This window comes from Klebsiella sp. 10982, from assembly GCF_048589245.1.
GTDB classification, from domain to species: Bacteria; Pseudomonadota; Gammaproteobacteria; order Enterobacterales; family Enterobacteriaceae; genus Klebsiella; species Klebsiella quasivariicola.
Map to the genome: position 1 here is coordinate 1 of NZ_JBMAXV010000016.1, position 100,076 is coordinate 100,076.

At 57.0% G+C, this 100,076-nt stretch carries 81 protein-coding genes and 1 riboswitch; of the genes, 40 read left to right on the forward strand and 41 right to left on the reverse strand.

Going from position 1 to position 100,076, the window contains the following annotated elements; translation table 11 throughout:
- Positions 1 to 31: 31 nt before the first annotated feature.
- Positions 32 to 394 (reverse strand): protein YacL, encoded by a 363-nt coding sequence (gene yacL / locus ACKLKD_RS13900; RefSeq protein ID WP_004204373.1) that lies wholly within the window; start codon positions 392 to 394, stop codon positions 32 to 34.
- 187 nt (positions 395 to 581) lie between these two features.
- Complete coding sequence (gene acnB / locus ACKLKD_RS13905; RefSeq protein ID WP_016160302.1) at positions 582 to 3,179, reverse strand: bifunctional aconitate hydratase 2/2-methylisocitrate dehydratase; 2,598 nt, start codon at positions 3,177 to 3,179, stop codon at positions 582 to 584.
- A 432-nt stretch (positions 3,180 to 3,611) separates the two neighbouring features.
- On the opposite strand from acnB, the gene ACKLKD_RS13910 reads away from it, so the two are divergent.
- Together ACKLKD_RS13910 and ACKLKD_RS13915 are read left to right on the forward strand one after the other, a co-directional pair.
- Positions 3,612 to 5,216 carry a DUF3300 domain-containing protein gene (locus tag ACKLKD_RS13910; RefSeq protein ID WP_080897849.1) on the forward strand — a complete coding sequence of 535 codons (1,605 nt, stop codon included), beginning with the start codon at positions 3,612 to 3,614 and terminating at the stop codon, positions 5,214 to 5,216.
- 11 nt (positions 5,217 to 5,227) lie between these two features.
- Positions 5,228 to 6,028, forward strand: coding sequence for a DUF2950 family protein (locus ACKLKD_RS13915; protein WP_025714634.1), 801 nt, complete (start codon positions 5,228 to 5,230; stop codon positions 6,026 to 6,028).
- Positions 6,029 to 6,073: 45 nt separating this feature from the next.
- Here the strand turns inward: ACKLKD_RS13915 and ACKLKD_RS13920 are convergent, their stop codons facing one another.
- The 5 genes from ACKLKD_RS13920 to pdhR all read right to left on the reverse strand — a co-directional run bounded on the left by ACKLKD_RS13920 (position 6,074) and on the right by pdhR (position 13,643).
- On the reverse strand, positions 6,074 to 6,358 hold the full coding sequence (locus ACKLKD_RS13920; RefSeq protein WP_025710972.1) for a hypothetical protein: 285 nt from the start codon (positions 6,356 to 6,358) through the stop codon (positions 6,074 to 6,076).
- 164 nt (positions 6,359 to 6,522) lie between these two features.
- Entirely contained in the window at positions 6,523 to 7,947 is a 1,425-nt protein-coding gene (lpdA, locus tag ACKLKD_RS13925; protein WP_002888731.1) for a dihydrolipoyl dehydrogenase, read from the reverse strand.
- A gap of 206 nt (positions 7,948 to 8,153) precedes the next feature.
- Positions 8,154 to 10,049: a pyruvate dehydrogenase complex dihydrolipoyllysine-residue acetyltransferase gene (gene aceF / locus ACKLKD_RS13930; RefSeq protein WP_087805024.1), complete on the reverse strand. Its 1,896-nt coding sequence runs from the start codon at positions 10,047 to 10,049 to the stop codon at positions 8,154 to 8,156.
- 14 nt (positions 10,050 to 10,063) lie between these two features.
- On the reverse strand, positions 10,064 to 12,727 hold the full coding sequence (aceE, locus tag ACKLKD_RS13935) for a pyruvate dehydrogenase (acetyl-transferring), homodimeric type (protein WP_025710975.1): 2,664 nt from the start codon (positions 12,725 to 12,727) through the stop codon (positions 10,064 to 10,066).
- 136 nt (positions 12,728 to 12,863) lie between these two features.
- Positions 12,864 to 13,643, reverse strand: coding sequence for a pyruvate dehydrogenase complex transcriptional repressor PdhR (gene pdhR / locus ACKLKD_RS13940; RefSeq protein ID WP_002888699.1), 780 nt, complete (start codon positions 13,641 to 13,643; stop codon positions 12,864 to 12,866).
- Between the two features lie 642 nt (positions 13,644 to 14,285).
- Between pdhR and aroP the strand changes: the two genes are divergently transcribed.
- From aroP to ACKLKD_RS13955, 3 genes are all read left to right on the forward strand, one after another.
- Positions 14,286 to 15,656, forward strand: coding sequence for an aromatic amino acid transporter AroP (gene aroP / locus ACKLKD_RS13945; protein WP_080924727.1), 1,371 nt, complete (start codon positions 14,286 to 14,288; stop codon positions 15,654 to 15,656).
- 184 nt (positions 15,657 to 15,840) lie between these two features.
- Entirely contained in the window at positions 15,841 to 17,247 is a 1,407-nt protein-coding gene (locus ACKLKD_RS13950; RefSeq protein ID WP_080924728.1) for a glycoside-pentoside-hexuronide (GPH):cation symporter, read from the forward strand.
- Entirely contained in the window at positions 17,247 to 18,197 is a 951-nt protein-coding gene (locus ACKLKD_RS13955; RefSeq protein ID WP_080924729.1) for a family 43 glycosylhydrolase, read from the forward strand. The genes ACKLKD_RS13950 and ACKLKD_RS13955 overlap by 1 nt, the downstream gene beginning before the upstream one ends.
- A gap of 221 nt (positions 18,198 to 18,418) precedes the next feature.
- Here ACKLKD_RS13955 and ampE read toward each other — a convergent pair whose 3' ends face one another.
- Positions 18,419 to 19,273: a beta-lactamase regulator AmpE gene (gene ampE, locus ACKLKD_RS13960; RefSeq protein WP_025710979.1), complete on the reverse strand. Its 855-nt coding sequence runs from the start codon at positions 19,271 to 19,273 to the stop codon at positions 18,419 to 18,421.
- Positions 19,270 to 19,833, reverse strand: a complete 564-nt coding sequence (gene ampD, locus ACKLKD_RS13965; protein ID WP_025710980.1) for a 1,6-anhydro-N-acetylmuramyl-L-alanine amidase AmpD — start codon at positions 19,831 to 19,833, stop codon at positions 19,270 to 19,272. The genes ampE and ampD overlap by 4 nt, the downstream gene beginning before the upstream one ends.
- 133 nt (positions 19,834 to 19,966) lie before the next feature.
- On the opposite strand from ampD, the gene nadC reads away from it, so the two are divergent.
- From nadC to hofC, 4 genes are all read left to right on the forward strand, one after another.
- Entirely contained in the window at positions 19,967 to 20,860 is an 894-nt protein-coding gene (nadC, locus tag ACKLKD_RS13970; protein ID WP_025710981.1) for a carboxylating nicotinate-nucleotide diphosphorylase, read from the forward strand.
- A gap of 181 nt (positions 20,861 to 21,041) precedes the next feature.
- Positions 21,042 to 21,473 (forward strand): prepilin peptidase-dependent pilin, encoded by a 432-nt coding sequence (ppdD, locus tag ACKLKD_RS13975; protein ID WP_025710982.1) that lies wholly within the window; start codon positions 21,042 to 21,044, stop codon positions 21,471 to 21,473.
- A gap of 10 nt (positions 21,474 to 21,483) precedes the next feature.
- Complete coding sequence (gene gspE / locus ACKLKD_RS13980) at positions 21,484 to 22,869, forward strand: type II secretion system protein GspE (RefSeq protein ID WP_025710983.1); 1,386 nt, start codon at positions 21,484 to 21,486, stop codon at positions 22,867 to 22,869.
- Entirely contained in the window at positions 22,859 to 24,064 is a 1,206-nt protein-coding gene (gene hofC / locus ACKLKD_RS13985) for a protein transport protein HofC (RefSeq protein WP_025710984.1), read from the forward strand. The genes gspE and hofC overlap by 11 nt, the downstream gene beginning before the upstream one ends.
- 36 nt (positions 24,065 to 24,100) lie before the next feature.
- Here hofC and ACKLKD_RS13990 read toward each other — a convergent pair whose 3' ends face one another.
- Positions 24,101 to 25,144, reverse strand: coding sequence for a GMP reductase (locus tag ACKLKD_RS13990; protein WP_025710985.1), 1,044 nt, complete (start codon positions 25,142 to 25,144; stop codon positions 24,101 to 24,103).
- Positions 25,145 to 25,487: 343 nt separating this feature from the next.
- On the opposite strand from ACKLKD_RS13990, the gene coaE reads away from it, so the two are divergent.
- The 3 genes from coaE to yacG are packed head-to-tail and all read left to right on the forward strand — an operon-like array spanning position 25,488 to position 27,055.
- Positions 25,488 to 26,108 carry a dephospho-CoA kinase gene (coaE, locus tag ACKLKD_RS13995; protein WP_025710986.1) on the forward strand — a complete coding sequence of 207 codons (621 nt, stop codon included), beginning with the start codon at positions 25,488 to 25,490 and terminating at the stop codon, positions 26,106 to 26,108.
- Complete coding sequence (gene zapD, locus ACKLKD_RS14000; RefSeq protein WP_025710987.1) at positions 26,108 to 26,851, forward strand: cell division protein ZapD; 744 nt, start codon at positions 26,108 to 26,110, stop codon at positions 26,849 to 26,851. The genes coaE and zapD overlap by 1 nt, the downstream gene beginning before the upstream one ends.
- Positions 26,852 to 26,860: 9 nt before the next feature.
- The gene (yacG, locus tag ACKLKD_RS14005; protein WP_008807425.1) at positions 26,861 to 27,055 is read left to right on the forward strand and encodes a DNA gyrase inhibitor YacG; all 195 of its coding nucleotides are present in this window, start codon (positions 26,861 to 26,863) and stop codon (positions 27,053 to 27,055) included.
- 53 nt (positions 27,056 to 27,108) lie between these two features.
- On the opposite strand, the gene mutT is transcribed toward yacG, so the two are convergent.
- From mutT to leuO, 23 genes are all read right to left on the reverse strand, one after another.
- Positions 27,109 to 27,501 carry an 8-oxo-dGTP diphosphatase MutT gene (gene mutT / locus ACKLKD_RS14010; RefSeq protein WP_080897854.1) on the reverse strand — a complete coding sequence of 131 codons (393 nt, stop codon included), beginning with the start codon at positions 27,499 to 27,501 and terminating at the stop codon, positions 27,109 to 27,111.
- 57 nt (positions 27,502 to 27,558) lie between these two features.
- Positions 27,559 to 30,264: a preprotein translocase subunit SecA gene (gene secA, locus ACKLKD_RS14015; protein ID WP_087805025.1), complete on the reverse strand. Its 2,706-nt coding sequence runs from the start codon at positions 30,262 to 30,264 to the stop codon at positions 27,559 to 27,561.
- A 62-nt stretch (positions 30,265 to 30,326) separates the two neighbouring features.
- The gene (gene secM, locus ACKLKD_RS14020) at positions 30,327 to 30,824 is read right to left on the reverse strand and encodes a secA translation cis-regulator SecM (RefSeq protein ID WP_049245540.1); all 498 of its coding nucleotides are present in this window, start codon (positions 30,822 to 30,824) and stop codon (positions 30,327 to 30,329) included.
- A gap of 323 nt (positions 30,825 to 31,147) precedes the next feature.
- A complete protein-coding gene (lpxC, locus tag ACKLKD_RS14025) occupies positions 31,148 to 32,065 on the reverse strand; it encodes a UDP-3-O-acyl-N-acetylglucosamine deacetylase (protein WP_002888632.1) in 918 nt (305 codons plus the stop codon).
- A gap of 100 nt (positions 32,066 to 32,165) precedes the next feature.
- Entirely contained in the window at positions 32,166 to 33,317 is a 1,152-nt protein-coding gene (ftsZ, locus tag ACKLKD_RS14030; protein WP_002888628.1) for a cell division protein FtsZ, read from the reverse strand.
- A 62-nt stretch (positions 33,318 to 33,379) separates the two neighbouring features.
- A complete protein-coding gene (gene ftsA, locus ACKLKD_RS14035) occupies positions 33,380 to 34,642 on the reverse strand; it encodes a cell division protein FtsA (RefSeq protein ID WP_002888625.1) in 1,263 nt (420 codons plus the stop codon).
- Complete coding sequence (ftsQ, locus tag ACKLKD_RS14040) at positions 34,639 to 35,472, reverse strand: cell division protein FtsQ (RefSeq protein WP_025710995.1); 834 nt, start codon at positions 35,470 to 35,472, stop codon at positions 34,639 to 34,641. Before ftsQ ends, ftsA begins: the two co-directional genes overlap by 4 nt.
- A 1-nt stretch (position 35,473) precedes the next feature.
- Complete coding sequence (locus tag ACKLKD_RS14045) at positions 35,474 to 36,394, reverse strand: D-alanine--D-alanine ligase (protein ID WP_080924733.1); 921 nt, start codon at positions 36,392 to 36,394, stop codon at positions 35,474 to 35,476.
- Positions 36,387 to 37,862, reverse strand: coding sequence for a UDP-N-acetylmuramate--L-alanine ligase (murC, locus tag ACKLKD_RS14050; RefSeq protein ID WP_025710997.1), 1,476 nt, complete (start codon positions 37,860 to 37,862; stop codon positions 36,387 to 36,389). The genes ACKLKD_RS14045 and murC overlap by 8 nt, the downstream gene beginning before the upstream one ends.
- A gap of 47 nt (positions 37,863 to 37,909) precedes the next feature.
- Positions 37,910 to 38,980, reverse strand: coding sequence for an undecaprenyldiphospho-muramoylpentapeptide beta-N-acetylglucosaminyltransferase (murG, locus tag ACKLKD_RS14055; protein WP_080924734.1), 1,071 nt, complete (start codon positions 38,978 to 38,980; stop codon positions 37,910 to 37,912).
- The gene (gene ftsW / locus ACKLKD_RS14060) at positions 38,977 to 40,251 is read right to left on the reverse strand and encodes a cell division protein FtsW (RefSeq protein WP_025710999.1); all 1,275 of its coding nucleotides are present in this window, start codon (positions 40,249 to 40,251) and stop codon (positions 38,977 to 38,979) included. The genes murG and ftsW overlap by 4 nt, the downstream gene beginning before the upstream one ends.
- On the reverse strand, positions 40,251 to 41,567 hold the full coding sequence (gene murD, locus ACKLKD_RS14065; RefSeq protein ID WP_025711000.1) for a UDP-N-acetylmuramoyl-L-alanine--D-glutamate ligase: 1,317 nt from the start codon (positions 41,565 to 41,567) through the stop codon (positions 40,251 to 40,253). Before murD ends, ftsW begins: the two co-directional genes overlap by 1 nt.
- Positions 41,568 to 41,569: 2 nt before the next feature.
- Positions 41,570 to 42,652 (reverse strand): phospho-N-acetylmuramoyl-pentapeptide-transferase, encoded by a 1,083-nt coding sequence (gene mraY / locus ACKLKD_RS14070; RefSeq protein ID WP_004204335.1) that lies wholly within the window; start codon positions 42,650 to 42,652, stop codon positions 41,570 to 41,572.
- On the reverse strand, positions 42,646 to 44,004 hold the full coding sequence (gene murF / locus ACKLKD_RS14075) for a UDP-N-acetylmuramoyl-tripeptide--D-alanyl-D-alanine ligase (protein WP_087805027.1): 1,359 nt from the start codon (positions 44,002 to 44,004) through the stop codon (positions 42,646 to 42,648). Before murF ends, mraY begins: the two co-directional genes overlap by 7 nt.
- Positions 44,001 to 45,488 carry a UDP-N-acetylmuramoyl-L-alanyl-D-glutamate--2,6-diaminopimelate ligase gene (murE, locus tag ACKLKD_RS14080; protein WP_087805030.1) on the reverse strand — a complete coding sequence of 496 codons (1,488 nt, stop codon included), beginning with the start codon at positions 45,486 to 45,488 and terminating at the stop codon, positions 44,001 to 44,003. Before murE ends, murF begins: the two co-directional genes overlap by 4 nt.
- Positions 45,475 to 47,241, reverse strand: coding sequence for a peptidoglycan glycosyltransferase FtsI (locus ACKLKD_RS14085; RefSeq protein WP_004204330.1), 1,767 nt, complete (start codon positions 47,239 to 47,241; stop codon positions 45,475 to 45,477). Before ACKLKD_RS14085 ends, murE begins: the two co-directional genes overlap by 14 nt.
- Before the next feature lie 15 nt (positions 47,242 to 47,256).
- On the reverse strand, positions 47,257 to 47,622 hold the full coding sequence (gene ftsL / locus ACKLKD_RS14090; RefSeq protein WP_002888550.1) for a cell division protein FtsL: 366 nt from the start codon (positions 47,620 to 47,622) through the stop codon (positions 47,257 to 47,259).
- Positions 47,619 to 48,560, reverse strand: a complete 942-nt coding sequence (rsmH, locus tag ACKLKD_RS14095) for a 16S rRNA (cytosine(1402)-N(4))-methyltransferase RsmH (protein WP_025711004.1) — start codon at positions 48,558 to 48,560, stop codon at positions 47,619 to 47,621. The genes ftsL and rsmH overlap by 4 nt, the downstream gene beginning before the upstream one ends.
- 2 nt (positions 48,561 to 48,562) lie before the next feature.
- On the reverse strand, positions 48,563 to 49,021 hold the full coding sequence (gene mraZ, locus ACKLKD_RS14100; protein ID WP_004204327.1) for a division/cell wall cluster transcriptional repressor MraZ: 459 nt from the start codon (positions 49,019 to 49,021) through the stop codon (positions 48,563 to 48,565).
- A gap of 639 nt (positions 49,022 to 49,660) precedes the next feature.
- Positions 49,661 to 50,665: a catabolite repressor/activator gene (cra, locus tag ACKLKD_RS14105; protein WP_080897858.1), complete on the reverse strand. Its 1,005-nt coding sequence runs from the start codon at positions 50,663 to 50,665 to the stop codon at positions 49,661 to 49,663.
- Positions 50,666 to 50,846: 181 nt separating this feature from the next.
- Positions 50,847 to 51,338, reverse strand: coding sequence for an acetolactate synthase small subunit (gene ilvN, locus ACKLKD_RS14110; protein WP_025711006.1), 492 nt, complete (start codon positions 51,336 to 51,338; stop codon positions 50,847 to 50,849).
- Between the two features lie 2 nt (positions 51,339 to 51,340).
- Positions 51,341 to 53,065 (reverse strand): acetolactate synthase 3 large subunit, encoded by a 1,725-nt coding sequence (gene ilvI / locus ACKLKD_RS14115; protein WP_025711007.1) that lies wholly within the window; start codon positions 53,063 to 53,065, stop codon positions 51,341 to 51,343.
- A 393-nt stretch (positions 53,066 to 53,458) separates the two neighbouring features.
- Complete coding sequence (leuO, locus tag ACKLKD_RS14120; protein WP_087805032.1) at positions 53,459 to 54,427, reverse strand: transcriptional regulator LeuO; 969 nt, start codon at positions 54,425 to 54,427, stop codon at positions 53,459 to 53,461.
- A 613-nt stretch (positions 54,428 to 55,040) separates the two neighbouring features.
- Here leuO and leuL point away from each other — a divergent pair.
- The 9 genes from leuL (at position 55,041) to aroD (ending at position 65,219) form a co-directional block, all read left to right on the forward strand.
- Positions 55,041 to 55,127 carry a leu operon leader peptide gene (leuL, locus tag ACKLKD_RS14125; RefSeq protein WP_017901192.1) on the forward strand — a complete coding sequence of 29 codons (87 nt, stop codon included), beginning with the start codon at positions 55,041 to 55,043 and terminating at the stop codon, positions 55,125 to 55,127.
- 95 nt (positions 55,128 to 55,222) lie between these two features.
- Positions 55,223 to 56,794 (forward strand): 2-isopropylmalate synthase, encoded by a 1,572-nt coding sequence (gene leuA / locus ACKLKD_RS14130; RefSeq protein ID WP_025711009.1) that lies wholly within the window; start codon positions 55,223 to 55,225, stop codon positions 56,792 to 56,794.
- Positions 56,794 to 57,885 (forward strand): 3-isopropylmalate dehydrogenase, encoded by a 1,092-nt coding sequence (gene leuB, locus ACKLKD_RS14135; protein ID WP_025711010.1) that lies wholly within the window; start codon positions 56,794 to 56,796, stop codon positions 57,883 to 57,885. The genes leuA and leuB overlap by 1 nt, the downstream gene beginning before the upstream one ends.
- A gap of 2 nt (positions 57,886 to 57,887) precedes the next feature.
- Positions 57,888 to 59,288, forward strand: a complete 1,401-nt coding sequence (leuC, locus tag ACKLKD_RS14140; protein ID WP_025711011.1) for a 3-isopropylmalate dehydratase large subunit — start codon at positions 57,888 to 57,890, stop codon at positions 59,286 to 59,288.
- Positions 59,289 to 59,298: 10 nt separating this feature from the next.
- Positions 59,299 to 59,904: a 3-isopropylmalate dehydratase small subunit gene (gene leuD, locus ACKLKD_RS14145; protein ID WP_080924740.1), complete on the forward strand. Its 606-nt coding sequence runs from the start codon at positions 59,299 to 59,301 to the stop codon at positions 59,902 to 59,904.
- A gap of 395 nt (positions 59,905 to 60,299) precedes the next feature.
- On the forward strand, positions 60,300 to 62,333 hold the full coding sequence (locus ACKLKD_RS14150) for an FAD-dependent oxidoreductase (protein ID WP_080924741.1): 2,034 nt from the start codon (positions 60,300 to 60,302) through the stop codon (positions 62,331 to 62,333).
- An 11-nt stretch (positions 62,334 to 62,344) separates the two neighbouring features.
- The gene (locus ACKLKD_RS14155; RefSeq protein WP_025711014.1) at positions 62,345 to 63,208 is read left to right on the forward strand and encodes a shikimate dehydrogenase; all 864 of its coding nucleotides are present in this window, start codon (positions 62,345 to 62,347) and stop codon (positions 63,206 to 63,208) included.
- A gap of 10 nt (positions 63,209 to 63,218) precedes the next feature.
- Complete coding sequence (locus tag ACKLKD_RS14160) at positions 63,219 to 64,433, forward strand: MFS transporter (RefSeq protein ID WP_080897861.1); 1,215 nt, start codon at positions 63,219 to 63,221, stop codon at positions 64,431 to 64,433.
- A 30-nt stretch (positions 64,434 to 64,463) separates the two neighbouring features.
- Positions 64,464 to 65,219 (forward strand): type I 3-dehydroquinate dehydratase, encoded by a 756-nt coding sequence (gene aroD, locus ACKLKD_RS14165; protein ID WP_025711016.1) that lies wholly within the window; start codon positions 64,464 to 64,466, stop codon positions 65,217 to 65,219.
- Between the two features lie 37 nt (positions 65,220 to 65,256).
- Here aroD and ACKLKD_RS14170 read toward each other — a convergent pair whose 3' ends face one another.
- Entirely contained in the window at positions 65,257 to 66,153 is an 897-nt protein-coding gene (locus ACKLKD_RS14170) for a LysR family transcriptional regulator (protein WP_002888455.1), read from the reverse strand.
- Between the two features lie 231 nt (positions 66,154 to 66,384).
- On the opposite strand from ACKLKD_RS14170, the gene ACKLKD_RS14175 reads away from it, so the two are divergent.
- On the forward strand, positions 66,385 to 67,695 hold the full coding sequence (locus ACKLKD_RS14175; protein ID WP_025711018.1) for an MFS transporter: 1,311 nt from the start codon (positions 66,385 to 66,387) through the stop codon (positions 67,693 to 67,695).
- A 33-nt stretch (positions 67,696 to 67,728) separates the two neighbouring features.
- Here ACKLKD_RS14175 and ACKLKD_RS14180 read toward each other — a convergent pair whose 3' ends face one another.
- Together ACKLKD_RS14180 and sgrT are read right to left on the reverse strand one after the other, a co-directional pair.
- Entirely contained in the window at positions 67,729 to 68,913 is a 1,185-nt protein-coding gene (locus tag ACKLKD_RS14180; RefSeq protein WP_025711019.1) for a sugar efflux transporter, read from the reverse strand.
- Positions 68,914 to 69,174: 261 nt separating this feature from the next.
- A complete protein-coding gene (sgrT, locus tag ACKLKD_RS14185) occupies positions 69,175 to 69,327 on the reverse strand; it encodes a glucose uptake inhibitor SgrT (protein WP_080897862.1) in 153 nt (50 codons plus the stop codon).
- Positions 69,328 to 69,414: 87 nt separating this feature from the next.
- Between sgrT and sgrR the strand changes: the two genes are divergently transcribed.
- The 4 genes from sgrR to thiQ all read left to right on the forward strand — a co-directional run bounded on the left by sgrR (position 69,415) and on the right by thiQ (position 74,614).
- Positions 69,415 to 71,070 carry an HTH-type transcriptional regulator SgrR gene (gene sgrR / locus ACKLKD_RS14190; protein WP_008807454.1) on the forward strand — a complete coding sequence of 552 codons (1,656 nt, stop codon included), beginning with the start codon at positions 69,415 to 69,417 and terminating at the stop codon, positions 71,068 to 71,070.
- A 37-nt stretch (positions 71,071 to 71,107) separates the two neighbouring features.
- A riboswitch (TPP riboswitch) is annotated at positions 71,108 to 71,327 on the forward strand.
- Positions 71,328 to 71,359: 32 nt separating this feature from the next.
- Positions 71,360 to 72,343, forward strand: coding sequence for a thiamine ABC transporter substrate binding subunit (thiB, locus tag ACKLKD_RS14195; protein WP_012968944.1), 984 nt, complete (start codon positions 71,360 to 71,362; stop codon positions 72,341 to 72,343).
- Positions 72,319 to 73,929: a thiamine/thiamine pyrophosphate ABC transporter permease ThiP gene (gene thiP / locus ACKLKD_RS14200; protein WP_012968945.1), complete on the forward strand. Its 1,611-nt coding sequence runs from the start codon at positions 72,319 to 72,321 to the stop codon at positions 73,927 to 73,929. Before thiB ends, thiP begins: the two co-directional genes overlap by 25 nt.
- A complete protein-coding gene (thiQ, locus tag ACKLKD_RS14205) occupies positions 73,913 to 74,614 on the forward strand; it encodes a thiamine ABC transporter ATP-binding protein ThiQ (RefSeq protein ID WP_023322058.1) in 702 nt (233 codons plus the stop codon). The genes thiP and thiQ overlap by 17 nt, the downstream gene beginning before the upstream one ends.
- Here the strand turns inward: thiQ and ACKLKD_RS14210 are convergent.
- Positions 74,601 to 75,368 (reverse strand): DedA family protein, encoded by a 768-nt coding sequence (locus ACKLKD_RS14210; RefSeq protein WP_008807458.1) that lies wholly within the window; start codon positions 75,366 to 75,368, stop codon positions 74,601 to 74,603. The genes thiQ and ACKLKD_RS14210 overlap by 14 nt on opposite strands.
- A gap of 128 nt (positions 75,369 to 75,496) precedes the next feature.
- Positions 75,497 to 76,342, reverse strand: coding sequence for an arabinose operon transcriptional regulator AraC (gene araC, locus ACKLKD_RS14215; RefSeq protein WP_004204301.1), 846 nt, complete (start codon positions 76,340 to 76,342; stop codon positions 75,497 to 75,499).
- A gap of 337 nt (positions 76,343 to 76,679) precedes the next feature.
- On the opposite strand from araC, the gene araB reads away from it, so the two are divergent.
- The 6 genes from araB (at position 76,680) to rluA (ending at position 87,153) form a co-directional block, all read left to right on the forward strand.
- On the forward strand, positions 76,680 to 78,389 hold the full coding sequence (gene araB / locus ACKLKD_RS14220) for a ribulokinase (RefSeq protein WP_087805034.1): 1,710 nt from the start codon (positions 76,680 to 76,682) through the stop codon (positions 78,387 to 78,389).
- A gap of 10 nt (positions 78,390 to 78,399) precedes the next feature.
- Positions 78,400 to 79,902 (forward strand): L-arabinose isomerase, encoded by a 1,503-nt coding sequence (gene araA, locus ACKLKD_RS14225; protein WP_025711021.1) that lies wholly within the window; start codon positions 78,400 to 78,402, stop codon positions 79,900 to 79,902.
- A gap of 257 nt (positions 79,903 to 80,159) precedes the next feature.
- The gene (gene araD, locus ACKLKD_RS14230; protein WP_025711022.1) at positions 80,160 to 80,855 is read left to right on the forward strand and encodes an L-ribulose-5-phosphate 4-epimerase; all 696 of its coding nucleotides are present in this window, start codon (positions 80,160 to 80,162) and stop codon (positions 80,853 to 80,855) included.
- Between the two features lie 175 nt (positions 80,856 to 81,030).
- The gene (polB, locus tag ACKLKD_RS14235) at positions 81,031 to 83,388 is read left to right on the forward strand and encodes a DNA polymerase II (protein WP_025711023.1); all 2,358 of its coding nucleotides are present in this window, start codon (positions 81,031 to 81,033) and stop codon (positions 83,386 to 83,388) included.
- A 187-nt stretch (positions 83,389 to 83,575) separates the two neighbouring features.
- Positions 83,576 to 86,482, forward strand: coding sequence for an RNA polymerase-associated protein RapA (rapA, locus tag ACKLKD_RS14240; protein WP_087805035.1), 2,907 nt, complete (start codon positions 83,576 to 83,578; stop codon positions 86,480 to 86,482).
- Positions 86,483 to 86,493: 11 nt separating this feature from the next.
- Positions 86,494 to 87,153, forward strand: coding sequence for a bifunctional tRNA pseudouridine(32) synthase/23S rRNA pseudouridine(746) synthase RluA (rluA, locus tag ACKLKD_RS14245; protein WP_025711025.1), 660 nt, complete (start codon positions 86,494 to 86,496; stop codon positions 87,151 to 87,153).
- A 74-nt stretch (positions 87,154 to 87,227) separates the two neighbouring features.
- Here the strand turns inward: rluA and citX are convergent, their stop codons facing one another.
- Together citX and ACKLKD_RS14255 are read right to left on the reverse strand one after the other, a co-directional pair.
- Positions 87,228 to 87,767, reverse strand: coding sequence for a citrate lyase holo-[acyl-carrier protein] synthase (gene citX / locus ACKLKD_RS14250; protein ID WP_002888347.1), 540 nt, complete (start codon positions 87,765 to 87,767; stop codon positions 87,228 to 87,230).
- A 179-nt stretch (positions 87,768 to 87,946) separates the two neighbouring features.
- Positions 87,947 to 89,311, reverse strand: coding sequence for a 2-hydroxycarboxylate transporter family protein (locus tag ACKLKD_RS14255; protein ID WP_025711026.1), 1,365 nt, complete (start codon positions 89,309 to 89,311; stop codon positions 87,947 to 87,949).
- 315 nt (positions 89,312 to 89,626) lie between these two features.
- On the opposite strand from ACKLKD_RS14255, the gene ACKLKD_RS14260 reads away from it, so the two are divergent.
- Positions 89,627 to 91,252 (forward strand): ATP-binding protein, encoded by a 1,626-nt coding sequence (locus tag ACKLKD_RS14260; RefSeq protein ID WP_025711027.1) that lies wholly within the window; start codon positions 89,627 to 89,629, stop codon positions 91,250 to 91,252.
- The gene (locus ACKLKD_RS14265; protein ID WP_025711028.1) at positions 91,242 to 91,940 is read left to right on the forward strand and encodes a response regulator; all 699 of its coding nucleotides are present in this window, start codon (positions 91,242 to 91,244) and stop codon (positions 91,938 to 91,940) included. The genes ACKLKD_RS14260 and ACKLKD_RS14265 overlap by 11 nt, the downstream gene beginning before the upstream one ends.
- 33 nt (positions 91,941 to 91,973) lie before the next feature.
- Here the strand turns inward: ACKLKD_RS14265 and djlA are convergent, their stop codons facing one another.
- Entirely contained in the window at positions 91,974 to 92,801 is an 828-nt protein-coding gene (gene djlA, locus ACKLKD_RS14270; RefSeq protein WP_025711029.1) for a co-chaperone DjlA, read from the reverse strand.
- A 243-nt stretch (positions 92,802 to 93,044) separates the two neighbouring features.
- Here djlA and lptD point away from each other — a divergent pair, with 243 nt between their 5' ends.
- From lptD to apaH, 6 genes are read left to right on the forward strand one after another with little or no spacing between them, the layout of a single operon-like run.
- A complete protein-coding gene (gene lptD / locus ACKLKD_RS14275; RefSeq protein WP_087805037.1) occupies positions 93,045 to 95,393 on the forward strand; it encodes an LPS assembly protein LptD in 2,349 nt (782 codons plus the stop codon).
- Positions 95,394 to 95,447: 54 nt separating this feature from the next.
- On the forward strand, positions 95,448 to 96,734 hold the full coding sequence (gene surA / locus ACKLKD_RS14280) for a peptidylprolyl isomerase SurA (protein ID WP_025711031.1): 1,287 nt from the start codon (positions 95,448 to 95,450) through the stop codon (positions 96,732 to 96,734).
- A gap of 5 nt (positions 96,735 to 96,739) precedes the next feature.
- Positions 96,740 to 97,729 (forward strand): 4-hydroxythreonine-4-phosphate dehydrogenase PdxA, encoded by a 990-nt coding sequence (gene pdxA / locus ACKLKD_RS14285; RefSeq protein WP_080897866.1) that lies wholly within the window; start codon positions 96,740 to 96,742, stop codon positions 97,727 to 97,729.
- Positions 97,726 to 98,547, forward strand: a complete 822-nt coding sequence (gene rsmA / locus ACKLKD_RS14290; protein WP_004204275.1) for a 16S rRNA (adenine(1518)-N(6)/adenine(1519)-N(6))-dimethyltransferase RsmA — start codon at positions 97,726 to 97,728, stop codon at positions 98,545 to 98,547. The genes pdxA and rsmA overlap by 4 nt, the downstream gene beginning before the upstream one ends.
- Positions 98,548 to 98,549: 2 nt before the next feature.
- Complete coding sequence (apaG, locus tag ACKLKD_RS14295; protein ID WP_002888323.1) at positions 98,550 to 98,927, forward strand: Co2+/Mg2+ efflux protein ApaG; 378 nt, start codon at positions 98,550 to 98,552, stop codon at positions 98,925 to 98,927.
- 4 nt (positions 98,928 to 98,931) lie between these two features.
- Positions 98,932 to 99,780: a bis(5'-nucleosyl)-tetraphosphatase (symmetrical) ApaH gene (gene apaH / locus ACKLKD_RS14300; RefSeq protein WP_080897867.1), complete on the forward strand. Its 849-nt coding sequence runs from the start codon at positions 98,932 to 98,934 to the stop codon at positions 99,778 to 99,780.
- The last annotated feature ends 296 nt before the right edge of the window (positions 99,781 to 100,076 follow it).

A 100,076-nucleotide genomic window follows, 5' to 3' on the forward strand; every position in this document is an offset into this window, starting at 1 on the left:
GGTCTTGCGTCACACCGCATAAACGTCGTCATTAACGCTGCTGCATAAATTCACGATAAGCGGCAACCACCTGCAGGAAATCCTCCACGCCGCACAGGGAGAGGCTCTCTTCGTCGTAGTAGCTCATCCCCTCCTCGATTTCATCGCCAGAAAATTCCAGCTGATTGGCGCGGATCATTACCTCTTCGCCATCCAGCCACAGCGTATATTCATGGCCGGCCCGCTGCCAGGAACGTTCACTGCCCTTCACGGTGCGCGCAGCCTGCTCCACTTCGTCCAGCAGAGCAAGATTGTCTTTCACCTCTTCGTTGAACCAGTGGCCGATCGCCTCATGATCCATCGACATTCGCACCTTTACCACTCCGGTAATATCGCGCAGAAATTCGTAGTCCATAGTCTTTTCCTCTGCAAGGGCAATGCGTCACCGCTGCACTGTACCCATGCTGTAATTATCGCAGCAGACAGAAAGAAAAAAAGCGTAGCGGGCAGGAGGTTTGGAAATAAAAATGCCCGGTGACGCAATGTTCACCGGGCATTGGGGAGTTTATAACCAAACGATCAGACGGGCTGACCGTTTTGATTTAGACGGCGGTCTGGAAGATCACGCCGTCAGCTTTCTCAGTGTACTGATCCAGCTGGTTGAAGTTCAGATAACGGTAGGTATCTTCCGCGGTCTTATCCACCTGCGCCACGAAGGTCTGGTACTCTTCCGGCGTCGGCAGTTTGCCGAGCAGAGAGGCTACCGCGGCCAGTTCGGCAGAGGCCAGATAGACGTTAGCGCCAGTACCTAAACGGTTCGGGAAGTTACGGGTGGAGGTGGAAACCACCGTCGCGCCGTCTGCCACGCGCGCCTGGTTACCCATACACAGGGAACAGCCAGGGATTTCGATACGCGCACCGCTCTTACCAAACACGCTGTAGTAGCCTTCTTCGGTCAGCTGCGCGGCGTCCATACGGGTTGGCGGCGCCACCCACAGACGAGTCGGCAGCTGGCCTTTGTGGCTGTCCAGCAGCTTACCGGCGGCACGGAAGTGGCCGATGTTGGTCATGCAGGAGCCAATGAACACTTCGTCGATCTTCTCGCCCTGCACGTCAGACAGCAGACGAGCATCGTCAGGATCGTTCGGCGCGCACAGGATCGGCTCTTTGATATCCGCCAGATCGATGTCGATCACTGCCGCGTACTCCGCGTCAGCATCGGCTTCCAGCAGCTGCGGATCCGCCAGCCATTTCTCCATGCCCTGGATACGACGCTCCAGGGTACGGCGGTCGCCGTAGCCTTCGGCAATCATCCACTTCAGCAGGACGATGTTGGAGTTCAGATACTCAACGATCGGCTCTTTGTTCAGCTTGATGGTGCAGCCGGCGGCAGAACGCTCAGCCGAGGCATCGGTCAGCTCGAATGCCTGCTCGACTTTCAGATCCGGCAAGCCTTCGATCTCAAGGATGCGGCCAGAGAAGATGTTTTTCTTACCTTTCTTCTCAACGGTCAGCAGGCCTTGCTTGATGGCGTACAGCGGGATGGCGTGGACCAGATCACGCAGGGTGATACCCGGCTGCATTTTGCCTTTGAAGCGTACCAGCACCGACTCCGGCATATCCAGCGGCATCACGCCGGTCGCAGCGGCGAAAGCCACCAGACCAGAGCCTGCCGGGAAGGAAATACCAATCGGGAAGCGGGTGTGGGAGTCACCACCTGTACCCACGGTATCCGGCAGCAGCATGCGGTTCAGCCAGGAGTGAATCACGCCGTCGCCCGGACGCAGCGAAACCCCGCCGCGGTTCATGATGAAGTCCGGCAGAGTATGGTGCGTGGTGACGTCAACCGGCTTCGGATAGGCCGCGGTGTGGCAGAAGGACTGCATCACCAGGTCCGCAGAAAAGCCCAGGCACGCCAGGTCTTTCAGTTCATCACGGGTCATTGGACCGGTGGTGTCTTGAGAACCGACGGAGGTCATTTTCGGTTCGCAATAAGCGCCCGGACGGATACCGGCAACGCCGCAGGCACGGCCAACCATTTTCTGCGCTAGAGAGAAACCGCGGGTGCTTTCCGCCACGTCTTTCGCCTGACGGAAAACATCGCTGTGCGGCAGGCCCAGCGCTTCACGCGCTTTGGTGGTCAGGCCGCGACCGATGATCAGCGGAATACGGCCGCCGGCGCGCACTTCGTCGATCAGCACATCGGTTTTCAGCTCGAAGCTGGCCAGCAGTTCGTTAGTCTCGTGGTTACGCACTTCGCCTTTGAACGGGTAAACGTCGATCACGTCGCCCATGTTCAGGTTTGACACATCCACTTCGATAGGCAGCGCGCCCGCATCTTCCATGGTGTTGAAGAAGATTGGTGCGATTTTGCCGCCCAGGCACAGGCCGCCGCCGCGCTTGTTCGGTACGTTCGGGATATCGTCGCCCATAAACCACAGCACAGAGTTGGTGGCGGATTTACGCGAAGAACCGGTACCGACAACGTCGCCGACGTAGGCCAGCGGGTAGCCTTTCTGCTGCAGGGCTTCGATCTGCTTGATCGGGCCAACCACGCCGGGCTGATCGGGATCAATACCTTCACGGGCGTTTTTCAGCATCGCCAGCGCGTGCAGCGGGATATCCGGACGCGACCAGGCATCCGGCGCCGGAGAGAGATCATCGGTGTTGGTTTCGCCGGTGACCTTGAAGACGGTAACCGTGATTTTCTCTGCCAGCTGAGGACGGTTCAGGAACCACTCAGCGTCAGCCCAGGATTGCATGACCTGTTTAGCGTGCTCGTTACCTGCTTTGGCTTTCTCTTCTACATCGTAGAAGTTATCAAACATCAGCAGGGTATGAGACAGCGCTTTCGCGGCAATCGGCGCCAGTTTCGCGTCGTCCAGCGCATCGATCAGCGGATGAATGTTGTAACCACCCTGCATGGTGCCCAGCAGTTCAACGGCTTTTTCAGGGGTTACCAGGGGGGAGGTCGCTTCGCCCTTGGCGATCGCGGCAAGGAATCCAGCTTTCACATAGGCGGCTTCGTCGACGCCCGGCGGTACACGGTTAATCAGCAGGTCTAACAGGAATTCTTCTTCGCCCGCAGGCGGGTTTTTCAGCAGTTCTACCAGCGCGGCCATTTGGGTTGCATCTAAGGGTTTGGCAACAATCCCCATGGCGGCACGCTCAGCTACGTGCTTACGGTATTCTTCTAGCACGACGGTTCTCCTCGCTTCTCATTGTCATAATGCGGCCTACACGTCTTCTATCAATCTGCTTCGGTATTGGCTTCGTTTGCCGCGTGACGCATCTTGAAGGATTTAGTGGCTGGGCGATTTTCTTCACGCTCCTGTGAGACAGCAGTTTGTAGGGTAAATGCCCGATACCGCGTCGGCAGCATAGCAGGATTTTTGAAAGGTGTTAATCTGTTTACAAAAAAGCAACATTAAAATTTAGCTGAATCGTTAAGGGCAGGATATTGCAGGCTTTCTGTTCAAATCCCGCGACAAAAATTCCTGTCCGCATACAACGCTACGGGTCGATCCCAACAATAATCAATAAAAAGCCGTACCGCATACCTATACTCAGCAGACGAGCCGTTTTCGCCGATACTTAAGCGAGATGGGTTACCTTTTGGGTCAGGAGCTTCCATGTCACTGCCGTTTAAACCCCATATTATCGCCCTGCTCTGTAGCGCTGGCTTACTCGCGGCGGCGGGAACACTCTATGTGCAAAGCCGAACCCCGGCGACGATCGCTGAACCGCCAGCCCAGCCAGCGCCCGCAGCGTCGACGACGCAGCCGGTGACCACCACCTACACCCAGGCGCAAATTGACCAGTGGGTCGCGCCTATCGCGCTCTACCCGGACAGTCTGCTGTCGCAGGTGTTGATGGCCTCCACTTATCCCGACAACGTCATGCAGGCGGTACAATGGTCCCAGGATAACCCCGCGATGAAAGGGGATGCGGCGGTTCAGGCGGTTGCCAGCCAGCCGTGGGATCCCAGCGTCAAATCCCTTGTCGCTTTCCCTGCCCTGCTGGCGATGATGGGCGAAAATCCGCCCTGGGTGGAGAACCTCGGCAATGCGTTTTTGGCCCAGCCGCATGATGTGATGGATTCAGTGCAGCGCCTGCGCGCCATTGCCCAACAGACCGGGACGCTTAAATCCACACCGCAGCAGAAAGTGATTGTCACTCCTGCCGCACCGGTTGCTGCCAGCAGCAGCACGGCAGCAACGTCCACCACCCACTCGGCGGCGCCTGCGCCCACGCAGGTCATTAAAATAGAACCGACCAATCCGCAGGTGGTCTATGTTCCCAGCTATAACCCCTCCACCGTCTATGGCACCTGGCCGAACAGCGCCTATCCTCCGGTCTACCTGCCGCCGCCTCCCGGGGAGCAGTTTACCGATAGCTTCGTCAAAGGCTTCGGTTACAGCCTGGGCGTGGCCACTACCTGGGCGTTATTTAGCAGCATCGACTGGGATGATGATGATGACCACCACCATCACGATGACGACTATCACCACGGCGATTACTCGCATAATGGCGATAACATCAATATTAATGTAAATAATTTCAATCATATAACGGGAGAAAACCTGCCGGGTAACCACGTTAACTGGCAGCACAATCCTGCCTATCGCGGTCACACACCGTATCCCGATAATACGGTTGCTCAACGCTTCCATCAGACCAACGTTTCCGGCGGACTAAGCGCGACCCAACATGCGCCAGTCGATCGCGAAGCGCAGCGCCAGGCAGCGATGACCCAGCTGCAGCATAACGTACCGGCGGCGACAGCGGGCAACCTGGCGGCAAACAACGCCTCACGCGATGCCCAGCGTCAGGCAGCTTCGGCGCAGCTGAAGCAAGCCACCCAGCGCAGTAATTACCGCGGTTACGACAGTACGCCGACCCAGCAACAGCGTCGCGAGGCGGCAAAAACGCAGCTGAAAAATACCGCGCCGCAGCAACAGCAGCGTCGGGAAGCCGCCAGGAGCCACGAGCAGAACCGCACACCTCAGCAGCAGCAGCGCCGGCAGCAGTTCCAGTCCGCCACGCCAGCCCAGCGTCAGCAGACGGTCAGCCATCTGCGCGCCAACGCCCTTAGCGGCAACGAAAGCCGCGCTCCCTCCTGGCAAGCACAACAGGAACGAGGACTGCAAAGCCGCCAGTTTTCCGGCGTAAACCGCGAGTCACGCGACGGCGCCAGAGAGCGTTTTTCCGAACACCATGAACTGCGCCGTCGCTAAGGATGAGCAGAATGAGAAATCCATTATCCATCACCCTGTTGACATTACTGCTGTCGCCGCTTGCCGCCTTCGCTCAGCAGCAGTTTGCCACGCCGGAACAGGCCGCAACTGCGCTGGCCGAAGCGATCAGCCAGCCAAATGAAGACGCGCTGAGCGAAGTACTCGGCGATAACTGGCAGCAATTTTTACCCACCGATGGGATCGACCCCACGGCCGTCGACCGCTTTCAACGCGACTGGCAGGTGAAACACGTTATTGTCCAGCAGGGTGATAAAGCCTGGCTCGATGTCGGCAGCGAGGCATGGCGACTGCCCGTGCCCATCGTAAAAGCACCGAAGGGTTGGCGCTTTGATATGGCCGCTGGCGAAGAAGAGATCCTCACCCGCGCAATCGGCCGCAATGAGCTGTCAGCGATCGCCGCCATGCACGCGTACGTTGATGCCCAGCAGGATTACTATCAACTGAATCACCGCTGGGCACAGAAAATCATCAGCAGTGAAGGCAAAAAAGATGGTTTGTACTGGCCGACATCGCCTGGCGAAGCGCCAAGTCCGCTTGGCCCGGCCTTCAGCCCGACGGAGCCCGGCAGCGGTTATCATGGCTACCGCTTCCGGATGATTGCGGGTCGCGATGATCAGAGCGTCGCCCTGCTGGCCTGGCCAGTGGAGTGGGGAGAAACTGGCGTGATGAGTTTTATGATCGATCAGCACGATACGGTCTATCAGGCCAATCTCGGTGAAGAGAGTGCCGTAAAAGCACAGGCGATAACGCACTTTGCCCCTGACGCCGGCTGGCAGGTGGTGAAACCATAAAAAAACGCCCGGTTGCTTGCATGCAACCGGGCGTTTTATATTCGCTTAGCCCTGATGAGGCATCAGAGAAGGATCGCCGGCAAACGCCGGTTTAGTGCTGGATAATGCCGCTTCGTCAGCGCTGATACTGCCGGAATTCGCCGCCCATACCCCTTCATGCGTTTTTGTCACCTGCTGATGCTGAGCATTCAGATCCTGACCTACGGCCGCAATATGGGTCGTTTCCGTACCGCCGCTGTTGTCGGCCCAGGGAATGTTAGCGTCAGCGGCGCAGGCCACGCCGGTAAAAAATGTTGCAGCGACCAGCGCTGTGGTTAAAAAGCGTTTCATCTCACACCTCATCGATATCGTTAACTGCCTATAAGTTTACCGAGTGACTATTTTCAAAGTATGTATGAGGTGTAGCGGTTTATGAACAGCGACATAGTTCTAAACATCGGACATAAAAAAAGCGGCTCCGGGAGCCGCTTATGCTTTTTGCCTGAAAGAAAAAGTTACTTTTTCTTCGCTTTGGCGTTTGGCAGGTCGGTGATGCTGCCTTCAAAGACTTCTGCCGCCAGGCCAACGGACTCATGCAGAGTCGGGTGAGCGTGGATAGTCAGCGCGATGTCTTCAGCGTCGCAGCCCATTTCGATAGCCAGACCGATTTCACCCAGCAGCTCGCCGCCGTTGGTGCCGACAATCGCGCCGCCGATCACACGGTGGGTCTCTTTGTCGAAGATCAGTTTGGTCATACCGTCTGCGCAGTCGGAAGCGATAGCACGGCCGGAAGCCGCCCACGGGAAGGTGGCAGTTTCATAGCTGATGCCTTTCTCTTTCGCTTCTTTCTCAGTCAGGCCAACCCATGCCACTTCTGGCTCGGTGTAGGCGATGGACGGGATCACTTTCGGATCGAAGTAGTGTTTCAGGCCGGAAATAACTTCTGCGGCAACGTGACCTTCATGGACACCTTTGTGTGCCAGCATCGGCTGACCGACGATATCGCCGATAGCAAAGATGTGCGGCACGTTGGTGCGCATTTGTTTGTCAACGCGGATGAAGCCGCGATCGTCCACTTCCACGCCGGCTTTGCCTGCATCGAGGTTTTTGCCGTTCGGTACTCGACCGATAGCGACCAGCACCGCGTCGTAACGCTGCGCTTCCGCAGGGGCTTTTTTGCCTTCCATGGAAACGTAAATACCGTCTTCTTTCGCTTCAACGGCAGTGACTTTGGTTTCCAGCATCAGGTTGAATTTCTTGCTGATGCGTTTGGTGAAGACTTTAACGACGTCTTTATCGGCAGCCGGGATAACCTGGTCGAACATTTCCACCACGTCAATCTCTGAACCCAGCGCATGGTATACGGTACCCATTTCCAGACCGATGATACCGCCGCCCATGACCAGCATGCGTTTCGGTACGGACTTCAGTTCCAGCGCGTCGGTGGAGTCCCATACGCGCGGATCTTCATGCGGGATAAACGGCAGCTGAATCGGACGGGAACCCGCCGCGATGATCGCGTTGTCGAAGTTGATGACGGTTTTGCCGTTCTCGCCTTCCACTTCCAGGGTGTTAGCGCCGGTAAATTTACCCAGACCGTTAACCACCTTCACTTTACGGCCTTTGGCCATGCCAGCCAGACCACCGGTCAGCTGAGTGATGACTTTTTCTTTCCAGGTGCGGATCTTGTCAATGTCAGTTTTCGGCTCGCCGAAAACGATGCCGTGTTCGGCCAGCGCTTTCGCTTCTTCGATAACTTTTGCTACGTGCAGCAGCGCTTTAGAAGGGATACAACCCACGTTCAGACAAACACCACCGAGGGTGCTGTAACGTTCTACGATGACGGTTTCCAGACCTAAATCAGCGCAACGGAAGGCTGCAGAGTAACCTGCGGGGCCTGCCCCAAGTACCACGACCTGAGTTTTGATTTCAGTACTCATCATGACCTCTGTAATTTATATCCGGCGGGTCTGACGCTATTATTCTTACGCCCAAGTCCACCGGGACGTTCTATCCGCGTGTATTTTACAAAATTGTTAACAATTTTTAAACAACAAACGGCAAACGATTTTGTCCTTTGTTGCTGATAATCCCCAACAGCCTGAGGTTATCAGAAAAAAGCCGGCCGTCAGGCCGGCTTTTTCGCTTACATCACCAGGCGGCGAATGTCGCTCAGGGTGTTGTTAATGATGGTAATGAAGCGGGCACCATCAGCACCGTCGATGACGCGGTGGTCGAAGGACAGAGAGATCGGCATCATCAGACGCGGAACGAACTCTTTACCATTCCATACCGGCTCCATCGCGGACTTAGACACGCCGAGGATGGCCACTTCCGGCGCGTTAACAATCGGCGCGAAGTGGGTAGTCCCCAGGCCGCCGATGCTGGAGATGGTGAAGCAACCGCCCTGCATTTCGCCAGCCGTCAGCTTGCCATCGCGCGCTTTCTTGGAGATGGTGGTCAGCTCGCGAGACAGCTCGGTGATGCTCTTCTTGTTCACGTCTTTAAAGACCGGAACCACCAGACCGTTCGGAGTATCAACCGCCACACCGATGTTGATGTATTTCTTCAGCGTCAGGCGCTGACCATCTTCGGACAGCGAGCTGTTGAAGCGCGGCATCTGCTCAAGCGCAGCGGCAACCGCTTTCATGATGAAGACCACTGGGGTGAATTTCACGTCCAGTTTACGCTTCTCAGCTTCGGCATTCTGCTGCTTACGGAACGCTTCCAGATCGGTGATATCGGTTTTGTCGAAGTGGGTAACGTGCGGGATCATCACCCAGTTACGGCTCAGGTTAGCGCCAGAGATTTTCTGGATACGCCCCAGTTCCACTTCTTCGATTTCGCCAAACTTGCTGAAGTCAACCTTCGGCCATGGCAGCATGCCCGGGATACCGCCGCCTGCGGCAGCCGCCGGTGCGGATTCAGCGCGTTTAACCGCTTCTTTCACGTAAGCCTGGACGTCTTCGCGCAGGATACGACCTTTACGGCCGGTCCCTTTCACTTTCGCCAGGTTTACGCCGAACTCGCGCGCCAGGCGGCGAATCAGCGGCGTCGCGTGAACGTAAGCGTCGTTTTCAGCGAATTCGGTTTTACCTTCTGCTTTCGCAGCCGGTGCCGCGGCAGGCTTAGCGGCCTGAGTCGGGGCAGCAGCCGGTGCCGGTGCCGCAGCCTGAGCCGGAGCAGGCGCAGCGCCTTCCACTTCGAAGACCATAATCAGGGAACCGGTTTTGACTTTATCGCCGGTGCTGATTTTGATCTCTTTAACGGTACCCGCGAACGGCGCCGGCACTTCCATAGACGCTTTGTCGCCTTCGACGGTGATCAGGGACTGTTCCGCCGCGACTTTATCGCCAACTTTAACCATCACTTCGGTGACTTCAACTTCGTCGCCGCCGATATCCGGGACGTTAACGTCTTTCACGCCAGCGGCAGCGGCCGGAGCCGCGGCAGCCGCCGGAGCAGCAGCCTGTGCCGGAGCGGCCGCAGGCGCTTCGCCCGCCACGTCGAATATCATGATCAGGGAGCCGGTGGAGACTTTATCGCCGGTGTTGATTTTGATCTCTTTCACGGTACCCGCGAACGGCGCCGGGACTTCCATAGAGGCTTTATCGCCTTCTACGGTGATCAGGGATTGCTCAGCGGCGATGGTGTCGCCTACTTTCACCATGATCTCGGTGACTTCAACTTCATCGCCACCGATATCCGGGACGTGCACTTCTTTCGCTGCCGCGGCAGCTGCCGGAGCAGCAGCAGCCGGAGCGGCTTCTTTCTTCTCTTCCTGCGCAGGTGCAGCAGCTGCTGCACCGTCGGCGGAATCGAAAATCATGATCAGTTTACCGGTCTCGGTTTTGTCGCCGACGGAGACTTTAATCTCTTTCACGACGCCAGCCTGCGGAGACGGCACTTCCATAGAGGCTTTGTCGCCTTCTACGGTGATCAGCGACTGTTCAGCTTCTACTTTGTCGCCAACTTTGACCAGGATCTCGGTGATTTCAACTTCATCAGCCCCGATGTCCGGTACTTTGATTTCGATAGCCATTATTCTTTTACCTCTTACGCCAGACGCGGGTTAACTTTTTCTGCATCGATGTCGAATTTCGCGATAGCGTCAGCCACCACTTTCTTATCGATTTCACCACGTTTAGCCAGTTCGCCCAGCGCTGCTACGACCACGTAGGAAGCATCAACTTCGAAGTGGTGACGCAGGTTTTCACGGCTGTCGGAACGACCGAAGCCATCGGTACCCAGTACGCGGTAATCATCAGCCGGTACGTAAGTACGAACCTGCTCGGCGAACAGTTTCATATAGTCAGTGGATGCCACTGCCGGAGCGTCGTTCATCACCTGAGCGATATACGGCACGCGCGGGGTTTCCAGCGGGTGCAGCATGTTCCAGCGTTCGCAATCCTGGCCATCACGCGCCAGTTCGGTGAAGGAGGTGACGCTATACACGTCAGAACCCACGCCGTACTCTTTCGCCAGGATCTGCGCTGCTTCACGCACGTGACGCAGGATAGAACCGGAGCCCAGCAGCTGAACTTTACCTTTGCTACCTTCGAGGGTTTCGAGTTTGTAGATACCTTTACGGATACCTTCCTCGGCGCCTTCCGGCATGGCCGGCATGTGGTAGTTTTCGTTCAGCGTCGTGATGTAGTAGTAAACGTTCTCTTGCGCTTCGCCGTACATACGGACCAGACCATCATGCATGATGACAGCCACTTCATAGGCGTACGCCGGGTCGTAAGAGATACAGTTCGGGATAGTCAGTGACTGAATGTGGCTGTGACCATCTTCGTGCTGCAGACCTTCGCCGTTCAGGGTAGTACGACCGGAAGTCCCGCCAATCAGGAAGCCGCGAGCCTGCTGATCGCCAGCCGCCCAGCACAGATCGCCGATACGCTGGAAGCCGAACATCGAGTAGTAGATGTAGAACGGGATCATCGGCAGGTTGTTGGTACTGTAAGAGGTCGCTGCAGCCAGCCAGGATGCGCCTGCGCCCAGCTCGTTGATCCCTTCCTGCAGAATCTGGCCTTTCTCGTCTTCTTTGTAGTAAGCAACCTGCTCACGGTCCTGCGGGGTGTACTGCTGACCGTTCGGGCTGTAAATACCGATCTGACGGAACAGACCTTCCATACCGAAAGTACGCGCTTCGTCAGCGATGATCGGCACCAGACGATCTTTGATCGACTTGTTCTTCAGCATCACGTTCAGGGCACGAACGAAAGCGATAGTGGTGGAAATTTCTTTGTTTTGCTCTTCCAGCAGCGCGCTAAAGTCAGCCAGGGTCGGCAGCTCCAGTTTCTCAGTGAACTTCGGCTGACGAGTCGGCAGGTAGCCGTTCAGCTTCTCACGTTGCGCATGCAGGTAGGTGTGCTCTTCGGAACCTTCCGGGAAGGTCACGTACGGCAGTTTTTCGAGATCGGCATCAGCCACCGGCACATTGAAACGATCGCGGACATAGCGAACGCCGTCCATGTTCATTTTCTTAACCTGGTGCGCGATGTTCTTACCTTCAGCGGTATCGCCCATACCATAACCTTTGATGGTATGCGCCAGGATCACGGTCGGCTGACCTTTGGTCTCCTGCGCTTTCTTCAGTGCAGCGTAGACTTTCTTCGGATCGTGACCACCGCGGTTCAGGGCCCAGATCTGCTCATCAGTCCAGTCAGCAACCAGGGCAGCGGTTTCCGGATATTTGCCAAAGAAGTGCTCACGAACGTAAGCGCCGTCTTTGGATTTGAAGGTCTGGTAGTCGCCGTCAACGGTTTCGTTCATCAGCTGAATCAGCTTACCGCTGGTGTCTTTACGCAGCAGCTCATCCCAACGACCGCCCCAGATAACCTTGATAACGTTCCAGCCCGCACCGCCAAAGATGCCTTCCAGTTCGTTAATGATTTTACCGTTACCCGTTACCGGGCCGTCCAGACGCTGCAGGTTGCAGTTGATGACGAAGACCAGGTTATCCAGTTTTTCACGAGTTGCGATGGTGATAGCGCCTTTAGATTCCGGCTCATCCATCTCACCGTCGCCGAGGAAGGCGTAAACGGTTTGCGCAGAGGTGTCTTTCAGACCACGGTGTTCCAGATATTTCAGGAACTTAGCCTGATAAATCGCACCCAACGGCCCCAGACCCATGGATACGGTCGGGAACTGCCAGAACTCCGGCATCAGTTTCGGGTGCGGATAAGAGGACAGACCATTACCGTGAACTTCCTGACGGAAGTTGTTCATCTGCTCTTCGGTCAGACGGCCTTCCAGGAAGGCACGTGCATATACGCCCGGAGAGATGTGGCCCTGGAAGTAAACCAGATCGCCGCCATCTTTTTCAGTGCGCGCACGGAAGAAGTGGTTGAAGCAGACTTCGTAGAAAGTCGCAGAAGACTGATAGGACGCCATGTGGCCGCCCAGTTCAAGATCTTTTTTCGATGCGCGCAGAACGGTCATGATGGCGTTCCAGCGAATCGCAGAACGAATACGACGTTCCAGATCCAGATTGCCCGGGTATTCCGGTTCATCTTCAACGGCAATAGTGTTGACGTAGTTGCCGGCGGAAGAGCCTGCCGCAACCTTCACTCCGCCTTTACGGGCTTCAGAAAGGAGTTGGTCAATCAGATACTGAGCGCGCTCAACACCTTCTTCACGGATGACCGATTCGATCGCCTGTAGCCAGTCGCGAGTTTCGATCGGATCCACGTCATTGTGTAAACGTTCTGACATGGGGGTATTCCTTATCTATCTAATCGTTGATTAATCTGGAACCTGTCCCATTGAACTCTGTGTTCTTCACGCTGGAACAACCCAAAATTCAATAAGACAGGTTCTGCGTTTAGTTGCCGCGCTCTAAAAATGGCGCTTAAGAACCGGAGTTCTCGTCCTTTCGTTGCTGTAAACGACGCAGTGAACGCTCTCGACGGCTCTGCTCACGGCTACGATCCAGCAAAATTTCCTCAATGAACGCCAGGTGACGGTGCGACGCCTCACGCGCCTGCTCCGGCTCCCCGGCCATTATCGCCTCGAAAATACGAGTACGATGGTTGCTGACCAACGGGAGCATTTCCCGGCGGGCATACAGCAATTCAAAGTTCTGACGAACGTTCTGTGCCAGCATCGGCTCCATACACCTTAGCAGATGGAGCAACACCACATTGTGTGCCGCCTCGGTGACGGCGATTTGATACTGGACGACGGCGCCGGACTCGGCGTCGAGGTCGCCGGACTGTTGGGCCCGTTCAATAGCCTGATGCAGCTCGCGGATACGATCGCGGTCTTCATCGTTGCTACGCAGCGCCGCGTAATAGGCTGCAATGCCTTCCAGCGCGTGACGGGTCTCAAGCAGATCGAATTGGGATTCAGGGTGATCGGACAGCAGCTCGACCAGCGGATCGCTGAAGCTCTGCCATAGGCGGCTCTGAACAAACGTTCCACCTCCCTGACGACGAAGCAACAAGCCCTTGGCTTCGAGGCGTTGAATCGCCTCACGTAGCGAGGGGCGGGAAACATCGAACTGTTTAGCCAGTTCGCGTTCAGGCGGGAGTTTTTCACCGGGGCGCAATGTCCCCTCAAGGATCAGAAACTCCAGCTGCTGCTCTATCACATCGGATAATTTTGGTTGGCGGATTTTGCTGTAGGCCATATTCCCTGTCTCTGCCATTAGCCCGGAGTCAATTGGTCTTACCAATTTAAAGTTCGTAGCGCTAAAGTAACAAAGTATTCACCTTCTGTCCATACAGGTTTTGATTGAAATCAGTAAACCACGGACATTTTAACAACCTTACAGAAATAACATTTCAGAAATGTAACCTTGCACAAATGTTACGTTTACTCATAAAGAGGTAGCGTTAACTTAATAGAAACGAAAAATTACGCTTTCTGAACCGATTCAACTCTGCAATATACGAATAAAAAATCAAACAAAATGAATAAATAGACAGCACAGGACATGCATGTGAATATGACAAATTGTGACTATTGATGTCTTTTTAGACACTTCGTCATCATCCCTTCATAAAGCAGGTGCATTCAAACGCGCCTACCACTATTCTCCCTGAGACGAAAGGCCTTTTTCTGAATTAACGCCTAGCCTTCCGTAAACAAAACAATACAGAAACGGAAGTCGCAAAATACACAAACACAACAATATGTGCGCGACATCACTCGGGTAAAAAGCGGGCCACAGCGCCCAAATTTTCGCTGGCTATGCTTTCTGCAGGGACAGCAGTGAAGCAGCAACCTGACGGATGACGTACACAAAAAATAACCACACACGAGGTTTCATATGGAAGGTCAACAGCACGGCGATCGGCTGAAGCGCGGCCTGAAAAACCGCCACATTCAGCTCATCGCGCTGGGCGGGGCTATCGGCACCGGCCTGTTTCTGGGGAGCGCGTCCGTCATTCAGTCCGCCGGCCCGGGTATCATTCTTGGTTACGCTATCGCCGGCTTTATCGCTTTTCTGATCATGCGTCAGCTGGGTGAAATGGTGGTGGAGGAGCCGGTAGCCGGCTCGTTTAGCCACTTCGCATATAAATACTGGGGCGGCTTTGCCGGCTTCGCTTCCGGCTGGAACTACTGGGTGCTGTATGTCCTGGTGGCCATGGCGGAACTGACCGCTGTGGGCAAATATATCCAGTTCTGGTGGCCCGAAATCCCGACCTGGGCCTCGGCGGCGGTCTTCTTCATCGCTATCAACGCCATTAACCTGACCAACGTGAAAGTGTTCGGTGAAATGGAGTTCTGGTTCGCGATTATCAAAGTAGTCGCCGTGGTGGCAATGATTCTGTTCGGTGGCTGGCTGCTGTTCAGCGGCAACGGCGGCCCGCAGGCGACGGTACGTAACCTGTGGGACCAGGGTGGCTTCCTGCCGCACGGCTTTACCGGTCTGGTGATGATGATGGCGATCATCATGTTCTCCTTCGGCGGTCTGGAGCTGGTGGGCATCACCGCCGCGGAAGCGGATAACCCGGAGCAAAGCATTCCGAAAGCCACCAACCAGGTTATCTACCGTATCCTGATCTTCTACGTTGGCTCACTGGCGGTGCTGCTCTCTCTGCTGCCGTGGACCCGCGTGACCGCAGACACCAGCCCGTTCGTCCTCATCTTCCATGAACTTGGCGATACGCTGGTGGCTAACGCCCTCAACGTAGTGGTGCTGACGGCCGCTTTGTCGGTTTACAACAGCTGCGTCTACTGCAACAGCCGGATGCTGTTCGGCCTTGCCCAACAGGGTAACGCGCCGAAAGCGCTGCTCAGTGTCGACAAACGCGGCGTGCCGGTGAATACCATTCTCGTCTCTGCCCTGGTCACCGCGCTGTGCGTGCTGATCAACTATATGGCGCCGGAGTCCGCTTTTGGTCTGCTGATGGCGCTGGTGGTCTCCGCTCTGGTGATCAACTGGGCGATGATTAGCCTGGCGCATATCAAATTCCGTCGCGCCAAGCAGCAGCAGGGCGTCGTCACGCGCTTCCCGGCGCTCTTCTACCCGCTGGGCAACTGGCTGTGCCTGCTGTTTATGGCGGCGGTGCTGGTGATTATGCTGATGACCCCGGGGATGGCGATTTCCGTCTGGCTGATCCCGGTCTGGATCGCGGTGCTGGGCGTGGGCTATTTGTTTAAACAGAAAGCCGCCGCCACCATAAAAGCACAATAATACATCTCATCAATAGCGCTCTTTGCTCTGCGTCTGCTTGTGAATAACGGGCGCAGAGCATTGTTATCTGCTTCACACTTTCCTCTCCATAGCTGTTTTATCCATATCGTCAACGAGTTACTGCAACGTATTTCCCTCCATAGCAGCCAATAATTCTCTCCATACTGCAACGGAGAGACCGCACATGGCAGACAACAAATTATCTATAAAAGAGAAGATTGGTTACGGGATGGGGGATGCCGGATGCAATATTATCTTTGGCGCCATCATGCTGTTTGTGAACTATTTTTATACCGATATTTTCGGCCTGGCGCCGGCGCTGGTGGGCGTATTACTGCTGTCAGTGCGCGTTATCGACGCGGTGACCGACCCGATTATGGGCGCCCTTGCCGATCGCACCCGCAGTAAATATGGCCGCTTTCGTCCATGGCTGCTGTGGATTGCCTTCCCCTACGCCCTGTTTAGCGTGCTAATGTTCACCACCCCTGAGTGGACCTACAACAGCAAAGTTATCTATGCGTTTGTCACCTACTTTCTGCTGTCGGTGACCTATACCGCGATTAATATCCCTTACTGCTCGCTGGGAACGGTGATGACCGCAGACCCGAAAGAGCGCGTGGCCTGCCAGTCCTATCGTTTTGTCATGGTGGGTATCGCCACGCTGCTACTGTCATTGACGCTGCTGCCCATGGCCGACTGGTTTGGCGGTGCCGATAAAGCGAAGGGCTATCAGATGGCGATGACCGTACTGGCCTTTATCGGTATGTGCATGTTTTTATTCTGCTTCGCCACCGTGCGTGAACGCATACACCCGGCGGTACAAACCAATGACGAGCTGAAGAAAGACCTCAAAGATGTGTGGAAAAATGACCAGTGGGTGCGCATCCTGCTGCTCACGCTGTGTAACGTTTGCCCGGGCTTTATCCGCATGGCCGCCACGATGTACTACATTACCTGGGTAATGGGACAAAGCACCCATTTTGCCACCCTGTTTATCAGCCTCGGCGTGGTCGGGATGATGATTGGCAGCATGCTGGCGAAAGTCCTCACCGACCGCTGGTGCAAGCTACAGGTCTTCTTCTGGACCAACATCGTGCTGGCGATCTTCTCCTGCGCCTTCTATTTCTTCAATCCGCACGCCACCACGTTGATTATGGTGCTCTACTTCCTGCTCAATATCCTGCATCAGATCCCTTCCCCGCTGCACTGGTCGCTGATGTCCGACGTTGACGACTATGGCGAGTGGAAAACCGGTAAGCGCATCACCGGTATCAGCTTCTCCGGCAATCTGTTCTTCCTCAAGGTCGGCCTGGCGGTCGCCGGAGCGATGGTCGGTTTCCTGCTGTCATGGTATGGCTACGATGCTGGCGCGAAAGCACAAAGCGCCTCCGCGCTGAACGGTATCGTGCTGCTGTTCTCGGTCATCCCCGGCGTCGGCTATCTGATCACCGCCGGCGTGGTACGCCTGCTCAAGGTTGACCGCACCCTGATGCGCCAGATTCAAAGTGATTTAGAGAAGCGCCGCAGCAACTACAGCGAGCTGAACGAATACCAGGAACTGAAAACCAGTGAACACGTAAGGAAAGCCTGATGAACAACTGGCCAAACCCGTTTATTGAACAGCGCGCAGACCCCTTTATTCTGCGCCACCTTAATCACTACTACTTTATTGCCTCGGTCCCGGAATATGACCGGCTGGAGATCCGGCGCGCGGCAACCCTTGAAGGATTGCGCGATGCTGAGCCGGTGGTGGTCTGGCACGCGCCGCAAAGCGGGCCGATGAGCCAGCTGATTTGGGCGCCGGAGCTGCACGAAATAGACGGTAAGTGGTATATCTATTTTGCCGCCACCCATACTCACGATTTGGATGCGCTGGGGATGTTCCAGCATCGCATGTTCGTTCTCGAGTGTGCTGACAGCGATCCGCTAACCGGCCGCTGGCAGGAAAAAGGCCAGGTCGTCACGCCTTTCGATACCTTCGCCCTCGATGCCACCACCTTTACCCATCAGGGGAAACGCTGGTATCTGTGGGCGCAAAAATCCCCGCATATCGAAGGCAACTCAAACCTGTATCTCGCCGAAATGGCTAATCCGTGGACGCTAAAAGGCGAGCCGGTCATGCTGAGCAAGCCGGAGTTCGACTGGGAGTGCCAGGGATTTAAGGTCAACGAAGGTCCCGCGGTGCTGGTGCATGGCGATAAGCTGTTCATCAGCTATTCCGCCAGCGCTACCGATGAAAACTACTGCATGGGGTTACTCTGGATCGATCTGCAGGCCGATCCGCTGCAGCCGACGAACTGGCATAAAGCCCCGCAGCCGGTCTTTCGTACCAGCTATGAAAACCGCCAGTATGGCCCGGGTCATAATAGTTTTACCCAAACGCCGGAAGGAGAAGATGTGCTGGTGTATCACGCGCGGAATTACACCGAGATAGAAGGCGATCCGCTGTATGACCCCAATCGCCACACGCGGTTAAAACTGGTCAACTGGCGGGAAGACGGGATGCCCGACTTCGGTATTCCACCAGCGGATACGCTGTAGCGATTCGGTATATGACCCGCTAGCGCAGGTTCTGCAGGCCGGGTCAGGCGAAGCCGCCACCCGGCAATATGACGGGCACGGCGTCTGATATCTCGCCCGGCGGCGCTGTTGCCTGCCGGGCCTGCGTGGTGTGAGCCCCAGGCCGGATAAACGCAGCGCTATCCGGCAAGCAAAGTCCCGCTGGTACATGTACTGTGGCTGGCAGAAGCGGGCTCAGGCCGTTAAACCAGGGTACCGTAAATCGTCAACAGCGCCATGATCACCACTACCACCAGCGACGTTTTCTTGGCCATCGATACGGCGGCTTTGGGCGTCGCCACTTTATCCACGTGCGGTTCACGGGCCAGGGAATACTGCGCCAGGCGCGTCAATACCTGATACTGCGACGAATGGCGGTCGCCTAACGAGGCAAACCACGCCGGCAGCGCTTTCTCACCATGCCCCACCAGGGCATAGACTACCCCCACCAGGCGTACCGGCAGCCAGTCCACAATATGCAGAATTCCATCGATCCCGGACTGCAACCGATGGTGCGGCGTCTGGTAGCGAGCCAGCCATGTCTGCCAGGCGCGCAGTACGCTGTAAGCGATAAGCGTCAGAGGGCCCCACGCCCCACCCACCACAAACCAGAACAGCGGCGCCAGATAGTATCGATAGTTAATCCACAGCAGCGCATTTTGCAGCTCACTCAGGTATTCACGCTCATCGCAGCCCGGAGGGACGCCGTGGATCAGCGTCAACTCGCTGGCCATGGCATCGCAGGCGCGACTGTCATTGCGCGACGCTGCTTTCAGATAAGCATGATAATGCAGCCGAACCTTGCCTGCCCCAATGCACAGCAGGCCCAGTAAGATCCAGAACACCAGCAGCGGTACGTTAAACAACTGCCCCTGCAGCAGGCGCTGAATGATATAGACGACCACAACGGCCACCAGCGTCATCAGTAGCGTGCCCAACAGAGAAAAATGTTTTATCCGGCGGAACACCACCTCCAGCCGATGATCAAGCTGCCAGTGTTCGCCCAGCTTAAACAGCCGTTCGGCGATAAGCACCAGCAGCGTCGTAAACAGCGTCATGAGGTCTCCTTTTCTGACGGTACGCTAAGTAGCGCCCGGTATTTTTGCCAGTTAAAGGCCGGTCCCGGATCGGTCTTGCGCACGGGCGCAATATCGCTATGACCTGCAATGTTGTTAGCGATGGCCGGATAACGCGTGATGAGGAGATCGGTTATCGCCGCCAGCTGTCGGTACTGCGCATCGGTATACGCCAGGGTATCCGTGCCTTCCAGCTCAATACCGATGGAAAAATCATTGCAGCGTTCGCGTCCCTGATAACAGGAGACCCCCGCATGCCACGCACGCTTATCGAAAGGCACATACTGCACGATTTCACCATCACGGCGAATCAGACAATGTGCGGAAACACGCAGATGAGCAATCTCCGCAAAGAAAGGATGTGCCTGCGGATCCAGGGTGCCGGTGAACAGCGCATCAATCCACGGGCCACCAAATTCGCCTGGTGGCAAGCTAATGTTATGCACCACCAGTAAGGAAGGGGTTTCTTCATCCGGACGGCAGTCATGGTGCGGCGAGGGAACCCGACGCGCGCCGACCAACCATCCCTCGTTCAACTGCATGCGGGATCTCCTTTCGCGAACTCATGCTTCCGGGCCACACGCCGGCCCAAAGGATGAAGTGTGTATGGTACTGAAACGTCGTTCAGGTTAGCATGTTTCCCACTTCTGAATCTTATCTATCTGGAGCTTTATCATGTCGCCTCGTCGTTATAACCCCGACCGCCGCCGTGACGTGCTGCTGGAACGTATTAATCTCGATATTACCGATGCTGTCGCACACTCCCTGCGGGAAGATTTGGGCGGCGAAGTCGACGCCAACAACGATATTAGCGCACAATTATTGCCACAGGATGCACGCTCTCATGCAGTGGTCATTACCCGCGAAGATGGTGTCTTCTGTGGGAAACGCTGGGTGGAAGAGGTCTTTATTCAGCTCGCCGGCGATGACGTGAACATCACCTGGCATGTGGCCGATGGCGACGCCGTCAAAGCCAACCAGCCGCTGTTCGAACTGGAAGGCCCGTCGCGTATCCTGCTCACCGGCGAACGCACAGCACTGAACTTTGTGCAAACCCTCTCCGGCGTCGCCAGCGTCGTCCGTCGCTATGTCGACCTGCTGGCGGGCACTAAAACTCAACTGCTTGATACGCGTAAAACCCTGCCAGGGCTGCGTACCGCGCTAAAATATGCCGTACTCTGCGGCGGCGGAGCCAACCACCGCCTGGGTCTGTTCGACGCTTTCCTGATTAAAGAAAACCATATCATTGCCTCCGGCTCGATCCGCCAGGCGGTGGAAAAAGCGTTCTGGCTGCACCCTGACGTGCCGGTGGAAGTGGAAGTGGAAACCCTGGATGAGCTGGAGCAGGCGTTAAAAGCCGGCGCTGATATTATTATGCTCGATAACTTCACCACCGACCTGATGCGTGAGGCGGTGAAAATCACCGCGGGCCAGGCGGCGCTGGAGGTTTCCGGTAACGTCACCTTTGACACCATCCGCGAATTTGCCGACACCGGCGTCGACTACATCTCCGTCGGCGCCCTGACCAAACATGTGCAGGCGCTCGACCTGTCGATGCGCTTTCGCTAAGGTTCAGGCCTTCACGTTCTGCTACGTGAAGGCCTAAATTTGCGACCCGTCTCGCAGCCCCCCATGCTCACCCTGCAATCAGAGTAAAAACCCTGGAACCCGGTTTCCCGGATCGTTTTCGTCTCCTCGCCTGGTTCGCGAGATCCCGTCACAGTGCTCCTCTCACAACAAGGAGCGACTTATGGATAAACAACGAGGTTTTACCCTGATTGAACTGATGGTGGTTATTGGGATCATCGCCATTCTCAGCGCCATCGGCATCCCGGCCTATCAAAACTATCTGCGTAAAGCGGCCCTCACCGACCTGCTGCAGACCTTTGTCCCCTACCGGACGGCCATCGAACTTTGCGCGCTCGATCATGGCGGCCTGACGGTATGCGACGGCGGCAGCAACGGCATCCCCTCGCCCACCACCACGCGCTACCTCTCCGCGATGAGCGTGGCCAAAGGCGTCGTCACCCTTACCGGCCAGGAGAGTCTGAATGGACTGGGCGTCACCCTGACCCCGACCTGGGATAACGCCGAGGGCATCACCGGCTGGCAGCGGGTCTGCACCATCACTGGCAACAGCGCGCTTCAGCAGGCCTGCGAAGACGTCTTTCGGGTGAAGTGAGGGCGAAAAGATGAAAACAGAACAGCTGATCCCACTTTGTCGTCGCTATCACGCCCTGCTGTTGCATAGCGATGAGCAGACCATTTCTATTGCGGTGGTGGATACCCCACCGGCGGAGCTGATGGAGGCGCTGCGCTTCGCGACACAAAAACGGATCGATATTGAATGCTGGAACCAGGAACAGATGGACAAGCGTCTGCAGGCCCAGGAAAAGCAGGCGCAACTGGCGCAAAACGCAGGACCAGAAAATATCGCCGAGCGGGTCAACCAGATCCTCGAGCAGGCTCTGCGACAACGAGCATCCGATATCCATATTGAGCCTACGGAAACCCACTTACGCATCCGCCTGCGAGTCGACGGCGTCCTTCACGCCCTGCCGCTACTGGCGCCCGAGCTGGCCGCACCGGTTATCGCGCGACTCAAGGTGATGGCCAGTCTGGATATCGCCGAGCATCGTTTGCCGCAGGACGGCCAGTTCGCCCTCAACCTCGCCGGACGGTCACTCTCCTTTCGTATCGCCACTCTGCCCTGCCGCTATGGCGAAAAAATTGTTCTGCGCCTGCTACATCAGGTGGATCAAGCGCTGGATCTGGAGGCTCTCGGCCTCTCATCCTCCCAGCTGGCGGCCTTTCGCCAGGCGCTGAACCAGCCACAGGGGCTGCTGCTGGTCACCGGCCCAACCGGCAGTGGTAAAACGGTGACCCTCTACAGCGCCCTGCAGGCCAGAAACCGGGAGCAAGTAAACATCTGTAGCGTGGAGGATCCGCTGGAGATCCCTATCGCCGGAATGAATCAGACGCAAATCAACCCCCGCGCCGGACTGACCTTTCACAGCGTGCTGCGCGCCCTGTTACGCCAGGACCCGGATATTGTGATGGTGGGTGAAATCCGCGATGCCGAGACCGCTGAAATCGCGCTCAAAGCCGCCCAGACCGGTCATCTGGTACTGTCCACTCTGCACACCAACTCCACCAGCGAAACCCTGACTCGTTTGCAGCAAATGGGCATTGCTCGCTGGATGATCTCTTCTGCGCTCTCGCTGGTTATCGCCCAGCGTCTGGTCCGCAAGCTGTGTCCCCACTGTCGGCGCAATGCCGGCAGCGCCGCCGACCTGCCGCACAGCCTGTGGCCACGCCCGCTGCCACGCTGGCAGGCGACGGGCTGCGAACACTGCTATCACGGGTATTATGGGCGTCTGGCGCTGTTCGAAGTATTACCTGTCACCCCAGCATTACGTCAGGGAATAGTCCAGGGGTTGAACGCTATTGAAATTGAATCTCTGGCGCGAGCAGCGGGCATGATGACGCTCTTTGAAAGCGGCTGTCAGGCTATCGAGCAGGGATTGACCAGTCTTGAAGAGGTGGTGCGGGTGCTGGGGATACCTCATGGCGACTAAGCGTCTCTGGCGCTGGCGAGGTGTCGATGCGCAGGGCGCGCCTCGTCAGGGGATGTTATGGCAAGCCAGTCGTCTGGAGGCGCTGCACCACCTCCAGCAACAGCGCATCATGCCGCTGGCCGTGCGCCGCTGTCCAGTGAAGCAGAGCCTGTGGCATCCGCGCTACAGTAGCGAAACGATCCGTCAGCTCGCCACTCTTCTGGCGGCCGGGCTGCCGCTGGCGGACGGGTTAACGCTGCTGGCGCAGCAGCAACCGCATGCGCAGTGGCAGGCGCTGCTTGAGGCACTGGGCCGCGAGCTGGCTCAGGGCGTAGCGTTCTCTACCGCGCTGGCGCAGTGGCCGCAGGCCTTTCCGCCCCTTTATCTGGCGATGATTAGCACCGGCGAACTAACGGGCAAGCTTGACATCTGCTGCCTGCAGCTGGCCAACCAGCAGCAGGAGCAGCAGCGGCTTGCCGGTAAGGTCAAAAAAGCGCTGCGCTACCCGCTGATCGTGCTCTCCCTGGCGTTGGTGGTGGTGCTGGGAATGCTCTATTTTGTCCTGCCCGAGTTTACTGCCATCTACCAAACGTTCAATACGCCGCTGCCGCTGTTGACGCGGATCGTCATTGCGGCAGGCGATATGCTGAGTCGTGGTTGGGCACTGCTGTTGGCCATTCTGCTCAGCCCATTGCTGCTCAACCAACTGGTCCGGCAGCGTAGCGACTGGCTGCTGCGTCGCCAGCGTTTGCTTAACGCGCTCCCCCTCGTCGGCCCCCTGATCGGCGGCCAACAGCTGAGTCTGATATTTACCATCCTGGCATTAACCCAAAGCGCTGGCATTAGCTTCCTGCAAGGGCTGCAAAGCGTTGAAGAGACCCTGTCGTGTCCACTGTGGCGTCAGCGCCTGGCACAGGCACGTGAGCGGATAGCGCAAGGAGAACCCATCTGGCAGGCGTTAAGCCGCTGCGGTGGTTTTACACCGCTGTGTCTGCAGCTCATTCGCACCGGTGAAAGCGCGGGGGCCCTGGATCAGATGCTGGAAAACCTGGCACACCATCATCGGGAGCAAACCCATCAGCGCGCCGACAGTCTGGCTGCGCATCTGGAACCTCTCATGCTGGTGATAACCGGCTCGCTGGTCGGCATCCTGGTGGTGGCGATGTATTTGCCCGTTTTTCACCTCGGCGATGCCATTGGCGGGGCGGGAGGATGAGAAATGCTGGCACCGCACTGGCGCCAGCGCAGCCGGTTACAGGCTGTTGAAAACCCGGTTCTCTTGTTCCTGAACGCGGATAAAGGTCGTCCGTTTGGTCAGCTCTTTCAGTCGCGAGGCGCCAACATAGGTGCAGGCAGAACGCAGGCCGCCGAGAATGTCGCGTGCGGTATTGTCCACCGGACCACGCAGCGGCAGCTTAACGGTTTTGCCTTCCGCCGCGCGGTATTTCGCCACACCGCCCACATGGCGCGTCATCGCCGACTCGGAGCTCATGCCGTAGAACAGCATGAATTTCTCGCCGTTTTCTTCAACGATGGTGCCGCCGCTCTCTTCATGGCCTGCCAGCATGCCGCCAAGCATCACGAAATCGGCGCCGCCGCCAAAGGCTTTCGCGACATCGCCAGGCATTGTGCAGCCGCCGTCACTGATGATCTGGCCGCCCAGGCCGTGCGCCGCATCAGCGCACTCAATCACGGCGGAGAGCTGCGGATAGCCGACGCCAGTTTTGACGCGGGTAGTACAGACAGAGCCCGGGCCAATCCCAACTTTCACAATATCGGCGCCGGAGAGGATCAGCTCTTCACACATTTCACCGGTAACCACGTTCCCGGCGATAATGGTTTTCTGCGGCCAGGCTTCGCGGGCTTTCGCCACGAACTGGACGAAGTGCTCAGAGTAGCCGTTGGCGACATCAATGCACACGAAGCTCAGTTGTGGGTTCTGAGAGAGGATCTGTTGGGTCTTTTCGAAATCCGCATCGGAAGTACCGGTGGAAACCATCACATGCTTGAGTGTGTCTGCGGAGGCTTCCTGCACAAACGCCTGCCACTCTTCAGCAGTGTAATGCTTATGTACAGCGGTCAGAATGCCAAAAGTGGCCAGTGCTTTCGCCATGCTGAAGGTGCCGACGGTATCCATGTTAGCCGCAATAATTGGCACACCGGACCAGGTCTGGCCTGAATGTTTAAAGGTGAATTCACGTTCCAGCTCAACATCAGAACGACTTTTGAGGGTAGAGCGTTTCGGGCGGATAAGAACGTCTTTGAAACCAAGCTTCAGATCTTCTTCAATACGCATGTGCGAATTCCTGGGGTTAATGGCATTAATGTGAGAGCACAACTCCAGTGACGTTATCATACGCACGAATCAGGCCCGCGCAAGACTGCGATTTTCACTTTTTTTACGCTACAATCGTATAAATTTACCTGGTGAATAGTGAAAAAAGCGCTAACGCCTTCACCCGCCAGTGTATTATTTTTAACCATTTGATTTGCTTGATTAAAAGAAACAGAATAGCGGACGGCGTTCCCGGTTGGCACGGGACCTCACGACATGATCACTGTTGCCTCCCCGGCGTACCGCCAGTTATCGCTGTCTGAATACAAATAAATACGAGCAATCCGTTTCAGGGTCAGAAGATATGGGGTACACAGTCGCGTTAACAGGCGGGATCGGTAGCGGTAAAAGTACGGTCGCCGACGCCTTCGCGCAGCTCGGGGTTAACGTTATCGATGCCGATGTCATCGCCCGTCAGGTCGTCGAGCCCGGTACCCCGGCACTCCAGGCCATTGCCGGCCACTTCGGGCCACAGATGATTGCCGCCGACGGCACGCTAAACCGTCGCCTGCTACGGGAAAAAATTTTTGCTCATGTGGAGGAAAAAGCCTGGCTCAACGCGCTGTTGCATCCGCTGATTCAGCAGGAAACGCGCCGCCAGATGCAGGCCGCTACCTCCCCTTATCTCCTCTGGGTCGTACCTTTGCTGGTCGAAAACCGCCTGTCCAGCCAGGCCGATCGCGTACTGGTCGTCGATGTGCCAAAAGAGACGCAAATCGAACGCACTATGCTGCGCGATAAGGTCAGCCGCGAACATGCTGAACATATTCTTGCCGCCCAGGTCTCGCGCGAGCAGCGCCTGGCCATCGCGGACGATGTTATTGAAAACACTGGCACGCCGGATGCAGTGGCATCGGATGTTGCCCGCCTGCACGAAAAGTATTTAACGCTGGCATCGCAGGCCGCCTCACAGGAAAACTCGTAATGCATACCCCCGTTCTGTTTGAACATCCTCTTAATGAGAAAATGCGCACCTGGCTGCGCATTGAATTTCTGATCCAGCAGATGGCTTTCCATCCCCTGATTGCCAGCCATGCCGATGCGCTCCATTTTTTCCGTAACGCCGGCGATCTGCTGGATGTTCTGGAGCGTGGCGAGGTACGTACCGACCTGGTCAAAGAGCTGGATCGTCAGCAGCGTAAGCTCCAGTCCTGGGCAGAAGTGCCGGGCGTCGATCAGGAGCGTATTAACGAACTGCGCCAGCAGCTGAAGCAGTCCTCCAGCACCCTGATGGCCGCGCCGCGCATTGGTCAGTTTCTGCGTGAAGATCGCCTGATTGCGCTGGTGCGTCAGCGCCTGAGTATTCCTGGCGGCTGCTGTAGCTTCGATTTACCGACCCTGCATATCTGGCTCCATATGCCGCAGTCACATCGTGATGAACAAATAGCCAGCTGGCTTGCCAGCCTCGATCCGCTGGTCCAGTCCCTGAGCCTGATCCTCGATCTGATCCGTAACTCTGCTCAGTTTCGTAAACAGACCAGCCTCAATGGCTTTTACCAGGATAATGGCGAAGACGCCGACCTGCTACGACTGCGTCTCGATCTGGCCTATCAGCTCTATCCACAAATTTCCGGCCATAAGAGCCGTTTCGCCATCCGTTTCCTGCCGCTGGACAGTGAATATGGGATCGTGCCGGAACGCTTTGATTTTGAACTGGCCTGCTGTTAAGGAGATATCATGTCAGAAGAGACTATCGTCAACTGCCCGACCTGCGGCAAAAACGTGGTGTGGGGCGAGCAGAGCCCGTTTCGTCCGTTCTGTAGCAAGCGTTGCCAGCTGATCGATCTGGGAGAATGGGCAGCAGAAGAGAAGCGTATCCCCAGCGCGGGCGATCTCTCCGACAGCGATGACTGGAGCGAACAGCAACCCTGAGGCACTGGGCAGGCTAACCCGACAGGTTTCGGGTTAGCCTCGTAACCTGGGGCTCAGCCCTGGGCAATGAGTTTACTGATAACCGGTTCATTCGCTGGAGGAAACGCTGCCGGATCCAGCGCCAGTCGAGCCATCCAGCATCCCGGCTGTCCCTCTTTGCCCCACGGCTCGCCTTCCCAGTCCTCCACGAGGAAAAACCACAGTGTAATGTGACGATCGGGGAACTGATAATCCAGCTTATCGAAGAGCGTTGCAGACGTTACCGTAATCCCGACCTCTTCCTGCAGCTCGCGTACTAGCGCCTGCTCCGGCGTTTCATCAGATTCAATCTTCCCGCCCGGGAACTCCAGCTTATTCGCCATGTGGGCATCAGCAGAACGCTGGGTTATAAAGATTTCGCCTTGCGGATTGCGAATGATCCCGACGGCAATTTGCAGTGTTTTCATTAAATCAGCTCCATAAAAAAGGCGCAGAACTCTGCGCCTTTGTTTTTTTATCAGCCCTTAGCTCAGACGGCCGTGGCACTGTTTGTATTTTTTACCGGAACCGCACGGACAGGGATCGTTACGCCCCACTTTACGCTCGCCGGTTTGTGCCGCCAGATCCTGGGCTGCGGCTTCATCATCGCTCTGATGGCTAAGCTGCTGCATCTGCGCCAGGCGCTCGGCCTCTTCACGACGCTGCTGTTCCATCGCCTCGACTTCTTCCGGCATCCGCACCTGGACTTTGCTCAGGGTGCTGATCACTTCATACTTCAGTGACTCCAGCATCGCCGCAAACATAGAGAACGATTCGCGCTTGTACTCCTGCTTCGGATCTTTCTGCGCATAGCCACGCAGATGGATCCCCTGGCGCAGGTAATCCATCGCCGCCAGGTGCTCTTTCCACAGCGAATCCAGGGTCTGCAGCATCACGCCTTTCTCGAAGTGGCGCATCATCTCGGCACCGACCACTTCTTCTTTACGCTGGTAGGTTTCTACCGCGCTCTGCAGAATACGTTCGCGCAGGGTCTCTTCATGCAGCTCTGGCTCTTTATCCAGCCACTCTTTGATCGGCAGCTCGAGGTCGAAGTCGTTTTTCAGACGCTCCTGCAGGCCTTCAATATCCCACATCTCTTCCAGCGACTGCGGCGGAATATGCGCATCGATAGTCGCTTTAAAGACGTCTTCGCGGATGCTGTTGATGGTTTCGCTGACATCAGACACGTCCAGCAGTTCGTTACGCTGAGTGTAGATCGCGCGGCGCTGGTCGTTAGCCACATCATCATATTCCAGCAGCTGCTTACGAATATCAAAGTTACGGCTTTCCACTTTACGCTGGGCGTTGGCGATAGCCTTAGTCACCCATGGGTGCTCGATGGCTTCACCCGGCTTCATCCCCAGTTTGCGCATCATGCCGGACACACGATCGGAGGCGAAGATACGCATCAGGGCATCTTCCATCGACAGGTAGAAGCGGGAAGAACCGGCATCACCCTGACGACCCGCACGGCCACGCAGCTGGTTATCGATACGGCGTGATTCATGACGCTCAGTACCGATAATGTGTAGACCGCCTGCGGCCAGAACCGCATCATGGCGCACCTGCCAGTCCGCTTTGATTTTTTCAATCTGTTCCGCCGTCGGATTTTCCAGCGCGGCGACTTCCGCCTGCCAGCTACCGCCGAGCATAATATCGGTACCACGACCCGCCATGTTGGTGGCAATGGTCACCGCTGCCGGATAACCCGCCTGGGCGACGATATCCGCTTCGCTGGCGTGGAACTTGGCGTTCAGTACGTTGTGCTTGATGCCGGCTTTGGTCAGCTCGCGCGAAACTACTTCGGATTTTTCGATCGAGATAGTCCCCACCAGCACCGGCTGGCCGGCAGCGGTGCGGGTTTTAATATCTTCGATAATCGCCTGAATTTTTTCCGCTTCGGTCATATAGACCAGATCCGCCATGTCCTTACGGATCATCGGACGGTTGGTCGGCACGACAACGGTATCCAGCTTATAGATAGAGCTGAATTCGAAGGCTTCGGTATCCGCTGTACCGGTCATCCCCGCCAGTTTCTCGTACAGGCGGAAGTAGTTCTGGAAGGTGATAGAGGCCAGCGTCTGGTTCTCGTTCTGGATCTCCACGCCTTCTTTGGCTTCTACCGCCTGGTGCAGACCATCGGACCAACGGCGGCCTTGCATCGTACGGCCAGTGTGCTCATCGACGATGATAACTTCGCCATCTTTAACGATGTAGTCAACGTCGCGGGTGAACAACGCATGGGCGCGCAGCGCGGCGGTCACATGGTGCATCAGCATGATGTTGGTCGGGGAGTACAGCGACTCACCTTCTTCCATAATGCCTTCCTGCACCAGCAGCTCTTCGATGAGCACCAGACCGCGTTCGGTCAGGTTAACCTGGCGGGCTTTCTCATCAACAGAGAAGTGGCCTTCACCGGTAAAGGTATCCGAATCCTCTTTTTCCTGACGGATCAGGTGCGGGATGATTTTGTTTACCTTACGGTACATTTCAGAGCTGTCTTCCGCCGGACCGGAAATGATCAGCGGGGTACGCGCTTCGTCGATCAGGATGGAGTCCACCTCATCCACCAGCGCATAGTGCAGTTTACGTTGAACGCGCTCTTCCGGGCTGAAGGCCATGTTGTCGCGCAGGTAGTCGAAGCCGTATTCGTTGTTGGTGCCGTAAGTGATGTCGGCCGCGTAGGCTTCACGCTTCGCCGGCGCAGGCAGGCCGGACATATTGATGCCCACGCTCATACCGAGGAATTCGAACAGCGGACGGTTGTTTTCGGCGTCACGCTGCGCCAGATAGTCGTTGACGGTCACCACGTGGACGCCTTTACCGGTCAGCGCGTTGAGGTACGCCGGCAGGGTCGCGGTCAGCGTTTTACCTTCACCAGTACGCATCTCGGCGATGCAGCGATCGTTAAGCACCATACCGCCCAGCAGCTGGACGTCGAAGTGGCGCATGCCGAACACACGCTTACTGGCTTCGCGAACGACGGCAAAGGCTTCCGGGATCAGATTCTCCAGCACTTCGCCTTTTTCCAGACGCGCGCGGAATTCCGCGGTTTTCGCTTTAAGCTCGTCATCAGAGAGTTTTTCCATCGCCGGTTCCATACCGTTGATGATATTGACAACTTTGCGCATACGACGCAGCGTACGGTCGTTACGGCTGCCGAAAACCTTAGTTAACATTTTAATAAGCATAATAAAATCTCAAACGCCCCGCGGTGCGGAGTCACAAAAAATAGGATGGTCCGTGGTTATTTTCAGCTGAGACGTTGAGGTCCTGCGCGGATCCCCGCCACCTGGCTAATCCAGGCGCTCACGCGGAAGGCAGAATATGAGGAAGAGATGTAAGCCACCTGGCGGATCACCACCGGCGGCGTGCTGTCCTGGGTCAGCAGCGCGCTGAGCGTATCAAGCAGCGCCAGATGTTGGGCCTGCAGCGGAGAAGTTTCTTCCGCCACTGGCAATGCCTGTGGCGCCATCGCGAAGGAGAGATGACGAATAACGGTGCGAATGGCGTGCTGATGCCAGTAGTCGACGGTAAAGTTCGGCCGACGATTACTCTCCAGCAGCGCCAGCTGAGAGAAGTTAACTTTGCTCGGATTATGGTTGCTGGACGTTGCCTTCGCCGGCGTCGCGGTTTCGTGGCTGTTGCTAAGCGCGGGCAGGCCGAAGCTGGCCGCGACCATCCCCAACAGGAGATGCGGCCAAAAATACCGTCTGCCAAACTGTCGCCAGCGCGTCAGCAATCCACTCACTTTCATTACCTTTCGTTGGTATACCCGTCGTCGTTCAGGCTGCCTCTTAATTAGCGTTTTTTGCAGGACACCCTGACATCCACGGGGTAAAGCAACCCGGAGAAATAATTTTGCGCTCAAATACTAACATTATTACCGCGCTGAGGCAGCATGAATGAAGGCGATTGCCCGGGGAAAACGCTTAATAAAACAGCGAACGCGCGCTAATTATTGCCCGACAATCACTGCGAAAAATAACTGGAAGGGGTTATAAAAGAAAAACGACTGGTTCCCTGGTCGGAGAGAGTACCAGGTTACCAGTCGAATTTACTGAATGGTCAGGCTTACGCCAGAACCATCGACGGTGCGCGGAACGCCATAGGCAGTTTTGCGTCGTCTTCGAAGGTCACATACTCCCAGGCTTCCTGTTTTGCCAGGACCGCCTGCAGCAGTTTGTTATTCAACGCGTGACCCGATTTGTACGCCGTGAATGCGCCGATAATGTTGTGACCACACATAAACAGGTCACCGATCGCATCCAGCATTTTGTGGCGAACAAATTCGTCTTCAAAGCGCAGACCGTCTTCGTTCAGTACGCGATAATCGTCAACAACGATGGCACAATCGAAGCTGCCGCCCAGGCACAGGCCGCGGGACTGCAGATATTCGATATCGCGCATAAAACCGAAGGTACGCGCACGGCTAATCTGACGCATGAACGCATCGGCCGAGAAGTTCAGCGTATAGCGCTGGGTGCTGGCATCAATCGCCGGATGGTTAAAATCGATGGTGAAATCCAGCGAAAAACCATTGTACGGTTTGAATTCAGCCCATTTGTCGCCATCTTCGACGCGAACCGTCTCTTTGATACGAACAAATTTCTTGGCGCAATTCAGTTCATCGATGCCGGCGTCCAGCAACAGATAAACGAACGGAGCCGCACTGCCGTCCATAATCGGGATTTCCGGTGCGTCGACTTCAACAATAATGTTGTCGATACCCAGGCCAGCCAATGCGGCGTTCAGGTGTTCAACCGTAGAAATCCGCACGTCATGCTCATTAACCAGGCAAGTACAGAGCATGGTATCACGCACAGATTTGGCATCAGCCGGAAAATCTACCGGTGGATTCAAGTCGGTGCGACGATAGATGACCCCGGTATTTGCCGGCGCAGGGCGTAACGTCAGTGTGACTTTCTTGCCGGTATGCAAACCGACACCAGTCGCCTGAACGATACGTTTAAGAGTCCTTTGTTTGATCATCGTATAATCTCGCCAATTTACCTATCCAACCGAAGTGTACACCACTATCGGGAGGCCAGTTTAGCACAAAGAGCGCAGATGCCCAACTTCCAGTCGATTCTTAATCGGCTTGCTTACGCAGGAAGGCTGGGATATCCAGATAATCCGGCTCTTTCGCGGTTTGCGGCGTATTGTCGTTCACCACTTTTGCTGCCGGCTTCTGCTCTTGCGTCAGCGGCGACATACCGTGCTGCTGGTAGCGATCCATCACCGGCTGCTGAACCTGTTTGTTGGTCACCAGGGTAATTTCCGGACGCTTGTCCATGCCGATACCAGTCGCCACCACGGTCACGCGCAGCTCGTCGTTCATATCCGGGTCCAGAGAAGTACCGATAACCACGGTCGCGTTATCCGACGCAAAGGCACGGATGGTGTTACCCACGGTTTCGAACTCATCCAGACGCAGGTCGAAGCCCGCAGTAATGTTAACCAGTACGCCGCGCGCGCCGGACAGGTCGATATCTTCCAGCAGCGGAGAAGAGATAGCCATTTCAGCCGCTTCTTCCGCACGGTCTTCACCACTCGCCACGCCGGAGCCCATCATCGCGTAGCCCATTTCTGACATCACGGTACGGACGTCCGCGAAGTCGACGTTCATCAGGCCCGGACGCGTAATCAGTTCGGCGATACCCTGCACCGCGCCTTTCAGTACATCGTTTGCCGCGCCGAACGCGTCGAGCAGAGAAATACCACGGCCGAGTACTTTCAGCAGCTTGTCGTTCGGGATGGTGATCAGTGAGTCAACGTGCTTGGACAGCTCGGTGATCCCCTGCTCAGCAAACGCCATGCGCTTCTTGCCTTCGAAATTAAACGGCTTCGTGACCACCGCAACGGTGAGGATACCCAGATCCTTCGCCACTTCCGCAACCACTGGCGCCGCACCGGTACCGGTACCGCCGCCCATACCTGCCGCGATGAACACCATGTCTGCGCCATCAAGGGCCGCACGCAGCGCTTCGCGGTCTTCGTCCGCCGCATTGCGGCCGACTTCCGGGTTCGCGCCCGCACCCAGACCTTTGGTAATACCGCTACCGATCTGGATAGTCTGGCCAACAGCCGTTTTACGCAGCGCCTGCGCATCGGTGTTCACCGCGAAGAATTCAACACCCTCAATGCGCTCGCGCACCATGTGTTCAACGGCGTTACCGCCGCCGCCACCGACGCCGATGACTTTAATCACCGCGTCGTTGGTCAGTTCCATAGGTTCAAACATAGTTTCTCTCCGTCTTGTGCCTGTCGCCTGAGAACGCTAATTGTCTGCGTTCTCTTAAAAAATTAAAACTCTTTTCGCAGCCAGCTGTTCAGTCGTTTGATCCACGACCCTACTGAGGCTGTCACACGTTTTTCCACTTCTGCCTCACCACTGAGATGTGACTCTTTCCCGTAGTGCAGCAGACCCACTGCCGTTGAATAATACGGCTCTTGGGCATAATCCGTTAAACCGGTGATATTCAGCGGCGCGCCAATACGCACTTGCGTATGGAACACCCGCTGAGCACAGGCGGCAAGCCCTTCAATTTGCGCCGCGCCGCCGGTTAAAACAATTCCCGCTGCCAGATGATGTTTGACACCCTGCTGGCGGAGCTGTTCCTGCAGCTGCAGGATCTCTTCATTGACCAGATTAAGCAGCTCGGTGTAGCGTGGTTCAATGACCTCTGCCAGCGTCTGACGCTGCAGGCTACGCGGCGGACGCCCGCCAACGCTCGGCACTTCGACGTTTTCGTCTTTGCCGACAATGGAACCTAATGCACAGCCGTGACGAACCTTGATCGCTTCGGCATCGCTCGGCGGTGTACCGAAGGCATAGGCGATATCGCTGGTTACCACGTTCCCTGCATAAGGGATCACCTTGGTGTGACGCAGCGCGCCACCGGTGTAGACCGCGATATCCATTGTACCACCGCCGATGTCTACGACGCAGACGCCCAGCTCACGTTCGTCTTCTGTTAATACGGAATAACTGGCCGCTAAGCCGGCGAAAATCAGTTGGTCAACTTTCAGACCACAACGTTCCACCGCTTTAACAATGTTTTTCGCCATATCGTTATGGCAGGTAATCAAATGTACCTTCGCCTGCATACGCACGCCGGACAGTCCTACCGGGTTTTTAATCCCTTCCTGATAGTCGATAGCGTATTCCTGCGGGATGACGTGCAGGACGCGATGTTCATCGCGTACACGAACCGACTTCGCGGTATGGACCACGTTCTCGACGTCGTCCTGCGTCACTTCTTCTTCCGAAATCGGTACCATCCCGATTTCATTCTGACAGCTTATATGTTTACCCGAAAGTGCCAAATAAACTGATGAAATCTGGCAATCCGCCATCAGTTCGGCCTGATCGATGGCGCGCTGTACGCATTTCACCACCGACTCAAGGTCGTTCACACCGCCTTTATCCATACCCCGCGATGGGCAACTGCCCACGCCGATGATATTAATCATGCCGTCGGGCAGAACTTCCCCTACTAAAGCGGCCACCTTGGCGGTGCCAATCTCCAGTCCAACTACCAGTTTTCTGTCCGTCGCCTTGATCATTGTTGTTCTGCCTGTGCCTGATTCTGTTGTTGATTAGTTTCCTCTGCGGGAGCAGGTACCCAGCCCACTGCCGCACCCGAGTCATAACGCAAATCAACGTAGCTAATCCGTTTGCCGTCGGTCTGCGCCTGTTGCTGAAGAACCGGGTAGAGTTCCATAAAGCGCTGAAGCCGTTTCATGGTATCGCCACGGCCAAGGTTGAGCTTAATGTCATTATTAAGCGTCAACTGCCAGGAGCGACGGGCGGTCATCGCCGCCACTTTCAACGTGAATTTATCCTTTGCCAGCACCTGCCCCATGTCACGATACCCCTGCAGCACTTCGTTCTCGCTGCCTTCCGGGCCGTACAACATCGGTAAATTCTGTTTGCTGGTGCGATCCGCCGGCACGCTGAAGGCATTTCCTTCTGCATCCACCATATGTTGATCATTCCAGCGCGCAATCGGCACATATTCAACCAGATGAATCTTCAATTCATCGGGCCACTGCTTTCTGACACTCGCCTGCTTAATCCACGGCAGGCGTTCAATTTGACTCTGAATGATATTCACATCCTGAGTCATAAAGGTTCCCGGCGAACCCAGCGCCAGGATCGCCTGGCGAATGTCATCATTGCGCGTATAGTGGCGCTCGCCGGTGACGACCATCTTCGACAGCGGTAAGCGCTGCGCATCTTCCATCCAGCCAAGAACCATCCACCCGCTGACCAACACGGTACACAAGACCGCCAGCAGGAAAACGATACCTGCCAGCCGGGTTCCATTATTCCGACGCGAAGAAGCAATCGACTCTTCTTCCTGGTTCCGCGTATTCAGCGCAGCCTGCGACATATCACCCCGCCAGGTCCAGAATTCGTACAACAAGCTGCGAGAAGCTCATCCCCGCCTGACGCGCCGCCATCGGTACAAGGCTATGGCTGGTCATGCCCGGGGAAGTATTCGCTTCCAGCAGATAAAACTGGCCATCGCTGTCCAGCATCACGTCAATACGGCCCCAGCCTTTGCAACCCAGAACATTCCAGGCTTTAAGCACCAGGCTCTGGATGGCTGACTCACGCGCGGGATCTTCAAATCCTGGGCAGAAATATTGCGTCTCATCAGAGAGATACTTCGCCTCATAATCATAGAAGGTTCCCGAGGCCTGGATACGTATTGACGGTAAAATTTCTTCACCGACGATGGCGACGGTAAATTCCGGCCCACTGAGCCATTTTTCAACCAAAACTTCATCATCATGCTGAAAAGCCAGCGCCAATGCACTCGGTAAATCACAGCTTTCACTGACTTTCGACATCCCGACGCTTGAGCCTTCACGGCTGGGCTTGATGATGACCGGCAGCCCCAGCGCCGCAATCTGTTGTTCATCTTCAGCAGAAAGCCCGGCGTTGAACTGGGCGCGGGTCAGCGCCACCCACGGCGCGACCGGCAATCCCGCCCCCTGCCACAGCCATTTGCTGCGCAGTTTATCCATCGACAGCGCGGAAGCCATCACGCCGCTGCCGGTATAAGGCAGTTGGATCAGATCCAGCAGCCCTTGCAGGGTGCCATCTTCCCCGCCGCGACCATGCAGGGCAATAAACGCTTTCTTAAAGCCCAGATTTTTTAGCTGGGTAATATCGACATCGCGCGGGTCAACCGGATGGGCATCCACCCCGCCTTCACGCAGCCCGGCCAACACCGCGGCGCCTGAATTCAGCGACACTTCACGTTCAGCGGAGGTTCCACCGAAAAGCACCGCGATTTTATCAGCCATGGCGCTCTTCCTCCGTTTTTTGCGGAATCAGTTTGATTTCAGCCAGGTGACGGGCAATTTTTCCGATGTTTCCGGCGCCCTGCACCAACACTAAATCGTTACCGGTCAGTACCGACGCCAGCATCTCCGCCGCCTGAGCCGGATCGGATACCAGGATTGGGTCCACTTTTCCACGGCCGCGAATGGTGCGACACAGGGAACGGCTGTCGGCGCCAGGGATCGGCGCTTCGCCCGCCGGATAGACGTCCAGCATCAGCAGGGCATCGACCTGAGTCAGCACGTTGGCAAAATCGTCATACAGATCGCGTGTACGGGTGTAACGGTGCGGCTGGAAAACCATCACCAGATTTTTATCCGGCCAACCAGCACGTGCCGCTTTAATCGTGGCGTCCACTTCCGTCGGGTGATGACCGTAATCGTCGATCAGCATCGCGCTACCGCTCTTGCCGTTGACTTCCGCCAGCGGATATTCGCCAAGGAAGTCGAAGCGGCGGCCGGTGCCCTGGAAACTTTCCAGCGCGCGCAGGATCGCCTGGTCATCAATCCCCTCTTCCGTCGCCACGGCAACCGCAGCCGCCGCGTTCAATGCGTTATGGCGTCCCGGGGCATTGAGCGTGACCTGCAGGATCTCTTTATCCTGACGCACCAGGCGAAAATGGCCTTGAGCCCCAAGCTGACGGTAGTCCTCGACGCGAACGTCGGCGTCGTCGCTAAAACCGTAGGTCGTGATCTGCCGGCCGACGCGCGGCAGCAGTTCACGAATAACCGGGTCGTCCACGCACATCACCGCACGTCCGTAGAACGGCAGGTTGTGCAGAAAATTAATAAAGGTCTGCTTCAGATTCTCAAAGTCACCATGGTAAGTATCCATATGGTCGGCTTCGATGTTGGTCACAATCGCGACCATCGGCTGCAGATGCAGGAACGACGCGTCGCTTTCATCGGCTTCCGCAATCAGGTAACGGCTGTGGCCGAGACGCGCATGGACGCCCGCCGCTTTGACCAACCCACCGTTGACGAAGGTTGGGTCAAGCCCGGCTTCGGCGTAAATACTCGACACCATCGCGGTGGTGGTGGTTTTGCCATGCGTTCCGGCAATCGCAATCCCGTGGCGGAAGCGCATCAGCTCCGCCAGCATTTCCGCACGGCGGATCACCGGGATGCGCGCCTCGTGCGCGGCAACGATTTCCGGGTTATCCGCGGAGATCGCGCTGGAGACGACAACAACGCTGGCATCGCGCACGTTTTCCGGGCGATGGTTGAAATAAATGGTGGCGCCAAGCTGCGACAGCTGCTGGGTCACCGGATTCGGCGCCAGGTCGGAGCCGCTTATCTGATAACCTTCATTCGCCAACACTTCGGCAATACCGCCCATACCGGCACCACCGATGCCGACAAAGTGAATGTGCCGGACGCGACGCATCTCGGGCACTATGGAACGCAGTTTTGCCAAATCTTGTGTATTCATTCTTTACGCCATCAACTTCTTTATTCGGGCGGTGAAACTCACCGCAATTAGCGCGCCAAAGCTACGGCGCTGACCTCTTCTGCTACTCGCTCGGTGGCGTCCGGAATAGAAGCGCCACGCGCCCGTTCCGCCATATTCACCAGCGTTTCCCGATCCCAGCTCGCCAGGGTAGAAGCCACCGCCTCTGCCGTGAACTCGGGCTGTTCGAGAATTTTCGCCGCGCCGGCTTTCTCCAGCGGCAGTGCATTCCAGTACTGCTGGCGATCCTTATGCTGGAACGGCACAAACAGCGCCGGTAATCCGGCGGCAGCGATTTCGCTAACCGTCAGCGCACCGGAACGACAAACCACGACATCAGCCCAGGCATAGGCTGCCGCCATATCATCAATAAATTCCGTCACTTTATGCTGCGGTTGTCCCGCTGCGGCATAAGCCTGCTGCACGGTTTGCTGACCGCCTTTGCCGCTCTGATGCCAGATGGTCACCGTATCGCCGAGCTTGGCCGCCACCTGCGGCATGGTCTGGTTCAGGACGCGCGCGCCCTGAGAGCCACCCACCACCAGCACGCGAATCGGCCCCTGACGCCCAGCCAGACGCTGACCCGGCAGCGGCAGCGCCAGAACGTCGGTACGTACCGGGTTCCCAACGACGTCCGCATGTGGGAAAGCGCCAGGAAACGCCTGCATCACTTTCTTCGCAATCTTCGCCAGCCACTTGTTAGTCAGGCCGGCAATACCGTTTTGTTCATGGAGGACCACCGGGATCCCCAGCGACCACGCCGCCAGACCGCCAGGCCCGGAAACATAGCCGCCCATGCCCAGCACCACGTCCGGCTGGAAACGCTTCATGATCGCCCGAGCCTGACGCCAGGCGTTGAAGATTCGTACCGGCGCTAACAGCTGCGCTTTGATCCCTTTGCCACGCAGGCCGGAGATACGGATAAAATCAATCTCGATGCCGTGTTTCGGCACTAAATCCGCTTCCATACGATCGGCGGTACCCAGCCAGCGAACCTGCCAGCCCTGGTCCATTAAATGGTGCGCGACCGCTAGTCCCGGGAACACATGCCCACCGGTACCACCCGCCATCACCATCAACCGCTTTTCCTGACCGCTCATCGAACACCCCGTGTAAACGCCTGGGCTTTTTCCAGACGCGTTTCATAATCAATTCGCAACAACAACATGATTGCCGTCGACATAATCAGCAGACTGGAGCCACCATAACTGATCAGCGGCAGCGTCAGACCTTTGGTCGGCAGCATCCCCGCCGCCGCCCCGACGTTAACTAACGCCTGGAAGCTGAACCAGATGCCAATCGCGCAGGCAAGAAAACCGGAAAAGCGATGATCGATCTCCAGCGCTTTACGGCCAATCGACATGGCGCGGAAAGCGACGAAGAATACCATTAAAAGCGCCAGTACCACACCGATATAACCGAGTTCTTCGCCGATAATGGCGAAGATGAAGTCAGTGTGAGCTTCCGGTAAATACTCCAGTTTTTGCACCGAGTTGCCGAGGCCCTGCCCCCACATCTCGCCGCGGCCGAAGGCCATCAGCGACTGAGTCAGCTGATAGCCGCTGCCGAACGGGTCTTCCCACGGGTTCCAGAAGGAGGTGACACGGCGAATACGGTAGGGTTCGGCGAGGATCAGCAGCACCACCGCCGAGATACCCATGCCGATAATGGCGATGAATTGCCACAGCTTCGCGCCGGCGAGAAACAGCATCGCCAGCGTGGTGACGAACAGCACCACCACCGTACCGAGGTCAGGCTGCGCCAGCAGCAGGATCGCCAGCACGAAAATCACGCCCATCGGTTTTAAGAAGCCGCGCAGGTTGTTACGCACTTCATCGGCTTTACGCACCAGATAGTTGGCGATGTAGCAGAACAGCGACAGCTTGGTGAACTCCGCCGGCTGAATACGCAGCGGGCCAAGGGCTATCCAGCGCGACGCACCGTTAACCGAACTCCCCACCACCAGTACGATCAGCAACATTACAATCGAGGCGATAAGCATCGCGGTGCTGTGGCGCTGCCAGAACTCCATCGGCAGACGGAGCGTAATCATCGCCAGCGCGAAGGCCAGCACAATGTACAGGCCATCACGCTTAGCAAACAGGAACGGATCGTTCGCCAGACGCTGTCCAACCGGCATCGAGGCCGAGGTCACCATGATAAAGCCGATCGCTGCCAGGCCAAAGGTCAGCCACAGCAGCATCCGGTCATACATCACCAGACTGTCGTTATCTTTCGGGCGCGAGCCCATCACCCAGCCTTTCAGCGCGGCGAACAGCCAGGCGAAGATAAACATCCCCGGCAGTCGCGGCAGTCTCAACCGAGGCAGGCTCAGTTGCGGCATTCTCAGGCGTGGGAGAGAAAAACGCATCAACCTAACTCCTTCGCCAGACGGGCAAAAATATCGCCCCGTTGTTCAAAGTTTTTAAACTGATCCAGACTCGCACAGGCCGGCGACAGGAGAACCATATCGCCAGCTTTCACCAGAGTCGCAATCTGGCGCATCGCCTGTTCCATGGTCTCGGTTTGTACCGCCACCTCAGGACGCAGTTCGGCAAGCTCGGCGCCGTCGCGACCAAAGCAGTACAGGCGGATACGATCGCCGCCAAGATAGCGCTTCAGCGGGGTGAAATCAGCGGACTTGCCGTCGCCGCCCAGCAGAAGATACAACGTGCCATCAAGCTGCAGTCCGTTCAGCGCCGCCTCGGTACTACCGACGTTGGTTGCCTTGGAGTCGTTAATCCAGCGTACGCCGTTGTGATCCAGCACCAGCTGGAAACGATGTGCCAGACCGGTAAAAGTGGTCAATGCCTTCAGGCTACTGGCCCGCGGCAGACCCGCGGCATCCGCCAGCGCCAGCGCCGCCAGGGCGTTACTGTAATTATGCTGGCCGGTGAGAGGCATCTCTTTCACATTGAGGACTTTCTCACCTTTGACGCGCAGCCAGGTTTCGCCCTGCTGACGGTTAAGGTGGTAGTCACCAACATCCACACCAAAACTGATGCAGCGATCGTCCGCCCCGCGTACCGGCATGGTGAGCGCATCGTCTGCATTCACCACGCAGGTCTGTGCATTCTCGTAAATCCGCAGCTTCGCCGCACGATACTGCTGCAGACCCAGCGGGTAGCGGTCCATATGGTCCTCAGTCACGTTGAGGATGGTTGCTGCCACCGCCCGCAGGCTGGAGGTGGTTTCCAGCTGAAAGCTGGAGAGTTCCAGGACGTAAAGCTCGCGATCGGTGTCCAGCAGCATCAGCGCCGGCAGGCCGATATTGCCGCCCACGCCGACGTTAACCCCGGCCGCTTTCGCCATCTCGCCCACCAGCGTAGTGACGGTGCTTTTACCGTTAGAACCGGTGATGGCGATAATCGGCGCCTGCGCTTCACGGCAGAACAGTTCGATATCGCCAACGATTTCTACACCTGCATCGGCCGCCGCGCTGAGCGAAGGATGGGCCAGCGCAATTCCCGGACTGGCGACAATCAGATCCGCCGCCAGCAGCCAGGTATCATTGAGTCCGCCGACATGGCACTCGACCGATTCGGGTAATTTATCCAGACCCGGAGGCGCGACGCGGGTATCCATCACGCGCGGGATAACGCCGCGCGCCATGAAAAAGTCCACGCAAGACAGGCCGGTCATGCCCAGCCCAATAATGACGACTTTTTTACCCTGATAATCTGCCATGATTAACGTACCTTCAGCGTCGCCAGGCCAATCAGCACCAGCATCAGCGAAATAATCCAGAAGCGCACGATAACGCGCGGTTCCGGCCAGCCTTTCAGTTCATAGTGGTGGTGAATCGGCGCCATACGGAAGATGCGCTGGCCGCGCAGCTTGAATGAGCCGACCTGCAGGATCACCGACAGGGTTTCCACGACGAAAACGCCGCCCATGATCACCAGCAGGAACTCCTGACGCAGCAGCACGGCGATAATGCCCAGCGCGCCGCCGAGCGCCAGCGAACCGACGTCGCCCATAAAGACCTGCGCCGGATAGGTGTTGAACCACAGGAACCCCAGCCCCGCGCCGACAATCGCCGTACAAACGATCACCAGCTCGCCGGCATGGCGCAGATATGGAATGTGCAGATAGTTGGCGAAGTTCATGTTGCCGGTGGCCCATGCCACCAGCGCAAAGCCCGCGGCAACGAAAACGGTCGGCATAATCGCCAGGCCGTCGAGGCCGTCGGTCAGGTTGACCGCATTGCCGGTACCGACGATAACGAAGTAAGCCAGCAGGATATAGAACAGGCCCAGCTGCGGCATCACGTCTTTAAAGAACGGCACCACCAGCTCGGTTGCTGGGGTGTCTTTCCCCGCCAGATACAGCGCGAAGGCCACGCCCAGGGCGATCACCGACATCCAGAAATACTTCCAGCGGGCGATCAGGCCTTTGGTATCTTTGCGCACGACTTTACGGTAATCGTCAACAAAGCCGATGATCCCGTAGCCGATTAATACCGTCAGTACGCACCAGACGTAGGGGTTGGACGGATAGGCCCACAGCAGAACGGACACGGTGATCGCGGTGAGGATCATGATCCCGCCCATGGTCGGCGTGCCGCGTTTGCTGAAGTGGGACTCAGGACCGTCGTTACGTACGACCTGACCAAAGGAGAGTTTTTGCAGACGGGCGATCATGCGCGGGCCCATCCACAACGAGATGAACAGCGCGGTCAGCAGGCTGACAATGGCGCGAAACGTCAGATAGGAAAAGACGTTAAAGCCGGAATAATATTTGACCAAATGTTCGGCCAGCCATACTAACATGTCCCAGTCTCCTGTAATGCGCGTACTACCTCTTCCATGGCGGCACTACGTGAACCCTTCACTAAAATGGTCATTATCTTGTGCTCCGCCAGCAGCTCGCGCAGGCGAGCCACCACGGCGGCTTTATCGTTAAAATGTTCGCCCACGCCGCTGGCGCGGCTGATATCCGCACTCAAAGTGCCGACGCTGAGGACACAATCCAGACCCGCGGCTTTCGCCGCTTCGCCGACTTCGCGATGACAGGCCGCGCTTTCCGCGCCAAGCTCCGCCATATCGCCGACGACCATCGTCCGGAAGCCGGGCATCTCTGACAGCACCTGCACTGCTGCGGTCATCGAACCGACGTTGGCGTTATAGGAGTCATCCAGCAGCAGCTGGCTCTCATTAAGCTGGATCGGAAACAGACGTCCCGGAACGGCCTGCAGCTGCGCCAGCCCGGCTTTTACCGCCGCCAGATCGGCGCCTACCGCCATCGCCAGCGAGGTCGCCGCCAGCGCGTTAGCGATGTTGTGACGACCCGGTAGCGGCAGCAGCACGTCAACGTTGCCGGTTGGCGTCTGCAGCGTAAACTCGGTGCCGCGGCTGGTGATCTGCACGTTGGTTGCCGTGAAATCGCTGTTGGCCGCGTTCGGCGAGAAGCGCCACACTTTGCGATCGCCAATCACCGCCTGCCAGTTCAGCCAGTCGTTATTGTCGGCATTGAGAATAGCGATGCCATTTTCCGGCAGACCGGTATAGATTTCGCCCTTGGCCTTCGCCACGCCCGCCAGCGAGCCGAAGCCTTCGAGGTGCGCGGCAGCAAGGTTGTTAACCAGCGCCGCTTCCGGACGCGTCAGACTGACGGTCCAGGCGATTTCGCCCTGGTGGTTGGCGCCAAGTTCAATCACCGCGTACTGATGCTCTTTGGTCAGACGCAGCAGGGTCATCGGTACGCCGATATCGTTGTTCAGGTTGCCGGCGGTATACAGCGTGTTACCGCACTGGCTGAGGATCGCCGCGGTCATCTCTTTGACCGAGGTTTTGCCCGACGAGCCGGTCAGGGCGACGACGCGGGTCGGTACCTGCTGACGCACCCAGGCGGCTAACTCGCCGAAAGCCTGCCGGGTATCTTTCACGATCACCTGAGGGAGATCGCAGGCCAATGGGCGGCTAACCAGCAGCGCGCCGGCGCCAGCGGCTTTCGCCTGTTCGGCAAAATCATGGGCATCGAAACGCTCGCCTTTCAGCGCCACAAACAGGCAGCCTGCCGTCACTTTACGGGTATCGGAGGTCACCTCGTCGATAGCGATATCGCTACCCTGCAGTTCGCCATGGGTGATAGCGGCGAGCTGGCTTAACGTAAAGCGAGTCATGCTACCGCTCCCAGCAGACGCGCGACGGTCACGCGGTCGGAATAATCCAGACGACGGTTGCCGACTATCTGGTAATCTTCATGGCCTTTACCCGCTACCAGCACAACGTCATTCTCTTTCGCCTGCATGACGGCATTAGTCACTGCTTCCGCGCGGCCTTCCATCACCTTCGCATGACCCGCATCGAGCATGCCGGCCAGAATATCGTTGATAATCGCCCGCGGCTCTTCGGTGCGCGGGTTATCATCGGTCACCACGACGATATCGGCGAACTCTTCCGCAATCGCCCCCATCAGCGGACGCTTGCCTTTATCACGGTCGCCGCCGCAGCCGAAAACGCACCACAGCTTGCCGCTGCAGTGCAGACGCGCAGCCTGCAGCGCTTTTTCCAGCGCATCAGGCGTATGGGCATAATCCACCACCACGGCCGGTTTACCCGGCGCACTGAACACTTCCATACGGCCGCACACCGGCTGTAAACGCGCGGCAGTTTTCAGCAGATCCGCCAGCGGATAGCCCAGCGCCAGCAGCGTGGCCAGCGCCAGCAGCAGGTTGCTGACGTTAAAGGCACCCATCAGACGGCTTTCGATTTCACCCTGACCCCAGCTGGAGTCAAACTGGATAGTGGCGCCGCTGTCGTGATAATTGACCGCGGTCGCCTTCAGCCAGCGGCCGTGGCAGTTCGGATTGATGTGATCTTCCATCGATACCGCCACCGCATCCGGTAACTTCGCCAGCCAGCGACGCCCCACTTCATCGTCCGCGTTGACGATAGCCTGGCCGCTATGGTGGGTGGAGTACAGCAGCCATTTCGCCGCTTCGTAGTGTTCCATGTCGCCATGGTAGTCCAGGTGATCCCGGCTCAGGTTAGTAAACACCGAGGCGGCAAACTGCAGTGCCGCCACGCGGTGCTGCACCAGACCGTGGGATGAGACTTCCATCGCGCCGAAGGTAGCCCCTTGCTCGACCAGACTGGAGAGCACATGCTGAACGTCTACCGCAGAACCGGTGGTGTTTTCGGTCGGCACGACTTTATCCAGCAGGCCGTTGCCCACGGTCCCCATCACCGCGCTGGTTTCGCCCAGCAGCTTCGCCCACTGCGCCAGCAGTTGGGTGGTAGTGGTTTTCCCGTTGGTTCCGGTTACGCCAACCAGACGCAGCTGCTGCGACGGCTGATGATAAAAACGCCCGGCCAGGGCCGACAAACGTTCGTTAAGCTGGCTCAGGAAGATAACCGGTACGCCGTGCATTTCACGGATTTCACCGTCTTCGGCCTCACCCTGTGCTTCAGCAATAATGGCAGCCACACCTTGCGCTATCGCCTGCGGGATATAACGACGCCCGTCCGCCTGATGACCCTGTACCGCGATAAAGAGATCGCCGGAAGCAGCCACCCGGCTGTCCAGCGTCATCTCTCGCAGAATGCGCTCCGGTGCGTTTGGCACCCACGGAGCGAGTAGGTCGCGCAAATTACGATCTGCCACCTGTTCCCTCGCCTTGATTAATTACAAATTCACTTTTTTCGCCCGTTGCCAGCGCATCCGGTTCGATGTTCATGGTGCGCAATACGCCGCCCATGATGGCACCGAAGACCGGCGCGGAAACGGCGCCACCGTAGTATTTACCTGCCTGCGGGTCGTTGATCACCACCACCAGCGCGAAGCGCGGATGGCTGGCGGGCGCAACGCCTGCGGTGTAAGCAATATATTTGTTGATATAGCGGCCATCCGGCCCCACTTTTTTCGCCGTACCGGTTTTAATCGCGATGCGATAGCCTTTGATCGCCGCTTTCACGCCGCCGCCGCCGGGCAGCGCCACGCTTTCCATCATATGGACGACGGTACGAACGAGTGATTCCGGGAAGACGCGCTCGCCCGGAACCGGTGGATCAACCTTGGTAATCGACAGCGGACGATAGATGCCGTAACTGCCAATCGTTGCGTAGACTCGCGCTAACTGTAACGGGGTTACCATTAGCCCGTAGCCGAAAGAAAAGGTGGCCCTCTCTATGTCAGACCACCGTTGTTTTTGAGGATATAAGCCACTGCGTTCTCCGACCAACCCCAAATTGGTCGCCTTTCCAAGCCCAAAACGTGAGTAAGTATCTACTAACGCTGAGGACGGCATCGCTAACGCCAGCTTAGAAACACCGACGTTACTCGACTTCTGCAGCACCCCGGTCAGGGTCAATTCGCTATAGCGTGCCACGTCTTTGATTTCGTGGCCGTTAATTCGATAAGGGACTGTGTTGAGTACGGTATTCTCATTGACGATACCGCGCTGCAGCGCGGTCATCACCACCATCGGTTTGACCGTTGAACCCGGTTCGAACACATCGGTGATGGCGCGGTTACGCATGGTGTCTTTTGCCGTACCAGCAAAGTTATTCGGGTTATAAGATGGGCTATTGGCCATAGCCAGCACTTCACCGGTGTTAACGTCTACTAACACGGCGCTGCCCGACTCGGCTTTGTTAAAGGCCACGGCGTTGTTCAGCTCGCGATAGACCAGCGCCTGCAGGCGTTCGTCGATACTCAGCGCCAGATTGTGCGCCGCCTGGCTGTCGGTAGAAGAGATGTCTTCAATCACCCGGCCATAGCGGTCTTTACGCACGATACGTTCGCCCGGCTGACCGGTGAGCCATTTATCAAAGCTTTTTTCGACCCCTTCAATCCCCTGGCTATCAACGTTGGTGAAGCCAATGAGGTGAGCGGTTACTTCGCCTGAAGGATAGTAACGGCGAGACTCTTCGCGCAGATGAATCCCCGGCAGCTTCAGTTTTTTGATGTAGTCGGCCATATCAGGGTTAACCTGACGTGCCAGATAGATAAAACGCATCCGCGGATTGGTATTGATGCGCGTTGCCAGCTGATCCAGCGGCATATTGAGGGCATCCGCCAGCGCCTTCCAGCGCGTATCCAGGGTGACGCCGCCGGCGTCGTGGAGTTCCTTCGGATCGGCCCAGATAGCTTTCACCGGCACGCTGACCGCCAGCGGCCGTCCGGAACGGTCGGTAATCATCCCGCGCGCGGTCGATACCTCCTGCACGCGCAGCGAGCGCATATCGCCCTGACGCACCAGCATATCCGGGCTAACCACCTGCAACCAGGCGACGCGCCCGAGCAGAAAAGCCAGCGCCAGCAGAATGCAGCCGCACAGCAACGCAAAACGCCAACTGATAAAGTTGGCCTGTTCTTCCTGACGTTTTGCTTTTGGCGTTTTTGGCGCTGCTTTCATCCGTCGCAATAATCCTTATTTCTGTACAACGATATTTTCTTGTGATGGATCGACATGTTGCATCTGCAACTTCTCGGTCGCGATCCGCTCAACCCGGCTGTGATCGCCGAGCGCGTTCTCTTCGAGGATCAGGTTGCGCCACTCAATGTCCAAAGCATCGCGTTCCAGAACCAGCTGTTCACGCTGCGCGGTCAACAGGCGCGTGTGATGCGCGGTGGTGACCACAGTAATCGCCGTAATAATGATGCAAATGAACAGGCAGAGTGGCAGCTTCCCAAACCGCAGGAGGTCGTCACCGATCACGCCAGGCAAAGCATGGCGCTCGTTGCTTCCTATCGACCCTTTAACCTTGCTTAAGGCCTCTGTCACTCTGCCGATCATGCGTTCGTCCTCTCTGCAATACGCAGCACTGAACTACGGGCACGTGGATTCTCTGCCACCTCTTCTTCGCCCGGCATCAACTTGCCTAGTGCTCGCAGCTCACGGCCGCCCAGTTTTTTGAGCTGCGCTTCGGTCATCGGTATTCCTGCCGGAACCTGCGGACCGCGACTTTGCTCACGCATAAAGCGTTTCACAATGCGATCTTCCAGCGAATGAAAACTAATGATCGACAGCCGCCCACCCGGGGCCAGCACGCTGAGCGAGCTTTTTAGCGCCTGCTCTATCTCCTCCAGTTCACTGTTTACCCAAATGCGCACCGCCTGGAAGGTACGGGTCGCGGGATGTTTGTGCTTATCTTTTACCGGCATCGCAGCGGCGATGACCTCCGCCAGCTCTTTGGTACGGGTCATCGGTTCAATCCGATTACGTTCAACGATCGCCCGGGCGATACGCTTACCGAAACGCTCTTCGCCAAAGGTTTTGATTACCCAGGCGATATCGGCTTCTTCAGCCGTCTGCAGCCATTCGGCCGCGGACTGACCGCGCGTTGGATCCATGCGCATATCCAGCGGCCCGTCACGCATAAAGGAAAAGCCGCGCTCCGCGTCATCAAGCTGCGGGGAGGAGACGCCGAGATCGAGCAAAATGCCGTCGATTTTGCCGGTAAGATTGCGCTCGGCGACATAGTCTGCGAGCTGTGAAAAGGGACCATGCACGATGGAAAAGCGGGGATCATCGATGGTTTGCGCGACGGCAATGGCCTGCGGATCGCGATCAATTGCCAGCAGGCGTCCTTCCGCCCCCAGTTGGGAGAGGATCAGGCGCGAGTGGCCACCGCGACCAAAAGTACCATCAATATAGATACCGTCTGGACGAATATTGAGGCCATTCACGGCTTCATCCAGAAGTACCGTAGTGTGTTTAAAATTTTCCATCATTTTTATAAGGACAAATCCTGCAGGCGCTCCGACAGTTCACCGGTCGCGGACTGCTCAGCGTCGATATCTTCCTTGACCCGTTGATACCAGGTCGTTTCGTCCCACAGTTCAAATTTATTAAACTGCCCGACCAGCATCACTTCTTTTGTCAGCCCGGCATGTTGCCGTAACACCGGCGCAATCAATAAGCGACCGGCATTATCCATCTGACATTCGCTGGCATGACCCAGAAGCAGACGCTGCACGCGCCGCTCAACGGGATTCATGCTCGATAAACGCGACAATTTCTGCTCGATGACTTCCCATTCAGGCAATGGATAAAGCAGCAGGCACGGGTGATGAATGTCAATGGTGCATACCAATTGACCGGCAGCGTCCTCGATCAGCCCATCGCGATAGCGCGTTGGCACGGCCAGGCGGCCTTTGCTGTCGAGATTGACTAACGTTGCTCCACGGAACATGCCAGCCTCACCCCTTTTCGCCACTTTACCCCACAAATTCCCACCAGAAGGAGTTTACGGAGCGGAGGAAAAGCTTGTCAAGCCAGCACGGATGCCAACGGAGCTCAAAAACCCATTATTTACAGCCGACATTAGCCCTGATGAAAAAATCATCAACAGGCGAGGCAAATTAACGTTATGAATACGTGTAAGAAAATAACCAACAAACTCGTAACAGTTATAAACAGCAAAATATCTTCGGCGGGAAAATATAAAGTGTCAGTTTGCGACGCGAGCGGCATTTTAGGCCATTATGCCGGCCGTTAACAGTACCTGTTGCTGGCTGAAGGGCCGACCAGATGCGGGATAAGGTGAGAGAGCGGAACCGGCGTGAACAAAATGAGTGTTAATTCAGCAATTAACCCGGTGAATGTAACAAAATAATACAATTAAAGGCCGGATAAACATTTTCCAGGCGCTGTTTTGCCTGACAAAACGTTTGCTCAGGAATAAACAAAATAACGCGTAAAAAAGTTTAGGGATTTGTCTGAAATATATTCAGTTTTGCTTTTTTGACATCCGTTGCCTGATTTATCGCCAAAGGCCTGCCTTGTGGCAGGCCTGCCAGGAATAATCCTGGTCGCTGGCGATCTTTTGCCGTTAACGGCGATTCAGGCTGCCGCGGCGATAGAGATTACGGCGAATACGGCTGAGGCCCGGCTTCGGCTTGCGCGGTTCATCAAGGCTGGCGAGGACGATCTCCAGCACTCGTTCAGCCACATCGCGGTGACGCTGCGCCACGGCCAGTACCGGACACTGCAGGAAATCGAGGAGTTCGTTATCACCAAAGGTGGCGATTGCCAACTCGGAAGGCAGCTTGCCCTCGCGGCGCAAGGTCACATCCATCACGCCCTGCAGCAGTGGGAAAGAGGTGGTAAACAGCGCCTGTGGCATCGGATGCGTTTCCAGCCATCTCTCAAATAGCTGGGCCGCCGCTTCACGCTCATAGCTGTTGGCATAGAGATAGTGTACCTCGCGCGGATCGTCCTGCCAGGCTTTGCGGAAGCCCTGTTCGCGCAGGAAGCTCACCGACAGCTCCGGCAACGCCCCGAGATAAAGCACCGTTTCGCCCGGGAAAGTCCGCAACTCAGCAGCGAGCATCTCAGCGTCATCCTGGTCAGCGCCTACCACGCTGGTGAAGTGCTCGCGATCAAGGGCGCGGTCGAGGGCGACGATCGGAAACGGGTCGTTGGCCCAGCGCTGATAGAAAGGATGCTCCGGCGGCAGCGAGGTGGAGACGATAATCGCGTCAACCTGACGCTGCAGCAGGTGCTCAATGCAGCGCATTTCGTTATCAGGTTGATCCTCTGAACAGGCTATCAGCAGCTGATAGCCGCGCTGGCGTGCCTGACGTTCCAGATAATTTGCAATACGGGTATAGCTGGTGTTTTCCAGATCCGGAATCACCAGGCCGATAGAGCGTGTGCGTCCTGCACGCAGGCCAGCAGCGACCGCATTCGGATGATAGTTGTGCTCTCGCACCACAGCCATCACCTTCTCGACCGTTTTGTCGCTTACACGGTACTGCTTCGCTTTGCCATTAATCACATAGCTCGCGGTGGTTCTTGAAACACCGGCCAGCCGGGCGATTTCATCCAGTTTCACAATTGCCCCTTGGGTAAGAAGTGCCAAACATAACCATTATTCAGGTAAGGAACCCTTTTTATAACATCTAAACGCAGAATAGTTAGTGCAGCAACCGCTTTCGCTTACAGTTCCTACTGATTTCGCAAAAAAAATAGCCCGACAGTCGCTGTCGGGCTATTTTTACATCAGTTCCCGCTCATTAGCGCATGATTTTATCACCGCGAGACAGGCCAACCACGCCGGAGCGAGCCACTTCCACGATCCGAGCGACATCGCGCAGCGAAGCGAGAAAAGCATCAAGCTTATCGCTGGTACCGGCGAGCTGCACGGTATAGATAGCAGGCGTCACGTCAATAATCTGACCACGAAAGATTTCCGTGTTGCGCTTCACTTCTTCTCGGCCATAGCCGCTGGCCTGAACCTTCACCAGCATGATTTCGCGCTCAACATGAGCCCCCTGCCCCAGCTCACTAACCCGCAGGACATCCACCAGCTTGTGCAGCTGTTTTTCGATCTGCTCGATCGCTTTTTCATCGCCCACAGTCTGGATGGTCATCCTGGAGAGAGTGGGATCGTCCGTCGGCGCGACAGTCAGGCTTTCTATATTATAGCCGCGCTGGGAAAAGAGGCCGATAACGCGGGACAAAGCGCCCGATTCGTTTTCCAGTAATACCGATAATATCCGGCGCATAATCAGGTCCTCTCCGTTTTGCTCAACCACATCTCATCCATGCTGCCGCCGCGGATCTGCATGGGGTACACATGCTCACTGCCGTCGACGGTGACATCGACAAACACCAGCCGGCGCTGGCGCACCTGCTCCAGCGCTTCAGCCAGCTTCGGCTCCAGCTCCTGCGGCTCGCTGATGCGGATCCCGACGTGACCATAGGCTTCCGCCAGACGGACAAAGTCCGGTAGCGATTCCATATAGGACTGTGAGTGACGCCCGGAATAAAGCATATCCTGCCACTGCTTCACCATTCCGAGATAACGGTTGTTGAGGTTAAGCACCAGTACCGGCAGTTCGTACTGCAGCGCAGTAGAGAGTTCCTGAATGTTCATCTGGATACTGCCGTCGCCGGTGACGCAGACCACCATTTCGTCCGGCAGGGCCATTTTGACCCCCAGCGCAGCCGGTAAGCCGAAGCCCATGGTGCCGAGACCGCCGGAGTTAATCCAGCGCCGCGGTTTGTCAAAAGGATAATAGAGTGCAGCGAACATCTGATGCTGACCTACATCGGAAGTGACGTAGGCATCGCCATGCGTCAGACGCCAGATCGTTTCAATGACCGCCTGCGGCTTGATCTTATCGCTCTGCTCGTCGTAACGCAGACAATGGCGGGCGCGCCATTGCTCAATCTGCTGCCACCAGTCACGAATGTCATCCAGCGGCTGCTGCGCCTCTTCCTGCTCTAACAGCTCCAGCATCTGCTCCAGCACCAGGCGTGCATCGCCGACGATCGGCACATCCGCCGGTACCGTTTTCGAGATTGAGGTCGGATCGATATCAATATGCAGTACCGTCGCGTTCGGACAGTACTTGGCCAGATTATTGGTTGTCCTATCGTCGAAACGCACACCAACGGCGAAAATGACGTCTGAATGGTGCATCGTCATGTTGGCTTCATAGGTACCATGCATCCCCAACATCCCCAGCGCTTGCGCATGCGTCGCCGGGAAAGCGCCGAGTCCCATCAGGGACGAGGCTACCGGTAGCTTCAGCTTTTCCACCAGCTCGCGCAGCTGAGGTTCGCAATGCGCATTGATCGCCCCGCCGCCGACATAAACGACCGGTTTCTTCGCCGCCACCAGGGTCTGCAGGGCACGTTTAATCTGTCCTTTATGACCGCTGGTCGTCGGATTATACGAACGCATACTGACCGAATCTGGCCAGGCGTACGGCAACTTTTTCGCCGGATTGAGAATATCTTTCGGCAGATCGACCACTACCGGCCCGGGACGACCGCTGGCCGCCAGCCAGAAGGCTTTCTTCAGTACGCCCGGAATATCTTCAGTCTGCTTCACCAGAAAACTGTGTTTTACCACCGGCCGGGAAATACCGACCATATCGCACTCCTGGAAAGCATCGTAGCCGATAAGCGATGTCGCCACCTGCCCGGAGAGGATCACCAGTGGGATGGAGTCCATATAAGCCGTCGCGATACCAGTGATCGCGTTCGTCGCCCCCGGGCCTGAGGTGACCAGCACCACGCCGACCTCTCCAGTCGCCCGTGCCAGACCATCCGCCATATGCACTGCGGCCTGCTCATGACGAACCAGCACATGATCGATACCGCCAAGGGTATGTAACGCATCATAGATATCGAGGACCGCGCCTCCGGGATAGCCGAATACTTGCTTGACGCCCTGATCGACAAGCGATTGGACGACCATCTCGGCTCCTGACAACATCTCCATGGTTTGCCTCCAGGCTTATTGTTTTACGACAGCGGAATTCAATTTCCGCGCGCTCGCACGATGCGAAGGAAAACCCTCCGCACTGAGGTGAATGGACTGCCTGCCACTACCATAACTGCTCGCCAGCGGGCAGGCAATTCGCCACCAGGCTAGCTTTCCTTGCGTAATAAGAAGAAAAGAAAGCGGAGAGATGAAAATATGGTGGAATGCTTCAGAGATAAGAAAAGGGAATAGTAAATACTCGGGGAAAAGGCGCGTTTACAGGAATTGATCCATTTTTCATGCACGCGTCAAGCCATGCCGACAACGTGAACAGAATAAAATTCTGCATTATCGAATTTTAATCATATAAAAAAAAAGGAGCCGAAGCTCCTTTCACCCCTGCGCCATGACTTAGCGCTTACAAATATCCACTAGCAGCTCTTCCATCCATTGGTGGCCTTTATCACGACCGGCGGCTTCATGCCAGGAGAGATAGCAGGTCCGGCTGTTAACCTTCAACGGCAACGGTAATATTTGCAGTGCTAATTGGTCGGCATACTCATTAGCCAGCCAGCGCGGTGCAATGGCAACCATCTGCGTTTGTGATACCACGTTTAATACGCTCACCATGGCATTTCCCTGATAGGCGATTCGCGCCTGTTTGTCGGCAGTGTCATACCACGGCTGGCTGAATGATGCATACCGGTCGAGAGCGACAGCAGCATGCTCTTCCTGGTAAATATCAGCCTCCATGACCGGCCCGGAAATACGAGGATGGTGGTGACTGGCAACCAAAACCATTTCATCTTTGAATAACGGCACGCAGGCAAACTCAGGGCGTCGGAACTCCTCATAGCTAATGACAAATTCCGTTTCCTGATAACGTAACTGATGTTCTGTATTTTGATTCAGCGCGGATTTAAAGACCAAATGAATATTGGGTGCGATCTCAGCGACTTTATTAAAAATGACCGATGTCAGGATGTTATCCAGCGGACTGCATACGCATAGATGGAAAACGCGCTCACTGCTCAGCGGTTCAAAACCGGATCCCGGCAGTTCGTTTTGCACCAGCTGCAGCGCCTGACGAACCGAACCAAACAGCTGATAGGCCCGCGCTGTTGGCTGGATGCCGCGGCCATAGCGCACAAACAGTTCGTCATTAAACATCACCTTCAGGCGCGATACGGCATTGCTCACTGCGGGCTGCGACATGCCGAGTGCATGGGCCGCACGGGTAATATTCTGCTCTTGCATAACCGCATCAAAAACGGTGAGCAGATTGAGATCAACCATCCGTAGTTGAGGTTTAACGACTTCCTGTCCGGGGGCTGTTTTATATTCTGGACTTTCAATTAACATATCTAACTCCGCCGTCACGATGAATTCCCTTTACTAAATCACTATAATTAGCGTCAAAAATATCATTTATCATGTAAATGACATTTGCAAAATAGCAAAGGAGATTTTTAGGAATATATCAAGGCTATGAGTGGCAGTGAAAAAAGGTACTTACGGGAAAAATAAACCACTTAAACCATACCAATTACTTAATGATGATGAGTGTAACCATAAACCACAAAAATAAAAACAGCACCGACAGTTAAGTGTAATTTAAGCATTAATAAAGCATTTTATTTTTAATACCATAAAATTAACAAGCCATTATCATTGAAAAATATTCCGTTAGCGCTCGAATACATTCACATGAAAAATAAATTTAATATTTTCATTCAGATAGCGCTTTCTTGCCGTCTCGAGCACCGCTCCCGATTGACGACATGTTGAATGCAAAGCATTTTTTCAAATGAAACAAATGCGGGCCTCGCCGCGCGAGTCCAAAAAAGGATCTTCGGCAAAACAGGTACTGTATCAGCACATTTTGCTAATTCCGTCAGTCAGTGCAAACCGCTTTTTCCGCGTCAGGGGTTGACTTTAAAACGGCTATCCAGTAACTCTAAAAGCATAACGATTTCATCTGGAGTTTGACGCAATGATTCGCACCACTCGTATCACCAGCCTACTACTACTAAACGCATGCCATTTGCGCGGTAGGCTGTTGGGCGACGTTCAGCGTTAAGTCATCTTCCAGCAAGACTATAAAACCCGCGCCTTGGCGCGGGTTTTTTTATGCTCGTCAACAAGGCGCCAGGACACAGACTAAGGATCCAAACCATGAGCCAGCAAGTCATTATTTTCGATACGACCTTACGTGATGGCGAACAAGCGTTACAGGCAAGCCTGAGTGTCAAAGAGAAACTGCAGATCGCTCTGGCCCTTGAGCGGATGGGTGTCGATGTAATGGAGGTCGGTTTCCCGGTTTCCTCTCCGGGCGATTTTGAATCAGTGCAAACCATCGCGCGCACCATTAAAAACAGCCGTGTTTGCGCCCTGGCGCGCTGCGTCGAGAAAGACATCGACGTGGCGGCGGAATCCTTAAAGGTAGCCGAAGCTTTCCGCATCCATACCTTTATTGCCACCTCGCCGATGCACATCGCCACCAAACTGCGCAGTACCCTGGATGAAGTCATTGAGCGTGCGGTCTATATGGTGAAGCGGGCGCGCAACTATACTGACGACGTTGAATTCTCCTGTGAAGACGCCGGCCGTACGCCGATTGCCGATCTGGCTCGCGTCGTGGAAGCGGCAATCAACGCTGGCGCCACCACCATCAATATCCCGGATACCGTCGGCTACACCATGCCGTTCGAATACGCCAACATCATCAGCGGCCTGTATGAGCGCGTACCGAATATCGACAAAGCGATTATTTCCGTCCACACCCATGATGACCTGGGTATCGCCGTCGGTAACGCCCTCGCCGCCGTCCACGCCGGGGCGCGCCAGGTCGAAGGCGCGATGAACGGTATTGGCGAGCGCGCCGGAAACTGCGCGCTGGAAGAAGTGATCATGGCAATCAAAGTGCGCAAAGACATCATGAATGTGCACACCAACATTAATCATCATGAAATCTGGCGCACCAGCCAGACCGTCAGCCAAATCTGCAATATGCCGATCCCGGCCAACAAAGCTATCGTCGGCACCGGCGCCTTCGCCCACTCCTCTGGCATCCACCAGGACGGCGTGCTGAAGAACCGCGAAAACTACGAGATCATGACCCCGGAATCTATCGGCCTGAACCAGGTGCAGCTGAACCTGACCTCCCGCTCCGGCCGCGCGGCGGTAAAACACCGGATGGAAGAGATGGGCTACCAGGAGAGCGATTACAACTTGGATCATCTGTACGACGCGTTCCTGAAGCTGGCGGACAAAAAGGGCCAGGTCTTTGATTACGATCTGGAAGCGCTGGCGTTTATTAACAAACAACAGGAAGAGCCGGAGCATTTCCGTCTGGATTACTTCAACGTCCAGTCCGGCTCCAGCGATATCGCTACCGCATCGATCAAGCTGGTCTGCGGGGATGAAGTCAAAACTGAAGCCGCCAACGGCAATGGTCCGGTTGACGCTATCTACCAGGCGATTAACCGCGTTACCGATTACAACATTGAATTAGTGAAGTATGGCTTAAGCGCGAAAGGTCACGGCAAAGACGCCCTGGGCCAGGTGGATATCGTGGTTGACTATAACGGCCGCCGCTTCCATGGCGTCGGTCTGGCAACGGATATCGTTGAGTCGTCAGCAAAAGCCATGGTACACGTACTGAACAATATCTGGCGCGCCGCCGAAGTCGAAAAAGAATTGCAACGCAAAGCTCAGAATAAAGAGAACAATAAGGAAACCGTGTAATGTCGAAGAATTACCATATTGCCGTTTTGCCGGGTGATGGCATTGGCCCGGAAGTGATGAACCAGGCGATGAAAGTACTGGAAGCCGTGCGTCAACGTTTTGCCATGCACATTACTACCAGCCAATACGATGTCGGCGGGATTGCCATCGACCGCCAGGGTACCCCCCTGCCGCAGGCGACCGTCGCCGGATGCGAACAAGCCGATGCGATCCTGTTCGGCTCCGTTGGCGGCCCGAAATGGGAACATTTACCGCCTGCCGAGCAGCCAGAGCGTGGCGCGCTGCTGCCGCTGCGTAAACACTTCAAACTGTTCAGCAACCTGCGCCCGGCCAAACTGTATCAGGGGCTGGAAGCGTTCTGTCCGCTGCGTGCCGATATTGCTGCCAACGGCTTCGACATTCTCTGCGTTCGCGAACTCACCGGCGGCATTTACTTCGGCCAGCCGAAAGGCCGCGAAGGCAGCGGTCAACATGAGAAAGCCTTTGATACCGAGGTGTATCACCGCTTTGAGATCGAACGTATCGCGCGCATCGCTTTTGAATCCGCCCGTAAGCGTCGTCACAAAGTGACTTCCATCGATAAAGCTAACGTCCTGCAGTCGTCCATTCTGTGGCGCGAAATCGTCAGCGAGATTGGTAAAGAGTATCCGGACGTTGAGCTGGCACATATGTATATCGACAATGCCACCATGCAGTTGATTAAAGATCCGTCCCAGTTCGACGTGCTGCTGTGCTCCAACCTGTTTGGCGACATCCTCTCCGACGAGTGCGCGATGATCACCGGCTCGATGGGAATGCTGCCGTCCGCCAGCCTGAACGAAGAAGGTTTTGGTCTGTATGAGCCGGCGGGCGGTTCCGCACCGGATATCGCCGGTAAAAATATCGCCAACCCGATTGCGCAGATCCTCTCCCTGGCCCTGCTGTTGCGCTACAGCATGAATGCCAACGAGGCCGCTACCGCGATTGAAAACGCGATTAACCGCGCTTTAGAAGAAGGCGTTCGTACCGGCGACTTAGCGCGCGGCGCGGCGGCGGTCAGCACTGATGAAATGGGCGATATTATTGCCCGCTATGTCGCAGAAGGGGTGTAATCATGGCGAAGACGTTATACGAAAAATTGTTTGATGCGCACGTGGTATATGAGGCGCAAAACGAAACCCCGCTGCTGTATATCGATCGTCACCTGGTGCATGAAGTGACCTCGCCGCAGGCGTTTGATGGTCTGCGCGCGCACGGTCGCCAGGTACGCCAGCCGGGTAAAACCTTCGCCACCATGGATCACAACGTCTCGACGCAGACTAAAGATATTAACGCGTCCGGTGAGATGGCCCGCATCCAGATGCAGGAGCTGATTAAGAACTGTAAAGAGTTCGGCGTTGAACTGTACGATCTGAACCACCCATATCAGGGCATCGTTCACGTTATGGGCCCGGAACAAGGCGTCACCCTGCCGGGGATGACCATCGTCTGCGGCGACTCCCATACCGCTACTCACGGCGCATTCGGTGCGCTGGCGTTCGGCATCGGTACTTCCGAAGTGGAGCATGTACTGGCAACCCAGACCCTGAAGCAGGGCCGGGCGAAAACCATGAAAATCGAAGTGCAAGGCAAAGCGGCGCCGGGCATTACCGCCAAAGATATCGTGCTGGCGATCATTGGGAAAACCGGCAGCGCCGGCGGCACCGGCCACGTGGTTGAGTTCTGCGGCGAAGCGATTCGCGATCTGAGCATGGAAGGCCGCATGACCCTCTGTAACATGGCGATCGAGATGGGCGCGAAAGCGGGCCTGGTCGCGCCGGACGAAACCACCTTCAATTATGTACGGGGTCGTCTGCATGCGCCGAAAGGCAAAGATTTTGACGATGCCGTAGCATACTGGAAAACCCTGAAAACCGACGACGGCGCGACCTTTGATACGGTCGTGACGCTGCAGGCGGCAGAGATTGCCCCGCAGGTGACCTGGGGCACCAACCCGGGCCAGGTGATTTCGGTAACCGATATTATCCCCGATCCGACGTCGTTCAGCGATCCGGTGGAGCGCGCCAGCGCCGAGAAAGCGCTGGCCTATATGGGCCTGAAATCCGGCATCCCGCTGACGGAAGTGGCTATTGATAAAGTGTTTATCGGTTCCTGTACCAACTCGCGCATCGAAGATTTACGCGCCGCGGCAGAAATCGCCAAAGGTCGTAAAGTGGCGCCGGGTGTTCAGGCACTGGTGGTGCCGGGCTCCGGTCCGGTAAAAGCGCAGGCGGAAGCGGAAGGGCTGGACAAGATCTTTATCGAAGCCGGCTTTGAGTGGCGTTTACCGGGCTGTTCTATGTGCCTGGCGATGAACAACGACCGCCTGAATCCCGGCGAGCGTTGCGCCTCTACCAGCAACCGTAACTTTGAAGGCCGCCAGGGTCGCGGCGGACGCACGCATCTGGTAAGCCCGGCCATGGCCGCCGCGGCAGCCGTTACCGGTCATTTCGCCGATATCCGTAATCTGAAGTAAGGAGACCATCATGGCAGAGAAATTTACCCAACATACCGGCCTGGTGGTTCCGCTGGATGCTGCAAACGTCGATACCGATGCGATCATTCCTAAGCAGTTTTTGCAGAAAGTTACCCGCACAGGCTTTGGCGCGCACCTGTTTAACGACTGGCGTTTCCTCGACGATAAAGGTCAACAGCCAAACCCGGAATTTGTACTGAACTTCCCTGAGTACCAGGGCGCATCTATTCTGCTGGCGCGCGAAAACTTCGGCTGCGGCTCCTCACGCGAGCATGCACCATGGGCGCTGACCGATTATGGTTTTAAAGTCGTTATTGCTCCGAGCTTTGCCGATATCTTTTATGGCAACAGTTTCAACAACCAGCTGCTGCCGGTAACCCTCAGCGACGAGCAAGTCGATGAACTGTTCAAGCTGGTGCAAAGCAACCCGGGCATTCAGTTTGAAGTGGACCTGGAAGCGCAGGTGGTTAAAGCGGGGGATAAAACCTACAGCTTTAAGATCGACCACTTCCGCCGCCACTGCATGCTCAATGGTCTGGATAGCATCGGCCTGACGCTGCAGCATGAAGCGGCGATCTCCGACTACGAGCGGAAACTGCCGGCGTTTATGCACTAACCTTCGGGCCCGGTCTTTTGACCGGGCTTTTATTTTATTGCTGAGAAAACTGAGATCTCACGCACAAAAACAATATTATTTTCTTCATCACCCGAGCAAAATGCGGACCTGGTATACGCCATAAAGACGAATCATTTCGCTTTTTGCCTCTCCTTCCCGGCTGTTTTTTGTATTATCCCCTCACTGCAAGTAAAAATAAGGCACGAGTATTTACGATAAAAATATAACAATGTGAAAGAAGCGTTAATCCCATAGAGAACCCCTATAGCTCAGGACAAAAAAAAGCATTATTTTTCGATTTTTCTCCTCGTTATCTTCTCCCACAGAGAAATATTAACTAAGGATACGCCCGGGCCCCCGCATATCGGCCTCCCGGCCTCCTGTGGAGAGAAGAGATGAGCCACTACCCGCACCTTTTCAGTCCGTTGACCATCAACGGTATGACGTTAAAAAACCGCATTATTATGCCCCCGATGGGCACTAATATGGCTACGCTCAACGGCGAAGTCTCGCAGGAACAGCTTGAGTACTATGAACTTCGGGCCAAAGGCGGTACCGGGCTTATCACCATCGAAAACATCTGTATTGATTTCCCTTTCGCCTCCAACGGCACCACCCAGCTGCGTATCGATAACGATCAATACATTCCGCGGTTGTTTAAATTAACCGAGACCCTGCATAAACATGGGGCCTGCGTATCCATTCAGTTAAATCATGCGGGCGCTTCCGCTTACGCCTACCGACTGGAAGGCCAGACGCCGCTCTCTTCCTCCACCACGCCATCGAAGAAGCACGGTAATATTCCACGCCCGATGACCCATGAGGAAATTTATCACGCGGTAGAAAAATTTGGCGATGCCGCAGAACGCGTTCGTCGTGCGGGCTTCGACAGCGTCGAAATTCATGCCGGCCACTCCTATTTAATTAGCCAGTTTTTATCACCGTTATTTAATAAGCGTACCGATGAATTTGGCGGCAGCGTCGAAAACCGCACCCGGATATTAAGTCTGATTGTCGACAAAGTTCGCGCCTGCGTCGGGCCGCGTTTCCCGGTCAGCTTGCGCATCAGCGCCGATGACTTCCTTAAGGGCGGTAATACCCTCGAAGATTCCCTGCGCATTCTTGAGCTCTGTCAGGATAAGGTCGATATCATCAACGTCTCTGCGGCACAGAACGACAACCTGAATCTGCAGATCGATCAGATGTCGCTGGAGGATGGCTGGAAGCGCTATCTTTCCCGCGCGGTACGCGACAAATTCCATAAGCCCACGGTCATCGCCGGCAATATCCGCTCACCGCTGGTGGCCGAGGATATTCTCGCTAGCGGAGATGCCGATCTTATCGCTATTGGCCGCGGTCTGATTGCTGAACCGGAATGGGTACAGAAAGTACAAAGCGGTAATGAGCGTCTGATGCGTAAATGCATATCCTGCAACATCGGCTGCGCCGACCATCGTATCGCTCGCTCCCGCCCGCTGCGCTGCTCGATTAATCCGGATATCATTCATGGCGACGCCTACAAAATGCGCCGCGTCAATCGCGAGACTAACGTGGTGGTCATCGGCGCCGGTACCGCCGGGATGGAAGCCGCTTGCACCGCAGCGGAAGTCGGTTGCCATACCTGGCTGCTGGAAGCGAAAAACCACGTCGGCGGCCTCGCCAGCGAAATCTCCCGTCTGCCGGAGAAAAAACGCATCGCTGATTTCCCGCAGTTTATGAAAAATCGTATCGCCTCGCTGGATAACCTGATGCTTCAGGTCGGCAAACGGGCCGACGTGGCTTCAGTTTCCGCCCTGCGCCCGCATCTGATTGTCAACGCCACCGGCTCGACTCCGCTGCTGCCGCCGATCGAAGGATTACGGGAGAACATTGACGTCGAGAACGGCAAGATATTTTCCATTACCGGCATGATCGACAACCTGGCGAAATTTACCGATATCGAGGGTAAACGCATCGCCGTGGTCGGCGCAGGTGCCGTTGGCCTGGACGTTATCGAATACTTTACCGCTCGCGGCGCGCAGGCGGTGCTAATCGAGATGCAAGATTCCGCAGGTCGCGATCTCGACATCATTACCAAAAATGCCATGTTGACCATGCTTGACGAGTATCAGGTCGAGCAGCACATGAATACCCAATTGATGGCGGTCGCAGCCGATCACTTCCAGGTGAAAAATGCGCAACAGACCTTCGATATCCCCTTCGACTACGGCTTTGTCTGCCTGGGAATGCGCGCCAACCGGACGGGTCTCGACGAGATCGAACGCTGGGCCAATGCCAATAACGTCAAAATCATGAATATCGGCGACAGCCTGATGGCACGGCGCATTATCGACGGCATCCGCGAAGGCCGCAATGTGCTGGACACCCTGGAAGACATGGGTGCGCTCGGCAGCCGCGAAGCACAACGAATTCCCTTTCTAACTTATTGAGGATTTTTGTCATGGCAGAACGTATTACTGGACACACTGAACTGATTGGCCTGATCGCGACTCCGATTCGCCACAGCATGTCACCCACCATGCACAACGAGGCTTTTGCCCATCTCGGACTGGACTATGTCTACCTCGCTTTTGAAGTGGGTAACCAGGAGCTGAAAGACGTGGTGCAGGGCTTCCGGGCGATGAAGCTGCGCGGCTTCAACGTCTCTATGCCGAACAAAACCGAGATTTGCCAGTATCTCGATAAGCTGTCGCCGGCGGCGCAGCTGGTCGGGGCGGTTAATACCGTGGTCAACGACGACGGCGTACTGACCGGGCATATCACCGATGGCACCGGCTACATGCGCGCTCTTAGCGAAGCAGGTATCGATATCATCGGCAAGAAGATGACCGTACTCGGCGCCGGCGGCGCGGCAACGGCGCTCTGCGTCCAGGCGGCACTGGATGGCGTGAAGGCGATCTCTATCTTTAACCGTCGCGATAAATTCTTCGCCAACGCTGAAGAAACCGTGGCCAAGATCCGCAACAACACTAACTGCGAGATCCATCTGTTCGATCTGGACGATCATGACAAGCTGCGTGCCGAAATCGACAGCAGTGTGATCCTGACCAATGCTACCGGTGTAGGCATGAAGCCGTTTGAAGGCCAAATGCTGCTGCCGGATGACAGCTTCCTGCGCCCGGACCTGATCGTCTCCGATGTCGTCTACAACCCGCGTAAAACCCACCTGCTGGAAGTTGCAGAGAAAAAAGGCTGCCGTACGCTGAACGGTCTGGGCATGATGCTGTGGCAAGGCGCGCGCGCGTTCGAAATCTGGACGGGTAAACAGATGCCGGTTGATTACATCAAAAGCATCCTGTTCTAAGGGCCAAGCGATGAAAAATAAATACATCCCTACTGCGGCAGGGCTGTACCTCAACTATCTGATTCATGGGATGGGGGTGCTGTTAATCACCCTCAACATGGCCCATCTTCAGGAACAGTGGGGAACGGACGCGGCCGGCGTATCGGTGGTGATCTCTTCGCTAGGTATCGGCAAACTGGCAACCATCGTGACCGGCTTCCTGTCGGATCGCTTTGGTCGCAAGCCTTTTATCTATCTTGGGATCCTTAGCTATCTGATCTTTTTCGTCGGCATCCTGCTGACCAAAAATATCTATCTGGCTTACGTGTTCGGCATTATGGCGGGCCTGGCGAACAGCTTCCTCGATTCCGGTACCTATCCGGCGCTGATGGAATCTTTCCCGCATTCTGCCAGCCGGGCCAACGTGCTGATCAAAGCCTTTGTCTCCGCAGGACAGTTCCTGTTGCCGTTCATTATCAGCTTCCTGATATGGGCAAATCTGTGGTTCGGCTGGTCGTTCGTGATTGCAGCGGCACTCTTTGTTCTGAGCGGGATTTACCTGCTTAAAATGCCGTTCCCTGACAGCCAGGCAGCGAAGAAAGAGGAATCTCCGGAGCCACAGGCGGAAACAGCCGCCCGGCCACAGGCCAATAAGCTGGATATGGTGATCTTCACCCTGTACGGTTATATCGGCATGGCGACCTTCTATCTGGTCAGCCAATGGCTGGCGCAGTACGGCCAGTTCGTGGTCGGCCTGCCCTATGCCTCGGCGATTAAACTGCTTAGCATCTACACCGTCGGCTCGCTGGTTTGCGTGTTCGTAACTGCCGCCTTCGTCAAAGAGGTGTTTAGCTCGGCCATTGCGATGATTATTTATACTGGCCTGTCGATGATTTCGCTGCTGCTGGTGTGCCTGTTCCCGACGCCAATGATGGTGACCGGCTTTGCTTTTGTCATCGGCTTTGCCGCCGCTGGCGGAGTGCTGCAGCTGGGTGCGACAATCATGGCGATGAGCTTCCCGAACGGAAAAGGCAAAGCAACCGGTATCTTCTACACTGCCGGCAGTATCGCCAGCTTCACGATCCCGTTGATCACCGCAAAGCTTTCGCAGATCAGTATCGCCAGCATTATGTGGTTTGATTTTCTGATCGCCGTTATCGGCTTTGTGATCGCCCTGTACATCGGCTATCGTCAACTGCAGGCTCGGGCGGCGCAAAAAGTGTCACGCACCGCAGTCACCGCCTGAAGTTCAACGCGAAAAATAATGGATACCTACATGACAAATGCAGTAACCGTAAAGAACATCACCTTCCAGGAAGGGGAAACCTTAATTTGCGTACCGCTGATCGGCAAAACGCAGGATGAACTGCTGCGTAACGCCCAGGGTCTGGTTGATGCCGGCGCCGATATTATCGAATGGCGCGTTGACCATTTTACCCAGGTCAGAGAAGTGGCTCAGGTGATGGCTGCGCTGGCGGAAATCCGTCACGCGCTGAAAGCACTTCCGCTGCTCTTCACCTTCCGCAGTAAGAAAGAAGGTGGCGAGACTGAGATCAGCGACGAGGCGTATTTTGCGCTCAACCGCGAGGCCGCGCGTAGCGGGCTGGTTGATGTTATCGATATCGAGCTGTTCAATGATGAAACGCAGATCCGCGCGCTGGTTGACGATGCGCATGCCGCGGGCGTCAAGGTCATCATGAGCAACCATGATTTCCATAAGACCCCTGCTCAGGAAGATATCATCTATCGCCTGCGCCGCATGCAGGAGCTGGGTGCCGACCTGCCGAAGATCGCGGTGATGCCGCAGTCGCCGCAGGATGTGCTGACCCTGCTCGCCGCCACGCTGACCATGAAAGAGAAGTATGCCACGCGCCCGCTGATCACCATGTCGATGGGGAAATCGGGCGGCGTTAGCCGGGTAACCGGGCGTCTTTTTGGCTCAGCCATGACCTTTGGCACCGTGGGCCAGGCTTCTGCGCCGGGACAGATCGCCATCGCCAAGCTGCGTGAAGTGATGGATATTCTCTCCTGATATCCGGATGGCCCGGAGGTCACATCCGGGCCATCCGTTAACAGATCTTCTGGCTGTCGTGGATAACCACATTTTTAAATGACTCCAGCGCCGGAGAGAGCCCCTTGTCTTTCATGGTCGCCAGATAGATATAGCGGGGGGGGATGGTGTTTTTAATCTTCAGGATATGGACGTTGTAATAGGAGAGCGCGGTGATGCGCGGCATAATCGCGATCCCGTAGTCAATACTCACCAGCCCGGCCATCGCCGTATCCTCATCCACATAGCAGGCGATCTCCGGCACCAGCTTTTGCTGCATAAATACATTATCGATAAACGGACGTAAGCCACTATTTTCTGAAAAATAGATATACGGATAATGAATCGTCTCCACCAGATCGACTTCATGTTCATATAGCCGGGCCAGCGGATGATCCTTTGCCGTGACCACCACCAGTTCCTGCTGGATCACCGGAATAAAATCGATATCGGGTTCATCGGCAATATAAGAGCAGATCGCCAGATCGACTTTTCCGGCCTTCAGCTCCTGCAACAGCGTCAGCGATGTCCCTTGAGTAAAAGAAAAAGTCACATTGTGACATTCAGGTGAAAGAGAATATTTATTAATTAACTGTGGAACAACATACTCCCCCATCGTGTAAATAAAGGCGATGCGAATATTCTCTTTATTCTCAGCGCCATTTTTTTGCAATATCATGCGTCCGTTCTCCAGCGAGGCCAGCGCATCTTCAACATACGGCAAAAAACGCTTGCCGTTTTGGGTAATTTTTACGTTCCGCCCCTGTCTGGCGAATAGCGCGACCCCTAACTCCTTCTCCAGCTCCGATATCGCGTGGCTTAGCGAGGGCTGGGTGATGCACAGACTGGAGGCGGCTTCGGTGTAATGCTCAGTTTCAGACAGACGTTTAAAATAATAAAGTTGCTTTAGGTTCATTATTTTTACCCGTATAATATAAGAATAAATACACTGACGCTAATATACCATGCAAGCCGCCAATAATGCGCATGAGCGGGTAAATATCGGCGTTACATCAAATATTATTTTGAGAAGCGTATGAATGTGCAACAAGGCATTGCCATTCATAGATAACATCTATGGTTCCGGGAGATGTTTTTGCATGTGCGAATATATGCAAAAATATTTTAAACTTTAAAGGAACTCACTATGAGTATGTCAAACTCTCAGGAAGTCCTCACTTCCTCATCGGGGACAAAAAAAAGAAGCCGCGTACGGATATTTATTCTCCTGCTGTTGTCTCTCGGAACGATGATCAATTATCTCGACCGCACTATTCTGGGTATTGTTGCCCCACAATTAACCAAAGAAATTCATATCGATCCGGCGATGATGGGGATCATCTTCTCCGCTTTTGCCTGGACCTATGCTCTGGCGCAGATCCCCGGCGGTGTGTTTTTAGACCGGTTTGGTAACAAGTTGACCTACACGCTGGCCATTTTCTTCTGGTCACTGTTTACTCTGTTACAGAGTTTCACCCTCGGCCTTAAATCTTTGTTGCTCCTGCGCCTGGGGCTTGGCGTCAGTGAAGCGCCCTGTTTTCCGGCGAACAGTCGCATCGTCAGTACCTGGTTCCCTCAGCACGAGCGCGCCCGTGCAACAGCTACATATACGGTTGGTGAATATATAGGACTGGCGGCCTTCTCACCGTTATTATTTTTAATCCTCGAACACCATGGCTGGAGAACGCTATTTTTTCTTACCGGTGGGTTAGGTATTTTATTTACTTTGGCATGGTGGCGTTTTTATCATGAACCGCATGAATCGCGCACGGCTAATCAAGCGGAGCTGGAGTATATCGGCGCAAACGGCATTAACAATAAAATCCAGAACGTTCCATTTAACTGGCGTGACGCCAGACGCCTGCTGGGCTGTCGCCAGATCCTCGGCGCCAGCCTGGGTCAGTTCGCCGGCAACACCACACTGGTCTTTTTCCTGACGTGGTTTCCCAGCTACCTCGCCAACGAGCGCCATCTTCCATGGCTGCACGTCGGCTTCTTCGCCACCTGGCCCTTCCTTGCCGCCGCGATTGGCATCCTCTTCGGCGGCTGGATCTCCGACCGGTTGTTGAAGCGAACCGGCTCCGTCAACATCAGTCGAAAGTTACCAATAATTTCCGGTTTATTGCTGTCCAGCTGTATTATCGCGGCGAATTGGGTAAGCGCCAATAGCACCGTAATTATTATCATGTCGGTGGCTTTTTTTGGCCAGGGGATGGTCGGTCTGGGCTGGACCTTAATTTCGGATATTGCCCCGGAAAATATGGCAGGCCTCACCGGCGGCATATTTAATTTCTGTGCCAATATGGCCTCGATTATCGCACCACTGATAATTGGTGTGATTATTTCCGCCACGGGTAATTTCTTTTACGCGCTGATCTACGTCGGCCTGACGGCGCTGATTGGGGTGATTGCCTACATTTTTATCATCGGCGACATTAAGCGTATCGAACTCAAGTAGGCCTGGTCGCCCCGGCGATGCCGGGGCGAGTAGTCAGATATCCTTCACCTTGCTGGTCAAAAACAGCGTCACCAGCGAAATGGCCGCGATCGTCCAGTAGACGCTGGCGTGACCATAGCTCTGGGACAGCGCCCCCTGCATCACGCCGGCAAGGATCACGCCGGTGGAAATACTGTTGGTGAACAGGGTGGTCGCCGCTCCCGCCCGTCCCGGCATTAAATCCTGGAACCACAGCATGCCTATCCCGGCGATAATGCCGATAAAGATGGCATTGAACAGCTGCAGAGCCAGCAGCGCCGTGCGACCATGAAACAGGATCAGTCCGGCATAAAACAGCACGCCGGCGGCCACCGCCGCCACCATCATTTTACGTTTGCCAAAGCGCTTCACGTAGTAGCCGGCGAGGATCATCGCCGGTATCTCCAGTCCGGCGGCAGTTCCCATCAAGATCCCGGCCAGACTGTCCGGAAGCCCGAGATCGCTACTGATCCACAGCGGCATATCAATGATATACATGGTGTTACAGGTCCACATGAGCGTGGAAGCGATAAACAGCATGCGTACGTTTTTGTCATGCCAACCGCCGGCCTGCGCCAGCGCCTGCGCCTCTTCCGAGGGCTGTTCCACACGCGCAACCGAGGGCAATTTAATGGCAATCAGCGCCAGGCTAATCACAAAGATGCCCGCCGCGATAGAGAACATGGTGGTGAAGCCGTAGTTGAGCGCCAGCATAAAGGCCAGCGGCGGACCGATCACCCACGCCAGGGAGAGCTGGGCACGCATGATCGAGCTGAACATCACCACTTCCCGCGCTGAACTGTCAGCATACTCTCGCGCCAGAGCAAAGAGCTGCGGCATGGCGGCGTTAGCGATGGACGCCAGCATCACGCCGCAGGTGATCAGCGTCAGATAGTGGCGGTTGAAGGCAAAGAGCAGCGCATTACCCACCGCCATCAGGCAGCAGAACATAATTAATCGCCGCCGATCGCCGCGGCTATCGGAGCGCTTGGCCAGCGCCAGACTCACCAGAATCCCGGCTATCGCATTCACGGTGTAGAACAGACCCACCCAGAACGGTTGCGCCCCAACTTCGCGGCTGAGAAATAAACTCAACGTCGGCGCCTGCAGTGCGCCCGCCACGCCCATCATAAATGCAACCAGCATAAAGGCGGCATACACGCCGTTTAGCCGTCGTCCCATCGTCATCAACCACAGCATGGAATGTCCTTAACACACGCGAAGTAAACGAAAAAAGCCAGCAGAAGCTTTCTGCTGGCGGGTGATTCTATACTCTATGCGTTTCATGTTGCAGGACAAAACGGTTACCCGTTTTGCACAGCGCTTGCGCTGGCCCTGAAAGGATGAGCGTGGCCAGAACGTTAGGCCCTGAGCGCATCGACAGCGAGGCGACCAGGCCACCTGCAGCGTGAAAGACGACGAGTATAACACCAATACTCAGTCACACATGATGTCTGCAAGTCAATGATCCGAGGTCTTTGACGTCACTCCCCACTGCATCAGTTCTCCCAGAATTTCCTGCTGTCTTCCTGCCATCAGGCGGGCCAGCCAGGACGCTTCCTGCGTCGCAGAAAAGTAGTGCTGGTAGAACGATTTTGCGGTTGACCTCATCATATTCACCTCCTCGCTTCATCGGGAATCATTATTGGCTTAATATGGGGAGTAATAAATTGCTGAGTTTTGCGCAGGAGTTCCCCTTTTATGTCTTCCAGCCGTCTGCAACAACAGTTCATCCGCTTATGGCAGTGCTGCGACGGCAAGTCGCAGGAGACCACTCTTAACGAGCTGGCGGAAATGCTGAGCTGCTCGCGCCGCCATATGCGCACCTTGCTCAATATGATGGAGTCCCGCGGCTGGCTGGCCTGGGAGGCGGAAGCAGGCCGCGGCAAGCGTTCGCGGTTGACCTTTCTCTATACCGGTCTCGCCCTGCAGCAGCAGCGTGCCGAGGATCTCCTCGAGCAGGATCGCATCGATCAGCTGGTGCAGCTGGTCGGCGATAAGGCCGCCGTCCGCCAGATGCTGATCTCTCATCTTGGCCGCAGCTTTCGCCAGGGACGCCATATCCTGCGCGTGCTCTACTATCGTCCGATGAAGAATTTACTGCCCGGCAGTGCGCTGCGGCGTTCGGAAACGCATATTGCCCGGCAAATTTTCAGCGCCCTGACGCGGGTAAATGAGGAAAATGGGGAACTGGAAGCCGATATTGCCCACCATTGGCAGCAGCTGACCCCCACCCACTGGCGCTTTTTCCTCCGCCCGGGCATCCATTTTCACCACGGCCGTGAGCTGGAGATGGCGGATGTGATCGCCTCTCTGCAGCGCAGCAATGCCCTGCCGCTCTATTCACATATCGAACGCATCGAATCGCCCACCGCCTGGACCCTGGATATTCATCTGCGCCAGCCCGACCGCTGGCTGCCCTGGCTGCTGGGCCAGGTGCCGGCGATGGTGCTGCCGCAGGAGTGGCAGACCATGAACCACTTTTCCTCCATGCCGGTCGGCACCGGCCCTTATGCTGTGGTGCGTAACAATCAGAACCAGCTCAAGATCCATGCCTTTGAAGACTATTTTGGCTACCGGGCGCTGATCGATGAGGTGAACGTCTGGGTGCTGCCGGAAATTAGTGAAGAGCCCAATGGCGGCCTGACGCTGCAGGGCAATACCGAAAGCGAAAAAGCGGTGGAGAGTCGCCTGGAAGAGGGCTGCTATTACCTGCTGTTCGACTCGCGAAGCCCGCTGGGGGCCAACGACGCGGTGCGTCGCTGGTTAAGCTATCTGTTTCAGCCCGCCAACCTGCTCTACCATGCGGGCGAACACTACCAGGGCAACTGGTTTCCCGCCTACGGCCTGCTGCCGCGCTGGCATCACGCCAGCAACCACGCCTGCGAGAAGCCGGCGGGGCTGGAGACCGTCACCCTCACCTATTACCGCGATCACGTCGAACATCGGGTGATCGGCGGGATTATGCGCGACCTGCTGGCAGCGCATCAGGTAAAACTGGAGATCCAGGAGCTGGAGTATGATGCCTGGCATCGCGGCGAGGTGGTCAGCGATATCTGGCTTAACAGCGTTAACTTCACCTTACCGATCGAATTCTCACTCTTCGCCTATCTGTACGAAGTCCCGCTCATTCAGCGCTGCATCCCCATTGACTGGCAGGCAGACGCCTGCCGCTGGCGCGCGGGAGAGTTTAATCCGGCCACCTGGAGCCAGCGGCTGCTGGCCGGGCAACATATCGTGCCGCTGATCCACCACTGGCTGATGATTCAGGGGCAGCGCAGTATGCGCGGCGTACGGATGAACACCCTCGGCTGGTTCGACTTTAAATCCGCGTGGTTTGCGCCGCCGGAGCCGTAAGCGCTTTCCGTCATCTGACAAAATCATTACACTAAGGCCGTTCTCAACGGGGTGCTAATAAACATACGCAATATCATTCACGTTGCATCAAGGCAGCAAGCGGGTGAATCCCCTGGAGCATAGATAACTATGTGACTGGGGTGAACGCGCGAAGCTAACGCAGATGCGGCTTGAAGGATGAAGCGTATGGGCTGAGAAAATACCCGTCGAACCTGATCCGGATAACGCCGGCGAAGGGATTTGAGGCTCACTCAAAATCCTTTGCCACCCCTTTTTTCTGAGGTGCAAAGTGTTGAAAAAATTACTCCCGCTGCTGGCGCTGGTCGCCATGCCCGCTCTGGCTAAGCCTGTCCTCACCGTCTATACCTATGACTCCTTCTCTGCCGACTGGGGCCCCGGCCCGGCGGTCAAAAAAGCCTTTGAAGCGGACTGCGGCTGCGAACTGAAGTTCGTCGCCCTGGAAGATGGCGTTTCGCTACTGAATCGCCTGCGCATGGAAGGCAAGAACAGCAAGGCCGACATCGTGCTTGGCCTGGATAACAACCTGCTGGAAGCCGCGGCGCAGAGTAAACTGTTCGCCAAAAGCCACGTACCTGCCAGCGCGGTCAGCGTGCCAGGCGGATGGGATAATGACACCTTTGTCCCCTACGATTACGGCTATTTCGCCTTCGTCTATGACAAAAATAAACTGGCTAACCCGCCGAAAAGCCTGAAAGAGCTGGTTGAGAGCCCGCAGAAATGGCGCGTCATCTACGAAGATCCCCGCACCAGTACCCCGGGGCTGGGCCTGCTGCTGTGGATGCAAAAGGTCTATGGCGATAAAGCACCCGAGGCCTGGCAGAAGCTGGCGGCGAAAACGGTCACCGTCACCAAGGGCTGGAGTGAAGCCTACGGTCTGTTCCTGAAAGGGGAAAGCGACCTGGTCTTAAGCTACACCACCTCGCCGGCTTACCACATTATTGAAGAGAAGAAAGACAACTATGCGGCGGCGAGCTTCGCCGAAGGCCATTATCTGCAGGTCGAAGTTGCCGCGCGTACCGCCGCCAGCAAGCAGCCGGCACTGGCGGAGAAGTTCCTCAAATTTATGGTCTCGCCTGGCTTCCAGAACGCCATCCCCACCGGGAACTGGATGTATCCGGTGACTCAGGTCGCGCTGCCGGCCGGGTTTGATACCCTGGTGAAGCCGCAGACCACCCTGGCGTTTACCCCGCAGCAGGTCGCCAGCGAGCGTCAGACCTGGATTAGCGCATGGCAACGCGCCGTCAGCCGCTAAACCTTCGCGGGCTATTGCCGGGCCTTTTTGCCGCCACCCTGCTCTGCGCCGTCGCGCTGGCGGCGTTTCTGGCGCTGTGGTTTAGCGCCCCCGGCGCGGGCTGGCAATCGGTCTTCAGCGATAGCTACCTGTGGCACGTGGTGCGCTTCTCCTTCTGGCAGGCGTCGCTGTCAGCGCTGTTCTCGGTGGTGCCGGCCATCTTTCTCGCCCGCGCCCTTTACCGGCGTCGCTTCCCGGGCCGCACACTGCTGCTGCGCCTGTGCGCGATGACCCTGATCCTGCCGGTGCTGGTGGCGGTGTTCGGCATCCTCAGCGTCTATGGCCGCCAGGGCTGGCTGGCCTCGCTGTTTCACGCGCTCGGCTGGCAGTGGGATTTCTCGCCCTACGGTCTGCAGGGCATCCTGCTGGCGCACGTCTTTTTCAATATGCCGATGGCCACCCGCCTGCTGCTGCAGGCGCTGGAGAGTATCCCTGGTGAACAGCGGCAAATTGCCGCCCAGCTTGGCATGCGCGGCTATGCCTTCTTCCGTCTCGTCGAATGGCCGTGGATGCGCCGGCACATTCCCGCCGTCGCTGCGCTGATTTTTATGCTCTGCTTCGCCAGCTTCGCCACCGTGCTGTCGCTGGGCGGCGGCCCGAAGGCCACCACGATTGAGCTGGCTATCTACCAGGCGCTGAGCTTTGACTACGATCCGGCGCGAGCGGCAATGCTGGCGCTGATCCAGATGCTTTGCTGCCTCGCGCTGGTGCTGCTCAGCCAGCGCCTCAGTAAAGCGGTGGCTATCGGCGTCAGCCATGTCCGCGGCTGGCGCGACCCTGACGATCGTCTGCACAGCCGCCTGAGCGACGGACTCTTGATCGGCGCCGCCCTGCTGCTGCTGCTCCCGCCTCTGCTGGCGGTCATCGTCGACGGGATCAACCGCAACATGCTGAACGTGCTGGCGCAGCCGGCGCTCTGGCAGGCATTGAGTACCTCTCTGCGCATCGCCATCGCCGCCGGGCTGTTGAGCGTAACCCTGACGATGATGCTGCTGTGGAGCAGCCGGGAGCTGCGCGCCCGCCAGCGGCCGCTGGCCGGGCAGGCGATGGAGCTGAGCGGCATGTTAATCCTTGCCATGCCGGGGATTGTGCTGGCCACTGGCTTTTTTCTGCTGCTCAGTAACAGCGTCGGACTGCCGGAGTCCGCCGACGGCATCGTCATCTTCACCAATGCCCTGATGGCGATCCCCTACGCGCTCAAAGTGCTGGAAAACCCGATGCGCGACGTGACCGCTCGCTACAGTATGCTGTGCCAGTCGTTGGGGATTGAAGGCTTCACGCGGCTGCGGGTGGTTGAGCTTCGCGCCCTCCGGCGCCCGCTGGCCCAGGCGCTCGCCTTTGCCTGCGTGCTGTCGATTGGTGACTTCGGCGTGGTGGCCCTGTTCGGCAACGAGGCGTTCCGCACCCTGCCTTTCTATCTCTACCAGCAGATAGGCGCCTACCGCAGCCAGGACGGGGCCGTCACCGCCCTACTCCTGCTGCTGCTCTGTTTCTTATTATTTACGCTGATTGAAAAACTTCCGGGGCGTGATGCTAAAACTCAATGATGTGACCTGGCTGTACCAGCATCTGCCGATGCGTTTTACCCTCGACGTCGCGCGCGGCGAGCGTATCGCGGTGCTCGGCCCCAGCGGCGCCGGAAAGAGCACCCTGCTGAATCTGATCGCCGGTTTTCTACCGCCCGCCAGCGGCAGCCTGCGGATCAATGGCGAGGCGCATAACGCGACGCCGCCGGCGCAGCGTCCGGTCTCGATGCTGTTCCAGGAGAATAACCTGTTTAACCATCTCACGGTTCGGCAGAATATCAGCCTCGGGATCCACCCGGGCCTGAAACTGAGCCGCGAGCAGCAGGCGCAGGTGGCGGCGATGGCCGGACAGATGGGAATTGATGCGCTGCTGGAACGCCTGCCGGGCGAGCTTTCCGGCGGTCAGCGGCAGCGCGCGGCGCTGGCCCGCTGTCTGGTGCGCCAGCAGCCGGTGCTGTTACTGGATGAACCCTTCTCAGCGCTTGACCCGGCGCTGCGTCAGGAGATGCTGTCCCTGGTCGCCGATGTCTGCGAGCAGCAGCAGCTCACTCTGCTGATGGTCTCCCACAGCGTGGAAGATGCCGCGCGCATCGCGCCGCGCTCGATAGTGGTCGCCGAAGGGCGGATTGTCTGGGATGGCGCCACCGCCGAGCTGTTAAGCGGCAACAGCAGCGCCTCGCATCTGATGGGCATCAGCGCGCAATAACCTTGTGCAGGATCGCCAGATAGACCGGCATCAGCGGATGGCGGCAGACCAGAGTCAGCGCCGTCGCGGCGACCACCACCATCAGCGGTGACAGCCACAGTAGTCGGCCGCGCGGCAGCCAGCGGGTCAGGCGATCGCCTGAGGTTTTCGCGCTCCGCCACAGCCGCCAGCACAGCCACCCTGCCAGCCAGGCCAGCAGCGCCGCCCCCAACAGCAGCCATTTAAAGCTGGCGCTGTTTTCATCGGCCGGAATATCAATCGCCGCCCCGGCGAGAATGCCGGGCAGGAAATAGAGCGGCGGCCAGAGCAGGCAGCCGATAATATTCGGTAGCACAAACTTCGCCACCGGCAGATCGAGCATCCCGGCGACCATCGGCACCAGCGGTCGCGTCGGCCCAACAAAGCGGCCGATCAGAATGGTGATCATGCTGTGCTGATGCAACGCATGCTCGGTCTTCTCCAACAGGGCACGGTTTTTCTTCATAAACGACCAGCGGTGCAGCGGCTTTTTAAAGCGCCAGCCGAGCCAGAATGAGATCCAGTCGCCCAGCAGACAGCCGACAATCCCCGCCAGCCACGCCTGCCAGAAGTTAACCTCACCGCTGCCGATAAGCGCCCCAAGGCCGGCCATCATCACCGTTCCGGGTAAGATAAGCCCCACCAGCGCCAGCGACTCGAGAAAGGCCACCAGCATCACGGCTAACAACGAGTAGACCGTGGATTGGGTGATAAAGTGTTCCAGCAATGCTTGCATAATGTACCCGGTTAAAAAACGAAGCCCGGATTCTCCGGAGCCATCGCGCCCTCGTCAAGCCACCAATTGTCTTAATAGTTTACTGGCTGTGACATTTAAGCGGGTCATCATTTCACTTTCTTTACTTTTTATTCACATCCTGCGCGGAATTCGCTCGGGCTGGCGCCGGTGCATTTTTTGAATACGCGCGAAAAATAGAGCTGATCTTCAAAGCCGACGTTGCGTCCGACGGTGGCGATCGGCATCCGCGTGGTACTCAACAGCAGTTTGGCCTGGCTGATACGCTGGTCTTCCCGCCAGCCGAGCACGCTGATCCCCAGCTGCTGGCGGAACAGGTGCGACAGACGCGAAGGCGACAGGCAGACATGCTGGGCGACGCTGGCAATATCAAAATGGCTGTCCGCCAGATGGTCGCTGATGTACTGGCAGGCGTCGCGTACCCGGTTATCCAGCGGCGGATGCAGCGATTCGTTGATCGCCTCCATGCGCCGCAGCAGCAGCTGCTCCAGCAGATTAATCGCCAGCAGCTCGGAATAGCGCCCCGCCCCCTGCCCGGCATCGACGATCTGGCCGAACAGCTCGCCAAAGCGCGCCTGCCACTGTTCATCCGGGCGGAAAAAGCCGGTCTGGGCAAAAATCGTCGGCCAGTTGAGCCACTCGTGCCAGTAGGCGCGCGGCCGGAAGTAGACCCACTGGTGATACCACTCGCTGGCGTCCGGATGGCGGCCATAGTGGTGGATCTCCCCCGGCGGGAACAGCAGCATATCGCCTGGCCGGCAAACGAACTGCTCGCCGTGGTTATTGATAACACCCTCGCCGCGAATGGTCAGATTGAGGATATAGCCTTTCATGCCCAGCGGGCGGTCGATAAAGAAATCCAGGTATCCCTGCGCCTCGATCGGCGTAAGGCCGGTGACCAGATGGGCGTTAAAAGAGTAGCCTGGCAGCAGCGGATCGTTTTGCGTTTCGGCCATACGCGTCGTTCTCCCCGAAGGTATTATTGACACCAATTGTCCATATTCATGATTTTATCGCTATCCGCCCTGTCACGACTGCGACGGCGGTGGGAATTTCGCTAAAAACCCGCACAGTAAGCGAAAAAAGCGCCAGCAGCGTGCATTCCACCCTGACATGCCGGGTAACAAAAGTGTCTATAAATACGGCAGGAAAGTCCACATCGAATATTTGCACGGCGTCACACTTTGCGAGGTGACAGCAAAATAATCCATAAGATTAGCGAATACGGCCTGACGGATTTTGCCGGGGGTATCTACTGTTGCTGCATGAATGATTTCTGCATGGAGTAACAAGATGGCAATTGCGATTGGCCTCGACTTTGGTAGTGACTCAGTCCGCGCCCTGGCGGTGGAATGTGCGTCCGGCGCAGAACTGGCGGCAAGCGTGGAGTGGTATCCGCGCTGGCGGGAGGGACAGTATTGCGATGGCGCTAACAACCGGTTCCGCCACCACCCGCGAGATTACATCGAATCCATGGAAGCGGCGCTGAAAAGCGTACTGGCCTCCCTGAGCGCCGAACAGCGCGCTGACGTCGTGGGCATTGGCGTCGACAGCACCGGCTCAACCCCGGCTCCCGTCGATGCCGAGGGCAACGTGCTGGCGCTGCGCGAAGAATTCGCTGACAACCCTAACGCCATGTTTGTCCTGTGGAAAGATCACACCGCGGTCGAGGAAGCCGAGGCGATCACCCGCCTGTGTCACCAGCCGGGCAAAGAGGATTATTCCCGCTATATCGGCGGGATCTACTCCAGCGAATGGTTCTGGGCCAAAATTCTCCACGTCACCCGCGAAGATAGCGCCGTCGCCGAGGCAGCCGCCTCGTGGGTGGAGCTTTGCGACTGGGTGCCCGCCCTGCTCTCTGGCACCACCCGTCCGCAGGATCTGCGCCGCGGCCGCTGCAGCGCCGGACATAAATCGCTGTGGCACGAAAGCTGGGGCGGTCTGCCGCCGGCCAGCTTCTTCGATGAGCTTGATCCCATCATTAACCAGCATCTGGCCTGGCCGCTGTTCACCGATACCTGGACGGCCGATGTGCCGGTCGGCACGCTGAGCGCAGAGTGGGCCGAGCGTCTGGGTCTGTCGCAGACTGTGACCATCTCCGGCGGCGCCTTCGACTGTCATATGGGCGCCGTTGGCGCCGGGGCACAGCCTAACGCGCTGGTGAAAGTCATCGGCACCTCCACCTGCGACATCCTGATTGCCGATAAAGAAAGCGTCGGCGACCGCACGGTGAAAGGCATTTGCGGCCAGGTCGACGGCAGCGTGGTCCCACACTTTATCGGCATGGAGGCAGGCCAGTCCGCCTTCGGCGATATTTACGCCTGGTTTGGCCGCATCCTCGGCTGGCCGCTGGCGCAGCTCGCCCGGCAGCATCCCGAACTCAGCGAGCAGATCAAAGTCAGCCAGCAGCAGCTTCTGCCGGCCCTCACCGAAGCCTGGGCCAATAATCCGTCGCTGGAACATCTGCCGGTGGTACTCGACTGGTTCAACGGCCGCCGCACGCCGAATGCCAATCAGCGTCTGAAAGGGGTGATCACCGACCTTAACCTGGCCACCGATGCCCCCGCGCTGTTCGGCGGGCTGATCGCCGCTACCGCCTTCGGCGCCCGCGCCATTATGGAGTGCTTCACCGAGCAGGGGATCCCGGTTAACAACGTGATGGCCCTCGGCGGTATCGCGCGGAAAAATCAGGTCATCATGCAGGCCTGCTGCGACGTGCTGAACCGTCCGCTGCAAATTGTCGCCTCCGATCAGTGCTGTGCGCTGGGAGCGGCTATCTTCGCCGCCGTCGCCGCCGGCGTCTATGACGATATTCCCGCCGCCCAGCAGCGGATGGCAAGCCAGGTGGAAACCACCCTGCAGCCACGCCCGGCGCAGGCACAACGTTTCGAACAACTCTATCAGCGCTACCAGCAGTGGTCGGTCAGCGCTGAACAACACTATCTCCCTTCGGCTGCAAAGGCGGAAAAAGCCCCGCAATCTCAGGCAGCGCTCACCCATTAAGGATACGAAAATGACGATTTTTGATAACTATGAAGTATGGTTCGTTATTGGCAGCCAACATCTGTACGGCCCGGAAGCCCTGCGCCAGGTGACGAAGCATGCCGAACATGTGGTGAACAGCCTGAATGCGGAAGCCAAACTGCCGTGCAAACTGGTTCTCAAGCCGCTGGGCACCACGCCGGACGAGATCACCCATATCTGCCGCGACGCCAACTACGATGACAAATGCGCCGGGTTAGTGGTCTGGCTGCATACCTTCTCGCCGGCAAAAATGTGGATCAACGGCCTGACTATCCTCAATAAGCCGCTGCTGCAGTTCCATACCCAGTACAACGCCGCACTGCCGTGGGACAGCATCGATATGGACTTTATGAACCTGAACCAGACCGCGCACGGCGGCCGCGAGTTCGGCTTCATCGGCGCCCGTATGCGCCAGCAGCACAGCGTGGTGACCGGTCACTGGCAGGATAAAGAAGCCCACCAGCGTATCGGCGGCTGGATGCGCCAGGCGGTCTCCAAACAGGACACCCGTCAGCTGAAAGTGTGCCGTTTCGGCGATAATATGCGCGAAGTGGCGGTGACCGACGGCGATAAAGTCGCCGCGCAGATCAAATTTGGCTTCTCGGTGAACACCTGGGCGGTCGGCGATCTGGTGCAGGTGGTCAACAGCATCAGCGACGGCGATATCAGCGCCCTGGTCGATGAATATGAGAGCAGCTACCGTCTGACCCCGGCGGCGCAGGTTCACGGCGACAAGCGCCAGAACGTGCTGGACGCCGCGCGCATTGAGCTGGGGATGAAACGCTTCCTTGAACAAGGTGGTTTCCACGCCTTTACCACCACCTTTGAAGATCTCCACGGCCTGAAACAGCTTCCGGGTCTCGCCGTGCAGCGCCTGATGCAGCAGGGCTACGGCTTTGCCGGCGAAGGCGACTGGAAAACCGCCGCTCTGCTTCGCATCATGAAGGTGATGTCAACCGGTCTGCAGGGCGGCACCTCCTTTATGGAGGATTACACCTACCACTTCGACAACGGCAACGATCTGGTGCTCGGTTCGCATATGCTGGAAGTGTGCCCGACGATCGCTACCGCTGAGAAACCGATCCTCGACGTCCAGCCGCTGGGTATCGGCGGCAAAGCGGATCCGGCGCGTTTGATCTTCAATACCCAGACCGGCCCGGCGATTGTCGCCAGCCTGATCGATCTGGGAGATCGCTTCCGTCTGCTGGTCAATACCATTGAAACCGTCCCGACGCCGCACGATCTGCCGAAGCTGCCGGTGGCCAACGCTCTGTGGAAAGCGCAGCCGGATCTGCGTACCGCTTCGGAAGCCTGGATCATCGCCGGTGGCGCGCACCATACCGTCTTCAGCCATGCGCTGAACCTCGACGATATGCGCCAGTTCGCCGAGCTGCACAATATCGAGCTGACGGTCATCGACAACGATACCCGTCTGCCGTCCTTCAAGGACGCGCTGCGCTGGAATGAAGTGTATTACGGTTCAAAACGCTAAGAGGCCGTCCCTCACCCTAACCCTCTCCCCAGAGGGGAGAGGGAACCGACCGGCGCGGTGTCAACTTTCTCCCTCTCCCTTTGGGAGAGGGTCGGGATGAGGGGAACCGACCCGGCGCGGTGTCATCTTTCCCCTCCCCCTTTGGAAGAGGGTCGGGATGAGGGGAACCGACCGGCGCGGTGTCAACTTTCTCCCTCTCCCTTTGGGAGAGGGTCGGGGTGAGGGATACCCGACTCGCCTGCTATTCGGAGCACACTATGTTAGAAGATCTTAAACGCCAGGTCCTCGAAGCTAACCTGGCCCTGCCAAAGCATAATCTGGTGACCTTAACCTGGGGCAACGTCAGCGCCGTCGACAGCGATCAGGGCGTGCTGATTATCAAGCCTTCCGGCATGGATTACAGCGTGATGACCGCCGACGATATGGTGGTGGTCAGCCTGGAGACCGGCGAGGTGGTGGAAGGCAATAAAAAGCCCTCGTCGGATACCCCAACCCATCGTCTGCTGTATCAGGCCTTCCCGACGCTGGGCGGCATTGTGCATACCCACTCCCGCCACGCCACCATCTGGGCGCAGGCCGGGCAATCTATTCCGGCGACCGGCACCACCCATGCCGACTATTTTTATGGTCCGGTCCCCTGCACCCGATTGATGACCGATGCGGAGATCAACGGCGAATACGAGTGGGAAACCGGCAATGTGATTGTCGAAACCTTCCGCCAGCAGGGCATAGACCCGGCGCAAATGCCCGGCGTGCTGGTGCATTCCCACGGCCCGTTCGCCTGGGGCAAGAACGCCGAAGACGCGGTACATAACGCCATCGTGCTGGAAGAGATCGCCTATATGGGCATATTCTGCCGCCAGCTGGCGCCACAGCTGCCGGCTATGCAGCAGACGCTGCTCGATAAGCACTATCTGCGTAAGCACGGGGCCAAAGCCTACTACGGCCAGTAATCACCCTGCTCGCGCTGCGCTTAGCAGGGCTTCGGCTCTGCACCGTCTGGTAGCCCGGATAAGGCGCAAGCCGCAATCCGGGTCAACTTTAGCGCCGAATGCCTGTATAAAACCCCAGCACCCATCATGAAACCAGGCTATAATCAGGCCTGGTTTTTTATCATTGAGAGCACCCGTGACCCAGCCGCGAGCAGGTTTTTTACTCACCCGTCACTGGCGGGACACCCCGCAGGGCACCGAGCTGTCCTTCTGGCTGGCCACCGACGATGGCCCGCTGCAGGTCACCCTCCCGCCGCAGGAGTCCGTCGCCTTTATCCCCGAAGCGCAGCGGGCGCAGGCTGAGCGACTGCTGCAGGGTGAGAAAGGGCTCCGCTTCGCCCCGCTGGCCCTGAAAGATTTCCACCGTCAGCCGCTTGTCGGCCTCTACTGCCGTGCCCATCGTCAATTGATGCGTCTGGAGAAGATGCTCCGCGACAGCGGCGTCACCGTCTACGAAGGCGATATCCGCCCGCCGGAGCGCTACCTGATGGAGCGCTTTATCACCGCCCCGGTGTGGGTGGAAGGCGAAACGCGCGGCTCGCAGCTGGTCAACGCGCGCATGAAACCGCATCCTGACTATCGCCCGCCGCTGAAATGGGTCTCGCTGGATATCGAAACCAGCCGTCACGGCGAGCTGTACTGCATCGGCCTGGAAGGCTGCGGCCAGCGGGTGGTCTACATGCTGGGGCCCGAGCCCGAATCTCCCCCGGCTGTCGGTTTCGAGCTGGTCTACGTCGCCAGCCGCCCGCTGCTACTGGAAAAGCTCAACGCCTGGTTTGCTGAACACGATCCCGACGTGCTGATCGGCTGGAACGTGGTGCAGTTCGATCTGCGGGTCCTGCAAAAGCATGCCGAACGCTATCGTATCCCGCTGCGGCTCGGCCGCGGCAACAGCGAGCTGGAGTGGCGCGAGCACGGTTTTAAGAACGGTGTCTTCTTCGCCCAGGCCAACGGCCGGCTGATTATTGACGGCATCGACGCGCTGAAATCGGCGTTCTGGAATTTCTCCTCCTTTTCTCTGGAGGCGGTGGCCCGCGAGCTGCTGGGCGAAGGCAAAGCCATCGACAACCCGTGGGATCGGATGGACGAGATCGATCGCCGCTTCCATGAAGACAAACCGGCGCTGGCGACCTATAACCTGCAGGACTGCGAGCTGGTGACGCGGATCTTCCACAAAACGGAGATTATGCCGTTTTTGCTCGAGCGGGCGACGGTCAACGGCCTGCCCGCCGACCGCCACGGCGGCTCGGTCGCCGCCTTCAGCCATCTCTACTTCCCGCGCATGCACCGCCTGGGCTACGTGGCGCCAAACCTCGGCGACGTACCGCCGCAGGCCAGCCCTGGCGGCTATGTGATGGACTCCCGCCCCGGCCTGTATGACTCGGTGCTGGTGCTGGACTACAAGAGCCTGTATCCGTCGATCATTCGCACCTTTTTAATCGATCCGGTCGGTCTGGTGGAGGGCCTGGCGCAGCCCGATGACCAGCACAGTATCGAAGGCTTCCTCGGCGCCCGCTTCTCGCGCGATAAACATTGCCTGCCAGACATTGTCAGCCAGATCTGGCACGGCCGGGATGAAGCCAAGCGCCAGCACAATAAGCCGCTCTCCCAGGCGCTGAAGATCATCATGAACGCTTTCTACGGCGTGCTGGGCACCAGCGCCTGCCGCTTCTTCGACCCACGTCTTGCCTCGTCGATCACCATGCGCGGCCACGCAATTATGCGCCAGACCAAAGCGTTGATTGAAGCCCAGGGCTATGACGTTATCTACGGCGATACCGACTCCACCTTCGTCTGGCTTAAGCGCCCGCACAGCGAAGCGCAGGCGGCGGAGATCGGCCGGGCGCTGGTGAACGACGTCAACGCCTGGTGGGCGCAGGAGCTGGGCAAAAGCCAGCTCACCAGCGCCCTGGAGCTGGAGTATGAAACCCACTTCTGCCGCTTTTTAATGCCGACGATCCGCGGCGCCGATACCGGCAGCAAGAAACGCTATGCCGGGATGATTCAGGAGGGCGATACCCAGCGCATGGTGTTCAAGGGGCTGGAGACGGTACGCACCGACTGGACGCCGCTGGCCCAGCAGTTTCAGCAGGCGCTGTACCTGCGTATCTTCCGCAACCAGCCGTATCAGGATTATATTCGCGACACCCTCGCCCGGCTGATGAACGGCGAGCTCGACGAACAGCTGGTTTACCGCAAACGCCTGCGCCGCCCGCTGGCCGAGTATCAACGTAACGTACCGCCGCACGTGCGCGCCGCGCGGCTTGCCGATGAGCAAAATCTGAAGCGTGGGCGGGCGCAACAGTATCAGCAGCGCGGCACCATCAAATACGTCTGGACCACCAGCGGCCCGGAGCCGGTGGATTACCAGCAGTCGCCGCTCGATTACGATCACTATTTAACAAAGCAGTTGCAGCCAGTGGCGGAAGGGATCCTGCCCTTCGTCAACGATGACTTTGCTACAATAGTGACAGGACAGCTGGGGCTATTTTGATTTTTTGTCACCCATTCCGCGGGCACGAAAGCCTAAAAATGAAGCGTGAGGAGGACGTGACGAACGTTCTGCCATCCAGTAATATAGCGCCCTTTCCATTCCTGGCCCCAATTTTGACGCATCTCCGATTGTTCATGGAGATGATCAACTATTGCCTGCAATTAAAGAACTAAAGAGCCGAACATATATGCCTTTTACACTTGGTCAACGCTGGATTAGCGACACAGAGAGCGAACTAGGATTAGGGACGGTGGTAGCGCTGGATGCGCGCATGGTCACTCTCCTTTTTCCCGCCATCGGCGAAAACCGTCTGTACTCTCGCAACGATTCCCCGATCACCCGCGTGATGTTTAACCCGGGCGACACCATCACCAGCCATGAAGGCTGGCAGCTCCACGTTGACAAAGTGAATGAAGAGAACGGGCTGCTGTCCTACACTGGCACCCGCCTGGACACCCAGGAAGCGAACGTCACCCTGCGTGAAGTGCTGCTCGACAGCAAACTGGTATTCAGCAAACCGCAGGACCGCCTGTTCGCCGGCCAAATCGACCGCATGGATCGCTTTGCCCTACGCTACCGCGCGCGCAAGTTCCAGAGCGAACAGTACCGCATGCCGTGGAGCGGCCTGCGCGGCCAGCGCACCAGCCTGATCCCGCACCAGCTGCATATCGCTCACGACGTGGGCCGTCGTCACGCGCCGCGCGTTCTGCTGGCGGACGAAGTGGGTCTCGGTAAAACCATCGAAGCCGGGATGATCCTGCACCAGCAGTTGCTCTCCGGCGCCGCCGAACGCGTGCTGATCGTGGTCCCGGAAACCCTCCAGCACCAGTGGCTGGTGGAGATGCTGCGCCGCTTCAACCTGCGCTTCTCGCTGTTCGACGACGAGCGCTACGCCGAAGCGCAGCACGACGCCTACAACCCGTTCGAAACCGAACAGCTGGTGATCTGCTCTTTAGACTTCGTGCGCCGCAGCAAGCAGCGCCTGGAGCACCTGTGCGACGCCGAGTGGGACCTGATGGTGGTCGACGAAGCGCACCACCTGGTGTGGAGCGAAGAGGCCCCGAGCCGAGAATATCAGGCCATTGAACAGCTGGCTGAACGCGTACCGGGCATCCTGCTGCTCACCGCGACGCCGGAACAGCTGGGTATGGAGAGCCACTTTGCGCGCCTGCGTCTGCTGGATCCAAACCGCTTCCACGATTTCGCGCAGTTTGTTGAAGAACAGCAGAATTACCGCCCGGTCGCCGACGCCGTCGCCCTGCTGCTGGCGGGCAACAAACTGAACGATAACGAACTCAACACCCTGGGCGACCTGATCGGCGAGCAGGATATCGAGCCGCTGCTGCAGGCCGCTAACAGCGATCGTGAAGATGCTCAGGCCGCACGCCAGGAGCTGGTTTCGATGCTGATGGACCGCCACGGCACCAGCCGGGTGCTGTTCCGTAATACCCGTAACGGCGTCAAAGGTTTCCCGAAACGCGAGCTGCACACCATTCGTCTGCCGCTGCCGACCCAGTACCAGACGGCCATCAAAGTGTCCGGCATTATGGGCGCGCGCAAAACCGCGGAAGAGCGCGCGCGCGACATGCTCTATCCGGAGCAGATCTATCAGGAATTTGAAGGTGATACCGGTACCTGGTGGAACTTCGACCCGCGCGTCGAGTGGCTGATGGGCTACCTGACCAGCCATCGCTCGCAGAAGGTGCTGGTAATCTGCGCCAAGGCCGCTACCGCGCTGCAGCTGGAGCAGGTGCTGCGCGAGCGCGAAGGTATCCGCGCCGCGGTGTTCCATGAAGGGATGTCGATTATCGAACGCGACCGCGCCGCGGCGTGGTTTGCCGAAGAAGACACCGGCGCCCAGGTGCTGCTGTGCTCCGAAATTGGCTCCGAAGGACGTAACTTCCAGTTCGCCAGCAACCTGGTGATGTTCGATCTGCCGTTTAACCCGGACCTGCTGGAGCAGCGTATCGGCCGTCTCGACCGTATCGGCCAGGCGCACGATATCCAGATCCATGTGCCGTACCTGGAAAAAACCGCGCAGTCGGTGCTGGTGCGCTGGTATCACGAAGGCCTCGACGCCTTCGAACATACCTGCCCGACCGGTCGCACCGTCTACGACAGCGTGCACGATGAACTGATCAACTATCTTGCGGCGCCGGAATCCACCGACGGCTTTGACGATCTGATCAAATCCTGCCGCCAACAGCATGATGCCCTGAAGGCGCAGCTGGAGCAGGGCCGCGACCGTCTGCTGGAGATCCACTCCAACGGCGGCGAGAAAGCCCAGGCCCTGGCGGAGAGCATCGAAGAGCAGGATGACGACACCAGCCTGATCGCTTTCTCGATGAACCTGTTCGATATCGTCGGCATCAACCAGGACGACCGCGGTGAAAACCTGATCGTCCTCACCCCTTCCGACCATATGCTGGTGCCGGATTTCCCGGGCCTGCCGGAAGACGGTTGCACCATCACCTTCGAGCGTGATGTGGCGCTGTCGCGTGAAGACGCGCAGTTCATCACCTGGGAACATCCCCTGATCCGCAACGGTCTGGACCTGATCCTTTCCGGCGATACCGGCAGCAGCACCATTTCGCTGCTGAAGAACAAGGCGCTGCCGGTCGGCACCCTGCTGCTGGAGCTGATCTACGTCGTCGAAGCGCAGGCGCCGAAACAGCTGCAGCTTAACCGCTTCCTGCCAGCGACCCCGGTTCGTCTGCTGCTGGATAAAAACGGCAACAACCTCGCCGGCCAGGTAGAGTTTGAAAGCTTCAACCGTCAGCTGAGCGCGGTCAACCGCCACACCGGCAGCAAGCTGGTCAATGCGGTGCAGCAGGACGTTCACGCCATTCTGCAGCAGGGCGAAGCGCAGATTGCCAAAGCAGCGCAGGCGCTGATCGACACCGCGCGTAACGAAGCCGATGACAAGCTGACGGCGGAACTGTCGCGTCTGGAAGCGCTGAAGGCGGTGAACCCGAACATCCGTGACGACGAACTGGCGGCTATCGAAAGCAACCGTCAGCAGGTGCTGGAGGCGCTGGGACAGGCCGGATGGCGTCTGGACGCGCTGCGTCTGATCGTCGTCACCCACCAGTAACGGAACGCGAAATGGCGATGGAAAACTACAATCCGCCGCAGGATCCCTGGCTGGTGATCTTGTATCAGGATGAGCACATCATGGTGGTCAACAAGCCAAGCGGCTTGTTGTCCGTGCCGGGTCGTCTTGATGAGCATAAAGACAGCGTGATGACGCGCATTCAGCGCGACTTCCCGCAGGCCGAATCGGTGCACCGCCTGGATATGGCCACCAGCGGCGTGATTGTGGTGGCGCTGAATAAGGCCGCGGAACGCGAACTGAAACGTCAGTTCCGCGAGCGCGAGCCGAAGAAGCAGTACGTCGCCCGCGTCTGGGGCCATCCGCAGCCGGCGGAAGGCCTGGTGGATTTACCGCTGATTTGCGACTGGCCGAACCGGCCAAAGCAGAAGGTGTGTTATGAAACCGGCAAAGCGGCGCAAACCGAGTATGAGGTGCTGGAGTACGCAGAGGACAACACCGCCCGCGTGCGTCTGAAGCCGATCACCGGACGCTCGCACCAGTTGCGCGTACATATGCTGGCGCTGGGGCATCCGATCCTTGGCGACCGCTTTTACGCCACCCCGGAGGCGCTGGCGATGGCCCCGCGCCTGCTGCTGCACGCCGAGACGCTCACCATCACCCACCCTGCCTACGGCAACGCGATGACTTTCCGCGCGCCGATCGACTTTTAACGCTCATACTTCGAGTTGCATGCGGGTTGGCTGCGTGCAACTCGGATTAGTGAGGGTACAGAAAACAATCCCGATTAATCGCGGGCGAACCACGCATCAATCATCTGCTCAACGCGCGCCACGACGAGATCGGTGTCATGGCGACGGCTGCGCGCGCAGGCGTGCGCCGGCTCATCGCACAGCAGGCAGCGGCGCTGCGACTCACCGAGCGACTGACGCCCCACCAGCCCATTCTGCGGACAGATCACATCGATATCCCACAGGCGTCCCAGCGGATGGCTCTGCTCCAGCGTACTGCACATCGCTTTGATTTCGCTGGCCGGGTGCGCCACGCACCACAGGGCTTCCGGTCCGGTCGGCAGCCACAGCACCTGGCGATCCAGCGTTTGCCAGCGGTGCTTCCACAGCAGCTGGTCGCAGGCCTGGAGGGCGACGCCCATCATGTTGCGATAGCGAATGCTGTCCTTCACCGCCCCCGGGGTTACCAGGGTCAGGGAAATAACAGGCTGCTGATAATGGGCCAGCCAGTCGGCCTGACGGGCCGCACGCTGCTCTTTCGCCGCCAGCAATGCGTCGATGCTGACGCCCGCCTGGGCGGGAGTATCCACTGACATTAATTCCTCTCCTACATATGATAAATGCGACAGCGCCTGGACTGTCATGATGATGGTTGCGATAGCCGATCGCGCGCTGATTGTAACGCTAAATGCGGAGCATTTAGGATACAGAACGCAGATATTTTCGGCGTTCTGTAGCGGAAAATAGCAGGTTTATCGCTGAGAGCAGCGTTAAATCACGCCAGATAGTGGCTGAGGAACAGTAGCGCCAGCGAGACATTTATCGCCCCGCCGATGCGGGTGGCGATCTGCGCGAACGGCATCAGGCTCATGCGGTTACCGGCGGTGAGGATCGCCACATCGCCGGTGCCGCCCTGCCCGCTCTGGCAACAGGAGACAATCGCCACATCGATCGGGTGCATCCCTATCTTTTTACCGACAAAGAAGCCGGTCGCCACCAGCGCAGAGACGGTACTGACGATCACCAGCAGGTTGGTGAAGGTGAAGGCGTTCACCAGCTCCTGCCACGGAGTGATCGCCACGCCGACGGCAAAGAGGATCGGATAGGTCACTGCGGTGCGGAAGAATTTATACACCATCTGCGATCCCTCCTGCAGACGCGGCGACACCACGTTAGCCAGCTTTAGCAGCACGGCGAGAAACAGCATCCCCACCGGCGCCGGCAGGCCAATCAGTTTGTGGCCAAGCATCCCCATCATATACAGCAGCACCGCCAACAGCGCGCCGGAGGCCAGGGTGCCGACGTCGGTTTTGCCGCTCACGCCTTCACTCTCGCCGAGGCTACGGGTTTCATAGCTGCGGTTCGGCATCAGCTGGCCTTCACCGGTGAGATGCGGGAAGCGCTTGCCGAGCTGGTTGAGGCAGCCGGAGATGACGATCGCCGTCAGGCTGCCGAGCATCACCATCGGCAATATCCGGCCCAGGGCCACGCCCTGCTCCATATGCATCAGCGCAGCGTAGCCCATCGACAGCGGGATCGCCCCTTCGCCTACGCCACCAGCCATGATCGGCAGCACGATAAAGAAGAACACCTGGAACGGCTCCATACCCAGCAGCGTGCCGACGCCGATGCCCACCAGCATGCCAACCACTTCGCCACACAGCATCGGGAAAAAGATCTTCAGGAAACCCTGAATCAGCGTGGTGCGGTTCATACTCATGATGCTGCCGACGATGATGCAGCAGATGTAGAGATAGAGGATGTTGGTGGATTTATAGAATTTGGTGGTGGATTCAACCACCACGTCCGGCAGCAGACCGTAGTGGACCAGCGCGGAAGGAATAAAGGTGGCGCAGATCGCCGCCGCGCCAAGTTTCCCCAGCACCGGCAGGCGCTTACCAAACTCGCCGCAGGCGAAGCCAAAGAAAGCCAGAGTGGCCACCATCACCACGATATCGCTCGGCAGTTTGCCGCCAAGGCAGTCGAGGGCAATCAGCCCCCCGGCCAGCAGAAACAGCGGCAGCGGGACGATGCCGACCTTCCAGTTATCCATAATGTGCCACCAGCGCTGCTTCAGCGTGGTTTTCGGCGTATTGATCGGTTCAAGGGTTGCAGAGAATGCATTGTCTGTGGTGCTCATAAATTCAGCCCTGTCGTTATTATTCATTTTCAGCGTAAAGGGACAGCGGCGTCGTTAATGTGAAGCTCCCCAGATTAAAAAAGAAGTTTTAATGGTCACTATGGTTTTTATGGTTTCTATTCGCCGAACCTCAAAGGAGTGATATATCTCTGATTTATTATCGTGGTTTTTATGGTTTTTATTTCCCGCCGCGTCTGATTTCCACTAGGGCCCTGCCAGCGCCTGCGCCGATGATCACAACTTTCCATTAACATTTACGTTACGTGACAGAAAAATGATAGAGTGCCGGGATGGTAAATACGCTGTTCGGGACCTATGAAATTATCTTTTCAATATAAGCTGTTTATTTCGCTGGTCGCTTTTTTCTCGGTCCTCTTTATCGCGCTCGGCATTTATTATTATTTTGACGCCAGCCGCCAGCTTTATCAGGAAATGAGCGCCCGGGCCAAAATTCAGGCCGAAGAGATAGCCCTGATGCCGAATTTACGCCAGCAGGTCAGCCAGCACGACCCGCAGGCGATTCGGGCGTTTATGCAGCAAATCGCCGCCCATAGCGATGCCAGCTTCATCGTTATCGGCGACCGACAGGGGGTACATCTGTTTCACTCCGTCCACCCGGAATGGGTTGGCACGCGGCTGGTCGGTGGCGACAACCAGGCGGTACTGGAGGGACACACCATCACCACCATTCGCAAAGGCGGCCTTGGCGTCTCGCTGCGCAGCAAAACGCCCATCGTCGATGACGAGGGGCAGGTGATCGGCATTGTCTCCGTGGGCTACCTGACCAGCTATCTTGACAGCATCACGCTGACCAAAGTGATCAATATTTTTATCGCTGCCGTCCTGCTGCTCATCGCCCTGTTTATCTTCTCCTGGTACTTTACCCGCAGCATCAAGAAGCAGATTTTTTCGCTCGAGCCACGGGAGATAGGTCTGCTGGTGCGCCAGCAAAAGGCGATGATGGAGTCGATCTTTGAAGGGGTGATCGTCATCGATCGCCAGCGGCGTATTGAGGTGATTAACCATGCCGCCCGCAGCCTGCTGGGGCTCAGCCAACCCGCCCGCCAGCTGCGAGGTCAGTCGATCGACAGCGTTATTTCACCACAGCCGTTTTTCGCCAGCGGCGACATGCTCGAGCGCGATACCCATGACGAACTGTGCCGCTTCAACCAGTTGACCGTGCTCGCCAGCCGGGTGCGCATTATGCTGGAGAACACGCTGCAGGGCTGGGTGATCACCTTCCGCGATCGCAACGAAATCAATGCCCTCACCGCCCAGCTCAGCCAGGTGAAGCGCTATGTCGACAATTTGCGCATCATGCGCCACGAGCAGCTCAACCGGATGACCACCCTCTCCGGCCTGCTGCATATGGGCCACTACGACGAAGCGATCCGCTATATTCAGGCCCAGTCGGAGCATGCCCAGGAGCTACTGGACTTTATCTCCTCGCACTTCCAGTCGCCGACGCTGTGCGGCCTGCTGCTTGGCAAAGCCACCCGCGCCCGCGAAAAAGGCGTGGCCCTGAGCTTCGACCCGGCCTGCCGTATCGACCGTCCGTTGCCGTCGCTGATGGAATCTGAACTGATCTCCATCATTGGCAACCTGCTGGATAACGCCATCGAAGCCACGCAGCGCGCTGATCTTCCGCACGAGCCGGTGGAAGTGCTGATTCAGCTCAACGCCCGGGAGCTGATCATCGAAGTGGCCGACCGCGGCGTCGGCATCCGTCCCGATATTCGCGACCGCATTTTTGAACGCGGCGTCACCACCAAGACCCGTGGCGATCACGGTATTGGTTTGTATCTTATAGAACATTATGTCACTCAGGCGGGCGGCACTATCGAAGTCGCCGATAACGCGCCGCGGGGAACGATCTTCACCCTGTTTATCCCGGCCGACGCCCCAGCCTGTCCGCAAACGGAGGCCCACGATGCATCATGACCTGGTCGATGTGCTAATCATTGAAGATGAGAGCGAGCTGGCGCGCCTGCACGCCGAGCTTGTGCAGAAACACCCGCGCCTGCGGCTGGCAGGCATGGCGGCCTCCCTCGCCCAGGCGCGGCAGTTGCTCCACGCCACGCCGCCCCAGCTGGTGCTGCTGGATAACTATTTGCCGGACGGCAAAGGGGTAACGCTGATGACCGACCCGGCGCTGGCGACCAGCCATTGCTCGGTGATCTTTATCACCGCCGCCAGCGATATGGAAACCTGCAGCCTGGCGATCCGCAACGGCGCCTTCGACTATATCCTTAAGCCGGTGTCATGGAAGCGACTGAGCCAGTCACTGGAGCGCTTTATCCAGTTCTACGATCAGCAGCGAGAATGGAAAATCGTCGATCAGCAGAACGTCGATTCTCTCTATCAACTGCAGGCGAAGAACTATCGCGTGGACAACGGCAGCAAGGGCATTGAAGAGAAGACGCTGGCGCTGGTGCAGGGGCTATTTCGCGGCCGGGAAGGGCACTGCTTTTCCGTCGATGAAGTGGTCAGCGCCGCCGGACTCAGCAAAACCACCGCCCGCCGCTATCTCGAACACGGCGTTGAAACCGGCTTTCTGGAGGTGGAAATGCAGTACGGTAAAATCGGCCATCCACGGCGGCTGTACCGCCGCGCCCAGGCCAAAAGCTAGAGGCCCCTCGCCGAACGGGAGGGGCGGGAAAACTCAGAAGCCGCGCTGCTCTTTGATCAGTTCCCAGGCCTTCTGGATCTCCTGAGCCTTCTGTTTGGCCATCTCCATCATCTCCGGCGGCAACCCTTTCGCCACCAGCTTGTCCGGATGGTGCTCGTTCATCAGCTTACGATAGGCGCGCTTTACCGTCGCCGCGTCATCGGTCGGTTTCACCCCCAGCACATTGCAAGCATCTTGCAGCGTTGGCCCACGCTGCGCCTGCTGCCAGCCGGCGTTACCGCCCCGCTGACCATACGATTGCTGCTGCGAACCGCCGCCAAACTGGGCGCCGCCCTGCATCATTCGCAGGAACTGATCGAACTGGGCGCGGGAGATGCCGAGCTCATCGGCGATGACGAACAGCACTTCGCGTTCGTTAGGGTGCAATTCGCCATCGGCGAACGCCGCCTGCAGCTGAATTTCCAGAAACATCCGAATCAAATCGAAGCGGCCAAAACAGACGCTGCGCAGCTGACGCATCTTCTCGCGCAGCGGATAGTTGTCGGCCTTACCATCGCGGAACGCCTGCTGCGCCGCCGTGCGCGAGGCGCCGTGCAGGTTCATCCGATCCATCAGCACATTGGCGACATGAATATCCGCTTCGGTGACGCGCCCCTTGGATTTGGTCAGATGCCCCATCACTTCAAAGGTGGTGGAAAAGAAGAGCGACTGGCGCTCCTGTTGATTGGCGAAGAGATTCAACCGGCGGCTGCGCGCCCGGTCAAACATATGGCCGACCAGGAAGCCGAGCACCACGCCCCAGAACCCACCGCCCATCAGCAAAGCCACTGCCACGCCAATCACTTTACCCAAATACTGCATAGACTCCCCAACTGTTTGTCGCCGTTAAGCTCGAATATGACCGCACGTTAACCGGCACTCGCGCCTCGGTCAATTGTGGGACATAGCCTATAATTTGCTTTATCATACTCGTCATTCAACAGGGTGCCTAACGCTCGGGCCCGAAACGGGCAGGATTAACACTAGCGTGATAAAGTTGAGTAAGTTAGGCTCTGACCGTTTGCAAGCCGCTGCCACAAGATGATGGAACAATAAATACAACGTATGAAAAAACGTATTCCCAGCCTCCTGGCTACGATGATTGCCAGCGCCTTGTATAGCCAACAAGGCCTCGCTGCCGATCTCGCAACGCAATGTATGCTTGGCGTGCCAAGCTTTGATCGTCCGCTCGTGGAAGGGCGGCCTGGCGATCTGCCGGTGACGATTAACGCCGATCATGCGAAGGGCAACTACCCGGATAATGCCGTCTTCACTGGCAACGTCGATATTAACCAGGGGAATAGCCGTCTACGAGCCGACGAAGTTCAGTTGCATCAGCAGCAGGCCGCAGGCCAGGCGCAACCGGTGCGAACGGTGGATGCGTTGGGCAACGTCCATTACGACGATAACCAGGTGATCCTTAAAGGGCCAAAAGCCTGGTCGAATCTGAACACCAAAGACACCAACGTCTGGCAGGGTGATTATCAAATGGTCGGCCGCCAGGGACGCGGTACCGCGGACCTGATGAAACAGCGCGGCGAAAATCGCTATACCATTCTGGAAAACGGCAGCTTTACCTCCTGTCTGCCGGGCTCCGACACCTGGAGCGTCGTGGGCAGCGAAGTCATCCACGACCGTGAGGAACAGGTCGCCGAGATCTGGAACGCCCGCTTTAAGCTTGGCTCCGTGCCAATCTTCTACAGTCCCTACCTGCAGCTGCCGGTGGGCGATAAGCGTCGTTCTGGCTTCCTGATCCCGAACGCCAAATACAGCACCAAAAACGGTGTGGAATTCTCCCTGCCGTACTACTGGAATATCGCGCCGAACTTCGATGCCACTATCACCCCGCACTATATGAACAAACGCGGCGGCGTGATGTGGGAAAACGAATTCCGCTACCTGACCCATCTCGGCAGCGGCTTAACCGAATTCGACTACCTGCCGTCGGATAAAGTCTATGAAGACGACCACTCCAAAGACAGCAACAGCCGCCGCTGGTTGTTCTACTGGAACCACTCCGGGGTTATCGATCAGGTCTGGCGTCTGAACGCTGACTACACCAAGGTTAGCGATCCTGACTACTTCAGCGACTTCAGCTCGAAATATGGCTCCAGTACCGACGGCTACGCCACACAGAAGTTCAGCGCCGGTTACGTCAATCAAAACTTTGACGCCACCGTATCGACCAAGCAGTTCCAGGTCTTTGACCGGGAATCGAGCAACTCCTATTCGGCTCAGCCGCAGCTGGACGTCAACTACTACCAGAATGATGTCGGTCCGTTCGATACCCATCTGTACGGCCAGGTTGCCCATTTTGTTAACTCCAATAACAACATGCCAGAAGCCACCCGCGTTCACTTCGAACCGACGATCAACCTGCCGCTGTCCAACGGCTGGGGTAGCCTGAATACTGAAGCCAAGCTGCTGGCGACCCACTACCAGCAGAGCAACCTCGATAAGTACAATGCGGCCAACGGCACCGACTATAAAGAGTCCGTCAGCCGCGTGATGCCGCAGTTTAAAGTCGACGGTAAAATGGTCTTTGAACGCGATCTGCAGGAGGGGTTCACCCAAACGCTGGAACCGCGTATGCAGTATCTCTACGTACCGTACCGCGATCAGAGTGAAATCGGCAGCTACGACTCTACGCTGTTGCAGTCAGACTATAGCGGTCTGTTCCGCGACCGCACCTACAGTGGTCTGGACCGCATTGCGTCGGCCAACCAGGTCTCCACCGGGATCACCTCCCGCGTGTATGATGCCGCCGCCGTGGAACGTTTTAATATTTCCGTTGGTCAAATCTACTACTTCACCGAATCACGCACCGGTGATGACAACATCAACTGGGAGAACAACGACACCACGGGCTCACTGGTCTGGGCTGGCGATACTTACTGGCGCATTACCGATGACTGGGGCTTGCGCGGGGGGATCCAGTACGATACGCGTCTGGATAACGTCGCCACCGGTAACGGCACCATTGAATACCGTCGGGATGAGAACCGCCTGGTCCAGCTTAACTATCGTTACGCCAGCCCGGAATATATTCAGGCCACACTGCCATCGTATTCCACGGCTGAACAATACAAACAGGGTATTTCGCAGGTGGGGATGACCGCCAGCTGGCCGATCGTCGATCGCTGGTCCGTGGTCGGGGCATACTACTACGATACCAATACCCGGAAAGCAGCAAACCAGATGTTAGGTGTCCAGTATAACTCCTGCTGCTACGCCATCCGTCTTGGCTACGAACGTAAAGTCAACGGCTGGGATAGCAACAACAACGGCGGCGAGAGCAAATACGATAACACCTTCGGAATCAATATCGAATTGCGCGGTCTGAGCTCTAACTACGGCCTCGGCACCCAGCAGATGCTGCGTTCGAACATTTTACCGTACCAGAGCTCCCTGTGATGCGGCTGGTTTACAACATCATCCGCATTTGCGGTTAATCGAAATGGAAAAAGTATGAAGAACTGGAAAACGCTGCTTCTCGGTATCGCCATGATCGCGAATACCAGTTTCGCTGCCCCCCAGGTGGTCGATAAAGTAGCGGCCGTCGTCAATAATGGCGTCGTGCTGGAAAGCGACGTCGATGGTTTGATGCAATCGGTTAAGCTCAACGCTGGCCAGGCTGGCCAACAGTTGCCGGATGACGCCACCCTGCGCCATCAAATCCTCGAAAGACTGATCATGGACCAGATCGTATTACAGATGGGGCAGAAGATGGGCGTGAAGGTCTCTGACGACCAGCTCGACCAGGCTATCGCCAACATCGCCAAACAAAACAATATGACCATGGATCAGATGCGCAGCCGTCTGGCCTATGAAGGCATCAACTACAACACCTACCGTAACCAGATCCGTAAAGAGATGCTGATTTCGGAAGTGCGTAACAATGAAGTGCGTCGTCGCATCACCGTGCTGCCACAGGAAGTGGAAGCGCTGGCAAAACAGATCGGCGACCAGAACGATGCCAGCACCGAGCTCAACCTGAGCCACATCCTGATCCCGCTGCCGGAAAACCCGACCTCTGACGAAGTCGCCGCAGCCCAGGAGCAAGCAAACTCCATCGTTGAGCAAGCGCGTAGCGGTGCGAACTTCGGCAAACTGGCTATCACCTACTCCGCTGACCAACAGGCGCTGAAGGGCGGCCAGATGGGCTGGGGCCGTATCCAGGAGCTGCCGGGTATTTTCGCTCAGGCGTTAAGCACGGCGAAGAAAGGGGATATCGTCGGTCCGATTCGTTCCGGCGTTGGCTTCCACATTCTGAAAGTGAACGACCTGCGCGGTGGTACCCAGAATATCTCCGTCACCGAAGTTCACGCCCGTCATATTCTGCTTAAGCCGTCACCGATCATGAACGATGCCCAGGCTCAGGCTAAGCTGGAACAGATCGCCGCCGAGATTAAGAGCGGGAAAATCACGTTTGCTCAAGCGGCGAAAACCTATTCTGAAGATCCGGGCTCGGCAAACCAGGGCGGTGATTTAGGCTGGGCCACTCCAGACATCTTCGACCCGGCATTCCGCGATGCGCTGATGCGTCTGAACAAAGGGCAGACCAGCGGACCGGTGCACTCCTCCTTTGGCTGGCATCTGATCGAACTGCTGGATAGCCGTCAGGTTGACAGAACGGATGCCGCGCAGAAAGATCGTGCTTACCGCATGCTGATGAACCGCAAATTCTCTGAAGAAGCGGCAACCTGGATGCAGGAACAGCGCGCCAGTGCGTACGTTAAAATTCTGAGCAACTAATATCGATGCCTGAAACCCGTAAAGTTGTTATCACTCCCGGCGAACCCGCCGGGATTGGCCCTGACCTGGTCGTGCAGCTTGCCCAGCGCGACTGGCCAGTTGAGCTGGTGATCTGCGCCGATGGCGCCCTGTTAACTGACCGAGCCCAGCGGCTCGGTCTTCCTTTATCTCTCCTGCCATACGATCCTGCGCAACCGCCCGTCCCGCAGCGTGCCGGTACCCTGACGCTGCTGAACGTGCCGCTGAACGTTCCGGCGGAACCCGGCGTGCTGAACGTGCAAAACGGCGCCTACGTAGTGGAGACGCTGGCGCGCGCCTGCGACGGCTGTCTGAACGGTGAATTTGCGGCGTTAGTGACCGGCCCGGTGCACAAAGGCAACATCAACGACTCTGGCATCGCCTTTACCGGCCATACCGAGTTCTTTGAAGAACGTGCCCAGGCCAGCAAAGTGGTAATGATGCTGGCGACAGAAGAGCTGCGGGTGGCGCTGGTCACCACCCATTTGCCGTTAAAAGCCATCAGCGAAGCGATTACACCCGACCTGCTGCGCGAGATCATCACCATCCTCGATCACGACCTGCGCACAAAGTTCGGTATTGCCCAGCCGCACGTACTGGTTTGCGGGCTTAACCCGCACGCCGGCGAAGGCGGCCATATGGGAACGGAAGAGATAGAGACCATCATTCCGGTACTGGAAGAGATGCGCGCAAAGGGGATGCACCTCAGCGGTCCGCTGCCGGCAGACACCCTCTTCCAGCCGAAATATCTTGATCATGCCGATGCGGTACTCGCGATGTACCACGATCAGGGCCTGCCCGTGCTAAAATACCAGGGCTTTGGCCGCGGCGTGAACATTACGCTCGGTTTACCTTTTATTCGTACCTCCGTTGACCACGGCACCGCGCTGGAATTAGCCGGCCAGGGGAAAGCGGACGTCGGCAGTTTTATCACGGCGCTTAATCTCGCCATCAAAATGATTGTTAATACCCAATGAATAATCGAGTCCATCAGGGCCACTTAGCCCGTAAACGCTTCGGGCAGAACTTCCTCAACGATCAGTTTGTGATCGACAGCATCGTCTCGGCGATTAATCCGCAGAAAGGCCAGGCGATGGTTGAAATCGGCCCCGGTCTGGCAGCACTCACCGAGCCGGTCGGCGAACGTCTGGATCAGCTGACCGTTATCGAGCTGGACCGCGATCTGGCCGCCCGCCTGCAGACGCATCCGTTCCTCGGACCGAAGCTGACTATTTATCAGCAGGATGCGATGACCATGAACTTCGGCGAACTGGCGGAGAAAATGGGCCAGCCGCTGCGCGTCTTCGGCAACCTGCCATACAATATATCGACCCCGCTGATGTTCCATCTGTTCAGCTATACTGATGCCATTGCCGATATGCACTTTATGCTGCAGAAGGAAGTGGTGAATCGTCTGGTTGCCGGACCGAACAGTAAGGCGTATGGTCGATTAAGCGTAATGGCGCAATATTATTGCCAGGTGATCCCGGTGCTCGAAGTGCCGCCAAGCGCGTTTACCCCACCGCCTAAGGTCGACTCCGCGGTGGTACGCCTGGTGCCGCACAGCACCATGCCGTATCCGGTCAAAGAGATCCGGGTGCTGAGCCGCATCACCACCGAAGCGTTCAACCAGCGCCGCAAGACCATCCGCAACAGTCTCGGCAATCTGTTCAGCGTGGAAGTGCTGACCGAGCTGGGCATTGACCCGGCTATGCGCGCAGAAAATATTTCCGTGGCGCAGTACTGCCAGATGGCCAACTGGCTGTCTGACAATCTGCCATCGAAGGAGAGCTAACCATGATTCATTCGCCCCGGGTGTGTGTCCAGGTACAGAGCGTCTATATCGAATCGCAGTCTTCCCCGGAAGAAGAGCGCTATGTCTTCGCTTACACCGTCACCATTCGCAACCTGGGGCGGAGTCAGGTTCAGCTGCTTGGCCGCTACTGGCTCATCACTAACGGCCACGGTCGTGAGACTGAAGTTCAGGGTGAAGGGGTGGTCGGCGAGCAACCGCATATTCCCGCCGGCGGTGAATATCAATATACCAGCGGCGCAGTCATTGAAACGCCGCTGGGAACCATGCAGGGTCATTATGAGATGATCGATATCGACGGCGCGCCGTTCCGTATCGAGATCCCTGTGTTCCGTCTCGCAGTTCCAACGCTCATTCATTAAAACAATGTCAACATACCTTATTGGCGACGTTCACGGTTGCTACGATGAACTGATCGCATTATTAGCGCAGGTTAAATTCGACCCGAGCACCGACATGTTATGGCTCACCGGCGATCTGGTGGCCCGTGGCCCGGGGTCGCTGGAGGTCCTGCGCTATGTCAAATCTCTGGGCGACAGCGTGCGACTGGTGCTGGGCAACCATGACTTACACCTGCTGGCGGTCTTTGCCGGTATTAGCCGCAACAAGCCAAAGGATCGTCTGAAACCACTGCTGGAAGCGCCGGATGCCGATGAGCTGCTCAACTGGCTGCGTCGCCAGCCGCTGCTGCAGGTGGATGAAGAGAAAAAGCTGGTGATGGCCCATGCCGGCATCACGCCGCAGTGGGATCTGGAGACCGCCCAGCAGTGCGCACGCGATGTTGAAGCGGTACTCTCCAGCGACTCCTATCCTTTCTTCTTGGATGCCATGTACGGCGACATGCCGAACCACTGGAGCAACGAGCTGAGCGGGCTGGCGCGCCTGCGCTTTATCTCTAACGCCTTTACCCGCATGCGCTACTGCTTCCCGAACGGCCAGCTGGATATGTATTCGAAAGAAGCGCCCGAGGACGCCCCGGCGCCGCTGAAGCCGTGGTTTGCCATTCCGGGCCCGGTGAGCAGTGCGTACAGTATTGCCTTTGGGCATTGGGCTTCGCTGGAGGGACGCGGCACGCCGGAGGGGATTTACGCCCTGGATACCGGCTGCTGCTGGGGCGGGGAACTCACCTGCCTGCGCTGGGAAGATAAGCAGTACTTCACCCAGCCGTCGAACCGCCAGAAAAGCCTCGACGAAGGGGAAGCCGTTGCGTCCTGAGTCTTCCCGGATGGTGGCGTGTTGCGCCTTATCCGGGCTACATTTCCTTGCGATTTGTCGCCCGGGCAGTGCTCCCGAAAGACGAAGCCCGCGACGGGAAATATGATGCAGTCCCGTAGGCCCGCGCAAGCGCAGCGCCGCCGGGCAAGAACTGCGGGCGCGAAGCCACTTTTGTGTCGGGTGGCGGCTAACGCCTTATCCGACCTACATTTCCGTGCGGGAACATGACGCAGTCCCGTAGGCCCGCGCAAGCGCAGCGCCGCCGGGCAAGAACTGCGGGCGCGAAGCCACTTTTG

Coding starts and splice junctions, on each gene's coding strand:
- zapD (WP_025710987.1), top strand. CDS start 26,108: ATGCATACCCCCGTTCTGTTTGAACATCCTCTTAATGAGAAAATGCGC.
- ACKLKD_RS13990 (WP_025710985.1), bottom strand. CDS start 25,144: ATGCGTATTGAAGAAGATCTGAAGCTTGGTTTCAAAGACGTTCTTATC.
- ppdD (WP_025710982.1), top strand. CDS start 21,042: ATGGATAAACAACGAGGTTTTACCCTGATTGAACTGATGGTGGTTATT.
- ACKLKD_RS13920 (WP_025710972.1), bottom strand. CDS start 6,358: ATGAAACGCTTTTTAACCACAGCGCTGGTCGCTGCAACATTTTTTACC.
- pdhR (WP_002888699.1), bottom strand. CDS start 13,643: ATGGCCTACAGCAAAATCCGCCAACCAAAATTATCCGATGTGATAGAG.
- ACKLKD_RS14255 (WP_025711026.1), bottom strand. CDS start 89,311: ATGAGCACCACAGACAATGCATTCTCTGCAACCCTTGAACCGATCAAT.
- thiP (WP_012968945.1), top strand. CDS start 72,319: ATGGCAACGCGCCGTCAGCCGCTAAACCTTCGCGGGCTATTGCCGGGC.
- pdxA (WP_080897866.1), top strand. CDS start 96,740: ATGCCTGAAACCCGTAAAGTTGTTATCACTCCCGGCGAACCCGCCGGG.
- araC (WP_004204301.1), bottom strand. CDS start 76,342: ATGGCCGAAACGCAAAACGATCCGCTGCTGCCAGGCTACTCTTTTAAC.
- ftsZ (WP_002888628.1), bottom strand. CDS start 33,317: ATGTTTGAACCTATGGAACTGACCAACGACGCGGTGATTAAAGTCATC.
- aroD (WP_025711016.1), top strand. CDS start 64,464: ATGACAAATGCAGTAACCGTAAAGAACATCACCTTCCAGGAAGGGGAA.
- ACKLKD_RS13910 (WP_080897849.1), top strand. CDS start 3,612: ATGTCACTGCCGTTTAAACCCCATATTATCGCCCTGCTCTGTAGCGCT.
- murD (WP_025711000.1), bottom strand. CDS start 41,567: ATGGCAGATTATCAGGGTAAAAAAGTCGTCATTATTGGGCTGGGCATG.
- secA (WP_087805025.1), bottom strand. CDS start 30,264: ATGCTTATTAAAATGTTAACTAAGGTTTTCGGCAGCCGTAACGACCGT.
- hofC (WP_025710984.1), top strand. CDS start 22,859: ATGGCGACTAAGCGTCTCTGGCGCTGGCGAGGTGTCGATGCGCAGGGC.
- ampE (WP_025710979.1), bottom strand. CDS start 19,273: ATGACGCTGTTTACGACGCTGCTGGTGCTTATCGCCGAACGGCTGTTT.
- mraY (WP_004204335.1), bottom strand. CDS start 42,652: ATGTTAGTATGGCTGGCCGAACATTTGGTCAAATATTATTCCGGCTTT.
- ilvN (WP_025711006.1), bottom strand. CDS start 51,338: ATGCGCCGGATATTATCGGTATTACTGGAAAACGAATCGGGCGCTTTG.
- sgrT (WP_080897862.1), bottom strand. CDS start 69,327: ATGATGAGGTCAACCGCAAAATCGTTCTACCAGCACTACTTTTCTGCG.
- leuC (WP_025711011.1), top strand. CDS start 57,888: ATGGCGAAGACGTTATACGAAAAATTGTTTGATGCGCACGTGGTATAT.
- yacG (WP_008807425.1), top strand. CDS start 26,861: ATGTCAGAAGAGACTATCGTCAACTGCCCGACCTGCGGCAAAAACGTG.
- murC (WP_025710997.1), bottom strand. CDS start 37,862: ATGAATACACAAGATTTGGCAAAACTGCGTTCCATAGTGCCCGAGATG.
- ilvI (WP_025711007.1), bottom strand. CDS start 53,065: ATGGAGATGTTGTCAGGAGCCGAGATGGTCGTCCAATCGCTTGTCGAT.
- ftsA (WP_002888625.1), bottom strand. CDS start 34,642: ATGATCAAGGCGACGGACAGAAAACTGGTAGTTGGACTGGAGATTGGC.
- murF (WP_087805027.1), bottom strand. CDS start 44,004: ATGACTCGCTTTACGTTAAGCCAGCTCGCCGCTATCACCCATGGCGAA.
- apaG (WP_002888323.1), top strand. CDS start 98,550: ATGATTCATTCGCCCCGGGTGTGTGTCCAGGTACAGAGCGTCTATATC.
- ACKLKD_RS14085 (WP_004204330.1), bottom strand. CDS start 47,241: ATGAAAGCAGCGCCAAAAACGCCAAAAGCAAAACGTCAGGAAGAACAG.
- nadC (WP_025710981.1), top strand. CDS start 19,967: ATGTCGCCTCGTCGTTATAACCCCGACCGCCGCCGTGACGTGCTGCTG.
- rluA (WP_025711025.1), top strand. CDS start 86,494: ATGGCGATGGAAAACTACAATCCGCCGCAGGATCCCTGGCTGGTGATC.
- ftsL (WP_002888550.1), bottom strand. CDS start 47,622: ATGATCGGCAGAGTGACAGAGGCCTTAAGCAAGGTTAAAGGGTCGATA.
- lpxC (WP_002888632.1), bottom strand. CDS start 32,065: ATGATCAAACAAAGGACTCTTAAACGTATCGTTCAGGCGACTGGTGTC.
- coaE (WP_025710986.1), top strand. CDS start 25,488: ATGGGGTACACAGTCGCGTTAACAGGCGGGATCGGTAGCGGTAAAAGT.
- mutT (WP_080897854.1), bottom strand. CDS start 27,501: ATGAAAACACTGCAAATTGCCGTCGGGATCATTCGCAATCCGCAAGGC.
- aceE (WP_025710975.1), bottom strand. CDS start 12,727: ATGTCAGAACGTTTACACAATGACGTGGATCCGATCGAAACTCGCGAC.
- ACKLKD_RS14210 (WP_008807458.1), bottom strand. CDS start 75,368: ATGCAAGCATTGCTGGAACACTTTATCACCCAATCCACGGTCTACTCG.
- ftsQ (WP_025710995.1), bottom strand. CDS start 35,472: ATGTCGCAGGCTGCGCTGAATACGCGGAACCAGGAAGAAGAGTCGATT.
- ACKLKD_RS14260 (WP_025711027.1), top strand. CDS start 89,627: ATGAAATTATCTTTTCAATATAAGCTGTTTATTTCGCTGGTCGCTTTT.
- ACKLKD_RS14175 (WP_025711018.1), top strand. CDS start 66,385: ATGAGTATGTCAAACTCTCAGGAAGTCCTCACTTCCTCATCGGGGACA.
- araA (WP_025711021.1), top strand. CDS start 78,400: ATGACGATTTTTGATAACTATGAAGTATGGTTCGTTATTGGCAGCCAA.
- yacL (WP_004204373.1), bottom strand. CDS start 394: ATGGACTACGAATTTCTGCGCGATATTACCGGAGTGGTAAAGGTGCGA.
- ACKLKD_RS14155 (WP_025711014.1), top strand. CDS start 62,345: ATGGCAGAACGTATTACTGGACACACTGAACTGATTGGCCTGATCGCG.
- gspE (WP_025710983.1), top strand. CDS start 21,484: ATGAAAACAGAACAGCTGATCCCACTTTGTCGTCGCTATCACGCCCTG.
- ACKLKD_RS14045 (WP_080924733.1), bottom strand. CDS start 36,394: ATGGCTGATAAAATCGCGGTGCTTTTCGGTGGAACCTCCGCTGAACGT.
- lptD (WP_087805037.1), top strand. CDS start 93,045: ATGAAAAAACGTATTCCCAGCCTCCTGGCTACGATGATTGCCAGCGCC.
- aroP (WP_080924727.1), top strand. CDS start 14,286: ATGGAAGGTCAACAGCACGGCGATCGGCTGAAGCGCGGCCTGAAAAAC.
- ACKLKD_RS13955 (WP_080924729.1), top strand. CDS start 17,247: ATGAACAACTGGCCAAACCCGTTTATTGAACAGCGCGCAGACCCCTTT.
- mraZ (WP_004204327.1), bottom strand. CDS start 49,021: ATGTTCCGTGGAGCAACGTTAGTCAATCTCGACAGCAAAGGCCGCCTG.
- murG (WP_080924734.1), bottom strand. CDS start 38,980: ATGAGCGGTCAGGAAAAGCGGTTGATGGTGATGGCGGGTGGTACCGGT.
- leuD (WP_080924740.1), top strand. CDS start 59,299: ATGGCAGAGAAATTTACCCAACATACCGGCCTGGTGGTTCCGCTGGAT.
- leuB (WP_025711010.1), top strand. CDS start 56,794: ATGTCGAAGAATTACCATATTGCCGTTTTGCCGGGTGATGGCATTGGC.
- ftsW (WP_025710999.1), bottom strand. CDS start 40,251: ATGCGTTTTTCTCTCCCACGCCTGAGAATGCCGCAACTGAGCCTGCCT.
- ACKLKD_RS14265 (WP_025711028.1), top strand. CDS start 91,242: ATGCATCATGACCTGGTCGATGTGCTAATCATTGAAGATGAGAGCGAG.
- araB (WP_087805034.1), top strand. CDS start 76,680: ATGGCAATTGCGATTGGCCTCGACTTTGGTAGTGACTCAGTCCGCGCC.
- surA (WP_025711031.1), top strand. CDS start 95,448: ATGAAGAACTGGAAAACGCTGCTTCTCGGTATCGCCATGATCGCGAAT.
- leuA (WP_025711009.1), top strand. CDS start 55,223: ATGAGCCAGCAAGTCATTATTTTCGATACGACCTTACGTGATGGCGAA.
- ACKLKD_RS13950 (WP_080924728.1), top strand. CDS start 15,841: ATGGCAGACAACAAATTATCTATAAAAGAGAAGATTGGTTACGGGATG.
- apaH (WP_080897867.1), top strand. CDS start 98,932: ATGTCAACATACCTTATTGGCGACGTTCACGGTTGCTACGATGAACTG.
- rsmA (WP_004204275.1), top strand. CDS start 97,726: ATGAATAATCGAGTCCATCAGGGCCACTTAGCCCGTAAACGCTTCGGG.
- araD (WP_025711022.1), top strand. CDS start 80,160: ATGTTAGAAGATCTTAAACGCCAGGTCCTCGAAGCTAACCTGGCCCTG.
- ACKLKD_RS14180 (WP_025711019.1), bottom strand. CDS start 68,913: ATGCTGTGGTTGATGACGATGGGACGACGGCTAAACGGCGTGTATGCC.
- ACKLKD_RS14150 (WP_080924741.1), top strand. CDS start 60,300: ATGAGCCACTACCCGCACCTTTTCAGTCCGTTGACCATCAACGGTATG.
- ACKLKD_RS13915 (WP_025714634.1), top strand. CDS start 5,228: ATGAGAAATCCATTATCCATCACCCTGTTGACATTACTGCTGTCGCCG.
- sgrR (WP_008807454.1), top strand. CDS start 69,415: ATGTCTTCCAGCCGTCTGCAACAACAGTTCATCCGCTTATGGCAGTGC.
- aceF (WP_087805024.1), bottom strand. CDS start 10,049: ATGGCTATCGAAATCAAAGTACCGGACATCGGGGCTGATGAAGTTGAA.
- rsmH (WP_025711004.1), bottom strand. CDS start 48,560: ATGATGGAAAATTTTAAACACACTACGGTACTTCTGGATGAAGCCGTG.
- rapA (WP_087805035.1), top strand. CDS start 83,576: ATGCCTTTTACACTTGGTCAACGCTGGATTAGCGACACAGAGAGCGAA.
- ampD (WP_025710980.1), bottom strand. CDS start 19,833: ATGCAGTTGAACGAGGGATGGTTGGTCGGCGCGCGTCGGGTTCCCTCG.
- ACKLKD_RS14160 (WP_080897861.1), top strand. CDS start 63,219: ATGAAAAATAAATACATCCCTACTGCGGCAGGGCTGTACCTCAACTAT.
- citX (WP_002888347.1), bottom strand. CDS start 87,767: ATGTCAGTGGATACTCCCGCCCAGGCGGGCGTCAGCATCGACGCATTG.
- leuL (WP_017901192.1), top strand. CDS start 55,041: ATGATTCGCACCACTCGTATCACCAGCCTACTACTACTAAACGCATGC.
- lpdA (WP_002888731.1), bottom strand. CDS start 7,947: ATGAGTACTGAAATCAAAACTCAGGTCGTGGTACTTGGGGCAGGCCCC.
- djlA (WP_025711029.1), bottom strand. CDS start 92,801: ATGCAGTATTTGGGTAAAGTGATTGGCGTGGCAGTGGCTTTGCTGATG.
- thiQ (WP_023322058.1), top strand. CDS start 73,913: ATGCTAAAACTCAATGATGTGACCTGGCTGTACCAGCATCTGCCGATG.
- ACKLKD_RS14170 (WP_002888455.1), bottom strand. CDS start 66,153: ATGAACCTAAAGCAACTTTATTATTTTAAACGTCTGTCTGAAACTGAG.